A 115,343-nucleotide genomic window follows, 5' to 3' on the forward strand; every position below is an offset into this window, starting at 1 on the left:
CGACCCAGTTCGCCGCCGATACGCCCTTGCTCGTCACGGGCCTCATTGCCACAGCTGGCATCTTTGCTCTCTGGAGACTCTGGATCTATGCCATCGCCTTTCTTTTATTGGGATTCTTGCTGGCTCCCTGTTGGCGGCGTGTGGGCGTGTTAACAGACGCCGAACTCAGTGAAATTCGCTATGGCAGTCAAGCCGCACCACTCCTGCGAGGCATAAAAGCAGTATATTTTGGCACCATCATCAATTGTACTGTTCTCGCGATGGTGCTGCTGGCCGCGACAAGGCTTGCCGAGCCTTTCCTTCTGTGGCACGAATGGCTTCCTCCGTTTTTGTACGAAACATTGCGGCACACCGTCGAATGGCTCGGAGTCTCATTTTCGCTGAGCGACACATCCCCAGAGTATCTATGGATTCTCTCAACCAACAACCTCTTATCCATCGGTACCCTGGTCCTCGTAACACTCCTCTACTCGACCACCGGGGGGCTGCGCAGCGTCGTCGCGACTGATCTCGTGCAATTTTTCATCGCGATCGCCGGCAGCCTCCTGTTTGGGTGGTATGTCCTGCAAGAAGTGGGGGGGCTGGATGGGCTTTCTCGGCAACTGACATCCATGTACACCCCGATCGGACCGGGAGGCCTTACGTACGAACAACTTGTGGCCTTTACACCTTCCGAGGCGAAACACGCCTCATTCGCGATTCTTCTGGCGTACGGGCTTCAATGGTTGCTGCAGATGAATGCCGATGGCACAGGATACCTCGCTCAACGTTCCATGGCTTGCCGAAGCGATCGCGATGCCATGCAGGCCGCGGTGATTTTTACATTTTCACAAATCGTCGTTCGAAGCCTGATTTGGATTCCGATCGGGTTAGGACTGTTACTCATCTTCCCGCCTGATCCACACACTGTTAGCTTGAATTATGCCGCTGAACGCGAATTCATGTTCATACAAGGCATTGCTGAATTATTGCCAAACGGACTTCGGGGGTTGCTCCTCGTGGGCATGCTCGCCGCACTCGCCTCAACGCTCGATACTCACCTGAACTGGGGTGCATCGTATTGGACCCATGATATCTACCAGCGATTTATTTGCCCCCTTTGGCTCAAGAAGACGCCGTCACAACGCTCGCTCGTGTGGATCGCGCGTGGAGCCAACCTCCTCATCCTGCTCCTCGCTCTCTTCATCCTTCCATTCCTCTCTTCCATACAGAAAGCATGGCAAATCAGCCTTTTGTTGGGTTCCGGTATCGGCGTCACGCTAGTGCTTCGTTGGATATGGTGGCGTCTGAATGCGTGGGGGGAACTGGCCAGCCTCACGACCTCTCTTCTCCTAGCGCCGGCTCTCCTCTGGAGCGCGGAAAGCCGCCTGGACGAATCAATGCGACTTCTCATCATGGCCGGTGGAGCCACGCTGATGAGCATCACGATCTCGCTCCTCACGAAACCGGAAAACCCTGGGCTGTTAAGAAGATTCTACCGGAAAGCCAGTCCGCCTGGATTTTGGGGACCGGTGGCTATCGACTGCGGTTTATCGCCACAAGAAAGCATGACAAGGCTCTGGAATGCTCTTCTTGCCACTTTCCTCGCGGCCTTGTCCGTTTTTTTGATCCTGACCGGAATAGGGTCATTCATCGCCCACAGCCCGAGCCCTGCGTGGTTTCCCTGGAGTGAAGGCTGGATTCCCGGTGTCTTACTGACCGGCTTCGGGCTCATCCCTCTCTGGTGGCGTCTGGCCTTCAGGATGCCGTCTCACGCAATAGAGGATAAGACAATCGGTTGAACACAGGCAAACAATATCAGTTGCATTGACCGTTCACAGACTACGAATACGATTAAGTATTCCGACTCTTTTTAGCTGCTTTGATGCTCAGTGGCTCCGGCAGTCTCTAAGATTTTCACGATCTCATCGAACCCATTCTGTTTGGCATGCCGCAGAGGCGTCAGACCACCAATATCGACAATATTGACATTCGCTCCAGCGTCCACCAATGCCTGGACGATTTTCTGATGACGAGGCCCTCCGTCTCCGAGGACAATGGCTTCCAGTAAAGCTGTCCAACCCAGGTAATTCTCATGGTCGATATCGACGGGCGTATTGACTAACAATTTCACCATGTCCACATGGCCACGCTCCGCGGCACGGATCAATGGCGTCCCGCCAAAACGATTATACCGGGTAAAGTCCGGTTTGGCGTTCAACATACATTCCATGATGTCGACTGTCCCTTCGTCACCGGCCAACAAGAACGGACTATCCTGTTGTTGATCTTGTATGTTCACATCAGCGCCGGCTTTGAGCAAAACTTTGGCGCTTTCTACATTATGTTTCTCCACCGCCACGAGTAAGGGCGTGCGCCCTCGAACATCCTGTGCGTTGACATTGATATTTTCCTTCACTAAGGCCTGGACCGTAGGCAAATCATTCTGTTCCACGGCCTCAAACAGGCGTTGCTCGTCGCTACTCTTCAGCACGCCAGGTTTCGCCACAGCGATCACGGCCATGAGCAGACCAAGTGCCAAGATGCTAAAGATGGGAGTCAGTTTCATGATTCTACCTCCTTCATGACCTTCTGGTCGTCAATGATCTCTTAACCCTGTTCAGCTGGCATCGGCAAATCGTGTCTTTTGAGAGACGAATGGCCTCATCCAATCACTGTGCAGACTATTCATGATCCTTTGATATAATTTGACGTTGCGCCTCAAACCAATCTTCCCAATCCTGTCCATGATGCCCGCCTCGTAACTGATAGAGTTCATAAGCTCGGATTTCGATTTGATCGTGAAGACCTGCTGACAGTGAAGATTCTGGATAATTGATAGATTCAACCGTACTCGCCGGTGCAGCGGTGTGTCGTTGCAAAAGCAAGACATCAGCTTTCGAGCGAATGGGCTCTTTATGCTTTTTGATCAGCCTAAATTTTCGTGGTTGTGAAACAACGGGGGTTTGCTCGGTCTCCTCATCTGTGACAATTTGCTGTTTTTTCCGCATAATGACAGTCCCTCCATCATACATGTGCATAATGCTGAGCATAGTGTGGTTCACTGAAGTCCTGAACAGGAAACGTGGGCTTTTTGCCTAAAAGCTCCAATGTACTGGAGATACGCTCAGGCCGCTCCCAATCACTCCACAACACGTCTTGAAGTTCCATGACGCCGACGGATTCGGGGACCTGCTGCAAGAGACCGGTAGAGAAATTATGGCTCGGCATGGCTCGATAAATCGCGTCAAGAAAAGGGCCTTCAGACGGCGTGCCAATCACCGTGCCCAATTCCTCAAACCGTTCCATGAGGTCAGGAAAGCATCGCCACCCAAGCTTCCATAACGTCTCCGCTTTGACAGCCATGACTAAGGTGTTCCACAGCGCCCCATTCGACATGGCCGTTATCCCCCGGGTCGCATCAGGCTTTTCGAGAAATGTTTTGACCTGTCGCACGCTTGATCCACTACTCCACCCTAGTTCCTCTTTCATCTCGATCCACCCATAATCTAATTCAAGGTGCATCGGCTGACTGCCTAAGAGGATGATTCGATCCTGCAAAATTTCCGTCGCGCGTAAAGCGCGTCGCACCATTTCAAGGAACCGACTCTCTGGATACACGAAATGATCGGATGGAAAGATCGCTACCGTTGCCTGAGGATTCCAAAACCGAACGTAGGTCAGAGCGAGAAAAATCCCTGCTCCGGTGTCGCGGTTCTGAGGCTGGAGAAGCAATCGGCCATTCGCATGCTGTTTCAACTGTGGCCAGGACTGCTGCCAATGGTCTCGCGCAACCACCGTGACTTTCTGTTTTGAGGGGGTGAGTCGATCCGCACGATCCCATGTGTGTTGCAGCATGGAACGAGTTCCGACGAACGTACAATATTGTTTGGGCAAGGGGTAACCAATCCACCGCTTAATAGAAGGACGTAGTCGCTCTCCTTCTCCGCCGGCCAGAATGATTGACCATGAGGACCTGACTGCCGGTAGATACGTCATGGTGAACACTCCTTTCTCTCTAGAAGGTATATTTTGAAAACCGAATCAGAGAGTCGATGCTCAGATGTTCGATTCATTAGGCCTGGTACCACCCCTTTGTCCTTCGATTCGCAATCGGCATCTGCGTATCAAACTGAGAATGCGTATCAAAGTAAGAAATTACCCCTGCAAGTGAGCAAAGGCTATGCCATCACGATGAAATCGCTATCCCCTGTAATTTTAAGGGAATAATCAGATTTCACGACGATGAAAAGAACAAAATTTGAGCAATCTTGCACAGAGCACACAGAGCGAATATAAACGGTCAAGAATCGACCTGAACGATGAGGCTTGTTGAAAAAATCAGCCAGCGGCGTTCAACGAACGCTCAAGGACTACACTGAGGTGTCGAGAGGGATAAGGACTGAAATCCTACTAAGACTTCAGAAAGGAGATTTAATTCAAGGGACCGTTGAAAACGGTTTATATACGGAACAACGAATCGGCATGCGGGCGTGTAACGGCCCCTGTCGAGCAGGCACATGATTCTATCGTGCAATCGACATTCAAGGTGAAGACCATAGTCTCCTAATGGGATCGGGAGTCTTCGTCGTCTCGTTGATGCAGAGATGACTTCGTGAGATCATTATGCAAAGTGTTATCCTCCGCATGAACATCGATTCCTCCGGCTGGATTGGGCTTGTCGAGATCGACGTATTGGAATGTCCCAAAAGGTTGAATCTCGTCATCCTTCGGTAATTGTTCACGATTCCATCCTCCACCGAGCGCCCGAACAAGTTCCACGGTCGCTCTCAGGAGTTCGGCCTTCACCTGTACGAGCTCAATCCTGGCTGTCAGAGTAGCCACCTGTGCATAAATCAGTTCGAGGCTGGAAGCCAGCCCCCCCTGATAGAGTTCCGTGGTGAGGTTCTGCGTTTTGACGGCGGCTCCCACTGCGGCGTTTTGCCGGTTGGCCGCAAGAGTCAATTGGTTAGTCAGACTTAAATTGTTCTCGACCTCTCGAAAAGCATTCAACACCGTTGAACGGTAAAGATCTTCTGTTTCACGGTAGGCGGACCAAGCCTGTTGTAATTGAGCGCGGCGATATCCACCCTGAAAAATTGGCAGCGAAATCGTCGATCCATACGACCAGAAACTATTGGCAAGTTTCATCAGACTAAAGCCAGAATCTTCGTATCCTCCACCGGCTGAAAATCGGACCTCAGGGAAAAAGGCAGCGCGGGCGATACCGATAGCCCGGTTGGCCTGTGCCATCCGACGCTCCATTCCGGCAATGTCCGGTCGTCGCTCCAGCAACGTAGAGGGAAGCGTTTGGGGCATGGCGAAATCTTTGACTTCAAGATCTTTGATAGGCTGTATCGTGAAACTGGCCGGCATCCTATTGACGAGGATGGCAATGGCCTGTTCCGTCACCTGGCGCTGTCCATGTATCTGGGCTAGTTTTGTCTCCGTGCTGAACAGAAGCGATTCCACGCGGGCGACGTCCAATGCGGATGCGATTGCACCGGCAAACTGAGCCTTCACGAGATCAAGAGACTGCTTGTAGAGAGCGATTGATTGGCTATAGATAGCGGTCTGCGCGTCGTAGCTGCGGAGCGTGAAATAATTGGCCCCGATTTCCGCCTGCAGACTGAGTCGCGCGAGTCCATACTCAGCAGCCAGTTCTTCGGCTCGATAAACTTCCATACGCGTGGCATTCCGAAGCGCCGACCAGAAATCAGGCTCCCAGGAGGCCAGCCCGCCCAGAGAAATATTCGAATCGTGATTGCGTTCACCGGGAGCGCGAAACAAACGGTGATCGGACTGCCGATTGTCCGAAGCATCAAACCCAAGGCCAAGGCTTGGAAGGTACCGCGACCGGGCTTTCATCATCATATCCCGGGCCTGGACGAACCGTTCGGCGGCAGCATGGAGATCAGGATTGGCTGCCATTGCTTGCTCTTCAAGCCAGTCCAGGATTGGGTCGTCGAACAGTTTCCACCAATCCGGCCGCAATGCCCCATCAGATGGCTTGGCCTCGACGAAAGGACTAGCCCCATGCCATGAAGCAGGTACGACATAGTTCGGAGGCTCATAGTCTGGTGCCAAATCCACCGCCGGAAACCAACTACATCCAGGAACAGTCAAGACGAAGCATAGCAGTCCAAAGAACCAGAGATCTCTGCTTCGACAGGTTCGTAACGTTTGGGGACATGTCAAGAGTAGGTTGCGCATTTCCGACCAGCCATTCCTTATAATTCTCTACCTGATGATCGTTCTTTTGGTTCAGCAGGCTTTGTGGGTAACTTCTTCATAGACGTCTTGGGTTGAGAGGAGTCTATCGGCAATGGAGCCATCGGCTGAGAGGCATCAGCAGCGGTGTTGACGAGGTCATACCCTGGAGCCGGTGTCACGATACGAACCTTATCCCCTTCGAGTAAGGCTGCGCTCGGGTTGTTGACAATACGATCGTCCAGAGAAATCCCCTCCGCCACTTCGACGGCATTGTCGAAAAAATTGCTCACGGTTATGGGTTTCAAATGCACCCGGTCATCTTTCGTCACGACCGCGACTTCGGTACCGTGTTCCTGGAACACTAATGTCGTCGAGGGAATCGTGAGCACATTCCTGTCAACCGGAGCCGTAAGTCTTACCTGCCCATACGACCCTGGCCAAAGAGCCATATCTTCGTTGTCGATCGTAAACACGGTAATCGCGGTTCGTGTGTCCACATCAAATCCACGGGCGACAGTCAGAAACTTCGCGGTAAAATGCCGATTGGGCAGTTGTGGCACTATGACATCAGCCGTGAGACCTGGTTTCAGGAAAGGACCGAATGATTCCGGGACAGAGACGAAGAGGCGCAACAATCTCACGTCGGCCACCGTAAAGAGATTGCTGACCGAACCTGGCGTGCTAATCGTGCCTTCTTTGTTCACATAGTCGCCAACGTTGATATTCCGCACGGTTACGACACCGTCATAGGGCGCCACGATGGTTTTAAAACGAATGAGGGCCCCGAAGTTTCTCACGTTCTGTTCTGCGGCTCTGACCTTCGCCAATTCTGCTTTTGCTTCTGCCACCTTCACTGAGATTGACTGCTCGGATACCGCATGGTTTTTTCTCAAGGCCAACCAGCGTTTCGCAGTGATTTTGGCCAACTCATACTTGGCACGCACGGACTCTAAATCGGCTTTGGCCTGATGATATTGCGCATCCAGGGCCGGCGCGTTGATTTCGGCGAGGACATCGCCCTCCTTCACCATTGCGCCGTAGTCCTTATACCACCCCTTGACGTACCCTGAGACCTGTGCATAGATGGGCGCTTGAAACCAGGCCTGGATATCTCCCGGCAAGGTAATGGTCTCAGAAGCGGGAACCGGCTTGGGATTGATGACCGCCACTGTCGGGATAGCATTTTCGAACGTCTGCTCACGGAGCAGCGAGGCATCGATGTTACTCTGATAGATCCGGTCCGCGATATAGAAGACACCCCCAAAAATCACGATAATGGCGATGATTCTTCCTAGTGAAAACTTGCTCATGTTAGGCATGCTCCTCCTGACGAACCGCTCGTCTGTTGTAGATCATCGCATAGACGCAAGGTACGAAAAATAACGTAAAGACGGTGGCGACCAGCAAACCACCGATAACGGCGCGACCCAACGGCGCATTTTGCGAATACCCGACCGCCATGGGAACCATCCCGAAAATCATGGCTAACGCGGTCATCAGCACCGGACGGAAACGTGTCACTCCGGCTTCGATCGCCGCCCGCAGGGCGTCACTATGTTCTTGAAGTCGCTCACGGGCATAGGATACGACGAGAATCGAATTGGCCGTTGCGGTACCCATGGTCATAATGGCCCCGGTCAATGCGGGCTCGGAAAGTCGTGTGTGCGTCAGGAACAATGCCCATGCGATACCGGCCAGTGCGCCTGGTAACGCCGTAATGATGATGAAGGGATCCAGCCAGGACTGGAAGTTCACGACGATGAGCAAATAGACGAGAACAATCGCAACAATAAGCCCGACAATCAATTCGAAATAGGCATCGTGCATCAGGGCTGCCTGACCATGGATTTCGAGTGCGGCGCTTTTAGGCATTTCGTCCTCCATACTCTTCGCCACCTTCTCGACATCGGCAAGGACACTTCCGAGATCGCGCCCCTCGGCAGATATATAAATGTTAAACAGCGGCATGATGTTCCCATGGGTGATCACGCCCGGTGTGCCAACGGCTGAAATATTGGCAAGATTGCCGAGGAGCTGCACACCATGACCTTTCTCATCGCTATTACTATTACTTACTACGGAATGATCCGAAGACTTGACCGGTATGGTTTTGAGGCTATTCAGACTGTTGACCTGCGACTGCGGCGTATAGACGTTGATCAAGTAGGACATGCCGGTGCTCGGATCGAGCCAATAGGTCTGGTCGACCTGCTGGCTCCCGGCGGTGGTTAAAATCAAATTGTCGGCCATGTCCTTGAGAGACTTATTGACACCCAGCCCAAAAGTCCGGTTCCCTTCCACCATCAGCGTCGGCGTACGCATGGTTTGTTGAATAACCACGTCAGCCGTACCGGGAATTTCCCGGAACTTGCCTACCAATTTTCTGGCATATTCGTAATTGGGATACATGTCAGGGCCGTTAATCTGCACATCGATCGGCGCGGGCGCTCCAAAGTTGAGGATCTTGGCCGTCAGATCCGACGGCTGAAACGTGAACTCGGTTCCGGGATACAGTTCCCTCAATCCCTTCCTGAGAATCCGTCGATAGTCCCACACCGGCGACTTCTCATTCTTTAACAGAATCGTCAGATCACAATCCTGAGATCCGATCGTCGGAGTCGGAATGAATGCCAAGTTGTGTGGGCCGACCGGCAGACCACAATTACTGACGATATTTTCCACCTGACCCGGCAACAGCTCATCGATACTCTGGGAAACAAGCGTGGCAATACGCCCTGAAGCCTCGATACGGGTTCCGAGGGGAGCCCGCATGTGCATCGTCAGAACCCCGGACCTGATCTCAGGAAAGTAGTCCCGTCCGAGGAAGAAAAAGAGCGATAGAGAACCGAGCGCAATGATCAAACAGATCATGACAAACTTGCCGCGGTTGGCGATAACCCGCTCAAGCAGCGAGCCATAACCCGCGCGAAATTGATTGAACCCATGTTCGAACCTTTTCTGAAAACGAACGAAGGGATTTTGCGAGGATTCGGTATCCGGCTGAGAATCACTGGGCTGGGACATGATGATCCTTTAACATGTATTTGGCCATGGTCGGCACCAATGTACGTGAAAAGATGAACGATGCGAGCATCGAAATGATGACCGCTTCCGCCATGGGTTTGAACAGGTAACCGGCGACTCCGCCGAGTCCAAACAGCGGAAGCCAAACGATCGCGATACAGAGGGTTGCAACGAGCGTCGGCACAACAATTTGGTTCGCCGCGTCAATGATGGCTTGCTCGAGGGGCTTACCCATTTCAATATGACGATCGATATTCTCAATCATCACGGTCGCATCATCGACCAAAATACCTACCGCCAGCGCCAATCCGCCCAACGTCATCACATTGATCGTCTCTCCGAGATAATGCAGGCCGATAATAGCGGTAAGAATGGATAACGGAATCGATGTCCAGACGATGACTGTGGCCCGCCACGAGCCGATTAAGAACAGGACGATGAGGCCGACAAGCCCACCGGCGAGCAGCATTTCGTGCAGCACATCCGCTATCGATTCCTTCACGAACGTCGAGGCATCATCTATGAGTTTGATCTCCACACCCTCCGGAGAGATTTCCTTCGCGCGAGGAATCATTTTCTTGATTCCATCGACGACATCGATGGTCGAAGCCTCCGTACTCTTCATGGCGACGATGATGACGGTCTGCTTGCCATCCACGAGTACCGAGTTCTGTTGCACACGACCCATGAGTCGGACCGTGGCGACATCGCGCAAGTAGACAAAGGCATTCCCCTCCCGCTTGATCGGGAAATTGGCGAAATCCTCGATCTTGACGGGCGAGGCGTTCGTCTGGACGATCCAATCGGTCTGTTTGATCTTGATGTCTCCCGAAGGTAACACGAGATACTGCTGCTTGAGCGCATCATGAATATCTGACGGAGTCAGTTGACGAGCGAGCAATTTCTGCTGATCAAGATTGACCATCACCTGCATATCTTGCCCACCGTAAGGATGTGGCAGCACAATTCCCGGTACCGTCACCAACAGGGGGCGGATTCGCATGTAGGCAAGATTGTAGAGCTCGGCCGGAGTCAGGTGTTCAGAACTTATCTGAATCATGGCGACCGGGATCGAAGACGGTGCGAGACGCATAACCATGGGAGGAGAAATATCGGGAGGCAACGCATTGACCACGTTCTGCGCGATTCCCACGATATCGGCTTCAGCCCTGCCGACATCGACTTCATCTTGAAGAAAAATATTCGTGATGCTACTGCCAAAATACGAGTGACTATGGATGTACTTAATGCCCTCTACGGTTGAAGTCAAAAAGCGTTCGAAGAGATACGTAATGCGCCCCTCCACCTCCTGTGGCAACATGCCTGAGTAAATCCAGACTACGGAAGTGACAGGGATCGTAATATTGGGAAACACATCCGTTGGCATATGGCCCACCGTTAGGACACCAAACAGGACAATAACGATGGTCATCACCACGAATGTGTACGGCCGACGCAAGGCAATAAGAACGATTTTATTCATAAGGAAGAGTTTTTTGAAAAAGGGTTAGGATGACTAAACATTCATGGATAATAATGTTGATTTCGTTACTTCAGTGTCGCTCACAGACTAAGACGTGAGCTTCGGCATTGTAGCGACGAGCAAATTACTTGCCATCTCGTATACTCACGAATCTCCCCGCTAGTTCGTAACGTCAAAAGTGCAAAGATTGACGTAGGTTATCAGAGCCGAGTCATCGCTAAATTCATGTCATTTTCACCTCTGAAAACTTGGCCTTAAAGAAATGCAAAATGAAATTTTGCACTGAGCGCACTGTTCGAAATCGCACGGCACGCGCCATAAACACAGAGATGATTTTGAGGAAATCAAGAATGCATTCTGGTGAATTATCAAGTAAAAAAGGAGAGTTAGAACCAATCCATGTCGCCACGAGACTAGGCATTCAATTTGCTTGAACCTCACATCATCATTCGTTTGCAGCGATCAGATAAGATTTCAAAAATCAATGTGCGGTTAAAAATTTGAAAGCAACTTCTGTTTACCAATTTTTTAAAAATCCCTTCAGCCAACAAGGGGCAGAGAGGTACACAATAATGACAACGACAAGTATTTGGAAGAAACTGGGTATCGTGATCGCAGTCGGCGGAATACTCAGCTTAGTGGCTACCAAGGAGTCCGTACAAGCAGAGCCTTTGACAGTCGGTGCTCCGCCAAGCATGAAGGCTGCGTTACAGGAAATCGTACCGATGTTCGAGGATGAATACGGTGAAAGCGTGAAGGTCGTCTACAGCGCTTCTCCAACGCTGCGTCGACAAGTTGAAAAAGGCGCTCCGATTGATGTCTTTCTTGGGGCATCGACCGAGGACGTGAACATCCTCCATGATAAAAACATGACACTCTATAATGGGCCTCAACCCTATGCCGAGACTTCCCTGGTGCTCGTCATGTCCTCGCAATCATACGCAATGCCGATCTCTTTTAATGAGGCGATTCCCAACCAAGCAACGATTGCTCTTGGGCACCCCCGCACGTCGTCCCTTGGGGAAGTCACGTATCAAGCGCTGGCCGATCTTTCCCCTGTTCATAAGAAACAAGGCAAGTTTATCCATGCCAAGCATGCTGAAGATATCATGAACTTAATCCACACCGGCAAAGCGGAGATGGGAATCGTCTATCGCTCGGACGCCATCAGCAATGGGAAAGTCTATATTGTTGATGAAGAACCAACTGGGACGCATGTACCGGTCCAATTAGGGCAGGCCATTGTATCTACCTGCCGCGAGGCTTCTTTGCCTGTCGCAAAGAAATTTTTTGACTACATGTTAAGCGCCCGCATACAAAAACTGATGCTCAAGTACGGCTTTGATTCCGTATCCCCGAATCAGCTTTCGTAATCTTCAGAGATGTCCCACGGGCTTTGGCCCGTGGGATGCTAATCACTAAAATGTTATTTCATCGTACAGAAGAAGAGCGGGAAGAGAGGGTCGGGCGATCTGGTCGCCTGGGACAGAATACAAGCCTTAATTCACACCAGAATAATACCTCAAAACATCAGAGACAGATACCACTCCCATGATTTGACCATTTTCGGTCACCGCTAAATGGCGGGTCGCCTTTTCTTTCATTAATCGCACGGCTTCCACGATCGGATCACTACTTTCGATCGAAATGACCGGCTCTCGCATACAAGTCTTCACCGTCGCGGTGGTTGCATCGACCCCGCCTCCCACAACCTCTCTGGTAAGCTCGGTATCGGTAATATACCCGATAAACTCCTCCCCGCTTTGAACCAACAAGGATCCGACATTCCACTGATTCAGACTTTGTCCCGCTTCTTTCAGCGTAGCCTCCATTGGAATCGCACGAATAGATTTTGACATGTATTCCGCGACGCGCGGCCCTGAGATATGTTTTCGACGAGCCCCATGCGTCGCCGCAGCTCGACGAGTCTCCAGGTCCGCGATACAACTCTCAAGAATTCGTAACCGCTGTCGGAGATTTTCCCGTTCCGACTCGTGCGTCATCCCTTCAGGGGCTTCATCAGGCCAATTCATCAGGCCCGCCGCTTCTCCAACCGTGGCATATTCATAGGCCTCAATCATCGGGGAAGAGCTTCCCAAAATGTCACTGATCAGATCGACGACCTTGGCATCGTAGTCTAATAAATCTTCCGCGGTTGGCTCCGCTTTTAAGTAGCCCTTGAGGATAGATAATTGGCTTCGTAAACGTTCGATGTCACGATCAAGCGGAACCCCTTGTTTGACGCGATTGACAAGCGAGCTGTCCATAACCTCTCCTTTCCTCAGAATAAAAAGCCGATGGCCATTGTGAATGATCGGTGAAGATAGTATCCCAGGAGCTCGCAGACAGGCAACTCATCGAAAAAGAGCCGTTCGATTTTATGAGATTTCGTTACCGGCGTTGCGGTTATCCCGCAGACCGGCGATCCATTAGCCAAAGGCCCTTTTCAACCTCAAAAGGTCATGTCTCCTAGGAAAATGCGCGTTGTGGAAAGGATGGTTACGATCTAGAATTCAAGAAAACGGGAGAAGACAGTCGCGAGGCCAAGAAAACTGAAAAACCCGACGACATCGGTTATCGTGGTGAGCACGATCGAAGAAGATTGCGCGGGATCTTGTTTCAACGCTTTCAACGTAATCGGAATGATGGCTCCGGCCAATCCCGCGATCACCATCGACACAACCATCGAAATCCCGATAACCATCGTCAACCCGACTGAATGACTCCAGAGGGCCACCGCAAAACACGCCGTCAAGGCAATCGCCACTCCATTCAAGAAGGACACGTAGACTTCCTTCCCACTGACCGTTAGCCATTGAGATGGACGAATATCGCGCAAGGCCAACCCACGCATGACCACTGCCAGAGATTGCGCACCCGTGTTGCCCGACTGTCCCGCCACCACAGGTAAGAGGACGGCCAAAGCCGTGATTTTGGCGATCGTGTCTTCAAACATACCGACGACCAACGCCGCAAGAAACGCCGTCAACAAATTGATCTGCAACCAGGGCAATCGCTTACGAACGGAAAACCAGGCGGGTGATAACGCCCGTTCATCTTTGCTCGCACCGACCATCGTTTGCAAATCGGCTGTCGCGTCTTCCTGGCTCGCCTTGACGATATCTTCATTTCGAATCACACCCAGCAACACGCCGTCAAGATCAACGACCGGGATCGTAAACACATGTCGCTCACTAAACAGCTCGACGATTTGTTCCCGGTTTTCGAGCGGATGGATTGCCGGCAAATCCTGATGCATGACGGATTGCAAACGCTCATCAGGCGGGACCAGGAGCAAGTCACGTAGCGATAGTTTCCCGACAAGCTGGTGTGTACGATCGATCACGTACAGATCATGAATATCTTTTGAAGCCCTATTGCGGACCTGGTAAATCGCCTCTTCGACCGTCACATCTTCAGGAAGGACAAACGGCGAAGGATCCATCAGACTTCCCACGCTTTCTGGGGGATATTCCATGTGCGCACGGATCTCGTTGGCGCGCTTAGAAGAAATTCGATGTAGTATCGCGATTTGAAAATCTTCATCCACTCGGTGCAACAACGATGCAGCGATCGCGGGAGAAAGTTCCGAGAGCGTTTTGGAAAGCAATTCGCTGGGCATGACGGTCATGATTTCGGCAGCCAGGGAAGGGCTCAAGCAGGACAGAAGATTGGCCGCGTTCTTCCCACTGGTGGACTGCAACATCCGGAGGATGTCCGGAACGGGAAACGTCTCAAGAATTTGCGCAGCTTCTTCATGGTAATCCGTAAAGAACGCTTCATGGATCACCTCATAGGACATCAGGGGTTCTCCTTCTGATGCCAGATCGATGTTCCATACCGGTCTGGCTCTCGCGACCCCATAGTTTTGACCATATCGGTCATGATGCCAATACCCGCCAGTGAATACACCTCCCAGAGTTGAATGAGCGCCTGGCTGAGAGGGCCTGGATCTGGGTTTTGCACATGCTCCTGCTCAATGCCTCGAAGCGTGCGGTAACGCAACGCCCCCAGGAACGCGCCCCAACGATCGACGACTGGCAGGGTATGAAATCGCTCCCACTGCGGAGATTGCAGTATTTCATCAATACTGGCGTCTGCCGAAAGCGTCACGACCTTCGTGGTCATCAGTGTGGCGATGAGATGGTCACCGTCGTTCGCGATCAATTGCTTCAGCGTGATGAGTCCCTTGAGCTTGGCCTCGCGATCGATCACGTACACATAATAGGTCGTGTTCCGCGCGTCTTGTTTCGTACGGGCTAACGCTTCTTGAATCGTAATATCCGGCGGCAGAGTCATCACGCGAGGATCAGCCAAATTGGCTGCCGTGTGGGGAGGGTATCGCATGGCTCGACGCAGGCTTGAGCCGATGGCTTTCTCCAATCGTTCCAATAAATCCATTCGAAGCGATTCATCAAACTGTCGAAGCACGCCGATTGCCGAAGAGGTCGAAAGCTCGGTGATAACATTACAGGTCATCCGCAGAGTGAGGTTGGCTAAAATTCTTGAGGCCGGACCCGGCAGACAATGTTCCAGAACCGAGGCGACATCGTCCGCTGGCAAGGGGGCGAGTAATCCTGCGGCATCTTCGGACTTCATCGACTCCAGGCGACGAGCCGCTTCCAGTGGATGAGAACGAACATAGCCCAACGTTAATTGATCTTCTGGCTGCATATCAGGTTTCTGGACTGGAGATCACGGCGGTCGTGTCATTGAACTGTGAAGCCGGAATCACCACCCGTCCGCTATCCGTTTCCACGACGACCGAGACCGGCGTCATCGCCACAACGGTCCCTTGAATCTCTCCCATACGCACGTGCAATCCCACTCGTACGATCGATTGCAAATAATGTGCAGCGATAAGATTGGCGACCGCGGCCCGGGAACCAAGCCCGAAAGATAAGGCGGCACCCGCGATGAGCCCGGCAACCAGCAAAGTGATGGTGTTGTTTAACAATCCCGTGTCGATACCCAGTTCATTAATCGCCGTGACGACGACGAGAAGAATGCCCGCGACATAAAACGCCTGCGCCACGATCGCACCCTGCACGATACCGGCCGTACTGCAGGCGAGTAAGATTAATTCTCTGACGAAATTAGCCGCCATCAATCCCAAGACCAGGATCAGGATGGCGATACCTACCTTGGGAATATAGTACGCAAGACTGGTCAACGCTTCCGACACGATCGCCAGCCCTACCGTCCTCGAGGCGGAGATGAGAAACAGAAGAAAGATGACCCAGAAACTCGTCATGCCTAAAATTTCGGAAATTTTCTTTTTGGTCCCGGACCGTTCAAGAAGCGTCTGAATCGCAGTGCGCCCCAACAGACGATCCAGCCCAAACAATCGCAGTAAACGCGTGGTGGCGACGCCAACGAGCTTGGCCAATAAAACTCCTAAAAGTAAGAGAAGAAGCGCTTCCAAAAGGGTGGGGAAAAAAGACACGACGTCCGACACACTCGCCGTAAACGACTGCGTGAATTGTTCCGCCCAGTCGGCCATACTTGCCTGAATAAAGACCGTGAACAGTCGAATGTCCGATAGCTGCATGAACCTAGTGCCTTACGAATTCTTCGCGAACTTCCTGCTCAACGAATCTCACGAACGTTTCACTGAAAAAATGTTGAATCATGAAGTTCCAAAAACTATATTTCACCAAAGAGGCGTCGCCCCTTCGTCTGGCTCCACCGATAAACCTTGTCATATTCATTGGACCGCAGCCACGATCCAATTGAGGAAAAAGAAGCGTCTATCCTTGCATGTCTCTTGAATCAGTCGCAAGCCGCTTGCCATCAACTTCGCTGAAACGTGCACCTGAGCCGCGACATACCCTTTGTCGGTGAGATATTCCTGGAATCCCTCATGGCCCCAACACCCATCATCACATCCATGACCTTCATAGCACTCATGGCGCAGCCATGCCCCGTCAATCCCCCCCTTTCCTGGCCCTTCCCTGACACCTGTTGCCTTGTTGCTCAGCGTGAACGGCTTTCATCGTAGAACCGATTCGAGGATCTTTTTTAAATTCTTCGAATGACCGGCGTAATTTAATTTTCCATGAGGGGTACGCATCATGTGTTGCACCGGGTAAATTGGGGGCGTCCAGTTCTCCAACGATATCTTCCAGGGGAATCATGACCACCCGGCAGCGAGAACGGGCGAGGTAGGCATACGCGGCCCTCAAAAACGTCTCAGGCGCATGTAGGGGGACCGAAGTCACTGCGCTCTTGGGAAGAAGGTTCGCCTTGACCATGGCTTGAATGAAGGCAATCCGGTCCTTCATTCGCGTTTCCCAATCGCATTCAATGTGCTGCTCACTGGGATACAGGGCTGCCTGGGCTTTCACCTCAATATCACGTCCCGCCCAATACCCCCTAAAGGTCGGTAAGTCATGCGTCGTGAAGGACACGATCGCCTGCTTCGGGTAGTGTTTGGGCGTTTGCCATTTTCCCATCTGCGTCTTCTCAAACGGCATGATTCGATACGATAGAATTCCGGCCTTCGCTAAACAGTCACGAATTTCCTGTGTCACCACGCCAAGATCTTCCCCCACCACCATGACGTGATTCCTGACACTCTCCAGAGCCAGAATCGCCAGGATTTCATCAATGCGAGTTTTCACGTATGTTCCAGCTTCTCCGGGACATCCCTCTGGAATCATAAAGAGCCGGAATAACCCTAGAGCATGGTCAATTCGCAACATTCCCCCATACTGCATATTGCGTCGAATCGTTTCCAGAAAAAATTGATATCCTGACACACGCATGCGCCATGGAATTGGCGCCATAAGCCCCCAATTCTGTCCCTGTAAATTAAACGAATCCGGCGGCGCTCCCAACGTCACCCCTAATGCCAGCTCGTCTTGAAATATCCACGCATCCGCTCCATCAGGATGGACGCCAACAGGAAGATCATGATAGAGCCGATGCGAGAGCTTGAGGCGCTTTGCGAGCCGGTCTAAACGAGATAACTGCTCTTCACACTGCCATTGCACGTACTGAAAAAATCGAAACCGCTCCTGGCTCCCGTCAAGAACGTCCCGCACAACTTGAGAGGTCGACCGTTGATAGTCCGTTGGCCACTGACGCCAATTGGCCGTCTTGAATCGTTCGGACAGCACCTGGAAGGCGCAATACTGTTCAAGACGTTTTCCCTGCGTCCGACAGTATCGTTCGAATGTGCGAAAACGGGCTGTCCTGTACCGAACATGTTGCCGCTCAAACGCTTTGTACAAGCATCCCAGCATTTCCGATTTTATCTCACGCACTCGATCGTATTGCACGAGATGACTCGTTCGTAATTCCTGCAAGGCCTTTTGAAACCGTGCACTATGAAACCGTCGCTGACAGGAAGGCGTCGATCGGAATTCGGGAATCCCTTCCAGATTTAAATAGATGGGATTAAAGTAGAGCCGGCTTGACGGGGAGTACGGGCTCGAGAGACCCGCCGATGGGGCGTGAAGGGGATTGAGCCCGATCGTCGAAACATCCAGATGCTTTTTGCCCCATCGCATGAGGCTTTCAAGATCTCGGAAGTCTCCGATTCCCCAGTTTTGAGCCGTTCTGACATTATAGAGTTGTACGCTCAGCCCCACGCTGCGAGACGGAGTCCGAGGAAGGTAGCATTGAGAGGGAGCGACGATGAGAAACGTCTCCCCACTCGCATGCTGATTCCCGGCTTGCCCGGCTTGCCGGACTTGAATATCGAGGGACATCCGGTAATAACCTAGCCCCAACACACACGGCATGGATAGAGCGACACGAACATACCGCATGGTTTCGAGCCGCTTTGCCTCCAGAACACGAAATGGCTGAGGATTCCTCTGGAACGTCTGCGCTCTGTTCTGTTCGTCAGTAATCGTCCAGGTCATTTCCAACGTTTCCAATCGACCGGACTCAACGGGCAGTGAAACATCGATGGATGATGACCCAAGATGATCCGGTAAAACGATGACCTCGTCCACGAGCTGTCGCCAAGGATGGTTTTCTGCTTCACGCAGATGCTGCGCCACCCCTTGGCTTGACCTCACAGGGATGCCCAAGGCCTCTAAAACCGAAGTCAAGTTCTCATCCCGAATGGTCCTGGTCACGCCCACCCCATCGGTGTAAGAGCTTGCAAGACCAAAGTAGTCGGCCAGTCGACGCACATCATCGAATTGAACGGAAGAGTTGTCGGGCATAGACGTCATAGGCAATGATCGCTCACACTACCGGAATGAGAATAAATTATGCATACTGCCTATTAAAAGAAACACATGCCTCTATCCAACATGTTGTTTTTCTTGCAAGAACACTATTTCTGTTCAGATACCACAGCCCCAAACTTACCACAAGAAAAATTACGTATGCACGACACTAAATTCTATCCCGCGACAGCTTAACAGAAAAAGGAAGACAGGATTTGCGAAAATCGGAATGGCATGGGATTTTCCTGGACGAAACTTGATGATATTTCACTTGACGATATTTGGATATTAAGAGACAATTGAAAATCTGTGGGAGGTTCAATCATGACCTGTTCTGTCGGAAGACAGCCACGATGTTCCCAACTCCACACCTTCAATTGTATTGAAGAATATTCCTCTTCTGTCCTAACGACATTCGCTCCATCTCGCTTGACATCATCCGTATTATTCAAGATGTCACGCTTCATACCTTTTCTTATTCTTACCTATCTTGCTCTCGTCGTTGTTCACTTCAAGCGGTTGGCGCTTAGCACATCTTCTTACTCAGAAATTGCATGCGTCGACCGCTCAAAGGGTTTGATGGGCAGAATACCATCGCCCTGATAGAGGGCTTGTAAAAAAATTGCAGTGCCTTCCCGGTCCCATGCCCATAGTGGAAGGCGGGGCAGTGAAGCAAACACGAGTGCCCATGAGATTGAATGACTTATTAAATGGAACGGAAATAAAAAACCGCCAAAAAACCGGTGGCTTAATATCAATCATGAGCCATGTCCTTCGCACCTGCGAGTGGCTGTCCTCGCTTAAAGAATGGAGGTCACCATGCCCACTACCCATGTTGAACCACTTCCCCTCTGGTCGGTCATTTTCACGGGAGACGAGCAACATTCCACCCATCCAAGTTTTCAGCATTGGTTTGGCCAGAAGAAACCCACACCCTTTTATACCTTCGTCGGCTCACGGTCGATGCTGCAACATACCTGGGACCGCGCCGATCAACTGAGTCATCCTAATTGTAAAATCACGATCGTCGCCAAATCGTATCTCCACGAAGTCTGCACACAATTGGGCGGACGCGTTCCCGGCATTATCATCACAGAACCCCGTCATCGTGGAAGAGTCGTGAGCCTGTTTTTAGCCCTCACCTACTTGCAAATTAAAGAACCAAGGGCATTAGTCGTCTTCTATCCTTCGGATCATTTTATCTATCCTGAAAACTTGTTCCTGAAGACTGTCCAACGAATGATATGGTCGACTGAACGTTTCCCTGATCACATTTTCATCATTGGAGCGACGGAGACGGCCTCACGGCAATCCGAGGACGGCATCGTACTTGACCAACCATTGGGGTGGACCCATGGATATCCCCTGTATGGCGTGAAAGGTCTTGCCCCTGCTTCAGAACAAGATACCGATGAGTATCCTCCTCAAACCGCCATACTGGCCAATACCTCAGTGTTGGCCGCGCAGGTAGACGTGCTGTGGAATTTAGGCTGGGATTTTTTTCCTCAGATGATGGATTTATTCGATGAGTTGCAAGATGCCATTGAGACTTCCTATGAACAGGCGGTTCTTGAACGAATCTTCCAACATCCCAAAATCTGGGAAATCTCGCTCTCGTCTCTACTCCAGCTCGCTCCCCAGCTCGCGGTCATTGAGCTTGAAAAAGTGCTCTGGAGTGATTGGGCAAAGCCACAGCAAATATTGGAAAATATGGCAGAGATTGGTAAACAGCCGACCTTTCCTCTAGAATATACGAGAGACGCTAGAGCTTGGCATGCACCTTGGCCCCAAACGTAGAACACATCTTAAGAAGGGAAATACGAAATGGACACTGACACGCGATATGTCTTATTCGGCGGACTGGCATTTATTACAGGGATCATCCTCGGTACCGGCATGGGCATCCTCATGGCCCCACAATCTGGAAGTCGTACTCGAAGAAAAATCCGTCATTTCGCCGAAGACGCCGGTGAACGCGTGAACGAGTTTACAGAGGATGCCCGTGGTGTCGTGGATGATCTGATGGAACGGGGAAAGAAATTTGTCGGGAATCGGGGATAGCCAAAACCCATAGGGCATTGTTTCGCGGATCTTTCTTCTTTCCTGAAACCCTACCTGGTTCGTTGAGAGCGGGATAAGAGGGCCTCATCTCTGCTCTCAACATATCCGCATGAGGGCAAAACCACGTGGAGAAAGCGCGTAGGGCTGCCCACCTTTCATCAGTGGAGTTTTCTTTAGCACGGTCTGCTCATGATCCAAAGCCGTATCGAACACTAATTCCCACCTCACCCCTTTTTTATGGGCCGGAAGAACAAACGGTACCTCTTTATGATACGCGTTTAAGAGCAGAAGAAAGGTGTCATCGATGATCGGTTGCCCACGAGTATCTTTTTCGCCGATCGCATCTCCCGCTAAGCGAATGCCGATCGTGCGAAACCCCATGCCCCATTCTTGATCGGTCATTTCTTTTCCATGGGCTCCAAACCACGAAATATCCTTGACTTGCGAACCGCGAATGCGCCGTCCTTGAAAGAATCGCCGCCGTCGAAAGACGGGATGCGTCTTTTTCAGATCGATCAAAAGCTTGGTAAATTCCAGAAGATGTTGTTGCGGCTTGGTGAGATTCCAATCGTACCAGCTGAGTTCATTATCCTGACAATAGGCATTGTTGTTTCCTTCCTGAGTGCGGCCTATTTCATCCCCACCACACAGCATGGGAATCCCCTGAGAAAGCAACAGGGTGGCGAGAAAGTTTCGCTTCTGCTGTTCCCGTAACTCAAGAATCACGGGATCATCGGTCCGGCCTTCTGCCCCACAGTTCCAACTCAAATTGTCATCCGAGCCATCGCGATTGCCCTCTTGATTCGCTTCATTGTGTTTCTGGTTGTACGAGACCAAATCATTGAGGGTAAAGCCATCATGGGCCGTGACAAAATTAATGCTCGCATAGGGCTGACGACCGCTACGCCCGTATAAGTCGCTGCTCCCGGACAACCGATACGCGATTTCACCCAACACCCCGCCATCGCCTTTCCAATATCGACGAATATCATCCCGGTATATGCCATTCCATTCTGCCCAACCAGGGGGGAAATTGCCTACCTGATAGCCGCCCTCTCCTAAATCCCAGGGCTCGGCGATCAACTTGACCTGAGACAACACCGGATCTTGATGGATAATGTCGAAGAACGCGCTCAGGCGATCCACATCATGGAGCTCACGAGCCAGGGTGGACGCCAAATCAAACCGGAATCCATCCACATGCATCTCGCACACCCAATACCGCAAACTGTCCATGATCAATTGAAGCGTACGGGGATGGCGGACATTCAAGGTATTCCCACATCCCGTGTAATCCATGTAATAGCGGGGATCGTCAGGAACGAGACGGTAATAGGAAGCATTGTCGATCCCGCGAAACGAGAGCGTGGGGCCGAGATGATTACCTTCTCCCGTGTGATTGTACACCACATCGAGAATGACCTCGATTCCGGCACTGTGGAAAGTTTTCACCATCGTTTTGAATTCATAAACCTTCCGCCCCAAATCTTTGTATGCCGAATACCGGATGTCCGGAGCAAAAAACCCGATGGAATTATATCCCCAATAATTCGTGAGACCACGTTCTTTAAGAAAATTGTCATTCACAAAATGATGCACAGGGAGAAGTTCGATTGCCGTGACGCCGAGCGATTGCAGGTATTCAATAATAGGTGGAGAAGCCAGGCCGGCGTACGTCCCACGCAACTCCTCCCTCACTTCAGGATGCCGCATGGTCAATCCTTTCACATGCACCTCATAGATTACCGTTCGCTCCCAGGGCGTATCCAGTAACCGGTCACCTCCCCAGGTAAAGGCTTGATCGATCACAATGCCCTTGGGGATGTTTCCCGCATTATTCCGCTGATCCAATGAAAGATCCTGCTCAGGATCCCCCTGTCGATAGCCATACATCGCGTCCGACCATTGGACGACTCCTGACAGGGCCTTGGCATAGGGGTCAATCAATAACTTGGATGGATTAAATCGGTGACCGGCTTTCGGATCGTATGGGCCATGAACCCGATACCCGTAGAATTGGCCAGGGCGGATCTCAGGAAGGTAGACATGCCATACCTGATCGGTACGCTCTTCGATTCTGATGCGATGGGTTTCCTGATCCTGCCGTTCATCTTCGAACAGACACAGATCTACGTCAGTCGCATTTTCCGAGAATAAGGCAAAGTTCACACCTTCGCCATCCCATGTCGCACCAAGGGGGTACGGCCTCCCGGGCCACACTTTCATACTTGAGGTTCTCCTGTAAGGGATGAATAGTCCGTTATGAAAGAAACACGAATGGAATGAAGAACACTATACTGCAATTTTATAACTGGCGCAATCGCACATTCCAAGGCATAATGACCTGGTCATTTCACGAGGAGGATTATGAGTCCACCAAACACGAGAACACAGAACTCGATTGTTGACCGCCCCTTTGATATCGGGCCTCGTTTTCTCGACTCATCAACCGTCGAGTTTAGAATGTGGGCTCCATGGGCGCATTCCATGGCCGTCCACTTTCCGGAAACTTCCGATGCCCCCACTCCCCTTTCCGCACAGCCCTTTGGCTATTGGACAACCACCGTCTCCAACGTGTCGGCCGGCACCCGTTATCGCTATCTCCTCAATGAAGAGAAAGACAGACCTGATCCGGTCTCCCGCTTTCAACCGGAAGGGGTCCATGGGCCTTCGGAGCTCGTAGACACACACGCGTTTGCCTGGACAGATCAGCGGTGGACAGGACGCCCATTGAAAGAGTTCATTATTTATGAACTCCATGTAGGCACCTTTACCCAAGAGGGCACCTTCGAAGCCATCATTCCGTTTTTACCGTATCTTCGCGACGAGATCGGCATCACAGCCATCGAACTCATGCCGGTCGCTCAATTTCCCGGCAAACGGAATTGGGGCTATGACGGCACCTATCTGTTCGCCCCACAAAACAGCTATGGCGGGCCACAAGGCTTACATCGCCTCGTTGACGCCTGCCATGCGGCAGATCTCGCAGTCATTCTGGATGTGGTCTATAACCACTTTGGGCCGGAAGGAAATTATTGGGGGGATTTCGGGCCGTTGTTCACGGACCACTACAGGACTCCTTGGGGCAATGCCGTCAATTACGATGGACCCGATAGCGATTCCGTACGCGCCACGATCATCGACAACGCTAGGTATTGGGTTCGCGACTATCATATCGACGCGCTGCGCCTGGACGCCATTCACAGCATCTTTGATTTCAGCACGAAACATGTGCTTCAAGAACTGACCGAAGCCGTCCGTCAAGAGGCCAAGCGCCACGGACGATCAGCCTACATCATCGCGGAAAGCGATTTAAACGATACCAAGATCATCGCGGCTCCTTCCAAAGGAGGCTACGGATTGGATGGACAATGGAACGATGACTTTCACCATGCCCTCCACGCCCTGGTGACCAAAGAACAACAGGGATATTACTGTGATTTCGGGGCACTTGAAGACATTGCCACGGCATGGAAAAAGCACTTTGTCCTTTCAGGTCAGTATTCCCGGCACCGGCACCGACGGCACGGACATTCGGCCTCACACCTCTCCGCCGCCTCCTTCGTCGTTTTTGCACAAAACCACGATCAAATCGGAAATCGCGCCCAGGGAGACCGGCTTTCCACGCTTGTTCCTCATTCCGCACAACAGGTCCTGATCGCATCCGTACTCCTATCCCCCTTTCTCCCCTTGATGTTCATGGGAGAAGAATACGGCGAGCAGGCACCCTTTCAATACTTCATCGATCATGGCGACGAACATTTGATAGATGCTGTCCGGAAAGGACGATTGTCGGAATTTAAAAAATTCGGGTGGAAGAAAGTCCCTGACCCGTACGATGCGAAGACCTTTGAAGCCTCGCGACTGACATTGAAATCCGAACACTCCGAACTTCAACGACGCATGGCTGCCTGGGTGACACGGCTCATCACTCTCCGCAAACAGCACCCATCGTTAGGCCCCGGCGTCAAGGGTCATCAACTCAAAGTTTGGACCCACAAAAAACAGAATGTCCTGATGATGTACCGAAAACATCTCAACGCTCCCGCCATGCTGCTGATTCTCGGGTTTAACGATATGCCCCAGACTTTCACGATTGCGAAACCTCAGGACAAGTGGAGACTCTTGCTCAATAACCACACCGAAGCCTTTTCAACGGATATTGAATCCCCCTCCCCCACAGAGCTGGACCTCACAAAAGAGAAACAACAACTCTCGCTTCCGGCTTATCCCGTACGGGTCTATCAGCAAACATAATAACCACGCCATAACCACGCCGCGAAAACATTCGTTCAGCATGTAGAAGCAGGCAGAAAAATTAGGGGCTGTCCTAGATAATGAGAATTATTTTAGGATGGCCAGATGCGGAAAAGTCGATTAAGTCCTGGAAAGCAGGGGCGATTGATCGAGTACTTTGTCTCCGGGACCACCGCCCGCACTGCGGCCGCTTTAGTCGGCGTAAATAAAAGCACGGCCGCGTACTACTTTCTGCGATTGCGCATGATTATCACGCAGGCTCTAGCTGAAGAAAGGCCGCTTGCTGGGGCCATCGAAGTCGATGAAAGTTATTTCGGCGGGCATCGAAAAGGGAAACGGGGCCGGGGCGCTGCTGGGAAAGTGCCGGTCTCTGGTATCCTGAAGCGGGGCGGACACGTGTACACGCAAGTCATCCCGGACACGAAAGCGAAAACTCTCTTGGGTATCATGAAAGAGCGCATTGTGCCTGATAGTATTGTCTATACGGATACCTATCGCTCCTATAACGTGTTGGATGTGTCAGAATTTAAACACTATCGGATCAACCATTCGAAACGGTTTGTAAAAAAGCATAAACACATTAACGGCATCGAAAACTTTTGGAACCAGGCTAAGCGGCACTTACGCAAATTCAATGGCGTGCCGCGACAGCATTTCAATTTCTTTTTAAAAGAGTGTGAATGGCGATTTAATACACCAAATCCACAACGGCAGCTCATCCAGCTCAAACAATGGGTGAGGCAGACAATGACTTAATTATCTAGGACAGCCCCAAAAATTATTGTGTCACGAAACGGGCTTAAAAAAGACCACCGCTAAGGGAGGGAGGGTGACGAGGACGGAAAACGATTGTCCGTGGAAGGGAATGGGTTCAGCCTGGACGTACCCGGCATTTCCGGTATTGCTGCCGCCATAAAGTTCCGCATCGCTGTTGATGAGTTCCCGATACGTTCCCTCTTTGGGAACTCCCATGCGGTATTGCTCTCTGGGCACAGGCGTAAAATTACAGGCACAAATGATATAGTCATTGTGATCACGCGCGTAACGGATGTATGTCAGCGTTGAATTGTCACTGTCATGCAGGTCAATCCATTCAAATCCCTGCCAATCAAAGTCCACCTCGTAGAGAGCGGGTTCGGATCGGTACAACCGATTCAGGTCAGCCACGTAGCGTTGCAAACCCTGATGCGGAGGATACTCCAACAGATGCCATTGCAGGCTATCATCGTGATTCCACTCCCACCATTGGCCGAACTCCCCGCCCATGAATAGCATCTTTTTGCCGGGGTGTCCCCACATATGGCCGTAGAGCGCGCGCAAGTTGGCAAATTTCTGCCAATTGTCGCCGGGCATCTTATCGAGAAGCGCTTTTTTCCCATGCACGATTTCGTCATGTGAAAGAACCAGGACGAAATTTTCCGTAAACGCGTACATCAACCCGAACGTGACTTTATTCTGATGGTATTTCCGGTGAACTGGGTCCAGGCTGAAATACTCCAGCGTATCGTGCATCCAACCCATGTTCCACTTAAACGTAAACCCGAGTCCCCCAACATAGGTGGGCCGGGACACCCCTGACCAGGCTGTCGACTCTTCGGCAATCATGACGGCGCCAGGGTGCTCCTGATGGACCATCACATTTAATTCTTTGACGAACTCCACCGCCTCCAAGTTTTCATTGCCCCCGAATTTATTCGCCAGCCATTCGCCGTCTTTCCGGGCATAGTCCAAATAGAGCATCGAGGCCACCGCATCCACGCGGAGACCGTCGATGTGATACCGGTCGAACCACATCAACGCGCTATTGATGAGAAAATTCTTCACTTCGGTCCGGCCATAGTTAAAAATACGGCTTTTCCATTCAGGATGGTACCCGAGACGAGGGTCTTGATGGTCATAAAGATGTGTGCCGTCGAACCAGGCCAACCCATGTGGATCGTCCGGAAAATGAGCCGGCGCCCAATCCATCAGGACACCGATACCAGCTTGATGACAGGCATCGACAAAGGCCATGAAACCTTCCGGAGTTCCGAATCGGCTCGTGGGCGCGAAGTACCCAGTCGACTGATAACCCCAGGACCCGTCGAAGGGATGTTCGGTCACAGGCATGAGCTCGATATGGGTGAAACCCATTTCTTGGACGTAGGGAATGAGCGACTCAGCTAATTCTGCGTACGAGAGCCACCGAGAACCTTCTTCTGGAATGCGCTTCCAGGAACCCAGGTGGACCTCATAGATCGAAAAGGCCTGAGATAAAGGATCCCAACCTTTTCGTTTCGACATCCAGTCCTGATCGTTCCAGTGGTACTGACTCGTACGACGTATGACCGATGCCGTTTTGGGCCGAAGCTCAGAGGCCGTGGCATAGGGATCTGCCTTAAGGAGCGGGGGACCTCCCTGCTGGGGCAAAATCTCATACTTATACACGTCCCCTTCCATCAACTCTGGAATAAAGAGTTCCCACACCCCATATCCTTCTCGTAATCGCATAGGGTGGCGACGGCCATCCCATGCATTGAAATCACCGACCACACTAACTCGCGTTGCATTCGGGGCCCAAACCGCAAAACTGACCCCTTCAATCCCTTCATGCCGACACACTTGCGCCCCCAGCTTATCGTAGGCTTTGTAAAGCTTTCCTTCGCCAAAGAGATGGAGGTCGTACTCCGACAACACTGGTCCATACGCATACGGATCCCGACATTCAGTCTTCGTTCCAACCCGATCTTCAACCAAAAACCGGTACCCGGTCGCACGGGCATCGATCGCACAACTCGCCTCGAACACACCCTCGGAAGACAGGGCGGACATCGGCAACACGGTCTTCTCCGCATCATCGAACACGATGGAGACATTTGCCGCCTCAGGCATAAATGTTCGAACGATCGTACGCGTCTGACCGTTCACGATTTCCGCATGCGGCCCGAGGTAACCAAATGGATGACCTTCTTCACCTCGAATCAGACGCTCTATTTGTTGATCACTGACTGTAGACATGGTAAATAGGTAGTGGAGTTTGAGTACAAATTCCTATTTTTTTCGCGCCAGTTCGCAAATACTTATGTCAGTCGGCCTTATTGCTGCGTTGCTCCTCATTTTTTTGGCCGTGGCTTTCGCCTTACAGAATGCGAGTGAAATCACGATACACTTTTTTGCATGGACATTCCAAGGGTCATTAGTGATTGTCCTCCTCACCGCACTGGCCTTAGGCGTCATGATTACCCTTTTAGCATCATTACCGTCCCAGGTGAAGAGAAGTCGAATGCTGGCACAACAATCTAAGGAAATTGAAACACTCAGACAAGCGCTTCCATCTTCAAAACCACCACGAATTCAAACGAAATCATCATGAGCCGAACACAAAAAATCAGACCAAGAGGGCAACAGCGGGAACGGGGATCACAACGGGTCCTGGCGATGATCATGGCTGGAGGAAAAGGTGAACGCCTGATGCCTCTGACGGAACAACGCAGTAAACCAGCCGTTCCATTCGCCGGAACCTATCGTATCACAGATTTTGTGTTAAGTAACTTCCTGAATTCCGGCGTGTTGGCGATGTACGTGTTAGTGCAGTACCGCTCCCAATCACTCATCGAACACCTGCGACGCGCCTGGCGGTCAGGCGGTCCACATCGTCAATCCTTTATCACCGTCGTTCCACCCCAAATGAAAGGACGGGGCAAATGGTATGAAGGCACGGCCGATGCTATCTATCAGAATATTAACCTGATTAATGACTTCGCGCCCGGTCTCGTGGCGGTGTTTGGCGCCGATCACATCTATCGCATGGACATTCGACAAATGATTCAATTCCACCTGGATCATCAGGCCGACGTGACGGTGGCCGCCCTGCCTGTCCCCATTCACGCGGCAAAAGGCTTCGGGATTATGGAGGTGGATCAGGAACACCAGATCATCGGGTTTGAAGAAAAACCCAAATCCCCGAAACCCATGCCCTCGAACCCGGAGATGGCCTACAGTTCCATGGGAAATTATATCTTCAACGTCGATACGTTGATTCGCTCGCTTGAAGATGACGCCAGTCTGACGGGTACCCATGACTTCGGAAAAGATATCATTCCCTTACTCACAAAAACCCATCGGGTTCTGGCGTATGATTTCCTGAAAAATGTCGTTCCCGGCATCCATCCATACGAAGAATGGGGCTATTGGCGTGACGTCGGGACTATCGATGCCTACTGGCAGGCCAATATGGACGTCCTTGGCGAAACGCCAATCTTCGACCTACGAAACGTGAATTGGCCGATTCAAACTGATGCCTCGCTGGAACCCGTCGCCAGTTTAGTCCGAACTCACATCGATGATGCCATGGTGGGCCAAGGCAGCCTGCTCGTCGACACGACGATCACCCGCTCGATCATCGGGCGGAATGTCCGTATCGGTGAAGGCTCGCACATTGATGAATGCGTCATCCTCGATGGGACCATCATCGGCCCCAAATGTCGGTTGCGTCGTGTCATTGCCGATCGGTTCAACGTCATCGCGGCAGGGACAGAGCTAGGCTTTTCTAGCCCCAGAAACTCTCCGATAAGCCCTGTTGGGAAATCAGGCCTGATCGTGCTTCCCCGGGGCCGTTCCTACGGTGGACGAGCCGTGGATCCGATTCATACGACGTAAACGCTGAAAGTCCATGCCAACACCCAGTCGTCGCATCCCGGTTTCTTCCTACCGACTCCAATGCCATCAATCCTTTACGTTCCAAGATGCGGCCAACATCGTCCCATACCTGCATGATCTTGGCATTACCGACTGCTATGTCTCTCCCTACCTGAAAGCTCTTCCCGGAAGTACGCACGGCTATGATGTGATTGATCCGACTTCGCTCAACCCTGAGCTTGGTAACGACGCTGACTATCAGGCCTTCTTCCAGGCCTTAGATCATCACCAAATGGGGCAGATTCTCGATGTCGTCCCCAATCATCTGGGCATTGACCGTTCCGCCAATCCCTGGTGGCAAGATGTGCTGGAAAACGGACCGAGTTCCAGGTATGCCAAGTTTTTTGACATCGATTGGAATCCAGTCAAACCCGAACTCGAGAATAAAGTCTTACTTCCCATTTTAGGAGAACAGTACGGCATCGCGTTAGAGAATCAGGAGATTACCCTGGTCTACGCCGATGGGTCCTTTGCGCTTCATTATTACGATCACCATCTTCCCACCGACCCCTCCTCCTGGCCACTGATTCTGTCATTGCGCCAAGAAGAGTTGGCCCACACTCTGAGTCCGGAAGCCCCCCATTACCAAGAATATCAGAGCATTTTGACCGCATTGTCTCACCTGCCGTCAAGAAATGAACGTGATCCTGAGCGCATCGCGGAACGCTACCGTGAAAAAGACGTCATTCAACGACGTTTGGCTGCGTTATGCCAAGAACAGCCTGAGATCGAAACATTTTTCAGAGAAAACGTACGCATCCTCAACGGTGTCAAAGGCTCGTATTCCAGCTTCGATTTACTCGATGCCCTGGTGAGCGATCAAGCCTATCGCCTCGCCTACTGGAGAGTCGCGGCGGAGGAAATTAACTATCGACGATTCTTCGACATCAATGAATTGGCCGCGATCAGGATGGAACAAGACGACGTCTTTACCGAGATTCATCAACGCGTGTTCGCACTCCTGCGGTCCGGGGCCGTGACGGGACTCCGCATCGATCATATCGATGGCCTCTATGATCCATCCCAATACCTACAACAGTGGCAAGCATGGGCTCACGACCACTTACAACTTCCAGCCGACCGGCAAGGCCGTTCCATCTATATCGTCGTCGAAAAAATTCTGGGAAAATCAGAAACGCTGTGTAAAAATTGGGCCTGCGACGGTACAACCGGCTACGAGTTTCTTACGCTCGTGAACAATCTGTTTGTCGACTCACGATCTCTGCAAAAGTTCGACGACCTGTATCGTCGATTCACCAAAAGCGCAGAATCATACGAAGATCTGATCTATCAAGCCAAAAAACTGATCATGAGCAGCGCCATGTCGAGTGAGATTAACGCCTTAGGTCATCAGTTGAGCCTGCTGTCGGAGCGGAATCGACGGTCCCGCGACTTTACGCTGAACAGCTTGATCCATGCGGTCAGGGAAATCATCGCCTGCTTTCCCGTTTATCGCACCTACATTACTTACGATCCAAGCCAAGCCGTCGCGGATCGGGACCAACTCTACATCCGAGTGGCGACGATCCGCGCCAAGCGGAGAAACCCAGCTATCAGCAGCCTGGTGTTTGATTTCATTCAAGATCTTCTGCTGAAAATCCCCATCACGGAGTCCCGACTCGACTGGCGAGAGGTCAATAGCTTTATCATGAAGTTTCAACAAACGACGAGCCCCGTGATGGCCAAAGGCGTGGAGGATACGGCGTTCTACATCTACAGCCGGTTTCTTTCGCTGAATGAAGTCGGTGGAGAACCGGACCAATTCGGCATCCCGCTTCCCCAGTTTCATGAAAAGATGCAGGCCAGATACAAGAGCACACCGCACAGTCTATCCACAACCTCCACACACGACACCAAACGCGGGGAAGATGTTCGCGCTCGCTTAAATGTGATCTCTGAACTTCCGCAGGAATGGCGTAAGCGTGTCAGCCGTTGGTACCAACTGAACAAAAAAGCCAAACAGACGATCGACGATCAAACTATCCCCGCTCGACAGGAGGAGTACTTTTTGTACCAGACGCTGTTAGGCTGCTGGCCCTTTGGTCCGGTCGAGGGGAACACGCTCGAGAGTTTTTCCACACGTATCCAAGACTATATGATCAAAGCTCTTCGTGAGGCCAAAGTGCATTCCAGTTGGTTGAACCCGAATGAGGCCTACGAACACGCGATGCGAGAGTTCATCGCCCGTATTTTGACTCCAGCCCGCTCACGAGCCTTCTTCAAGGATTTTCTCCCGTTCCAAGAAAAAATCGCACACTACGGCATCGTCAACTCTCTGTCTCAAGTCTTAGTCAAAGTCACGGCTCCGGGTATTCCTGATTTTTATCAAGGGACGGAACGTTGGGACCTCAATCTGGTTGATCCGGACAATCGCCGCCCCGTTGATTATGACAGCTCTCGAGAAGCTCTCGCTCGCCTTCGTGATGCTCAACGACAGAATGGCCCCATTGCGTTACTTCAGGAACTGCTCGAACATCCAGAGAACGGTGAGATTAAACTTTGGACGACTCTCGCGGCTCTTCATTACCGGCGGGAACATGCGGCATTGTTCGCAGACGGTCACTTCCAGCCACTCGATGCCGAAGGTCCTAGATCGCAACATATTTGTGCATTTGCTAGAATAAAAGATAACCAAGTGGCGATTACCCTGATTCCTCGGTTCATAGCGAGTCTTGGCCTTGAACCGACCACCTGGCCGATGGAGCAAACCATCTGGGAAGACACATATCTCCGGCTTCCTCACGAGTGGGGCAACCTATGCTTTCGAAATCTTTTTACCGATGAAATCGTTGGATCGACGCAGGAAGAAGAAAAGGGTATAGTATTCATAGCGAATATTCTTCAGAATTTTCCCGTGGCCTTATTAGCGAGGACCCCATGACCACTGCACAACAAGGCGAAGCACCCATACATCCCATACATAAGGAAGAACGAGACGCAGATTCGTCCTTCCGGCAAGCGAATCTCGGATGGGAAGGCCATGTCCACTTCCCGACCGATGTTCCACTTTGGAGACGTGTGTTAGAAAGTTGGCCGGAACTCAGAACCGGGCTGGCCTACGGTCTCGTGTTTGGAGCCGGCGTGTTGCTCGGCAGTGCCGTGACAACATTCGTCGGAACCAAAAATCAGAAAACTCAACGTTAGTCAACACTCGGAAGGAGTGCACGCATGGATCATCAGGACTATTCAGACGATTCTGGTTGGGTCAACACGTTTGTCTTTATCGCAGGGGTGGTCCTCGGAGCAGGTGCCGCGTTACTCATGGCACCAGAGTCTGGTTCAATCTTGCGGGGACGTATTTCACGCGGAGCAAGAACGGCGCAGGATGAGATCTCAGATATGGCCGCCAATACCAAAGACGCGCTCAGCACCCTATCCAGAGATACGCAGCAATCGTTAAAACATGCCGCCACCCGAGTCACCGCAGCGGTTGATGCGACGAAACAGTCGGTGAAATCTGAACTGAAGGAAAATTTGATCGACTAACCCAAGTCATGCTGTCAGGTCATGCGACACCCACCCCGCAGCTAGAGGGAAAAACCAGTCCTCATGTCTTTTACAAGGGAGAAGACTGCGATAGCCCTCTAGGGAGTTCGTCGACAGGCCTCACCCAACCCACGTTACTCGTAACATACTCTCTCTGATGAAAGTCTCGATCTTCAGTAATGAATATCCTCCCTATACCTATGGAGGTGCGGGAGTTCACGTAGAATACCTGAGTCGAGAACTGGCCAAACTGATGCACGTTGACGTGCGTTGCTTCGGAGATCAACGAATTCACGAAGACAATCTCCAAGTGCGCGGGTTTGAACTCGACTCAAGTCACTATGAATGCCCCAAATCACTGGTCTCGGTATTTGGTGCCATACAGCGAGGACTCGACTTTAATACGTCGGGACTCGATGCCGACCTCGTGCACTGTCATACCTGGTACACCCATCTAGCGGGCATTTTAGCCAAGCTGAATTATGGTCTTCCGTTGGTCATTACCACTCACTCGCTTGAGCCATTACGACCGTGGAAACGAGAACAATTAGGCGGGGGTTACGATTTTTCCCTGTGGGTGGAGCGAACCGCCCTAACCATGGCTGATGCCGTCATCGCGGTTTCGCATGGCACAAAGCATGATATTCTTCAAAATTTCCCAGTCTCAGAAGATAAAATCCATGTCATCCACAACGGCATAGATCTCACGGAATATCAAAAACGAGATTCAATGAAAGCCCTTCAGCATTACGGCATCGACGCGTCGACGCCCTATGTGCTATTCGTCGGGCGCATTACAAGACAAAAGGGCATCATTTACCTGGTGCAGGCCATCGAGCACCTGAACCCCGGCTATCAAGTCGTTCTCTGCGCCGGAGCCCCCGACACGCCTGAAATCGAGACTGAAATGAAGACGGCAGTCAACGATGCCTCGTGCCAGAGGCCTGGCGTGATCTGGATACGAGAGATGTTGGATAAGACGAGCCTCATAGAGTTGTATTCGCACGCGGCCGTTTTTTGCTGTCCCTCGATCTACGAGCCATTCGGCATTATCAATCTTGAAGCAATGGCATGCGAAACCGCTGTTGTCGCGTCAGCCATCGGCGGCATCCCTGAAGTGGTCGTCGATGGAGAAACCGGAATCCTCGTTCCTCTTCAGCAACTGTCAACTTCGCCCTTCACGCCATCGAATCCTGCACAATTTTCACAAGACCTGGCTCGTGCCATTAACCAACTGATGAACGATGAACCACTACGACGGCGATTGGCGCGAGCCGGCCGCGCGCGAGCTGAAGAGAAATTTAGTTGGGCCGCGATCGCGCAGCAAACAACCACGTTGTACCGTCAGCTCCTCGCGACACCGTAACGCTCGCTCCTTGCCAACATCTCTGGTTCTGCCATCTCACGTGACTCGATGGGTGCTGCAGATTCGTGGCTACTCTGCATTCGATCCTTGCTCAACTGAACGGATAATGAGAAACTAAAATCACCATGTCCATGACGCCGACTTATCAACAACTCAAATCTCGTCTTCAGATCGGACTCGCCATCAACGGCATCATTATCATCGCAGAATTTATCGGAGGATACTTGATTAACAGTATCAGCCTCATGAGTGACGCAGGACATAATTTAATCGATCAAGGTTCGCTCTTTCTCGCACTCTATGCGCATATCCTTGCGGCTCGGCCAGCAACGGAAGATCGAACTTTTGGGTATCATCGGGCAGGAATAGTTTCGGCGTTCATCAATGGCTTTGCGTTACTGATCACGGCAGTCATACTGGCCGCTGTCGCCCTCTATCGTCTGACCTCTCCGGTCCTCGTGCCTGGAGGGTGGATGATGGGGATCGCCCTGGCGAGTTTTCTCGCCAATCTGACCGTCGCTCTCCTATTGCAGCAGGGTGCCGAAGATGACCTGAACATCAAAGGAGCGTTTTGGCATATGCTCGCCGATGCCTGGGTTTCCCTGGGCGTGGTAGCCGGAGGCATTGGGATTCTCGTTACAGGGTGGACCGTGTTCGACCCCTTGATCAGCCTCCTGATTGTGTTTGTCATCGCGAAAGGCGCTTGGCCCATCTTTCACGAATCCCTTCATGTTCTCTTAGAGTCTACGCCTCCAACCATCAAGGCCACGAAAATCGTGGAAGCGATCGAACAGATACCGGGAGTCAAGAACGTCCATGACCTGCACATCTGGGCGGTTGAACCGCGCTTGATCATGCTGACCTGCCACGTCTTGGTCGATACCGGATACGAACCGACACAAGACGGACTGCTTCACGACATTCAATCCATGATTTCCTCTGACTTCCATATCCACCATCATACGATTCAACTCGAAACCCGGTGTGCGGAACCCAATGACGTGCATTGCGACCTCAATCGCCTAACCAATGGACAATTGGAAACGAAATTCAGCCATTCCCACTCTCCGCACTAAACGCTGACTTTTAACGTTCACGTGGGATGATGGGTCGAACTGGTCCCCCCACGCCCGATCCAGGAAGAACGTGCCAGCAAAAATCCCGCACTGCCTCCCAGTATGATCCCCAGTATCCATCCGGCAAACACATCAGTCACATAATGCGCGCCTAAATAGACGCGCGACAACCCGATGAATCCAACCAAAGGCCATGCAATCCACCCTGTCGAAGGATACAGAAGATGGAGAAAAGCCGCGGCCGTTGCAGAATTAAACGCATGATTGGACGGCAGGCTCATCGTTCCACCACATCCAACCAGCTCATGAATATGCGCAAACACATGACAAGGCCTTGGACGTCCAATCAGCAGTTTCAATTGACCTCCAACGATATCACTCAGCCCTATCAACAACGCCAGGCTGGGGCCGGCGATTCGCGCCTCTCGCCAATTGGTCCAACTCCAATAGATGACAAGAAGGATACCTGGCAGGAGCAGGTTTCCTTCCTGCGAGAATTCGTACATCGACCAGTCTAAAAATTCGAACCGCCCTGCCCATCCGTTCACGGTTCGAAAGAGCCATTCATCCCAACTCACATGTGACTCCTCAGCCATCGTCCCAGATAGCCCATCATTCGTGTCACACGAAGAGTTTCCGCTGAATTCTCGACCGAACAGGACATTGGTCGTTCCTTTCTTTTGAATTCTCCTCTGACTCTCGTCACTCAAGCAGGCAAGCGCTGAGGAGTACTGCAGGGGGCTCCAGTCTTATGATACATTGCTCGAAACGCTCGAAAGCAGGAGGGACCATGCTTATTGACACGCACGTGCATTTGGACGATCAGCGGTACGACACTGATCGGATAGAAATGTTTTCCAGAGCCCAGGACGCCGGGGTGGAAGCGTTTATCACCATTGGTTGCGATTTAGCTACGAGTCGTGCTGCCGTCGAGTTGGCCGATCAACATCCCAACATCTACGCCGCTATCGGCGTCCATCCTCACGAAGTCAAACATATCGAAGACGCCTGGTACCGGGAATTGGCAGAATTAGCGAAACATCCCAAAGTGGTCGGATATGGTGAAATCGGGTTGGATTTTCACTACGATCATTCCCCTCGAGACATTCAACGTCGACGCTTTCGCGAGCAGATACAGCTCGCTCGGGAACTTCATCTTCCCATCGTGATTCACACGCGCGAGGCCCAAGAAGACACTATCACGATTTTAGACGAAGAGCACGCCTCACAAACTGGGGGCGTGTTTCATTGCTTTTCAGGCGATGCCTGGCTAGCCCAGCAAGCCCTACGATTGGGATTCTACCTGTCCTTCTCAGGCATCATTACCTTTCAAAAGGCCTCGGCACTCCGAGACATCGTACAAACCATCCCCGATGATCGCCTCCTGATTGAAACCGATGGGCCTTATTTGACCCCGGTTCCCTTTCGAGGCAAACGGAATGAATCCGCTTACGTCAAAAAAGTCGCAGAAAAGATCGCAGAAATAAAAGGAGGAGCTACCCTCTCGAACTATGAACGGATCGCCTCCCTCACGACAGACAATGCACGAGCCCTGTTTAAAATTTCTTCAAGTTCCTGAGACGCTGACGGATGGCTTTAGGTAATTTACGGGGATTCCCCTTTTTTCCGAGTCGTTGCGTCCTGGGAGCCTCATCGTCAGTGACAATCGAATCAATCGATCGAAGTGTCGAAGTGGAGTGAGAACGATGGCGAAGCTTCTGCAGGAATTCCTGCGAGCGAAGCACGAAAGCTCCATACGCTCTAGCCGTATTGAGAATCTCATGGTCAGAAGATACGACCACGCAATCATGGCCTTCTGCACGTACGAGCCGTTGAATCACTTGATCGGCTTGTTCGCCTTGTCTGGTGAACACCACCGTCAGCCCTGCCCGATGCTCTTGTTGTTGGGTCGCTCCATGTTGTCGCCATGCATCAAAGACCACCGTCATGGTATGCCCGACCCGATGTCGGTACGTCGCAAGATCGAGCAGCAAGGCTTCGCGAGCGGATTCTCCGGCTTGCCCAGCATTCAGCGCTCCCTTGGCTTGCACTCCCAACAGATTGTAGCCATCGACAATAATATGCCTGGACATCGTGCGCCTATCATTAACGAACGCAAGAGAACCCGTCAAGATGACTCAGGAAAGTCCAGAGTCAACAAACTTGACAAGAACCGGGACATCTGAGAAATAGTTATAATAGACGAACTTGCTATTGAATCGATTCGGCCCAGCTGAATCGCCCATAAGAATATCATGCCGCGCATCGTACGACTGTTTATTCCCTGGATCCTGTGCCTCCTGATTCCAACGCTCTTCTCCGGCACGTTAGGAGCAGTTCAACTCTCCTCTTCCGTTGGACTCACACAGCACCATAGCCCACCGTTCGCTCAACTCATCTCCACCAAGAAATCCTCTCGACGGCAGACAGGAAACGCTCAACCACCGTCGTTGGTCCAAAACCTTCGATTCCATCGATACGCCGATCACACAAGACTCGTGATAGACGTCGAGGGGCAACTCCATCTTAGAAAACGCTCACAAACCAAAACCGATCAGGTCATTCTTGAGCTTGCGAACACGAGACTCAGTAAACGAGCATTCGGAAAGACGAGAAACACTGGATTTCCCCAATCAGTGCAGATTGCTAGAAAATGGGGCAATCCCGTGACTATCACGATCGATCTGTCCGCGATCAATACGTACAAAGTGATCACCTTAAACAACCCGACTCGACTGGTTCTGGACTTGTTTCCCTCAACAGAACCGAAAATGAATGGTGACGACAAGCCAAGCCTTGTTCAAAAAATACCGGAAAAATCAGAAAATGCGACGCCTCGAGCGGCTAGAAAGAACCCTCCCAGCACTGCCAAACCGGTTCCGGTTCAATCAGTCAAACCGGCTAAATCATCACAGCGGCTCCTGATCGTTCTGGACCCTGGACACGGGGGGAAAGATCCCGGTGCCTTGGGCCGGAAGGGCACACGAGAAAAAGATATCGTGCTCAAAGTTTCCAAGCAACTCAAGCAAATGATTACCGAACGATTGAACGCGAAAGTATTGATGACGCGAGAAGATGATGTTTTCATCGAACTTGAAGACCGGGCTAAATTTGCGAACTCAGAAAAAGCCGACCTCTTTGTCTCCATCCACATCAATTCTCACCCCAAACACTCAGTCAAAGGCTTAGAACTCTACCATTTCGGTCAAGCCAGTGATCCGCGAGCGCTTGAAGTCGCCGCCCGTGAAAACGGCACGCCATTGGAGAATAATGGTCCGGCCTGGCAATTCATTTTGGCGGATAAATTGACTGATAAGAAAATCGATGAATCCAGAGATCTGGCTTGGATAGCCCGTAAGGCCCTTGTTGGCCACTTGCGGAAGCATTACAAGATCAAGGACCATGGCGTGAAAACGGCTCCTTTTTTCGTGCTGCGCAACACCACCATGCCCGGAATCCTCGCAGAAATTGCCTTTGTGTCCAATCCCATAGAAGAAAAACTCCTCAGGAGCACGACCTACCAAACACGCGTCGCCGAAGGCATCTATCAAGGCATCAAAGCCTACGTCGCACCTCTCCAGACTGTCCTGCGCTAACACTGGCTTCTTCAACCATCACGTCCTAGGATTTTCTCGTTTCCACCGTTCACCTTCTATTCTTCGTTCGTAGTTATCTTCAAATAACTATGCTACCGTAGAGTCTCCTTGAACACGATCAACATCAAGCCTTATGAACACGTACAAGCTCACGATCGAATACGATGGAACCAATTACGCTGGTTGGCAATGCCAACCGCATCAGCCGACGGTTCAAGCCGAGGTCGAACAGGCGCTTGAACGCATTACTCAACAACAGACCCCCGTCATCGCAGCGGGCCGCACCGATGCCGGCGTCCATGCCTGGGGACAGGTCATTAGTTTCCAAACTGAAAAATCTCTGTCTTCGCACGAATGGATTCGCGCCCTCAACGGCATTCTCCCTGCTGATATCGCCGTGAAGCATGCCGAAGACGTGCCTGCGACGTTTCATGCACGGTACAGCGCAACCGGAAAGATTTATGAATATCGCATATTACGGACTGCCCATCGCTCGGCGCTCGAGCGATCCCGCATGTGGCACGTGCCCAAGCCATTGGACATCAAGGCGATGGAAGAGGCCGGACACTTTTTCACGGGCACGCATGATTTTTCCTCGTTTCAGAATATGCCGACTGATACCAAGAACAGGGTGTGCAGGATCGAATCCTTCACCGTACTATCAGAAGACGTGCATGTACGAATTCAGGTACGGGCCGATCGTTTTTTAAAACAAATGGTACGGTCGATGGTTGGGACCGTCGTAGAAGTGGGACTAGGCAAGCGTCACGCACACGACATGAAGCAGATTCTTGAGGCAACAGATCGCTCGGCAGCAGGGAAAACCGCTCCTCCCCATGGACTGTATCTCCTGAAAGTCCTGTATTAAGAAAAAGAGACTCTCTACTTTTAGCACAAAATGGTAAAGCGTGTACCATTCTTCCATTTAGTTCCAGCACAATTCTAAGACAACTCTTAATTCCAAAGGTAAAGTTGAATGTCCCCTTTTTATTTTCCAAAACCTACTTTCCAGCTTCAACTTTTAGAAAGTCAATATTTTCATTATAACTTTTGATTATTCTGAGCCCTTTCTCTAATTCTTTTTCTATTAGGATTTTATTATGTTTCGGGGATAACACTTCAACAGCATCAATTTGAGGAGCTATAAAGCCTGATCTTCCAGGAATGTAGTTTGATGTCACAGGGTCAATGGTGTGATCTAACCCTGGCCAGGAAAGTAGACTGTTAAAGGACTTGGATAGAAGAACTGAATATCTGAACATGCCAAAAAGACACACAAATCCAATAACAAGACTCTCTTTTCTATTCATACATATGTGAATTTTGTGTAGAGGACGTATATTATCTGTCATAAATGAGGTATGAACATAGTTAGCAGTGGCCAAATGGTCAGAAGAACCCAATCTAATGTAATTTCTCACATCATCGAACGATTTGGACATAACTAGTTCAGGCGGAAGCTTGATACAAAGTAAGCTGTATGCAATTTTGGAAACGCATCGTCGTATAAGAGAATTATCTAAAACAAATTCTGTTGCCGCGTCTACTGGACTAGGATATATCTCTGGAAAATAGTAGAGCTTCTCATCCAACTCATATTTCATCCTAATGCTTGAGAGAATTGCATTTAATTCGCCTTCATTTCTAGCCCTTACATCAACAGAATTTATGGTTTTACCATTTTTCTTAATTCTAACGATCGGATCTTTTCGCGTTATTTTTCTCCCATCAAAAGTTAATTTTTGATCGTTTTCTTCCAGTGTGAGGGCATAAGGTCTATTTGAACCACTCGTCCGTTTAATATTCAAAGCTGTTCCAACATAGCCAAGGTTTTTTATTAGCTCTGCATCAATTTCTTTTCCATACTGGTCATTACAGACCTTGCAATATATTGGAGCATATAATCTTCCGCCAAGTGCTTGAGGAATTACATGCTCATTAGTCAGTTTTCTGTTCTCACAGCAGGAGTAACATATATCCATTTTTAATATCCGTCCATCTTGCCCCGTCTGATTTTTGCCTCTTGCCTCCTTATTCCTCCAGATAGAGAAGTAAATGTCAATCTCAGAAACAAAGAGCAACTGGAATATGCCATTGTGTGCTTAAACCCATCAGTACTCCCATCTTAATTTCGTATGTTACCATTAATAGAGAAATTCCTTAAAATAGGAGGTTTTTCATGAACACCTCTACGGTCTCTGAATTTAACCATCCCACCTTTCACCTCGCTGTCGCTCAGTTTGATCAAGCCGCAGAACTCATGGGCCTCCACCAGAACCTCAGAGAACGTCTCAAAGCTCCCCAACGGGCACTCACGGTCAGTCTTCCAATCAGGATGGACGACGGTCATGTCAAAGTCTTCATGGGATACCGCGTGCAACATGACTCAGCTCGAGGCCCATCGAAAGGCGGCTTCCGGTTTCATCATGAAGTGAATTTAGGAGAGGTCGCGGCACTGGCCATGTGGATGACCTGGAAATCTGCGCTGGCCGGACTTCCGTTCGGAGGAGCCAAAGGGGGCGTGAAGGTGAATCCCGGCGCACTTTCGACCGGAGAGCTGGAACGGATCACGCGGCGATACGCGGCAGAAATTTTTCCCCTCATCGGACCGGACAAAGATATTCCCGCTCCCGATATCGGAACCAACGCGCAGATCATGGCCTGGCTCATGGACACCTATAGTCAACAAGTCGGATTTGCTGTTCCGGGAGTGGTGACTGGAAAACCGCTCGCGCTTGGAGGAAGTTTGGGACGAGAGGAGGCAACTGGCCGAGGGGTGGTCAACGTCACGCTCGAAGCCTTAAAACACCTCAAGATCAACCCAGTCGGATCCACTGTTGTCATCCAAGGTATGGGCAATGTCGGATCACATACAGCCAAAATTATCGGCCAAACAGGGGCCAAGATCATCGCCATCAGCGATCATCGAGGGGGGCTCCACAACGCGCGCGGCTTGAATATTCCTGAAGTACTCAAACGTTTCCAGACTGACAATGCACCTCTCAGTTCCATGCAGGACCTGGGCGACCCCATAACCAATGAAGAGCTGTTAGAGACAAAATGTACGATCCTCATTCCCGCAGCCGTGGCTGAACAAATTACCGAGCGCAATGCCCCGAAAATTCAATGCCAGGTTCTTTCCGAAGCGGCAAACGGTCCGACAACGCTGGAAGCGGATGCCATCCTGACCGATCGGGGAATCTTTACGATACCGGATATTCTCGCGAATTCAGGAGGGGTAATTGTGTCCTATTTTGAATGGGTTCAGGATGTCCAGCGCTTTTTTTGGAAGGAATCAGACATTCATGAACGCCTTGAAGAAATCATCGTTTCGGCATTTCAACGGACCCTGGCCTTTGCGCAAGAGAAGAAAACGACGATGCGAATGGCAGCCCTCATGAATGGGATCGATAAAGTGGCTCAAGCGCATCAACTACGAGGACTGTACCCCTAAATAGACAGATAGCAAACTGGAGACTGCGTTGTTTTTACGGCAATTCCCCTGAATAAATCTTCATCACCGTCGACATAAATTCGAGGGCCTCGGGCTTTTGCCGTTGAAACGAATTCCGCCCGATGATGGAACCAAACCCGCCTCCATCTCGAATCGCGCGGCATTCGTCGAAGATCTTTTTATCTTCGCCTTTCGCCCCGCCTGAGAAAATCACGATCCGCCGTCCGTTGAACGCGCTTTGGACGACATGACGAATACGGTCAGCCGGCGTCTCGATGGGAATCTTCTCCGACTCGTACACTTTCTTGGCCGCGCTCTGTTCGATATGCGCGGAAGGGACTTTGACTTTAATGATATGGGCTCCGAGTTGCGCGGCAATTTGCGCGGCATACGCAGCGACATCGATACCCGTCTCCCCTTCCTTGCTCAACCCTTCCCCTCGCGGATAGGACCACACCACCACGGCTAATCCGTAGGATTTCGCCTCTTCCGCGAGTTCTCGCAGATGTTGATACATGGTCTGGGCGTTGGCAGACCCCGGATAGATGGTATAGCCAATCGCGCAACATCCAAGCCGCAGGGCATCGCGCACGCTTCCGGTCATGGCCGAGTTCGGGTTCTTGGTGGCAAACAGAGAATCGTTATTATTCAGCTTCAGAATCAGCGGAATTTGACCGGCAAATGCCGCCGCACCCGCTTCAAGAAACCCGAGTGGCGCGGCATACGCATTACACCCGGCTTCGATCGCAAATTCAAAATGATAGTGGGGGTTATAACCAAGCGGATTGGGAGCAAAACTGCGTGCCGGACCATGTTCAAAACCCTGATCGACTGGAAGAATCACGAGACGACCCGTGCCAGCCAAACGGCCAGTCATCATCAAGCGAGCCAGATTCGACAGCTCTCCCGGACTGGCGCCGTCATAATAACTCAAGATTTCTTTTACGCGTGGTGTCATGTGAGTACTCACAAATTCTCCTCCATTTTCATTCGACGATGAAAGCTCTATTGAGTATGATTCGGCACACTCGTTGAGATGCTCAAAGCAGTTTAGAAAACAATCTGAAACAACGCAATATGTTTAACGACAAAATTAATGGTCAGGCTCAGTCTCTGCCATTGTCTACGCGCTTCCGTAAATCAATGAGCTCCCGCTCCATGGCCTCGAATCGTTCGGCAATCGGGTCGGGAATATTCGTGTGGTCCATGGTCGCCTCAGGAACCCGTTCACCGTCATACTTGACGACCCGGCCGGGATTTCCCACGACGGTCGAGTTGGGCGGAACGGAACGGAGTACGACGGCATTGGCTCCGACTTTTACGTTATCGCCAATCACGATCCCTCCGAGAACTTTGGCTCCTGCGCCCACGACGACATGGTTGCCGAGCGTTGGATGACGTTTTCCTCGCTCCTTGCCCGTTCCCCCTAACGTCACCCCTTGAAATAATGTCACGAAGTCTCCGATCTCTGTCGTTTCTCCGATGACCACCCCCATTCCATGGTCGATAAAGAACCCTCTTCCAATAGTGGCGCCGGGATGAATTTCAATGCCGGTCGCCCAACGTGTCACCTGCGATAAGAACCTCGGGAAAAAAGGAATTTTTCGACGCCAAAGCCTATGTGACACACGGTGCATGAGCAGGGCATGGAACCCGGAATAGGTAAGAAACACTTCCCAACGGCTGGTGGCCGCTGGATCGCGCTCAAAAACCGCTTGCAGATCTTGGGAAATGGACGTGAACATGAATTGTACCAGGATACCACATTCATCGTGTTCAGTGCCCCTCTCTCAATGACTTGCCCCCTCACCATGGCTATCCTCTCAATATTTCAACATTACGTCCTTTTAGGAACGGTCGATCAAACACACCGCTTGCGTGGCGATTCCTTCCTGTCGACCGATCATCCCAATGCCCTCGCCGCTCTTGACCTTTACATTAACCTGCTCCCGTTCGACCTGAAGGGTCTCGGCTAAACATTCTGCCATCTTCTCGAGATGGGGACCTAACTTGGGAGCTTGAGCCAAAATCACCGTATCAAGATTCACGAGTCGATATCCTTTTTGCACGAGAAGCTCGTGAACGTCCTTGAGCATGGTCAAGCTCGAGAGGTCCTTATACGCCGGATTCGAGCTGGGATACCGTTTTCCCAGATCCCCCTCTCCCATCGCTCCTAGAAGCGCGTCACAGACGGCATGAACCAATGCATCCGCATCGGAATGCCCATCGAGTCCATGGGTGTGGTCAATGGCGATACCGCCCAGAATGAGCCGGCGCCCCTCTTTCAGCGGATGCACGTCATAGCCTTGTCCAATTCTCATCATGTATCCTGACGGCCTCGTCTCGTTTGAAGACTTGATAAAATCGATTCACCCAGGATCAAGTCTTCGGGTTTGGTAATCTTGATATTTTGGACACTGCCTGGCACGACCGTCACAGGATGCCCCAATTGCTCAACGAGGCCTGCATCATCCGTCACATCCCACTGCCGCGTCTCAGCCTGCCGATGGGCTTCCAATAACCACGAATACCGGAATACCTGCGGGGTCTGAGCTGACCACAGTTCTTCGCGATTCAGGGTCGCCTCCACCCTTCCCTGTTGGTCGACTCGCTTGACGGTATCTTTCATCGGGATAGCCACAAGCGCTCCTCCCGTCTCACGCGCAACCAGTATGGACTGTTCGGCGATGTCTTTGGTGATAAATGGCCTTACGCCATCGTGCACCAACACCAGCTCTGGAGGCTCGTTGATCGCATAAACACCATGACGAACCGAATCTTGTCGACGGACTCCCCCGGGAACGACCTGCGTCACCTTCTCAATCGCAAACCGATGAATGACCTCTTCCCGGCAATAGGCGAGATCAGACTCTGGTATGACAACGATGATTTCAGCAATGGCATCAATCGAGGCGAGTGTACGGAGGGAGTGAACGAGCAGAGGAACGCCGCCCAACAATAAAAATTGCTTCGGGGTGCTTCCGCCCATGCGCACCCCCCGTCCCGCGGCAGGAACGACCGCAACCACGCGATCAGACACGCGCGAAGCTTAATTCTTCCCGCTCGGATTCTTCTTTCAGGCGGGTGAAAATCATACGACCGGCACTCGTTTGCAGGACGCTCGTCACCAGAACATCGACATTCTTTCCGATCGCGCGCTTGGCATGATCGACGACGACCATCGTTCCATCATCAAGGTAGGCAATACCCTGACCAGCTTCTTTGCCTTCCTTCAACACGAAGACCCGCAGCGTCTCCCCTGGAAGGACCACCGGTTTCAACGCGTTACAGAGTTCGTTAATGTTTAAGACTTTGACCCCTTGCAAGCCAGCGACTTTATTCAAATTCAAATCATTCGTCAGAATTTTAGCTTCGATTTTTTTGGCGAGCTCGACCAATTTGGTATCGACTTCTTTCACGTGAGGGAAATCATCTTCGATGATATCGATCTTGATATTCGTCATTTTCTGCATGCCATTCAGGATATCCAACCCTCGTCGCCCCCTGGCGCGTTTCAGACTGTCGGAAGAATCAGAAATATGTTGAAGCTCCAACAGGATGAACTGTGGAACGACCAATGTCCCTTCAATGAACCCTGTTTCACACAGGTCAGCGATTCGACCATCGATGATGACGCTGGTGTCCAATAATTTCAGCGTGACGTCTGCTTCACTTTTTTCTTGCTGTGACCCTGCCCCCGATTCATCCGTATGTATCGCGACCATCGCTTCCGATCCATACCGCATTCCAACGATCAGGCCTGCATACGGCACTGTCAAAAGGGCAATCAGGCCTCCCACACGTCCCAAGACCGTCGACGACGCGAGCATAAGACCTGAGAGGTAGACAAACAGACCTGACACTAACAACCCGAGGCCAAAACCTACGCCGCCCCAAACGGAGAGTGGAAGCGGCACCTCCACCAATCGGTTTTCTAACAGTATCACGCTCCCGCTGATGATAGCGCCAAGGCCAGCTCCAGCCAGAAGAGACAGTACACTTTCATCGCCTACACTCAGTCCAATCCCAGCTCCTGAGACAATTCCCACCACCAAGAAGATGGTATGGAGAATCATAAGCGTTACCCCTTCGTCTTGTGGTTCGTATTCAAGCCCGGATAAATCCCTGGACCTGTTCGACGTCTTCTCGACTCCCGATAAACAGCGGCACCCGTTGATGCAGTATCTTGGGTTGAATGGCTCGAATCGGTTCCACACCGGTGCTCCCGAGCCCTCCCGCTTGTTCGACAATGAACGTCAGAGGGGCGGCTTCATAGAGAAGCCTTAACTTTCCTTCAGGTTTTTTGACTTCTCCTGGGTAGAGATAAATCCCACCCTTGAGCAAAATTCGATGCACATCGGCTGCGAGACAACCTGAATAGCGTCCAGTATAGGGACGACCGCTCGCGGAATCCGACTCCTTGATGTGGTCGAGGTACCGCTGCACGCCCTGGGACCACTTTTGACGATTACCTTCATTCACGCAGTAGATTTTTCCTCGTGCCGGCATCCGCACATTCTCCCTTGTGAGAATAAACTCTCCCAATTCCGGGTCAAGGGTAAAAACATGAACGCCATGACCATTGGTCCACACCAAAACCGTACTGCTGCCATACAGAACATACCCGGCACCGACCTGATCTTCACCTGTCTTCAGCAGTTCTTGGTCACGATCCCCCGAGCTATTCTCCTGCAACCGGTGTATGGAAAAAACGGAACCGAGGGAAGCATCGACATCGATGTTCGATGAACCGTCCAGCGGGTCAAAATACAGAACATACCTCCCACTGTGTTCAGCAGATTGTACGACGTATGGGCTTGCCATTTCTTCCGACACCAGCGTCCTGACGACACAACTTTCTCGAAAGACACTGACGAAAATCTCATTCGCTCGCTCATCTAATTTCTGCACTTCCTCGCCTTGAACATTCGTCTTCCCCGTCGAGCCCAACACATCCGACAACCCGCCGTATTTCAGATCACGCGCGATCATTTTTCCCGCTAACGCAACCTGCGTCATAATGTGGAAAAACTCGCCCGTTGTGTCAGTCGTGGAAAGCTGTTCTTGTAGGAGATGAGTCGTTAAAGATCGCGGAGCGTGCATCATCCATGACTCCCAGCGAGAAGAAACGATGTGTGAGATTCCATTATAGACTTTTCTGTAGAGCTGAGCAATGGAAAGAGATTCGAACCAGGTTTCGTCCGATTTAGTGCTGGGCAGCGGGAAGAGAGTCGAATCAGATTTCGTCCGATTTAGTGTTGAGCAAAGGAAAGAGATTCGAACCAGATTCTGACCGACTCGTATAGAGCAAACCTAACAAAACCGGTGTCACACATGCCTATGAATAAGAACCACGATGGTGTTAGTAGAAAGCTGGAGGCGAGTAAAAGAACCGGCGAACTGCCCGTGAAACGAGCAAAGAAAACTCACGCATGACGACAGGTGCTACAAGTCGCATTGCTGTTGACACACCTTGAGCTGATCCTCCAAGAAGGTGCGTATGCGGTGAAGATGCTCCGGTGAAGATGCCTCAAATCGCAAAACCAGAGCCGGCTGCGTGTTAGAAGCACGGATCAAGCCCCAGCCTTGATCGAACGTCACGCGAATCCCATCGATGGTAATGAGATCTCGAATATTCACGGGGGATTCATCTGAACCCCCTTGCCGCGCGAGCGCTTGCAAACGTTCAGTCACGCGATCGACTAACTGAAACTTGGTTTCATCAGGACAATCCACACGAATTTCAGGAGTCACTGACGTTTGAGGAACATCTGCCAAGAGACTCGAAAGAGACTGCTTGGTCTTGGTCAGAATTTCTATCAATCGGCAAGAGGCATAAATCGCATCATCGTACCCAAAATACCGATCGGCGAAAAACATATGCCCCGACATTTCTCCTGCAAGCGCGGCGTTTTCTTCCTTCATTTTCGCCTTGATCACCGAATGGCCGGTTTTCCACATAATCCCTCGACCACCACGCTCTGCAATGTCGTCGTATAAGAGTTGGGAGGCTTTGACTTCAGAGATAAACGTGCTGCCGGGTTTTGACTTGAGAACATCCCGCGCAAAGAGCATGAGCAACCGATCCCCCCAGAGGATGTTTCCCTGTTCGTCAATCGCGCCGATTCGATCGGCGTCTCCGTCATACCCGATCCCCACATCGGCGCCATGATCTTTGACCGCCTTGATTAAATCCTGAAGGTTGTCGACGACAGTGGGGTCAGGATGATGGTTGGGAAATTTTCCGTCCAACTCACAATACAGTCCCGTCACGGTACACCCTAATTGTTCCAACGCGTCCTTGGCCACCAACGAAGCCGCCCCATTGCCGCAATCGATCACGACATGAACGCCACGTCCATCCAATGACGCAAAACTTTTTTGCAGATAGGCTAAGTAATCCGGGATGATCGGCGAATCGAGAACGGTACCACGTCCCTCTGAATAGTTCTCTGTTTCTATGATCTCTCGTAGACGTTGGATATTCGAACCGTAGAGCGCTTCTTTCCCCATGCACATCTTAAAGCCATTGTATTCGGACGCATTATGACTGCCCGTGATCATGATGCCTCCGTCGACTTCTCTGTTGAACAATGAAAAATAGAGAAGAGGGGTCGCACAGATGCCAATGTCGACGACGTTGACTCCCCCATCGGTCAGCCCTTTGACGAGGCGGTCTCGCAATTCAGGCGACGTCAGACGACCATCCCGGCCCACGGCCACGGCGCGAACGCCTTGTTGTCGCCCCAGGCTCGCGTAGGCCCGCCCGACGGACTCGGCTATGTCCACCGTCAGGTCCTCCCCGACCACTCCACGAATGTCGTACTCTCGGAATATTCGCTGATTGACCGTCTTACCGTTCACGACGTTCATTTCATGTCTCCTCTTCCAAAATCATCCTGAAAACGAACGATATCATCCTCTCCCAAATACTGGCCGTTTTGCACCTCGATAATCTCCAGAATGGCTTTCCCGGGGTTTTCTAACCGGTGAGGAGTTTCAACGGGAATTCCCGTACTTTGTCCGGCACGGAGATCATACACGTCCTCTCCCCGAGTCACGCGCGCGCGCCCAGTGATTACGACCCAGTGTTCACTTCTCTTATGATGAAGTTGCAACGAAAGCCGTTTCCCCGGGTTGACGGTAATACGTTTCACTTTATACCCAGGTGCTTCTTCCAGAACCGTATAAGCACCCCATGGCCGCATCACTGTGACATGCTCCAGATGTTCTGGAGCATCACGTTTCTTCAATTCCTCTACGACTTTTTTGACATCTTGGGCCCGGGATTTTGGACAAACCAACGTCGCGTCCGGCGTATCGACCACCACCATATCCGACAATCCGATCGTCGCAACCACACGCCGGTCTGCGAATAACACCGAATTGGTACTACCCATGTCCATGATATTTCCATTCAGCACATTGCCGGATTTTGTGCGTGGCGCGACCTCCTCGAGACTGCCCCAACTTCCGACGTCGGACCACCCAAACTCGACTGGAATGACGGCAGAGCGGGACGAATGCTCCATCACGCCATGATCAATGGAGATGGATTCCAGCCGATGATACTGCCGGGCAATGTCAACTTTGGGCGCGCCTTCATGCATCATGGATTCAACCCGTTTCAACCCCTTCACGAGGGATGGTTTCTGCTGCTGAAGCTCATCAAGCAGGGTGGAAGCCTTCCACATGAACATCCCGCTATTCCAGAAGAAATTTCCAGATCGCACATAGCGTTGCGCGGTGGATAAATGAGGTTTCTCGACGAAACGAGCCACGCGATAGCCGGTTAGTTTTCCCCGGCTTCCCACACGTGAACGTCGTTGAGGCTGGATATACCCATAGCCTGTCTCAGGCCGCGAAGGTTTGATCCCGAAGGTCACCAGGTTCCCTTCCGCAGCCAATTGAGCCCCCAGATTCACAGCTTGTTGAAATTTGGCTGGTTGAGTAATCACATGGTCGGCTGGCAGCACAATCATCACCCCATCGGGATCACGCCGGAGCAGTCGAAGCGCGGCCAGACCGATAGCGGGTGCAGTGTTGCGTCCTTTCGGCTCAGCGATCAGATTCGCTGACAAGGCGTCTTTCCACTCGACTAACTGTAAGAGGATCGACTCGGCTTGTGTCTCATTGGTTACCACCATGATACGATCCGCGGTCATGAAACGGAGCAGCCGTCTCACCGTTTGCTGAATGAGAGTCTCTTCCCCCATAATGCGCAACAGTTGCTTCGGAAAGCGTTCCCGACTCAGCGGCCAAAACCGTGTACCGCTGCCTCCCGCCAAGATGACTCCGTAAACTTTCCTATTCATCGGCTCATACCTTTTATCATGATTCCAAGAGATTGCGAGGTGGTTTCTCTATGGGCTTTCTCGGCGAACCGGGCGAAAGTATTGAGGTTTACTCCGTAGAACACGACTACTGAAAAAGAGGCTGCGCACCCCGAGCCGCTAAGATGAGATCGGAAACTTCCCGAACCGCCCCTTCGCCTCCCTTCTGTCGACAGATATAATGGACCGCCTGACGAACAGGCATCATACAGTCGGCAGGCGCTCCGGCAAATCCCACGGCTCGCAACGCTTGCAGATCATTCACATCGTCGCCCATGTAGGCGATCTCATTCAGAGAAATTTTATACTTGGTAGCCAACGCCTGCAGAACGGATAACTTATCCCGTATCCCCTGATGGACTTCAGGAATGCCAAGTTTTTTGGCCCGCCGTTTAACGATGTTCGTCCGTTCCATCGTCACGATCGCGGTCAGGATCCCTTCAGCCTGCAACATCTTAATTCCCATGCCATCACGTGTCTGAAACTTTTTCAACTCTTCACCCGATTCTCCGTAATACATCCCGCCATCCGTCAAGACACCATCGACGTCGAGAGCGATCAAACGAATGCCACGCAACACTTTTTTTCGTTGTGCAACCGTGAGTTTTTTTTTAGATCGTTGACGAGAAGATGGCATTGGCACGAATCATGTCCAAATTAGGTATGGGTTGAGAGTCGGAGATAGTCGACGCATACATCACGTACACAACACGAACGATGATGCATAGGTCTCGCGTCAGGGCCAACTTTAGCAGCGTGATCGAGTCTTGCCAAGAGGCAAATCCTCACCCTCAAAAGTGATAATGGGAAATAAAAAGAAACGGAAGACGCACTTCAAGGTTTCTCCAATGAGAAATGGATGATATGATGGTCAAAGCTTCAATCAGAATTCGCTGAGGCGATGTCTTGTTACCGAATACGAAATTCTGACTGATTACCGATGTCCGTCCTTAGAAAAACCTTTTCGATCGAGGGCAATCTCCACGCAGAAACACGTTCCAACGATCATTCTTTCATGGCCAAACTCGCCCTTTCCACTCTACTGCTTGGAACGTTGCTCATCTTGACGAGCTGTTCTTCACGAGAGTCACGAGGTGACTTTGACACATTGTTATGCTGGCTCCGTCCTTCTTGCCTGCCCTCTCAACAGTCTTCATCACCCCCCCAGCCCCCTCCACCACCACCGAAGTCTTTGCCTTCCAAGCAGGCGGCACCACCGAAACTCACGCCTCCCTGTCAAACGACATTGACCACGACGGTCACAGCAACAGCCCCCTCCGTCACCATCTCCTACGTCGAACCCACCACGCAGGCCAATGGCAACCCGCTCAAGAATCTGGCAAAAACGACGATCTATCACAATAACGGGGATGGTTATAAAAAAACCAAAGATGTGCCGGCTTCCAGTCCCGAGGGGGGAGGGACAGTCACGGAAACACTCTCCTTCACGATTGCTCCGGGAAAATCGATTGAAACGACCATTTGCGTCACAGCCACCAACAGCTCCGGTCAAGAAGGGTAAGACCGGTTCACAGCCCTGCTTTCTGCTGATCCGTTGAGAAACAGCGAACCCATGACACACAGACCCACGGTTATCTCCATAGCATCAGGAAAAGGCGGAGTTGGCAAGAGCGTGATTTCGAGTAATCTGGCGCTGCAGTTCTCCCGACAGGGAAAGAAAGTGGTCCTGATAGACCTCGATATTGGAGGGGCCAACTTGCACGTCCTGTTCGGCAATCTTTCGCCTACCCGAACCCTTTCCGATTTCCTCGAACGTCGTGTCGAGACGTTAGGCTGCCTCGTTCACCCGATATCTTGGGCGCCGGGTCTCGGGTATATTCCCGGCACGGAGAACACGTTAGTGGCCGGCAATCTCTTGCATTCCAAAAAACTCCGGCTTTTGCGTCATATCAGAAACCTCGACGCCGACCTCGTGATTCTCGACTGCGCTCCCGGCACCAGTTATCACACGCTGGACTTTTTTCTTTCGGCTGATTGGCATGTGGCGATCGCGACGCCCGATCCCACATCGGTCATCGAAGTGTATCGCTTCATTAAATTAGCTGCGATTCGAAAAGTGATTACCGAGTTATCCATACGCATACACGGGGAAGTTCGGCAAGCATTAGTCAATCGGGAATTTTCGAGTATTCAAGACGTGCTCAAGGCATTCGGTCAGACGGAAGGCTTGCAGAAAACCGAGGCCTTCGGCATTCTTCGCACGTTCGCCCCTTCTCTGATCGTGAATCGGATCAGCAAGAAATCGAAGTTTTCGACCGCCTCGCTACAACAAGTTCTTCTCAAATTCTTAGGGACGGATTTAGTCGTGTTGGGAGAAATCCCTCAGGATTCACAAGTCGAAGACTCCGTCCGGGAATTTTTGCCGGTTCTGGACTTTGCGCCACATTCCCATGCTTCACTCGCCTTACGACAGACGTTCTACGCCCTTGAACAACGCCTTCCCAAACCGACGTATCTTGCGGCCTCAGCTTGACTGAAAGCGACCGGCCGTGGAACACCGCACGTCCATCACCTTAACACCAACTCGTAACCGTTCATAACCATGCAATGATTGACTTCCATCCCGAAAGCCACCGTGTTTTTCAACCAGCCATTTTCTCTGCGCATATTCCTTTCCACACACGTGCGGTAGGATTCTGCAGGATCTGGTTCCACCGACGATCTGGCCACCCAGGTTCCCTGAGAACAATGACCGTATGGATGACAAATTTGTTCAGCTCGCTCTCGCCCATAGTGCGGCGTGGCGTAACTGTTCCAGGCCTCCGCCACACATCCTGTTGTATTGATCACGATTCCCAGCAACACGACTGGCCACCAGTTCTCCGTAGACATGGGCACCCTCCTTATGGAATCCGTTCTCTCAGCAATTTGCCCGTCTTCTATCCGTTTCAGTGATACCGAAACGATACAGCGCACCCTTAATACGCCTTTATACGCCTTTGCTGTTCAAGATGTGATAGAAACATCTTGGCCAATAAGAGAAGTGTCGAATACTGTTTCGGCTATTTTGTGAAATCAAACAAGAAGAAAATGTTTTATACCAGCGAGGGACAGGAACAACACGCAATTCGCAGCAACGTTCAGATCTGTCCTTGAAGCCACGCCCAAGCCAATCCAAGGTATTCATGTGTCGCCAGTTCTGCCAGCCGTAATCCCGACGCCCCAGGCAGCCAGTACCATAGAGGAAACCCCTCGGGGACTCTCCAATGTCCGATGGGAGAAGGAATCGGAAAAAGATTATACTTGGCGAACAACTTCATGGCCCTTGGCATATGATAGGCCGATGTTACGAGCAGAAATGGTTGGTCTTTGACGAAGGCTGAAACAAAGCGAGGATGATCCTTCGTGTCTCGAGACTGCACCTCCAAAACCATATCGGATTTCTTGACACCATGAGACTGCGCCACGCGGCTGAGAATCGTGGCTTCAGACACCGACTGCAATCCACTACCTCCCGTCAAAATCAGTTGACTACCTGGCAACAGACGATAGAGACGAATACCTTCCAAGAGTCGTTCCCGGGATGCCTTTGAAATTTGAAGAGGAGGAGGAAGCGTGGGATCTCCAGAAATTCCCCCGGCCAAGACCACGATCTGAGACACCGGAGGTTCTCCTGCAGACTCCAACCGTGTTTGAAGATGTGAAACATCGAGCGGCTTGTATTGAGATTCAAGCGTCTGAATGATCCGCCCGGAAACAGCCTGAATACTCAACAACGTCAACAGCACAAAACCCACGCTCGCCAAGACTTTTCCCAGGAACTTTTTCCTGGTAAACCAGAGCAGCAACAGTCCCGCGCCAATGAGTCCTAGGCAGACCGGCAGAGGGGCCAGCATTTCACCCACGATCTTCTTCATCAAGAACATCTCAACCTCGGTCAGGTAGTCCCTTACCACTCACTGGTTGTACGCGATTCATCGAAGCAAAACCAGAAACCATCCTACCAATCTCTATGAACGAGCCTCTAGGTTCAGCGTCGAACAACCTGTCTTGCCTCGGACGAAATTCCCTTATTCACCGATGGATTGTTTCCCTAAGATAAACAAATTAGGAACTTCTGACCAGGCATGAATCTCGAAGAAAATCTTTACGCAGACGATCGCGATGATACACATGCAGAAAGGAGGAAGAACGATTCCTGTTTTGAGAAAAATCCGGCAGATTGACCTTTGAAACTTTATTCAAACATCGCCCTTGACAGCATGCACCATAAAATGCAACCATTGGTTACATGAAGCCTGACATGCTCAAGAAGATGCGAAAAAGTCTTGGCCTGACGCAACAGGAACTCGCGGACCGGCTTCAGACAACCCGCACGACCATCGCTCGATATGAATGCGGGGACCGTCGCATTCCGGGAATGATCGAAGTGGCAATCGCACAACTGAACAATACCGTCCAGATTCCCATGGCCGGTCTCGTCGCGGCCGGAAACCCGATTGAACCAATCCCACAAACAGAGTTGGTTGAAATCCCGCATGCGATGCTGACGAACGAGAAAACATTCGCGCTTCGCGTCAAGGGCGAATCCATGAAAGATGATGGAATTCTCCCGAACGATCTGGTCATCATCCGCAAGCAAGATATGGCACGAAATGGTCAAACGGTCATTGCGCTTTTAAATAATGAAGCGACCATAAAAAAATACTATCGAAAAGAGAGTCAGATAGAACTGAGGCCTGCCAACGCAACAATGCAATCTATCTTCGTGAAACCCAGTGATGACTTCAAGCTCGAAGGAATCCTGATCGGCGTCATCCGTTATTGCGAATAACCATTTAATAAATATAAATGAAGGTAATATTTATGGTACGCACGTCCTCCTACAAGATGTCCCTCCGAACCTGGCTTAGACGAATGTGGAATCACTTGTTGCCTCGACCTCAGGCACGGGCCTTGCCACGGCCCAACATACGCCTGAAACACGTTCAACTGTCATTACCGTTTCAGTGAAAATGGAAAACCTCTGCATATGTAAGTCCAGGACGGTCCATGATGAACATCTCGATGCATCAACATGAAGAATCACCATAACCGTGGAAGCCGGAACGAAATTCCTGCGGCGATAAACCAATCGGGAGCCGCGCTCGTCAAGGCCGGGCCTCCAGATACATCGAATTGCAGGGTTGGAGACAGAAGATACGTCAAGCCAGCATCAAATCCATGGGTCGCCGGGCCGTTCAGATTCCCAAACACCTCGGCAAACGTTGAGAGGTTTTCAGAAAGAGATAGGCCTAAGGCTGTTGTATAGGCTCCTGTCACGTCCTGGACCCCGTTTTCCCACCCTACACCAAGATTTGCCTCCCAACTCACGAATTCCGAGAAGGCATAATTTGCGGCGACTTTAAAGGAGGGCGTAACATCATCGGGCCGTTGCTCCTTGCTTCCGAACGGAAGGGTGGCATTCATAAAAAACGCCGTCTGAGGAGTGAATCGATCTTCTTGAGTCAGTTGAAGCTTCGTGGCAATAGTCGGCGCGCTCACATCATAGACATGATCATCCCGGTTACCCGAATGTGTTTTTTCATACACGAAGTCTCCACCCAAAAACCGTAGTTCCAAAGCTTTCAGCAGACCGATTCTGATCACCATATTCGGTGCGAAAACGGTCGTCACCCGCTGATCCGGGACATGCGTTCGATCATGCTGCAACGTCACCCCGCTCTCAAATTGCAAATACCCCGGAGGCACAATGTACGCCGAATCCCCAATGCCGGGGCGATCGGTTGAAAAAGAAGGCATCGCCGAGTCTTGAGCCGATGCTGGTGATAGACCATTACCCGTCACGAGGAAAACAGACAGAACAATCACGTAAACAATAGCGCGCGCGACGTGTCTTCGGCCTGCGAACTGTCCGCCATACCCCATCGTTCGTATTCTCATAAACTTACCTCTGAAAGAACATCTGTCGATGTTCGCCCACGACGTCACTCCCGTCAAGAAAATTTCGGTATGCGTTGACAAACTCGACAGACTCAAGACGATTAAGGGATAAGGTATGGAAAACTATACAGAAGGGAGCGAAAAAGCCTGGGATGGGTTTGTCGAAGGATTCACTCGCTTTCAGGTCGATGTGGATGTCAGCCTTTCACCGACAGAGAAGACGGGTCACCAGAATTCGGCGACCAACCTCCTCCAAGAGCCTTGTACAATTGCACAATCGAGACCAATTCAAGGCGATGGGTTTCCACGAGCGCCAATTCAGCGTCGAACAGACTTCGCTTGGCGATCAGAACATCCACATAACTCGTCACTCCACCTTGATAACGAAAATCCGCTAGCCGCAAGGCCGAACGCAACGCCTCAACTTGTTGGACTTGCGCCTGACGTTGTCGACGAGCCGTCTGAACGCTGACCAGCGCATCTTCGACTTCCTGAAACGCGACAAGAATGGTTTGCTCATACCGGGCGATGGCCTGCCGGGCTTGCGCTTCAGCCACGTCTTGTTGAAACCCAAGGGCTTCGGCATTGAAGATGGGACCGGCCAAGTTAAAGCCGGCGGCTCCAAATTTTGAATCAGACTCAAAGAGCTTGGAAAGCTGCGGACTCGCCACTCCAAGAATGCCGGTTAACGTCACTTTCGGAAAACGGTCGGCTTTCGCCATGCCGATTCGGGCCGTGGAGGCCGCGAGTTCTTGTTCGGCTTGCAGGACATCCGGACGCCGTTGGAGCAACTCCGACGGCAAGCCAGCGGGCACCTCCGGGGGAAATACCTGATCCGTCAGGACCGTACCCCTCTCGATGGCGCTTGGATTCCTGCCCAAAAGCACGCTCAGCTCATTTTCTTTTCGCGTCATCAACCGCTCCAACGACTCAACGCGGGCCGCCGCATTCGCTCGCTCAGCTTCGAATTGATCGGCATCGAGCCGGGAGGTCACGCCTCGCTCCAGCCTCGCCTTAGCGATCCTCACGGATTCTTCCCAGGACTCGAGTGTTCTTCTGGCGATACCCAATTGCATGTCGAACTGCAATAAATCGAAATACGCCTGCGCGACGCCACTCACCAGTCCGAGAACCACTGCGCGTCGGTTTTCTTCGCGGGCCAGCAGGTCGGCGAGAGCAGCCTCCGTTGATCGGCGTATCCTCCCCCACACATCCATCTCCCAGGCCAACTCACCAAGTAGTGAATAATTAAACGTGCTGGGATTCCCGGGAAAGCGAAACCCGGCTTTCGTACGGCCAAAAGAGGGAGATCTCCCGCTCCCCGTCACCTGTGGCACAAAATCGGTCCTGGCGACATAAAGCCTGGCCTGGTACTCCTCGATACTCGCGATGGCTTGCTTGAGATTTTTGTTTTCCTCGAGTGCGATACCGACAAGTTTCTGAAGTATCGGATCTTGCAGGAGCTTCCACCAGGAAAGATTCGCCAAAGAGGGAAGAGACGAGTCGGTTTCCGCTAGCCGAAAATCTTTGGGCACAGATAAGTCTGGCCTGGAATAATCAGGCCCGACGGCGCAGGCGCCGAAAAATGTGCAGAGTATGACGATCACCAGTCGCATACGCCAATTCTTCCTGTTCACAACGAAGCGGTTTGTTCAACCGCCGGAGGCTCGGGCTCGTGAACGGTTGGTTGATCTTTTCGGAACTTTGAGATCGCAGCGAAAAAGAGCGGCACGAAAAAAATGGCCAGAAACGTGGCGACCAACATCCCGCCAAGCACTCCAGTACCGATTGAATGCCGGCTGGCCGCGCCGGCTCCTGTGGCGACCGCAAGAGGAATCACCCCAAGAATGAATGCCATGGACGTCATGATGATCGGTCGAAACCGGAGCCGGGCGGCTTCAAGAGCCGCATCCACAGCCGAAAGGCCCTCATGGTACCGTTGATTGGCGAACTCAACGATGAGAATCGCATTCTTCGCCGACAATCCAATCAACGTCAGCAATCCAATCTGAAAATAGACGTCATTTTCCAACCCTCTCATCCATATGGCTGCCACAGCCCCCAATACGCCGAACGGAACGGCAAAGAGCACGGCAAACGGAATCGACCAGCTTTCATATTGTGCCGCCAGAACCAGAAAGACCATCAAGAGTCCTAACAGCATGATGATGACGGTTTTCCCTCCGGCTTTCTTTTCCTGGTAGGAAATCCCGCTCCACTCAATACCGTACCCTTCCGGGACGAGCACTTCTTGAGCAATGCGTTCCAAAGCGTCCATCGCCTGCCCTGAGCTGAATCCGGGCGCCGCCGCTCCCACCACCAATGCCGTGTTGTCCCCATTAAAATGCGTGACCGGATCGGGTCCGCTGGATAATTCCATGTCGACCACGGCGTTCAATGGCACCATCGCTGGCTTTGGGCCGCTTTGGGCACGAACATAAATTTTGGAAATATCCCCGGGAGTCATGCGATATTCGGGTTCGGCTTCGGTTTGCACACGATAGACTCTCCCAAATTTGACGAAATCATTGATGTAGAGATTGCCAAAGTAGGCTTGCATCGTATCGAAGACTTCAGAAATGGGAATCCCTAACGCCTTTGCACGCTCTCGATTGATCTTGGCATACATGCGTGGGGCCGTGACCCGAAAACTCGAATTCGCGCCTGCGATGGCCGGATCTTCTCTGGCCTTGGCGAGAAAACGATGCACGATATCCGCAAATTCAGAAAACTCTCGACTGCTTGGATCCTGGATCTGAAGCGAATACCCTCCCGTCGCCCCAAGCCCTCGAATCGTTGGGGCATTAAAGGCCAGAACCAGACCCTCAGGAATTTCGGCAAACTGTTTATAGGCCCGGCCAATGAGTGCCTGAACATGGGACTCTGGTTGTTGACGTTCTTTCCAGGGTTTCAGAGGAACAAACGTCGTGGCGGTGTTTTGCCCTCGCGTGTTAAAAACGAAGTTTTGCCCAGACAACGATTGAGTCCCATAGACCGCTGGGTCTTTGAGAAAATACGTTGAGACGTCTTTGAGCACGCGATCCACCCGCTGGCTGGAGGCCCCATCTGGCAACGTCGTTGACACAATAAAGTACCCCTGGTCTTCTTCGGGCAAAAAACTGCCTGGAACGATCTTGAGAAGAGTCCACGTCACGAACAACAGCAGGCCAAACGCCACGAACGAGAGAAGCATATGCCGTTCCATGATGCTCACCGCCGTCGCATAGCGGTGTTGGAGCCAATTAAACCCATGATTGAAGAGACGCCAAAACCCTCGAGGCTCGCCATGTTGCGGCCTTAGAAGAATCGCACAGAGCGCGGGACTTAACGTCAACGCCACGACCCCAGAAAGCGCCACGGACAAGGCAATCGTAATCGCGAACTGCCTGTAGAGCTGTCCGGTAATCCCGCCTAAAAACGCCACTGGAACAAAGACCGAACTCAGGACCAAGACAATGGCAATCACCGGCCCTGTCACTTCGGTCATCGCTCGTATCGCCGCTTCTTTGGGCGACACCCCACTCTCCAAGTGACGTTCCACGTTCTCAACCACCACGATGGCGTCATCGACGACGATGCCGATAGCCAAGACCATGCCAAAGAGCGTTAACGTATTGATCGAAAACCCAAGGGCTTGCATCCCGGCAAACGTGCCAATTAAGGAAACCGGCACCGCCAGCGCCGGAACTAATGTCGCACGCCAACTTTGCAAGAACAAGAAGACCACGATTAACACCAGAATCAGGGCTTCACCCAACGTATGAATGACCTCTTCGATCGAGACCTCGATAAACTTCGTCGTATCGTAAGGAATGTCATAAAACATGCCTTGGGGGAATACTTTAGCGAGCCTGTCCAATTCTGCGCGAATACGCTGAACCGTCTCGAGCGCATTGGCGCCAGGGGATAAAAACGTGAGCAATAACGCCGTAGGCTTTCCATTGTAACTTCCCTCAAGATTGTAGGATTGGGCTCCCAGTTCAATGTGCGCCACGTCTTTTAGTCGAACAGTCGAGCCATCCGGCAAGGCCCGGACGATCAATTCTTCAAACTCCCGTACATCCGTCAACCGGCCTTGTGTGATCACCGGAATCGTGAGCTCCGTCCCCGGAGGCGCCGGCTCTCGACCGATGGTTCCGGCAGGAAAGTCTCGATTTTGTTCTTTGACGATCGAGGAAATATCTGAGGGCGTGATGCCGAGTTGCGCCATCCTGACCGTATCGAGAATCAGACGCATACTGTAATCTTGCTGACCGAACAGGGACGCATCACCGACTCCGGGTAGCCGCTTGACGTTGTCCAATACCCTGAGGATCGCATAATTCGAGAGGAAAAAGGCGTCGTGATTAGGATTCGTTGAGTCGAACACGACCACGGCAAGCAAGTTTGGAGAGGTTTTCTTGACGGAAATTCCCTGACGAATGACCTCTGGAGGTAACTGAGGTTCAGCCAGCTTTTCTCGGTTTTGAGTCTGGACTTGCGCAATATCGACGTCAGTGCCGATTTCAAACGTCAGTTGCAGAGTCATATGCCCGTCGTTGGTGCTCGTCGAGTTGTAATACAGCAGGTTATCGATACCGGGAAGCTGGAGTTCAATGGGCCTGGCGACGGCTTCCGCCACGACTTCAGCGCTGGCGCCGGGATAGTCCGCATCGATTTGCACCATCGGGGGGGTAATCTCAGGAAACTGTGCGATGGGAAGAGTCTGAATCGCCACGATGCCGACGACCATGATTATGATCGAGAGCACCGAAGCAAAAATAGGTCGCTCGATAAAAAAATGAGGGCTCATGCATCAGCCTTGTCGGCCGCCTTGCCTGTTGGCTGTTTTCCTTTCGGGAGTGACCCTGGCTCCTGGTATGGAATCGGATTGACCGGTTTTCCTGGACGGACGCGATGAAGCCCTTCCACGATCACACGATCGCCTTTTTTTAAACCTTTTTCGATCACCCACTGACTGCCTTGCCACACACTGGCGTCTATGGGACGAATTTCAGCGACATCGTTCTCTCCCACGACAAAGACGATCGTGCCATTCGGGTTCTGTTGAACAGCTCTTTGGGGGATCAGGATGGCATTCGGTCTGGTATAGCCCATAACCCGTAGTTTAACGAATTGACCGGGAAAGAGCAGATAGTTCGGCCGGTCTCGATCTCCGGGAAACGTTTTCTGCCGCATGTTGGGGAAGATAAAACGGGATTGTAACGAACCGGTCTCGGAACGGAACCCGGTTCCCGCGTAATCCATCCTCCCTTCATGCGGATACGTACTGCCGTCTGACATGATCATCACGCCTTTTAATTGGAAGAGGTCCGGAAGTTTCACCAAATGTTCCGTTAATTCTCGTTGCCGTCGAAGAATGTAGCTTTCCGGCACATTGACATTGACGTACATCGGATCCATCTGAATGACATTGGTCAAGAGATCTGTTTGCGCAGAAACGAGACGTCCCTCGTAGAGCCGGCTTCGTTCCATACGTCCTGAAATGGGCGCGACGATAATCGTATTGGTCAGATCGAATTTCGCCTTCTCCCAGTCGCCTTTCGCCGTCACGAGCGTCGATTCCGACGCTAGGACTTCGGCCGTCGCATCATCTACATCTTTTTGACTTACGGCCTGCTCTTGGAGAAGCGGTTTGACCCTGGCCAGCTCCGCCCTGGCTCGCGCTAATCGAGCAACCGCCTGTCCCACTCGGCCCTTCGCACTGACCATAGCCGCTTTGAATGGTACGGGATCGATGAGGTACAGTTTATCGCCCTTTTTGACGTTTCGCCCTTCCGTGAAAAACACTTTTTCGATGATGCCCGTGACTTGTGAACGGATCTCCACTGGACGGAAGGACTCGGTATGACCGATAAACTCGGTATCGTCAGGGATGGTTTTCGGAACGACCGTAATGATGTGAACGTCTGGTGGTGGGACAGTTGGCGCTGTCCCAGCTTCCGGTTGACAGGCGATTAAACTGGAAAGAGCGAGGAGAAACAAAAGACAAGTCTGAATTGATGGCGTCCGGATCATCGAGGTACAGCGAGCGTTTTTACCACTTCCATGACGTGCAATCGTCGTCTGACTTTCAATTCACAGCGCCAATGGCTTGACCGGTGAAAGTATCAAGCTCGGATTGTTTACCCAATCAACCTCGGGATTATCGACATACAATTCAACTTCATTACCATCCGGATCAGAGAGGTAGAGACTGCGAGTGACTGTGTGATCGCTCATCCCAGAGATCTCTACCCCAGCCTGTTCCAAGTCTTTTTTAGCAGAACACAGCTCATCGAAGCTACTCCCCACCTTGATCCCAATATGGTATAGCCCTCTGCGAACGCCTTTTAAAGGACCAAGAGCATTCCCCACTTCGATCAAGAACAGCTCATGATGCGTCCGTCCAGCCGTTAACGCAGCGGCTTTCCCGTCAAAGATCCGGCCGACTTCCTGGAACCCTAGCAGATCGCGATAAAAATGTAACGACTGTTCCAAATTTTTCACGTAAAACACGACATGCCCGAGATACTCTGCTTTCATGCTGGCCTCCGTTCTTTCTGTAAAATCTGCTCACGCGTCTCTCCTCGAATATTCATATTCATGAATTCGTCAGCCATTCGTCATGCCTTCGACGATGGCCCTCATTAAGCAACCAGAGACGCTGAACCGTCCACCTTGTTGATAGATTCGTTTCAATAAATCTTGCCCACATTGATCGACATACGTCACAGCCTGAAGATTCACCCACACCCGAGTTCCCCGATGAAGGACGTGGATGGATTTCCACTGCTTCTCAAGTTCGTGAACCCAGGGACCGGCCAATCTTCCCTCAACCTTGAGGCCAATCCCTGATTCATTTACGCTTTGCGTAATTTTGAGCATGACCGTCGCGTCCTCAGAAACATCTTAGATCGCGGAATGTGAAACATGGGAAGGCACATGGTGCCTCTCGGACGTCTCGCTCGTAATGAATCCAGCTATGGCCCGATCCACCGACCACTTCCCGCCGCCCTCAGCCACCAACGCCAAAGCCATGCCGATCACCAGAAGATGAAACTCGAAGCCCTCTCCTGCTTGTTGACCGAACCAATTCATGAAAAACCCATGTGGCCAATGAACGATCGTGATAGCCCCGAGCATGATGACACCAAGACTGGCTGCCGAAAAGCGTGTGAACAGACCTAAAGCCAGCGCCAACGCTCCGACTGATTCGCCGATGATGACCAGAAACGCCACAATCCACGGCATACCCATTTGTTGAGTGAAGAATCCCATCGTCCCTTCAAACCCATTCCCTCCAAACCATCCCAAGAGCTTTTGTGCACCATGCGGGAAAATGACAAGAGCCAACATGACTCGAACAATCAACCCAGTCCATCGATCATCTGTTTGGAAAAATGCTTTCATGATTCGGCCTCCTCTTCTGTTATGAAATTGTGATGGTGTCATTGACCCAGATAACTCTCATTTACCTATCTGCCGTTAAGATAGAGCATAAGCCGTACCAAAAAGACATCCAAAAAAATGTCATCACAACACTATGAATTTTCATGACTTTTAATATTTCAAAAATATAGACTCTTAAAAGTGACGAATTGCTAATGACTATATTTCGTCATGTGATGAAATGACGAACATCTTCAGGCTTGAAAAAGCTGACTGATGAAATTTCGCGCTTGAAAAAGATTCGCTCCCCCTCACACTCGATGGCGTTCGAAGGGGAGCATGAGGGACAGGAGGGAATAGACGGGCTATTTGCTGGCTCGACCCTTCACAAAGATGATGCCAGCACGATAGTACAAACTCGCATTATCAGATGCGAGCCATAGCTCGTGAAGTTTCAGGTATCACTAAAGAGACAAGACAAAATCATAATGCCCCACGAGACCGTCCGTGATCAGACCGGCCGGATCGTTCGCATACTCGATAATGACGCTTTCCCGCTCCTCTTCAGTCATTCGGTCGCTTTGCAGGATGCCGTCTTTGGCGTTCAACCCCTGTATAAAGTCATTTCCCTGAATGTGCTCTCCCCTGAAGTAGAGTTGTGTGACCAATTGAGGAACACCGGGGGCCGTGATCATGAAATGTAAATGAGGGGGACGATACCATTGCGCTTCGACATCCACAGGATAGAAACCTGGCACGATGGTCTTAAACCAGTAATGGCCTTCGGCATCTGTGATACAACGCCCCCAATACTGAAAATGATCATCGTGAGACCGCTCAATCCATTCGCCAGATAGCGGATGCTGAAACTGGACATTGCCTTGGTCTCCCCGATGATTGTACCGCCCGGACGCCGAGGCGTTCCATTCGATAAGCACGGCCCCCGGGACTGGCTCAAGAGCACCCCTCACGTCTTTCAACACGTTGCCCCTGATATAGACCACTTGACCTTTCGCCTTCCCATCCTTTCCTCGAATGCTCGTGAGATCATTGTCATTGGCCTCACTGATCGGCAGCCGGAAATCCAAGTTTTCACGAATGTCCGTCACTGGATCGCCATCATCGGGGAAAAACGGTCCCAGCGTTTGCCGGGGAGTCCTTCCGTTCGATGGCAGTCCTTCGCGCATGCGAGTTTCTTGTTGAAGTGATCGGGCAAGTGCCGGAGCCCCCATCAATGTTCCTGCGACCGCTCCGACCATTCCCAGGCTATTCTGCAGGAATGCTCGGCGAGAATGCTTGTTGGCCGTGTGCTTCATGACCCTACCCTCCTTCATAGAAATGAATGTGACTCGCCCCATTGTCTTTGCCCTGCGGATCGAGCCGCACCAGCATTGACGTTCCAATATACTGCCCCTCACTCAACATATCCGCCGACTCTACACCAAACGGAATAAAAACAGAGCAGCTAGGATTATGACGATAATGACGCGTCAGAATACAAACAGTATCATTAGGAACCGCAAGAGCTATTCCACCAACGACCAGTAATCTCGATACTCACAAACAACTGTTTTTATTTGACTTTCAAGCCGTCAAGATCATGAACCTTGAATTGTGACGAACGTCATATGAGATGATATTTCGTCAAGTGACGATCATGCGACGCGAAAGTTATGCAAATGGGTGCCGAATGGACCCACAGGCCATGCTGCAATTTTGCGCATACGTTCCTAAGGAAGAAACATTCCGAATCCAGGGAAATGGACGGTGTGTAAGGAATAAGCGGGATTAGAAACGGTTGGAGACCGGCTGCAAACACGTTCGATGCTGAAGATTCTAATCGAGCCGCGCTCCAAAATTCACGAAGATAGGGACACCCTCATCGATCACGACGAAGATTTGGTCTGTGGACACACCACACGGTTGCACATCTCGGCCTTTAACATCGCAGGCAGTCGGGAAGACGACGACCTTTGGACTGGCTTCAACAGGCTCTTCGACATTGGCAGGTGTTTCCGTAAATGCAATGTTTAGGATAGGACGCTGTTTGGGTCTGCTTTTTTGAGATAATTCAAACAAATTAGGCCATTCCCATCGACAGACATGACACCAAGGAGCCAAAAATGCCAGAAATGTGGAATGTCCAAGCTGTAACGCCTTGCTGCTACGTTCTCCCTCTAACGTCATCAGCTCAAATTCCTGGACCTCCACAGGAGAAACAGCATCGGCAGTAGAGGCCCAGAGAGTCATCCAGAGAGCCAGGCTAATAAGGAAAATCATGAGACACGCGACCATGTTATAGACCCCTTGAACTCTCGTCGTCTGATAGGTGCCGGGCTGGCGCCCACGCACTGAGACGGCTTCCATTCTCTGATCACACAGCATCAGGGGTCCTCACGGTTTGATGTACACATATCCGTCTCGCTGAAGATCAGCGATGCGTTTGACGGCAACAGGATGCTCAGTCGGGATAAACCCGGCCACTAACTTCTCTAATGGCGTTCCAAACAATTTCATCGAGACCTGACACATTTCCGCCGTGGCGCCCTTGTCCAGCACGATCTTGATTTTGTCCTTTAATTCTTGATCAGCGTTGGCGTTTTCAAAGAGTTTCAAGGCTGGCCCATGTACGACCAGCACGACATCAATATGATCAGGGCCACCTTCGGCTTCGATATGTTTATTGATGAGAGCGAGAGCGTACTTCGCAACGGCGGGATCTGGACCATCCACATGATAGACCACTTTCACCTTGTCCGTATCGTGGGATTCGCTCGCCTGCGTCAGATTCGCTCCGATCATCAGCAAACAGACCATCGCGAAAATCAACGCGGAGGAATAACAATAAGAGTGCTGATATTTGGTCAACATGACAACCTCCCTTGGTAAAACTTAATAGTGAATGATGATGCCGGCGTTTCACGGATCATGATGTTAAGACTATAGCCCCCCGGCAAGACAGACTGGTAGGTGAGAACGCCTGGCGAATGGAAACTTTAATGCCCGTAGTCCGTTAGGGGTAAATGCCCCTATTGAGGAAATCGGCGAACGAACAAGGCAGCGGCTTGTGAACGGCGAGTGACATTGAGCTTGGTGAAAATATTCTCGAGATAGTGACCGACCGTCTTGTCGCTTAAGGACATCTTGATCGCGATTTCTTTATTCGTCTTGCCCTCTGCCACCAAAGCCAACACTTTTTTTTCCTGGGGTGATAAATCTTCATTGCCGCCCTCTTGCGTCACTCCGGAAATCGTTTTCATTTTCTCGAGCACGCGTTGGGTCGTGGCGGGGTCGAGGATCGAGTGCCCTTCCGCGACGGTTTTCACCGCTCGGATCAATTCATTGCCCCCGACCTCTTTCAGCAAAAACCCGTCCGCTCCCGCCATAATGGTCGCCATCATCGCATCATCATCCGCGAAGGAAGTGAGGAACAAGATCCGGCTCTGTGGGCATGCACTCCGAATTTCACGACAGGCCTCGATACCACTGCCATCAGGTAAGCGCACGTCCATGAGCACAACATCAGGCTCAAGACGGATGGCTTCGGAAATGGCTGCGGCTTGAGTCCCGGCCTCGCCGATCACCTGAATGCCTTCCGCCTCCCCAAACAGCGTTCGCAATCCAAGACGCAACACCTGATGATCGTCGACGAGAAGGAGCCTGACTGGCTTAGGTTGACGCCGCGACACCTCTCTCCTGTTTGTGAAGATCAAAAATGATGTGTGTGCCTTTCTTCCGTTCAGACACCAGCTCAAACCGAGCCCCGAGTTGCCGTGCCCGTGCCGCCATATTCTTCAACCCGTAGCCTTGCTTCTGACCCTGCCCGATATCAAAGCCGCATCCGTCATCTTCGATCTCCAACCGCACCACTGACTCTTTCATAGAAAGCGACACGGTTCCGGACTGAGCCTGGGCATGTCTGAGGCTGTTGCTCATCGCTTCTTTCAGGATGTACAGGACATGGGTGGATTCCTCTCGAGTCAATTGCCTGGCCGCCTCGGGATCCACGTGCATGCGAACGTTGAATGGACCAGAATCATTCATCGTTCCGACTAGCGACGCGATCGCCTCATCCAATGGGAGTTCATGCTGGGGATCTGGCTCTTTCCCGCTCAGATAACTTCGCAGATCCCGAATCACGACCTTGAGTTCCGCGATCAAATTGTCGATTTGATTGACCGCTTCCCGGGGTCTTGTGAGAATAAGCCGCTGACACCGCTCAAGACTGAGTCCGACGGTAAAGATCGATTGAATCGCACCATCGTGCAGGTCTTGCACCAACCGTTTGCGCTCCTCCAACAGGGCACGTAGTTGTAATTCACTTCGACGTACAGATTCTTCAGCTTGCCTGGTCTGAGCCAGCGATACTTGCAATTCGGTCAGGGCCCCGAGATAGTCACGAACCACGTACCCCAAGACAAGCAGGTAGGCCGCGAGACGAATCCAATGCCAGAACCACCATTGCCAATCCCATACCGATGAGTAGGTGAACATGAATTCGGAAAGGCCGAACAGCAGCGCGAGACAGGCGAACATGCCATCTTCAAACTTATGCGTCCTGCGGTAATCAGACAAAAAATACATGGCTCCCGCGAAGAAGAGTATGCCTGCTATGGTTTTAATTACGATGGCCGTCTGGGTAAATTCGCCTTGGTGAATCATGACCGGGAGCTGTTCCGGAAATCCGAGCGTCCACAAACCGAACGCAATCATGCCCACAGCGAGCCACCACAAACTTGAGACTCTCGGCCGCCTTCCTTGACTTTCCGAGGGGCTGAGCCACACCAGGGCAAATCCAAGTCCTCCGACGAGACCGGCGAGACTACGCAGTAAAACGAACCCGCTCCCTGGCGTCGAAAGCGCATGAAAGACTTCCAAAAGGCCCATCGCCAGGAAGCCACCCGCCACCGGATAAAATTTCTTGCGAGTCTGTTGTTGAGTGCTCTGGAGCAACACGATCGCCATAGCGATCGCCGTTAGCCCACCGAGCGCCACGATCGTGGAGTGAAGAGGCTCATGGTGCCATCGCCAACCGGGAAAGAGCATGGATAACCCCAGGCTGGCCAGCAGGGCCACCACACTACTCCCAATGACAAGATAGACCGAAGACGGAAACATCGCCTTCCGCTTCATGAAACACCCTCCCCAGGCATGCAGATTTTCTCCGTGCTCGGGAACCATTCCAGAGTGGCCAGTGTGGAGCGACAACGGAACAGGAAGAGTTGTCTCATATGCCTGGTCCTTTCGATTCTGCGATTGAACTGACCCAAGCGGGACTCGCCATATTCCAGTCACCGCAGTCTAGCATACATCCTCACCTCCATGCTCGCCACCAGGGCAGGTTGACTGGCCAAAATGTGATGACTGTATCATTATCGAATCACTTGGATTTTTTAAGAAACACCCCAACGTAAAAAGGAAATTCGTGAGGCGTGCGTAACCTGCGCACTGCGAGGCGTGATTCAATGACGAAGGCAAGGTATTACACGGGACGGGAGACGCCCAACTTTTTCATCTTAGAAGTCAAAGTCGTTCGTTTCATCCCCAAGCGCGCAGCCGCGCCACGTGGGCCTCCAATGACCCATTTGGATTCGCGAAGAGCCTTGACGATGTGGTCCCGTTCAGCAACCTTCAACGACGTAATCGGCGGAGACGTCTTCTGACGTGTTGGCTTCAATCCGCCAACCGAAACAACAAGCTCTGGTCCTTGCGAGAGTATCACTGCCCGCTCAATGAGATTTTCCAGCTCTCTGACGTTCCCCGGCCAATGATAGTGAACGAGCCGGTCCATGGTATGTTGGGCAATCGATTCAATGGACTTCTTCATTCGCGTCGCGTAACGCTGCGTAAAATAGCGAACGAGCACTGGGATGTCTTCGGGCCGGTCCCGAAGCGAGGGAACGGTAACCGGAAAGACATTGAGCCGGTAATACAAATCGTTCCGGAATTGATTGGCTTCCACCATTTCCTCCAAATCACGGTTGGTAGCCGCCACCAATCGAACATCGACCCGAATCGTCCTGGTACTGCCTAAGCGTTCAAATTCCTTTTCCTGGAGCACCCGCAATAATTTGCTCTGAAGCTCGAGAGAAATCTCCCCGACCTCATCCAAAAAGATCGTGCCGCCATGAGCGAGTTCGAAACGTCCGACTTTTTGTGTAATGGCACCGGTAAACGCGCCTTTCTCATGTCCAAACAGTTCACTTTCGAGCAGACCTGTGGGAATAGCCGCGCAGTTGAGTTTGACAAAAGGCCGTGCAGCTCTTGAACTCAACTCATGAAGGGCCCGTGCGACGAGTTCCTTGCCCGTACCCGTCTCCCCCTGAATCAATACCGTCGAATCGGTAGGAGCGACGATTTCGACCTGTTGCAGAACACGCTTCAAGGCATGACTATCTCCGATGATTTCTTCAAAATGATGTTCCGTCCTGATCTCATCCTTCAGGTACACATTCTCTTGCTCCAGACGTTCCTTGAGTTCAGTGATTTTTTGGTAGGCCATGGCATTATCCAATCCAATCGCCACTTGTGTTGCCACTTGACCGAGGAGTTCAAGTTCTTCTCGTCCAAACGCGTGATCCTCTGAACTTGCCACATTCAACGTCCCGAGCACCTGCCCTCGGACAACGAGGGGAGCGCTGGCCCCAGACTTCATACCTTCATCCAATAACTGCCGTACTGCCTCCGATGAGTAGGTTCTCATTTCCTCTTCATCCCAGGCATAAGGCTGTCGGCTCCGGAAGGCTCTTCCAGGAAGGGCTTCATCTATGCCAATCGTGGCGCCAGACCGAATGTGTCCTCGACTGTCCGGAAAATCCAGGACCGGCCGCAGAAACGTCTCGGTTTTTGGATCATACAAATACAGGCTCGCGACCACGTGAGGAATGACCTTTCTCAGTGAGGCGCTCATAGCGGCAAACAGCTCTTCCAAGTTGCGTGCAGAGACCACGGCATTATTGACTTCCAGTAGAAGTCTGGAATGATCCCGTTCACGTGAGAGCGCCTGTACGTGAAGAACGTTATCGACGGCCACGGCAATCGGCTTCGCCATGTGTTCGAGGAACTGAACATCCGATGCCTGGTATGTGGCCGGCGCACAGCTGGCAAAAACCATGGCCCCGAGGGTCCTGACGGCGGTCGTCAACGGAATCGCGCACAGAGACCTGACGCCGTCTTCGCGCATGCAAGAAAAGGCGGCCTCGTACCGGTGATCGCTCATCAGGTCTTCCACGAGAAGGGGCCGTTGAGTCTGGACGGCGGTTCCCGACGGGTGATCATCCACCCCCCATTCTTTTCCCCCTTCGATATCAGCCGGAACATTGGCCTGAATCAGATAATCGCAAACAATTTGCCGGTCAGGGTCATAGAGGGCCAGGGCAAGGAAATCAACAGGCAGCAATCGTGGAAGCAATCCCCCAAAGTCTCGAAGCAGCGCGGAAAGATCCCGATTCTTGGAGATAGCCTCGGTGATCTCCAAGAGTACTTGAGAGACAAGATCTGATCGGACATTCGATGAGAGGGAATTCTTGTTCATCATGGCTCGCATGACACCTATATCGCAGGCGTGAAATCTCTATCCGGACATACTTTACATGCCCAACACGCTCGAATGATCAGCCGCCACCAACCTCTTCCTCTTCTTGCATGCCTTTCTTGGAATCCGTGTCCGCTTATGGACAGTGCGTCGTCTCGATTCATTCATATCGCTAGTATCTCACACGCCTCTTGAACGTGTGATGTGCATTTTTACGGATTATGCGGTCTGCCGCAAGTTCAAAGTTTACGACACATCCGCTGAACCATGAGATTGAGATGACAACCATACCCTGGCTCAGCCATGCAGTCGACGATCCGTGTACGGGCATGTTGAATTTGGTTCGCGGGTTAATCGTATCATGATTCACGATCACTGAAGAGCAAAAAGCATTGCTCTTAGGGATGTGAACTCCCTCTTACTTGTTGTACACTTGAAGCATTTGATCGCTAAGCTATGTACACCGTTCACTCATGACGCCAGATTCGAACCTCGACAACAAAAGTCTCGAAACCCCTGAGCAGCTCCAACGGGCACTCCATCATTTAGGTGAACGTGTCAAAGAACTCTCAGCCCTCCACACGACGGCTCGGCTCTTCCAGGAGGATGACGGGTCGATGGAACAACTCTTGTCGAAGCTTGTTGCATTGCTACCCCCCTCTTGGCAATATCCTGACAGTACCGCCGCACGCATCCGTTTCAATGATCTTGAAGTCACGACTTCCAACTATCGAACGACATCATGGGTCCAACGAGCCGATCTTGTCTGCCAAGGACAGATCTCTGGATTCATCGAAGTGGTGTATCTTGAAGAACAGCCACTTGAGGTCGAAGGCCCCTTTTTGGCAGAAGAACGAAGTCTCATTAATTCTCTGGCTGAAATGTTGTCGATTTACCTGGACAGAAAACAATCGAATGAGGCACTTCGACATGCCCATGACGAACTGGAGGAACGTGTCAGTGAACGAACGGCCGCGCTATCGGAAGCCAATAAATTATTGCAAGACGAGGTGACCCAAAGAACCGAGGCCGAGTCGCAACTCGAAACCGTCATCAGCCAACTCCAACGGAGCCATGACGATCTTGAGGCGATGATGAATCAACTCTCGATCGGCGTAGCCCTTACCGACCCCGATGGCATCATCCTGTTCCTAAACCGTGCCGCTCAAGAGTTTTGCCCGAAACGTTCCACACGGTACGTCGGCAAACATTGGAGCGAGCTCTTTGGCGACACCGAATATCGTACGCGCCTCGAAGAAATGCTTGAACGCCGGCCAGCGCAACGCCAATCTCTCATGGTTCAAATGCCCAACACGACCGGAGGACGTATCTGTTGGGCCAATGTGGATATTGGGGACGACCCCAGAGTACCCGGTCAAAAAATCTTTTATATGTACGATGCCTCCGAAGTTGAAGATCTCCGCCGGCTCCTCGGCGAAAGCGGAAAATTTCAAGATTTGATCGGCAAGAGTCCAGGGATGCAGGCCGTGTTTCAGCAGATCCATGAACTCGCCCGCGTGGACTCGACGGTCTTGGTCGAAGGCGAAACAGGTACAGGTAAGGAACTGGCCGCGCGGGCGATCCATCGTTCAAGTCACCGGAAAGACGGACCATTCGTCCCCGTGAATTGCGCGGGGCTCACAGAATCACTCGTCGCCAGTCAACTCTTTGGCCACAAACGGGGGGCATTCACCGGGGCCGTTTCCGACCAAACCGGCGTATTTGAGGCCGCGGAGGGCGGAACGCTGTTTCTTGACGAAATCGGAGACATCCCCCTGTCAGTTCAAACAAGCCTGCTTCGAGTCCTACAGGAACGAGAAGTGACGCGTCTCGGTGAGTCGAAACTCAGGAAAGTTGATGTTCGAGTGATTGCCGCGACGCATCATCGATTGGCCGAAGACGTGGAATCCGGGAACTTCCGCGCCGATCTCCTGTATCGTATCCGTGTCGGACGCATCCTGCTCCCTCCTCTTCGCGAACGAAAAGAAGACATTCCCTTGCTGGCCAGCTTTTTCTTGGGACAATGCCGTGCAAGCACGGGACGCCCTGTGAATAAGATTAGTCATGAAGCGGTACGCCTGCTGATGGCCCATCATTGGCCAGGCAACGTCCGAGAACTCCAACATGCCGTCGAATTCGCCGTGATTCGATCCCGAGGACACATACTACAGCCTCATGATTTTCCACCAGAGGTCATTGAACAGCAGGACCTTCCTCAAATCACCCGAGGCAAGAACGCTCCAGTCGCAGACCAAGATAATTCCATCCTCTCAGCTCTTGAGAAAACCGGGGGAAATCGAAGTGCCGCCGCCAAACTCCTCGGCATCAGTCGAGTGACGTTATATCGTCGTCTATCCCGCCTTGGCATTGATTAATCTCTGTATTCATTCAACCTAACCTTCCAGTCTCTTTAATCTCCGAACCACCACTCCCGCGCATGAAACACATGAAACACTTATGCATCACATCTGTAAACTATTCAGTTACACACTTACATTTATTTAACTGCACGTTATATATAAATGATTAATATTTAATGCTTTTTACATGGCATGACTCTTGATTACTTAATGAAGCAGTGTAAACAGAAATTAAGGATAATCAAATTGATTCGTTCTCATACAAAAACGGAAAAAGCTGAGAAGCTACGAAAGGAGGCCACAATGTCTATAAAAACGATCAGCGTCGGATTAGCGATGATGGTAGGGGTGGCGTTCACTTATTCCCCAGCATTAGCCAAGGGTTTCGATTCTACTGACACTGTCAGTCGGCAGACATTAGAAGCCCTGTCTGTAGATGAACATCGACGATTAGCCGATTCTGCAAAAGCCACCTTTGAGGATCTTGAAAGTCAGATCCAAAAGGTACAAGCACGCATCGACAAACTCAGTCAAAAGCCTCATCTCGATACCAAAGGGTTTAAGCGTCAAGGCTTACGGCTCTGGAAAGGTAAGCTTGTTAATGAGCTCAGAGAGGCTGCAAATAAGATGGTCTGGCACAAAACCCAAGCGAAAGATATGTTGGCTTCTCGAGACAAGCAAGAACAAGACTCCTAAGATACCTCTTTAGATTGCCCCACTCTTCTCCTGGAGCCACAAGTGCCTGTGCGCTCCAGGAGACTCTGGTAGATTCTTCTCATAAAGACTTATCTCTCGGAATGCGAGGTTGCTTTCTATCCTGTCATACCTTGCTATCTGGCATCTAAGAAATTTTAAAGGACACTACATCCGCTCTTCCGCCTGGCGACACATTTCAATTCTGTGCAAGCGATTTGTAACGACTCTCACCGTTCACTAAGTCATTCCGCTCATCCTCACATCATGTATTGAGACACCATAGCTCCCACATAATTCTGAATTTTCTTCAAGAGATTCCAGTCGAGACACACCATGAAAAAAATTCTCATCGTTGATGATAATCAGAATGTACGATTCTTTCTTTCTGAGTTTTTCAAATTACATGGATTTTTCTGCGTGAGCCTGTGTGATGGCTCTCAAGCCATAACTCGAATAAAGCAAGAAACCTTCGATCTTGTGCTGACTGATCTACACATGCCCATCATGAATGGATTTGAGTTAATCACAGCACTCAAAAAAACCCAAGGTGAGTGCGCCAAGATACCGGTCATTATAATGACGGCCGATGGCAGTTCGTCGGTCAGGAATCACGCCCGCCAGGCAGGAGCAGTTGGAATCTTACATAAACCATTTGATACAAGAGAATTACTGACTATGATCTCCGTTGCTTTACGCCTCAACACATCCACGTACCACACGGAAAATTCTCACGAACAGAAGCCGAAGAACGTCACGTCATCTTCCATGTAATTAGGATCTGCCCCAAAGCACTCCTCCTGACATTGAGAACTTCCCGTCACCATCTGGTATTCAATGTTTATCTTTTCGTAGGCTGTGCTTCCGGCATCTTTTTTTCTTGAATCACCTCGACTTCTAAGATAATTTTGACCTCGTCACCGACCATCAAGCCGCCATTATCGAGTAACTTGCTAAATTTCATCCCAAAATCTTTACGGTTAATAGTCCCTTCAGCCGTAAATCCCGCCCGAATATTGCCCCATGGATCCTTGGCCACACCATTCAATGTGCCAACCAGCGTAATTTCCTTGGTGATACCACGCAAAGTCAGATCGCCTAACGCTGTATACGAATCGCCTGTCTTCTTATAACTTTTCATCTTGTAGGTCATCGTGGGAAACGTTTTGGCATCGAAGAAATCCGGGCTTCGGAGATGTTCATCACGTTTACTGTGATCAGTAAAGACTGACTGCGTTTGAATCACAGCTTCAATCGTTTTGAACTTTTTGGCTTCAGGATCCATTTCAATCGTCCCCGAATATTCCAAAAATTTTCCGTTCGTTTTTGAGACGACCATATGCTGGACCTGAAACCCGATCGTCGTATGATCCGGATCGAGCTTCCATTGTGCCATCTCGGCTGTCGCCGCATTCACAAACATCAAGCTTGTCACAGCCATCATGCCCATCAATCCCTTGATCTGTCGTAATCGATTCCCCACAGCGACCTCCTAACCTAAAAAAATAATGAGACCTTCTGCCTGCCGTTTACACTCATTTCCGCAGACACGTTTCCCGACGTTTTCCCATATTATGTTGGTACATTCAATGCTGTTGAATTCAACCATGTTTCAATGATTGAAGCAAGTGAGTCGAAGGCTTGATAGCCCTGCGTTAGCATAGTCATCCCCTGATCATTCTGACCTAGAAGTGTCGGAAATCCACTCACACCTAACTCCCGAGATCGATCAAATTCATCCCACACCTCTTGTTTAACCTGCGTGCTCCGAAACAATCCTTCAAATTTCGCCCTATCGGCTCCCAGACTTTGGGCGAGATCGGCCAACACTGACTCTTTGGTCACGTCTTGGTTCTCTCGGTAAAATGCATAGTGGACCATTTTTAGGTACTGAAATGCCAGTGAAGGGTGTAACGTTCGCATGACCACAACCCCTCGAGCAGCCGGTTCAGTATCGTACGTGAAATCAGGCCCCATATGAAATGTAAAATCAAAGAGTTGACCAGTCCGTAGATGAACAGCATGCCAATGTTCGAGAATCGTCTTCCGTCGTTGCTCATCAAAGCGTTCTTTGTTTCCTGGACGAAGCCCTCCCAAGAGCAATTGAATATGACATCGCTCTTGATAACGTTCGCGTACGGCTTCGATAACCGGAGAGAACCCCCAACACCACGAACACATAGGGTCGGTCACATAAACGAGTGTGTGAGTCTTTGGCATTGCCATCATTCTGGGTTTCAGTTTTTATACGAAATCAGAACATGTTCTTTGGATTCGGGAACTGCAAACATCTCACTTCTTGGAAATCCCCCAGCGCGAAACATCCTATCGAGTTCCATAAATGTATACGCATCCCCGCCCGGAGTCGTCACGAGCATGATCAATGCAAAATCCGCTGAGGACGGACTCACTCGATCTTCATGTGGAACAAACTCCACAGTGATGACGCGTCCGTTCGGGTGAAGAGACGCATGGACCTTTCGAAGTAGAGAGACACACGTTTCAGCATCGAAATGATGCAGAAAGTTCGGAAGGAGGATCAGATCGTAATCAGATTTGAAATCAATCGTAAATGCGTTCCCGGCGATCGTCTGGTATCGATCCCCTAGAGAAGCCGCCTGGGCGTTTTTCTTAGCCACCTCCAAAACAGGCGCCGAATCCAATCCTACAATGACAGCTTCAGGAAAAGCCTTTCCGATCTCGATCCCAAACATTCCATGACCGGCTGCAATATCCAGCACTTTTTTTACGGGCTCTCCCTGTTGAGCCTGTTCAGACAGATGATGGGCGATCCATTTGGCCGGCGGCATCATCATCGGAACCATCGCTTGCGCGAACGTGACCCACTCCGGATGCTCTTCCGCCGTCGTACCTTTTTCATCCAAGGCTGTCCCCCCCTTTCGCACAGCTTCAGTCAAATGACGAAACCCATCATAGAGAGGAGCTGACAACATAAAATCCACGGTCCCGCCCAAGTATGTGGGTGAAGAACTCACGAGAAACGCTTTCGAATCGGGCATCAGCCCATAGTGATTCTCATCTTTGGTCAGAAACCCGAGAATCGCCAAGCCGTCCGCCAACATTCGCATGCCTCGTTCGGAGGTTGCACATCGTTCGGCCAACGCAGGGACAGATTCATACCCTTCATCAATCGCAGTAAAGACACCGAGGTCTATCCCAGCCTTAAGAATCGCACTTCGTTGATGTGCATTGATCGCTTCAAGTATTCGCTGTGGCGAGGCACCCGTCATTGACTGTTGTGATGTCATGATCCTTTCCTCTTAGATGAAGCCAAATAATAGCGCAAGCCGCTTACATAATAAGCTCTACCAACCCGTAGACGTTAAAGGTTTTTCCTTGATATGAGGCTTTGCCGCTGACAATTCCCATCGCAAAACCGCCGATCACCCAAGTGGAAACCCGATGAAACTCGGACAGTTCAAGTATCACGCTACCACCACCGCTTGGCGTAATCCACTTCAGACTCCATTCCACAGGCCATCGATACAGGCCTAACGCCTGGCTGAACCTGAGAGGCGTGAGCTGCAAGACTTGAAATCGTTCAGGCTCCCCTTCGACGGAAACGAACCCATCAAGTTTTCCGACCAGAGGTGTAAGTCGTTCGCTCTGTTGACTATGAACATAGAGATCGCCAACGCCGTCCATCGAAAGATAAAATCCCTGGAATTCCTTCCACAGTCCCCAATACGTGCGGGACAGACGGTTAAACTCAGTCATGAATACGTACTCATGGATAATCCGTCCCTTTACGATCCGCTCCCCCCAATGCAAGGTAGCCGGGGCCGAGCTCATTCGATACTGTTCCTGGCCATAGGTTCGTGAGAGAGCCGTTGCAAGCGGGGCCACAATGAGTGAGAGAGCATTCGATCGGCTCTGAATCGTTCTTCCAGTTTCAACATCCCCCTCAAACTGAAACATCGGAGAATCCGGTATAGTAACGACTTCCCGCCCTGAGTTCTCATACGACCCACTTCCTTGAAGAGCTATCCAGCCTTGACGCTCGTCATGGAGTAACGCAAAGATTTCAGACTGATACTCTTCCCCGTCTTTCCCGCGATTGGCATCCAAGACAAAAGCGACATGTCCCCGCTCATCTTGTCCGACAAATGAAAAATAATCCGAGACATACACCAGAGAAGACGTCGCGGCTACCGGCTCTTGAATCTGGCCATGCTGAGATTGACTGGCCGGGCATGGGAATGGAACAAAGACGCAGAAACACAGCAATCCGAAAGCAACCAATCGACTAAGACAGAGACTCTCAAAGAAAATTTGCGTCTGAAGGGAAAACAAGATGGATGAAAAGGACTCCCCAAAGGGATAGAAACAAAGGCCTCCCCGCCGGCGATAGCGGGGAGGGCACTTATTGATGTCGACCATTAATCATGGACGATGGCTCAAGTTCTCAAGCGCAGCTTCTCATTTTACCGCGAAATGCACTCGACGGTTGGCTTGCCAGCATTCACGGGTTTGTTCATGACAAAACGGTTTTTCTTTCCCAAAACTCACAACCTGCAATTTATCCCCCGGAACACCAAGATCAACCAGATAATCCTTCACCGCGAGCGCCCGGCGTTTTCCGAGTATCATATTATAGCTCTCGGTCCCCCGCTCGTCACAATGACCTTCCAAGAGAATCGTTCGATCAGATAATTGTGTGGAGAGCACTTCGGCGTTCGCGACAAGCTCCGGATAGGCTTCTTTCCGAAGTCCAAAACGATCGTAATCAAAATACACATCTTCCAATGCTCGGAGAAACTCTTCTATTCTTTGTTCCTTCTGGACGATCTCCGGCTCTCTCGGACTCAACTTGGCAATCTCCAGTGGAAGTTGTTGAGAAATCGGCTCTTGGATCATTTCCATCTCTTCCATGTTCCCCACAAGATCAGGTTCGGAAGCCACAAGATTTTCGCCTGCTGACGAAGATGAAGATGATGATGTCCCGACATTCCCTTGAGTTTGAGGCGTAGCGAAAATCGGTTGAACCGACTGGTTCTCATGGAATGTCGGAACCGGTGGCGCCTCGCCAGCAATATCCATGACTTGACGCTCTTCTGTATCCTTGGCCCTCTCGCCAGAGTTTGTGGTACCACTGACCAAACTCTCGGACGCATTCATCGTTTCTGCCAATTGACCAACTTCCGGAGTCGTTGACGAAACATCCTGGCTCATCACCCTGGTATGTAATCTGGAACTGCACCCCGCCAAAACAACAAGGCACAAAACCCACATAATAGGCAAGTTCTTCAATGGCATTGTATGCTCCCTTCTTCGTAACAGGCGTTATGATTAACGTTTTCAGGCTATGGAAGCCAAGTTAGACAAGTCAAGTCTTCCACTTAGGTTCTTTGCTCGTTGTCTGTTTCGCTCTTTTGCTGCTCATTCTTGTCCTTGAATGGCAGAGTCATTTATGGCCGATCGACGGACGATAGACATGCGTCGAATTCTCAACAATTCGAGACAACTCTGACACACACACGAGACCCTGCATCATTACGGACATGAACGTGATGAAATTTGGTGACCGATTAATACAGCAATCAGGGTAGAGTGGATGAAGACAAAGAAGAAGTCGGGACTAAAATGCCAGAAGAAATTGACACGAGCCGACTGGCCCATCAGTTAGAATTCCAGCAGAATCTTTGCGATACTCCACGGTCATATTTTGTAATAGGCCACGCGTCTGACGCGGCGTCAAAGCCAAGGAACAATTGGTACCAAAGACGATCCCTGAAGTACCAGCCCAAAATTCGGTATATCCAGAACGGCCTTTATACTCCGCCCAAGCCAACGGCACCTTCATTATACAGATTCAATAACCCTGTGGAAACATGCTCGAATTGGGGCCCATTCATTCACTCGAGAACGAAATCTTTGCATCTTGAATCTCTCGGTAAGGGAGTAACCAGACGAGGGATTCATCATGTAAGTCACCTACCTGAACACGATTACCCCATGGGTCGCGAAAATCGCACCGAAAATCAGGGTGAATCTCTAACCCATATTTTTGAGTAATCTTGTCACGCACTTCTCGTATTTGTGATTCATCTCGAACCATGATACCGAAATGTTTCGTTCGATCAGGCCTGAGTTCCTCCACCTCGAAAATCGCCAGAAATTGATGCTCACCTAACTTACACCATGCGGCTCCTTCTCCACCCCTGAGCATTTCTAAGTGAAAGACATCCGAGTAAAACTCGACGGCTTTTTTCGCATCATCAACCTCGATCGCAACGTGATTGACTCCGTAAACCTGAACCGACATGTCCCATGCCTCCGTTTCGCTCGTTCCAAATTCTCCCTCTGAGTATACAGGCAACCGGACAGATACTCATCAAAAAACTCATGAACATAAACCCATTTAGATTAGGATAAAACCCCGAAGCAAATCGCCACAATCGTCGATTCGGACGTACTCCTAACCCTACAGTGAACGAAAGTCCAGTCCCTTGGCAGTTATTTTGAAGATACAGAGCAATGTGTGAACTTTTTCCATGTAGGTGAAACCCTACAGGAAGCCCATGCTCACCTCAGCCATCAATCGCCGCTAAAATCTCATAAGTACATGCTTTTATTCATTATTCCAATAAAATATCAGCCAGGAATGATGTTTGCTTTTATAATCATTCCTCTAAGGATCACTTAGACCTGCCTTACCATGAACGAGGTTGTTTCATGTCGTATACGGCTCAATAATCGAAAATATTCGTCGGAGCATTACGAGTTGGCGGAGGGACTGAAGTTTTAAGAGGACACCAGGATCTGAGCCGCACCGAGGACCTGGCCTCCTCAATATAGCCACCTTCTCATTTGGTCTCTCCGCCGCCATATTTACCACTCAATGCCCGAAATATACAACGAACCCTTCTCCTCCTCAACCCGATTGGTAAGCTTCTAGATGTTATCGAGTCCATACCTGCAGTCTCCTGTCTTCGATAAGAATGAGAAACCGCCAAAGCGCATTCTGCTGGTCGATGATGACCTGCTCGTTCGAGGATGCATGCGACGATATCTTGAGGGGCAAGGGTATCACTGCACCGAGGCCGACAATGGGGCTATGGCTTTGAACACTCTCGCGAACCGAACCTTTTCTCTCATCATCACGGACAACCAAATGCCAGTCATGGATGGCATCACATTTCTGGAAACCCTTTATGCGAGACAGCAAGGATCAACTCCTGTCATCATCGTGACTGGACGTGTGACTTCGTCACTCACTCAACGAGCCCACCATATTGGAATCACTTCGATTATCGAGAAACCCTGCACATTGGGGATCCTCTCGGAAGCCATTGTTGAATCAATTGAAGCTTGAAATATCCTCTTGACGACAGGTTTTCCTTGAGCATTCTTACCTCCGTACGTTCTCATCTTGGTTGCCGGGACATGAAGTATTGCGCGAGACCACCGCACAACATTCCCAAGACTCCGCACCCCATCACGCCATACCAAATCCCCCTATACTCCCCAAGGGAATCTTCTGCCATATCTGCGCCGAACGCCATTCCAAGAAAACCACTCATCGATAAAACCACAGCCCCAACGAATTGACCAATCATATTCATCCCCCCTAGGTAACGACCAGTCATTGCCACGCCCCATCGCTCTGAGACGATGGCATTCATGATAGGAAACGCATGGAGGAAAATTCCCAGAAGGAATGAAACCATACCCAATATCCATGGCGATAATGCGGCATACAGGTAGGTGCTGACACAGCCACCAGCGATTCCCAGACTGATTGCCGGGACGAAAACTCGTGGGAGTTTCCAGCGCATCAACCAATCTGAGAGCTTGCCAAGTACAGGACTTCCGATGACATGCCCCACAACATACAGCGTCCCGACAGTCCCCCCGGCAATGGCTGCAGCGTTTATGTCATATTGCTCCTTCAATCGAAACCAATCAGCGGCGAACAAACTCATCCATGCTGGCACAAGCCGTAACGCGACAAGACTAAGTGCAAAATACCCTCCGAGTAACCACAAGACAGGATCGCGCGTCCACGTCCATGCTCCACCACTTGATATTGCGTGCGTGCCATCAGTCCCAGCGGCAGCGTTCCCGCGCAAAGCAACCCCCTTGAAGGAAGCGGGATATGAGCGGAGGAATCCCACACAAAGAATCCCCACGAGCGACACCAGCACGGCGACAAGCTCGATGGCCCCTCGCCACCCAGATCTCAAGAATGATGAGTCTTGCAACAAGTACACTGACAGGAGTGGCATCAACAAAAAAGCGACTCCCTGTCCGACCCCACCTCCAATTCCGTAATAGGTTCCGTTCACCACCCCACGCTCACGCTCACCAAACCAATGACTCAGCATGCTGGCAATCGGCACAAACGCTGTCGCAGCCGTGATCCCAAGAAACACCCTCCACACGACCGATTCCTCCAGACTGTCAGACGTAGAAAAGCCCAACAATCCCGCGGCTGAAAGGAGAGCACCCGCGCCGATGACATATCGTCCGCCAAATCGATCCGTGATCCAGCCCCATGGAATTTGCGCCAACGCATAGGGATAGAAAAAGGCACCACCCAAGAGGCCCAACGCGGCCTTATCGAGCCCTAAATCCTGACTGATATATGGCGCCAGTCCCGTATAGCTCCATCGCACCAGGAATGACACCCCATAGGCCAGAGTACAGAAGAGTAGAATGATCCATCGATATGACGGGCGATGCAAAATATTCAAACCTTCTCAGGCCATGACGCACGGATTACTGTACACGCGAAACTCTGACAATCTTGAAAACTCTTGAGGTTGAGGTAGGCGGGATCGTGACAGAGGTGGGCTCGTGCGGACTGTTAGCTTCTCGCGGCCTTCTTCGCAAACGACGAATCAGGTCTCGATTACAGAACAGGATCGGAAACATTCCTGTTGTCTTCAGTCGCTATAATTTCTTTGAGCGTCATCGCCAATTATTGAGCCTTCACAGGCTTCATAAGAAATGCACGAATCCCCATGGCTTTCGATTTCTCCAAGGACATCGCATGGCTATAGCCTGTACATAAGACGATCGGAATGTCCTTTCGTATGGCCAATATTTCACGGGCAAACATTTCACCAGTCATCACCGGCATCGTTTGATCGGTAACGACGATATCATACTGAAACGGCTGGCGACGAAAGAGTTCTAAGGCCTTTTGCGCGCATGTTTCGAAGACCACGTCATATCCGAGGTACGTGAGCAACTGCTCGCCCCAGCGGGCTATGCTTTCTTCATCATCGACGAATAAGACCATCCCTTTTCCGGTAGGTAACGATCCCTCATCATCAAAAGCCAATGGCTTGCTCATGTAAAGGCAGGGAAGCAAAACATCAAATCGGCTCCCGAGCCCCGGCGCACTCGCGGCCGCCACGGCCCCCCCGTGACCGAGAACGATACTATGAACGACAGCAAGCCCTATGCCGGTTCCTTCTCCTAACGATTTTGTCGTGAAGAACGGATCGAAAATTCGATCAAGAATTTTCGGATCCATGCCTTCTCCCGAATCAGAGACAGTTAAACGGATATAATGCCCCGGTGCGAGCTGAGTCCCCCCATGCATCACGGGCTCCTTGATGTCTTCAGTCGTGACAGCAATCTCTAGCACACCGCCTTGCTTCCGCAATGCCGCTTCGGCGTTGGTACAGAGATTCATTAACACTTGATGGATTTGTGTGGGATCCGCATGAATGAGACACCCTTTATTTCCAGAGATCCCGCTTTGACGGATATCAATATTGGCGGGCAAAACGGGTCGAAGCAATCGAAGAGCTTCCGAGACAATCTGAGGTAAATCAACCGATTGCCGTTCTTGTTCAGTTGTACGGCTAAATGCCAGAATTTGCCGCACCAACTCTCTCGCACGAGTCGCGGCGGTAATCACTTCGTTGAGGTAGGTATGGATGAGAGATGTCTGCGCAGCGTTCATGAGCGCGAGTTCAGCATAACCAAGAATAGAGCTCAAGATATTATTAAAGTCATGAGCGATGCCGCCCGCCAATGTGCCGATAGCCTCCATTTTCTGAGCTTGCCGGAGTTGCCGTTCGCACTGCAGCAGAGACTCTTCGACACCTTGCCGTACTTTCATTTCCTCTTGGAGCACCTGCTTCACCCTCGAAACTTCTTCGGCCTGACCTCGAACCCTGATTTCCAGCTCATCAAAGGATTTTTGCATTGCCCGTTCAGACGCTTTCCACGCGAGACGGTCTTGGTACACTTGAACCGCCTCACGGAGTACGACCGGTAATAATGTTAAATACGCTCCAGCGGGGTCTTTCATAATATAGTCATCGACTCCGGCCTTGAGAGCTTCCACGGCAAGATCTTCAGTCCCCACTCCTAGCAAGATGACGAAAGGGATCATCACACGAGACTGTCGGATTTCTTGAAATACGGCGATACCGGACTTCTGAAGGCCCACGTTATCACAAAGGATGAGATCAATATCTGGTGGATTGCCAATGAGCCGGTCGAGCACCTGGCCTGCAGCCTGACAAACCAACAGGTCCCATTGAATCTGTCGATCCGTCAGCGCAGACCGAACGGCATGATGATCCGAAGGGTCACTGGCAACATGCAACAGGCGGATATGGGTGACGACAGACATCAGTGCGATAGCTCCCTCATAAGAGAATGCAATGAATAAATCCGGCCTTCTTTCTAGGGCAAATTTTTCCAGAATCACCCGGCTACTAATGAACGCTCAACGACTGAGAGCATCTCAGGATCGTTCAATAGGGTTGACGCGTCCGTCTTCAACCTAATGTAAAGAAAACAAACGGATTATCCATGACCAAGATACTCGTGACTCTCCTCTAAGCCGAGATTCCCTTCATGAATGCGGTAGGAAAATAAACAAGATGAGGCAGGATGAAGAAGCATAGGTCTACATGCACAGAAATAATACGTTAAAAAAATTTGCATAGAAAAAAATCTTGAAGGAATTGACGCATAATGTCAAGAACGTATCGCGTGCCCCAAAACCACGATCAGACGAAGGCACAAACTCCTCGCTCGTCATTCATCATCCTTGGCAACTCCGAACTTTGACGACCCATTCAATGCAGTGGTAGATTCCCAATCTACTATAGCGAAACCAAATACCTTCCACCCGATTCAAGACAACTGACGCCGCGTAAGACACGACTTCACACATTCGGAAGTTCATTTGAACGGCGATAACGGCGATCATACACATAGGCTTCATGCAAAATTCTTCCTCTTCCACTCAGCTGCCAATCCAACAAGTGCTCACCATAGCAGGATCTGACTCGGGAGGGGGAGCGGGTATTCAAGCCGACCTGAAAACCTTCTCTGCGCACGGCGTGTTCGGGATGTCGGTTATCACTTCGATTACGGCACAAAACACGCAGGAAGTCACGGCGGTATATGATCTTCCTCAATCCATTATCGACGCCCAATTGGAGGCGGTCTTTTCAGATTTTGAGATCTTCACGGTCAAAACTGGCATGCTATCGACCACCGATATCGTGTCCGGAGTCAGTAAAAAGCTTGCACAATACCCGATCAAAAATCTCGTCGTCGACCCCGTCATGATGTCCAAGAGCGGACAACCCCTCTTGCAAGATGATGCGATTGATGCCGTGAAGACCAAATTACTGCCATTGGCCTTTCTTGTGACGCCGAATATTCATGAGGCTGAATTGCTCGCGCAGATGAGGATTCAAACACTGGCTGAAGCACGTGAGGCCGCAAAAATCATCCATCGACTGGGCTGTCGACACGTATTGATCACAGGTGGCCACTTACTCGAAAAGCCAGCCATGGACCTTCTCTATGACGGACGATTCTTTAAAATGTATCCGGGAGACTTTATTGACACGCCTCATACCCATGGAACCGGCTGCACCTATGCGTCAGCCATCGCGGCAAACCTCGCAAGAGGGCTTGCCCTGCCAGATGCTGTCGATGCCGCAAAACGCTACATCACTTCAGCCATTCGACACGGGCTGGCCATCGGTCATGGCCATGGGCCGACTGATCACTTTTATTTTCTTCCTAAACAAAACTGAATCTTCCTGAAAGATTACTTGCTCATTCGTGAAACAACACCGCCTCTATGCATTAGCGGATTTTGGATAAACACGCTTCAGCACCCACGGCTTAGTATTCTTCGGCATGAAAATGCCCTAACACGGCATGATGCAACTCATGACCACAGACAGAAAAATTCCACTTTGAGCAATACAAGGTCTTAGTCGTAAGGTCATAGAAGCCTCTGATATTTTTTATCTGCGGCGCATGCTCTCCATGGAACGACGTGAATTGAATCCCTGTCCGGCCAGTATGTTGCTCCCATTCCTCTCGAAGCGTTTCCTGATCGACGAACACCACACGCAAGTCTTGAAGAATATGTTCATCTCGATACCGGCCATCATGGCTACACCCCATTCCACCGGCCAACATCAGGTACAGGGTAAATACGATGACAGTATGGAAAAGTACTCGCATCGAAAAAAGATCCTTCAGCTTTTTCCCCATTCGAGATAGTCAAAAAGCACGCCCGATGCCAACCACGATCGGAAGCATAAAGATCCCCTAGCCCATTGAAAAGTTTGAACATTTATGACGACATCCTTGAACGCTTCACGAGACAGAATGATTGTGCCATACACGAAATGGATACGCGCCGGTATCTAATTGGATATGAGCCAGGGTGGGTGGGAGCGTACGATGTTGATTCATCGTACGTGACGGTAAAAAAAATTCGAAGAATGCCTCTACGTAGAAAGACGTAAATCCTTCACGACCAGAACGTTTCTCGATGGGTTGACATCAATTATTCAGCGACTCGCTCCAGGTATGCCACCATCTTGTCTAACGCTCCTGCGCTCAGCTTTTTCCCATACCAGCGAGGCATCACGCGATCAGGGTACCCGGGAACCACATACGCGCCGGGCTCCAGAATAGACTCCATGATATACTCATGAACCGTGGTGGCTTTGCCGTGATAATTCGGGTCGGCTAAACGTTTGGGGCCATTGGTTTCGAGGACTAGACGAGGCCCCTCTCGCCCTTTGGCGGCCAGAATTCCTGGAATGGTATGACAAGCGGCACAACCGGACTGAATGAAGAGTTTCGGGATCGGCTCCTCTCCGGTCGCCAATGGAATATTGGCCAAGGCAACCTTGGGATCTCCAGTCTTGTGGGGTTGCGCGGCTCCACTTTTTTCAAGACCGGGACCTTGACCTTCGATTGATGGATTCTTCGAAACGGGGCGACCAGAAAACATTGTCATTGACAGAGTCACAAAAATTCCGCCCAGTACCGCTAAAATAATCAACCATGTTTCCCTGTCCAGAAAAGACTTTTTCGATCGTGGTTCAGTCATATGACTCCATGAAGATAAAATTGTTCCGTCATCAAGCACCATCAGACTTCATGCATCGTCATTCCATGATCCTGCCGTCATTGACAGGCATTACCCCTAACACATGACATGAGCAAATGACAGGAGAGCGTCTCCCACAGTTTTTGTGGACAACATTGTGAATGAACCGTTCATGAATAGTCCGACATCCAAGCCCACTCGGCCAATACTACAAACTGCATATTTATAAGGCATTGTGCCTCAGAAACATAACCTACCATATCTTGTATATCGAAATTATCCCTGAACATAAGACCTCGATGAACGATCTGTCTCGCATTCACTGCCTCGAACGACGCAGCCAAAAGAAATACATACCATCATTCAGCTAATCTCTTCCGTATGTTCCAGACCCATCCATTCATCCCGCACCCCTTCCTTCGCGGTCCACATCGAATGACATTAGTCCCTCGTTGGATTCCTCGTCCATCCTTGCTTCGCGATGTCCCGACAGAGACGCGTCTCTTTCAAGTCGATTCACAGTCACACATTTCTGCCAAATGTCACTGGCAACGCCATCCCGAAAAACACACGACCATCGTTCTCATCCATGGCTTAGAAGGGTGCACCGAGTCGCACTACATGAAAGGCATCACACACAAGGCCTGGCATGCAGGAATCAATGTCATCAGACTAAATCAACGCAACTGTGGAGGGACAGAACATTTGACGCCTACCCTCTACCATACCGGAATGAGCGGCGATCTGCATGCCGTGACCTTAGAACTCACCTTTCACGATAAGCTACCTCATATTTGGTGTATAGGCTTTTCCATGGGTGGCAATATTACACTAAAATTCGCGGGCGAAGTTGGAGACTCGCTCGAAAGCTTACGGGGATTCGTCGGAGTCTGTCCCAACATTCACCCGGCCGCTTGCGTCGCCGCTCTTCAGTTACCTCATAATTTGATCTACCATCATTATTTTCTTCCCAGGCTGAAAGCCAGATTACGACGGAAAGCGCGACATTTCCCCGGGAAGTGGGATCTTGCCAAACTTTCTACGATCAAAACCATGTGGGAATTTGATGACGTGTATACCGCGCCAGATAGCGGGTATCAGGGTGCTGAAGACTATTACGACCAATGCGGAGCGCGCCACGTGCTCCACGCTATCCGGACACCCACATGGATCATTACGTCTCAGGATGACCCGTTCATTCCTCTCCACATCTTTGACGTCGAGCCGATTCGAGAGAATCCTTCCATTCAATTTATTGCCCCTGCGACTGGCGGACATTGTGGCTTTCTTCAACGTACTCAGCCTCATGAAGACCATTTTTGGATCGAAAACCGTCTAGTCGAGCTTGTGAAAACAGGCATTCGCCGATAGCCAAAGAGACGGCCTTTGAGTTTCCCCTGTCATGCGTACCATGGTCCTTTTGAGAGCGTCAGGCTAGGGCATCAAACTTTCTTACGACGAGTGCTTGCACATTCAGCTTTCTTGAGCTAGAACCATTACTGGAGATTATCATACGTGAACCGAAGAGTTTTACCTGTATTTTCCTGGACTTGAACGATGCCCAACCTTTCCAAATCCCAGCCTGGCTTTCTTCGACAGGTCCACGAACCCACGAAAAAATTCCTAGAAGAATGGCTCGATGCGCCCGCGCATATCCATCATATCGCTCATCGAATGGCGAATCCGCCTTTGGAGCGCCCGCAAACCCGTCGAGAATTCCAACACCTGTTGCACTCTCTGTCGATTCCAGAACGCACGACGGTCATTCAGGAAAAATTTGGTTACGGAGTCTCTACCGCCCACAATGGGGATCGACTCGTCATTACCTGGGAAGCGCACACGGAATACTACAGTTACCAGGTCTGGCACATTCCCCATGACAGCTCCCAGCTGCTTGAATTCGGTCCGATAACATTTCCTGACTATGTTTTCCCGTTTTCTCCTCTGGGCATCGCCGTCAATGCTCTCGACATCATCATTACCCCGAATGCCCAGGTGACACCGCAGGCCCTGAAGCTACGCATGCCAGGACCACAACTCCACGGCGGCCAAGTGTTTGGAGACGAGATTTCCGTCGTCGCTAACTTCTCTCCGGATGAATACGGACGTGAGCGGTATTACGTCTGCGCGGCATCCCGTGATGTGCTGCAAGCGAAACTGACGAATTTAATCGACACTCTGGTGGCGATCGAAAACTATACGCACCTGATCCTTCTCCCGTATCAGGCCTTCAGCACGGCGGTTGATCAAGTACATCACTTCGAACAACGACATCTCTACCAACGCAACGTCATCACGAACCAGCTCGAAACCGCCACGTCCGAAACCTTGCAGAAATGGCTCACGGTATTGACCCAGGATTTCATGAAAGTCAGTCGATTGGCAGAATCGATGCGCTATAAACTCTCCGCGGCAGTGCCCTATGAACGAATCATCGAAAGGAACGTCAAGACACTACAGGAGCAAGCGTTACCGTCATGCCGGTTAATTTCTGACTACATCCACCACAAAACAACCGGAGTGGCGGATGGCTATCAACAACTATTGAAACGTATCGATGCCTTGGAAAAGGATTTTGAGGGAACGATCTCCGTCATACGAACCAAAGTCGATCTCCTCTTACAAGATCAGAACCTTGCCCTCCAGGATCAAAACCTCAAACTGTTGGCGAGTGTCGATAAAACCACGAAAAGCCAGGCCATCCTCCAACATACGGTCGAAGGACTGTCGGTCATCGTCATCGCCTATTATCTCAGCGGCCTGGGCAGCTATGTCTTTAAGGCGTTACATGAAGCGGGCATTCTCGACAGTTACTCCTTCGCATCGGGAGTTTTTGTTCCAGTCTCCTTGATCATGTCTTCTGGTCTCGTGTTCATCGGAAGAAAAATTCTTAATACGCGCCTCTTTCAAGAGCACTAGGTGATCACATGCCTCAGCGCCACTCGCTCAAACCCTGTCCAGACTCGCCAAATTGCGTGTCTTCTCACAGTCATGACCCCAGACATCACATCGAGCCACTTGCCTTTTCAGGCACGATCGACGAGGCAAAAGAGAAATTACGAACGATTCTTGAGCGACAATTCCAGGCGCACATTACGACGGATCATGACTTCTATCTCCATGGCGAGGTAACCTCTCCATGGTTCCGGTTCATCGACGATATCGAATTTCTCTTCGACGCCGAACGGCACCTCATTCACGTCCGATCAGCTTCCCGTACAGGATATTGGGATCTTGGCGTCAACCGAAAGCGTATTGAGAGACTTCGAAAGCAGTTTGCCGATTCTTGATCTTCAATCTGTCTGAAACACCACTAAACAGGAGATATGACCATGCAAGACACTCTCGAACAGGGAATCGCGCTCCTCACAATGTATGGTTTGAAGTTGATCGGCGCCATCCTCATCCTCATCGTTGGACGGATGGTTTCATCCTGTGTTGCCAGATCTGTAGACCGATGGCTCCTACGATCAGGGAAAGTCGACGACACCCTTCGGCCATTTTTCGCGAGTTCTGCTCGCTACCTTGTTCTCATTGTCACCGTCCTCGCCGTTCTTTCCCAATTCGGGATTGAAACCACGAGTCTCGTCGCGGTCCTGGGCGCCGCCAGTTTAGCGATCGGCCTGGCCTTACAGGGTACGCTGAGCAATGTTGCCGCCGGTGTCATGCTGCTCATCTTCCGGCCATTCAAAGTTGGGGATTACGTAGAAGCCGCCGGCATTGCGGGAACCGTGAAGGCCATTACGCTCTTAGTCACAGAACTGGCCACACCGGACAATGTGCAAATTTTGGCGCCCAACGGCCAGGTCTGGGGCGCCATCGTGAAAAACTACAGCCATCATGCGACCCGCCGAGTAGATCTGGTCATGGGAATTGATTATGGCGACGACATTGACAAGGCCATACAAACCGTCACATCCGTCGCCAACGCAGACTCCCGAATCCACACAGACCCCGCTCCGATGGTCGTGGTCGGCAACCTGGGAGACAGTTCGGTGGACTTGACGATTCGCGTGTGGTGTAACGCCGGCGACTACTGGGGCGTCAAATTTGATCTCACGAAAACCCTCAAACAACGATTCGACGCCGAAGGCATTTCGATTCCGTTCCCGCAACGAACCGTGCATATGACCCGAGCCGAAGGATAGGCATCACGCGGCCACATCTCGCTTACATAGCGGCTTGTAAATCTTGGAAGAGGGGTCAAGTTGCGTATTTTATAACATAGCGCTTGAGCTGTTGAACGGTTTTTGCGAGGGCTGGGTCTTCCTGGCTCTGATTCCGTATCTGACTGGTGATAAAACTCACAGACCCGACATTCGAGAGTTCAAATTCCCCCATAATGTCCGTCAACCGATACTCCCCAAGCTGTTGACAGAGATATATGACCAGCTTATGAGCCAAGAGGCCCTTAATAGAAGTAGCCGTTTTATCGATTGCCTGTCGGGAACTTACAGGATTCCTTGAATTCACCAATATAGATAGCCTGCCACCCATTACCCCGAGCCATGACATGATAGAGAGCACCGGCATATTCAAGACGTAATTGTCGGGCCATAGCCCCAAAATCAATAAGGGGGCAATATAAAGTCAAGCAATGACCCCATCTACTCTCCTTCCTCGGCAAGATATCCCAATCGGTTGCAACGAAAAGGCGGAATGCCAAGTTTTTGGAGATTGTCTCTGATTGCGTAACGTTGGGGCATTCAAGCAGATGGCTAGAATGACTCGTGACTGAACGCGACCATCCAGAATTCCATGATTTGGCCGAAAATTTAATAAGTCATGAATGTCTGACAGAGAACGGAAAACCGCCGTACGAGAATCCCCTTCCCCATGTCAAATACTTCAGCGCACATCTTAGATGAGGCCATCATTCAACAAATTCAGGAATGGATGAATGCAAAAAGCACGGAGGAATTGTTCGCGCTTGCACAAGAAGCGGAGAGCAGACCTGACGCCTATTCTGCAGAAGTTCTAGAGGCCACCAAGCGAATTCTGGCGCGACGCGGGGTTATCTCACACACAACCATTGAGGGGGACTATAGAGAGGAACCGGTGAACAATTTGAAGTTCAATGGCCAAATAAAACAATCCAGTATTTCAATTCGTTTAATGAATTACTTCGAGAGATCCTACGAGGTAACGTCAAGCGCTCCTACAAAATCCGTCATGCTGAGAACGCTTCTGCTGACAATGAAACCTCTTCACGGCAACCATGGCTAACAATTGACCAATTTTCTGACATCACCAATACATTTGAATCCCTCTACCGCCCACTATGGTCTCACATAATTATCGGAATGCGGATTGGCGCAGAGATCGTGTTCCTGTTTCTATACCCTCTAGTTATGGCAGGCATACGAACATCTTCAGGCTTTTCTTACGAACAAAGACCTCTGATGTTTCTGGAGGTGTTTATCTACATCAATGTGATTGGGGTTATCATTTCTTCAGTGAAGAACACATTTATGAAGAGGCAAGCTTCGAGTTATCGGCTGGATTTCAGTCCAGACTTATACGTGGCAAGCACGCTCTATGTTCTTTGTGGAGCTTACTACTACCTGAAATATCAAGCACTCGCCTTATTTTTCGCAGACACAATCTCCATCATCTTTGGATTTCTAGGCTCATTGTTGTTCAGTCTCGTATGCGGAGTGCCAGCCGGAGCCATACTGGGCACAATCATCGGTCACTTCCGTGCTAAGACGCTTCCGCGTGCACCTGATGCCGAACCTGAAGGGTTCGTGCCTTATCAAATTGGGCTCATCTATGCTCCTCTAGGCTTACTGGTTGGAATTCCCTTGACATGGTGGCTGTATCCGCTGTTTTTAGAGGCTCTCACGAAATTGTAGAGCCACACGTGGCTCGTACATAATCTCGTGGCAATCGCTTCATCGCCGCCCCATGCCAGGAATATGGACGCGACCTTGGCCCGCGTGATCTTTTGCCAACAGCAAATTCCACCAACGGACACCCGCCAGAACAAAGATCCTCGAACAGCGCGCATCGTCAATTTTCGAAGCACGATCCTTATTGGCGAGTAGGTAAAGTGCCTACGTATCCAGCCGAATAGAGAGGAGTGGAGTACGGCTGTTTAGAAGACTGTCTGAGATCTTTCTGACAAGAAGGAGAGGACGTATGGATAGCGCCACCATCTTTCTGATTCTGATGTGCTTGGCATTCGCCGCTCTGACCTTTTGGGTCGTCAACTCATACAATCAGCTCATCGCGTATCGCAATCGCTTCAGGAACGCCTTTGCCCAGATCGATGTGCAACTCACGCGACGGTACGACCTTATCCCTAATCTCGTGGAAACCGCCAAGGCCTACATGAAGCATGAGCGTGAAACGCTGGAAGCCGTCATTCATGCAAGGAATCAAGCCTCTCAAGCCACCAAGCAAGCCTCGGCCAATCCCGAAGATACCAAAGCGATTCAGGGCTTAATCAGTGCAGAAGGCCTGTTGACCGGCACGATGAGCCGTCTCTTTGCCGTCATGGAGAATTATCCTGACCTCAAAGCCGACAAGCATATGCGACAGGTCAGTGAAGAACTGACGTCTACTGAAAATCGAGTGGCGTTTGCCCGCCAAGCCTACAACGACGCGGTCATGATCTATAACACGCAACGCGAAACCTTCCCGGTCAATCTCGTGGCCGGCGGATTTCATTTTAAGCCGGCGCAACTGCTCGAAATCGAAGAAGTTCAAAAACGTCAGGTTCCACAAGTCGCTTTTGCATGAGCGCGCCATGGATTTTTTTGGACATCAAGATCAGGCTCGACGCAAGACCCGATGGCTTCAAAGTCTGTTCGCGCTCGCCGTCACGGTGACGATTGTCGGCATCTATTGGACTATCTTGGGAACGATGTCGTGGATTGAGTGGAGGTCCGCGCTTGAGACTGATCCCTCGCTGCCCTTCTCCTGGGACTTTTTCTGGCGCTGGGATCTTACGCTGTTCAGCCTCGTCGGCCTGTTCTGCCTGATCGTGATCGCCTTGGGGTGCGCCATTAAATTCATGGAACTGCACGCTGGCGGCGCGTGGGCCGCCGAACTTCTCGGCGGGAAACGCCTTGATCCCTCCAGCCCCTCCGACGCCGCGCGCATACTCATCAACGTCGTGGAAGAAATGGCCTTAGCCTCGGGAATGGCTCCACCACCAGTTTACGTTCTCGAGCAAGAGAAGGGGATCAACGCGTTCGCGGCTGGCTACACGGCGGATGATGCGGTCATTGGCGTCACTCGCGGCGCGATGACGCAGCTCACTCGCGATGAACTTCAAGGAGTGATCGGCCATGAATTCAGCCATATTCTCCATGGAGACATGCGATTGAATTTAGAAATGATTGGATTGCTGTACGGATTACAAGGGCTGGGAGCATTAGGCCGGACGATGCTCAACTGGTCTCTCAATTATAGCGCTCATACGAGCAACTTTTTCACCCCCGTACATGGATTGAGTATTGTCTTGAGTCTTCTCGTCGGGGGCGCGCTGCGGGTGGTGGGATCTATCGGGGTGGTCTTGGCCAGCATGGTCAAAGCTGCCGTATCCCGTCAACGAGAGTTCCTGGCCGACGCCTCAGCCATCCAGTTTACCAGAAATCCTGAAGGACTCGGCAACGCATTGAAGAAGATCGGGAACGTGAAGGAAGGCTCCATTGTCCATCATCCGGAAGCGCCTCAAATCAGTCATATGTTTTTCTCTCATGGCCTGTTGTCCGGACTTGAAACCCTGTTTGCGACCCATCCACCGTTAATCACACGCATACGGCGTATCGATCCGACATTTTCCGTCCAACCACCATCGAGTCATTCAACGCAAACTTCTCATTCATCGAGGGCGACCGATAGAGGAATATCTTTCGCCTCGGCATCAAGCGCTGGAACGAATTCGTACCCGGCATACCAGCAGCCCACTCCAGACTCGATTGTGGATCAGATCGGCGCTTCGCATCCTCGCCATGTGAACTATATCCACACGCTCCTTTCGAGAGTCCCGCCGGTCATTCTCGAAGCCGTTCATGAGCCATTCGGAGCGCGAGCCGTGATATATGCCTTACTGCTGTCTTCCGATGCGCAGACAAGAGCCATTCAAGTCAGCCGATTAGCGTCGCATGCCGACCACGTCGTCTATCAAGAAACGCTCAAACTCGAGCCAGTCATGCAAAACCTCGAGCTTGCCGCCCGTCTTCCCCTCATTGATCTGGTCATACCCACATTGAAGCTCCTGTCCGAGCCACAATACTCCCAGTTTAAAGCGAACGTGAGAAACATCATTCCACAAAAGAATCAGGGCGCTCTCTTCGGCTGGACCTTACGGCGAGTCATGTTGCGACATCTCGACCCTCATTTCTATCCAGCCGCGCCATTTACTCTGCCGTGCCATTCGCTGAAACGGATAGCTCATCACTGTGGCGATTTGCTATCCGCCCTTGCCCATTACGGAAAGGGAAACAACGACGACGTCATGCGCGCTTTTCGCGCTGGCAAACAAGAACTCAAGATGCCTTCGCTTACGCTCGCTCCGGCCAGTCAGTGCACATTAGCTTCGCTAGACCTGACTCTCTACGCCTTGGCCCGGACGACACCAGAGGTTAAGCGAACCATCATCAAAGCTTGCACGGCCTGTATCTTGGCGGATCGTCATGTGACCCTTGAAGAAGGCGAATTGCTTCGCGCCGTCGCCGATTCGTTGGGGTGTCCCATGCCTCCCGTGTTTGCCGCGCTTCCACAACGTCTACCCAGCGATGTAAAAAATGCGGCATCTTCTTCGCCTGATGTCCCAAAATCGCCCGCACGAACAACCCACGGAGCCTCTCATGATCACACGCGTCACCATGCCAAAATTCACTAAACACATGACCCATGGGTCCATCCTTGTGTGGAAAATGGAGGAAGGCGAAGCCGTGACAGAGGGGGATATCATCGCCGACGTCGAGACCGACACCGCCATCATGGAATTAGAGGCGCATGGATCAGGATTTCTCCGTCATATTCTCATCCAGGAAGGACACTCGGTAAAGACTGACACCATGCTGGCGATCATCGGAGATTTAGACGATGACACGGAGTCTATCGTACAAGAAGCGCTGAAGATTCAAGATAAAACCGGCGTGTTTCAGACACCGTCAAAGTCAACGGGTCGACCCACGAGCCGCCATCGTCCTCAAACAGAAGAACTCACCACAATTCCCCATGCCCACGCAGCGAGTGACTCGGAATCAGCAGTTCCGTCTCATGCGCTGAATGAAAGAAAACAGGAATCGAGTACGACTCGGTCCTCTGCTCTTAACGATGACGACATACCCCGTTTTCACCTGACGACGGATGTGAGCATGGCCGAAGGCGAACGACTTCGTGAACAAATGATAGACATTCAGCACATGCCACTGAGCTTGACGACACTCTATGTTCGAGCGGCCGCACTCGCGTTCTCCCGTCTGCCAACTTGCCTTGAGATCTTCTCAAGTCGAGGGCATTCTCTAGACATTGGCATCGGCATCATTGTGGACGATCGAGTCCTCACACCAACACTTCACGACTGTGGGCGAAAAAATATCGCTGAACTTTCCCGTGAAATCCAAGTTATGACAAAGCAAACACGAGTTGATCCGCGCTTTTGTGAAAAGGAATCAGGCGCCCGTTTCTCGATACTCCACCTCGGCATGTACCCCATCGAACGCTGCGTCCCGATTCTGACCCCACCCCAAACAGCTGCCCTTTCAATCGGCGCCATTCGAGATGTCCGGCTGGAAAAAGATGGAACCGTTACGGTGGATCGTCGCGCAACGGTCACGCTGACCTGTCAACAACCAGGCTTCGATGAAAAGCAAGGCTCTCAATTGTTAGACACATTGAAGCAATTGCTTGAGCGCCCACTAGCAATTTTCCTTCCAAACCCAGTAGAGTAGCCGACGTGAATCGTTGTTTGCCTATGCTTTCCCAGACGACGATCCGCGTTCAATCTGTCAATTCTTTATCCCCGAGAGAAAGTAATCCATCGCGATGACGTTTGTACCCATCACGCAAGTCCAAACGATCAAGAAGCCTGGCCCGCGGCCACGTCTGCCGGAATGGTTCAAGGTGAAGTTGAAACAAGGCCCCGATTATCGGGATATCCGAACAATCATCGATGAACGCGGTCTTCACACCATCTGCGAAGAAGCACGGTGTCCGAATATGTGGGAATGCTGGAACAATCGTACGGCCACATTTCTCATTTTGGGAGACATATGCACACGACGATGTCATTATTGTTCTGTCGAGACAGGAAGACCCACCGGCCTCGACCACGAAGAACCGCGTCGCGTCGCGGAAGCCGTTGAAGCCATGAGACTGCGCCACGCCGTGATTACTTCGGTCAATCGTGATGAATTACCGGACGGCGGGGCATCGATCTTTGCCGAGACGATACGGCAAATCCGTGAAAGACTTCCGACGTGCGGCATTGAAGTCCTGATACCAGACTTTCAGGGTAATGAAGAGGCATTAGCAACCGTTCTTGCCGAACGCCCTGATATCCTTAATCATAATATTGAAACGGTTCCTCGTTTGTTTCCGTCTGTCCGCCCTCAGGGCAAATACCAACGTTCGCTCGACCTGCTCAAACACGCGAAGGCATCGGGGGCGACCACCAAATCCGGACTTATCGCTGGCTTAGGCGAAACGACCAACGAGGTTCGCGAAGTCATGCACGATCTCCATGAAGTGTCTTGCGATATCCTGACCGTCGGGCAGTATCTCCAGCCCACCAAAGACCACATGCCCGTGGCCCGATTCTACTCCCCACAAGAATTTGAGATGTTAAAAGAAGAAGCTCTCACGCTCGGCTTCAAACATGTTGAATCCGGCCCGCTCGTCCGAAGTTCGTATCATGCGGAAAAGCAGACAGCAGGAGCACATATGTAGCGAGGACATCGCAGAGTAATAAAACGTGATTACCAGTAAATCTCAAGCACCTTTCTAACGTTTGACAAAGAAACAGTCTGATACTAGCCTACTACTTAAGGCTACGTTACAGTATATTGTTTTCCAACCTTTACATTCCTTTCTCACCCATACTCAATGCGATCGCGTAGATCCCGAATTGCGGCACCCAATGACTGTATTGTTTATAGTCGTCCCGCCAGAATTCCGTTTTCTCCATATGCGTGACGACATGATCCATGTAGAGATCCCGATACGCTGCATCCCCAGTGGTTGTAAAAAGGGTCCAATAGGCCCAGGCTCGACTGAAGTTCAACCCTGCTGAATGGGGTTTTGGAGCAATCACATTGGGCTTCAGCCGCAAAATATCGGAAGAAAAAGAATGCAGCCAAGCCCTCGCCTCGTCAGACGGCAGAACAGACAGTATCGTTCTCGTGCGTTGAAGCGATGCCCCGAAAAACTCATCAATGTGCTCATCATAGGATGCCGGAAAATGCCGGTCGAGCGGGATGAATCGTTCTCTCGTCAACGTCATCAATCTTTTCTGCAACGCGGTATTCTCTTGCCAGCAACTCCATTCCCACAGGTTCAACACGGCCCAGGACACATTGCCGTACTCCCGGCGCGATGCATAATGAAGAATGTCGTCATCGGATAACGAAAAAACCCAGTGTTCTAACCGCGTGGCAATTTCCGTAGCGAGCACGTGTACATCCGAATGTCGTCCCCATCGTTCGCGCTCTTGGGCCAGCTTCAAAAACCAGGCATATCCATATGGCAACTCATGATCCAATTCACCACATTGTAAACAGGTCAATTCTTCGGCCAATCGCTCCGATCGCAAGACCGCCTCTGCCGCATCAAACCATGGTGTATGGCCCGTCAACCGGGAAGCCACGAGCAATGCATAGGTCCCGTGGACGCTGGAATGCCAGTCGATGCACCCACAAAATGCCGGATGGCGCGTATCTGTTCTCGTGACGCCCCGTTCGACCACCGTGGCCAGTGACGTGAGATAGTCTTTCCGCATCCCGCAGAACTCCTGCCAACATGTCAGGGGATGGCTACATCTCTTTTCGTTACTCATAGATCCTTACCCATTTCAATGCATCGATTCTCCTGAACCGATTCGTTAAATCTTTACGACTCATTTTTCCCATATAGAGCAACAGAGCTCAAGGCAATTTTACGTCCTCGTCCGGCGAATCTCCAAAAGTGGTCCGTACTATTCGTCCTCTAAGCCATGAGATGACAACCATACCCTGGCTCAGCCACACAGTCGACGATTCGTGTCTGCTGGTCGGTGGCGGATCCCTTCAGTAACAGTGAAGTAATCGTGTGAGTGATGATCGTGTCTGCTAAAACCTGGCTGAGGTCATGTGAGGCAGAGCGAATCCCAATACGTGCCAATCGATATAGACGACACACCCCGTACGGTCCGTACGTTGAACCAGACGGAAGTTATTGGAAACGGCTATCACGAACAGACCTGAAATTGGTTAGCGGATTAGCAGCTTGCGACAAGACTTTAAGTTCGATGTTCAGTACTGTATATTTTGCTTCTTTCTTATCGGCATCGGACTACTTAAATGCTGAAACAACGTGTCTTGGTCCCTTTTCTACATTGGCTACCGGAATATCGGACATCGAGTCAAAGGAACATCGATTGGCTTGGGTAAAGCGAAGAGGTCCGACATCCCACATTCCATAAACTTCGGGGATCGAAAACGAAAAAACAGTCGATTCCATAATTTGCTTATGCCGGTCGAACTCACCAGGCTTTCAAACCTGGTGATGGGTGTGCGTTCAAACAGTCTGAGGCCTTGAGGCTTATCCTGGGAAGTGTATTGATTCCGATTGTTAGAGCGGAACATCCCCTTATTATTAATAATCCTATAATGAATGGAGGAACAAGTGAAGAAATCAGCACAGTTCAGGCGGAGTTGCAAACCGGGGGCAATCGGATCGAAAGCATTAGGTCCGTTAGGATTACTCCCTGGAAAGTGGGAGGGGAAAGGAACTGGATGGAATATGATCGCCCTTCCATTTGACGGGGCACGCTTCAAATTCCGAATTCTTATGAATCAATACGATGAAGAATTGGTATTCACGACAGTCAGTGACAATGTTGAAAACCGGGGATTAAAAGGTGTTCTCGACTCCAGCAACAACCCGCCTGGGAGCCCGGACGATGACCAATTTGTGGTTGCACTGGATTACCAGCAATCTATCACGCAAGGGAAAGCAGAGGATAATCCAGACAGTGGCGGTCTTGCCGGCGTGATCGGAAAACCGATCCATCATGAACCCGGTCTCTGGCTCTACATGAAAAACCTGAGGGCCATCGACAAAGATATAACGGATACGCCTGACGGAGGGATTAAAATGGCTGATGCAGTCATCGAGGTTGCTCGGCTGGCTGCCGTCCCCCACGGGAATTCAGTGCTGGCCCTCGGCACCGCAACTACCGAGAAGGGAATGCCGGACATCCCGCCTGTGAGTGGTCTACCAATTGGACAATTCCAGGATTTATCTACACCTGACTCCAACTTCTTGACCGATCCGTATCTGGCTCCTTACAAGCACTACATTGATAATCCATTCATGGGCGATGTTCAGGGTATTCCGGGATATCCGGGATTCAATCCGAAGGACATGCATGAAATTCTCCGGTTTGCCAATCAGAGCATTGACATAAAGCGCACGACGGTTTTGACTGTTGACACCACTCGCCAAAACGCTGGCATCGTCAACGCGCCTTTCGTGACAAAGCAGGCTGAGCCGGCAAGTATGAAGTCGACTTTTTGGATTCAAGAGTTGAAGGAAAAAGACCAATATGGGCGTCCGAAACTTCGGTTGCAGTACTCCCAAGTGGTGATGTTGGATTTTTTCCGGCCACGAGAGGACGGGCATCCTGATCGAGCGCGATGGCCGCACATTAGCATCAATACACTCGAAAAAGTGGCAGATTCAGCCGAATATGCTGACTGATTATGAAGAGCCAAAGTCAGGATAATTTCGCCTTTCACTGATAGGAGGGGCTCACCGATACGGCTACAGGCGATCATAATACCGCTGATACGGTGTTATGATTGTCTGTGGTCATTCTCGATATGGAACCGGCAGCGACCGCACCTCACAGGATTCAACACTCCCATAATCTTGAACGTAAAATGGACAATTGGTTTGTGTTATTCTACGCGGTATGGATCGTAGTGAACAGGTTCAGCGTGGCTTACGGCGGTTGAAACAGGCTATTGCACGGATCGAAGCTGATCTGGATAACAAAGCTCACCTGCCCCTAGATCCCCCCATTGCCCAAGAAGACCGGAACGTGGTGATTGATCTGATTCGCCTAGCGATTTGGGAGGAAAAGGAACAGGACCGTCCCCGCCTCACGCCCGATAAAGAAGGCATCGACTGGATGTGGATTTGTGGAAAAAAACTGGAGTATGCGCCGAGAGCGGAAGACGATGAAACGTTTTGGATCACCAACGGGCGGCATGAATTCTTAAAAATGAAGTTTCAACACGGCGATTCCGTCGAAGAATTACAACTTACCTTTGCCCAATCAAAGCAGGCGATCATCACAGAGTTGATCCGGCAGGGGTTGCTTCCAGACGAAACCTCCCTTCAATAGGTGCAGTAGCCTCTCCTTTTGCAAGCGCACGGGGCCCCAGCCATCGATACTCCAACCTGGCCTGGCTCGCTACTCCATGTTCTATCACACCACCGGAAGCCGCCATCAGGACTTGAACCGGCAAACATCAGATACGGTCTCTTTGGCAGAAGGCATGACGCGGCCAAGGAGGTCATGACAGGAAAAAATTTCACTGAGCAAGCTGTTTTAAATTCAGGAAACATTTCTGTGGTGATATCCAGTGTGCTGTACATATCCATGAAAGAGAGTTAGGCTAATAGAAAAGCGTGAAAGGCAATCCATACGTACACATGAATTTACAATTTTCGCCAAAAGTAAAAGGCTGTGTCCTCCTTATCCTGTTTGCTTTTGTGCTTTGCGGGGCAGGTGGTTTGTACTGCCCCATGCCGGCCTCCGCCACCGACATACATCACTCGCAACCAACATCTCACCATTCCACTTCTTTATTAATGACGAGCGACTGCCCTGACCAATTAAGCACATCATCTTCGGAAATTTTTGCAAATGACGATGTGTCTGTAGGCTCTATTTCTGCGGTCACGGTCTCCGGGTTACACGACATTCCTCGCTTCGGTCTTTTTCATTTTCTAGGTCATGAACGATTACCCTACCCCACGACCTACCCTCTTCGGCATCTTCTCTTCTCCGTTTTTCTAAATTGAGCATTCCTCACGACTGAATAGCAAAAGTGTTCAGAATCCATGGGGGTTCTGGGATGAGCTGACTATTTTCGTCACCGTTTCATGCTCGGCATGGATGTCAGCAAGAGCGCTCGAGAAAAATAAAACGAGGGTCACACGTCAAGGTTCAAAGCACGTAACAAGGAACAGAAACATGAATAGCCAGCATCACGAGATAACACGGCGTGCGTTGCTAGCACGCATCGGAACGATGGGGCTCGCGGCTGCCCTGACCCCGTTCATCCCCTCCTACATTTGGGCATGTGCAGCGATCAATAGAGCAACACCCGCCTCACCATTGCGTGGAAATTCCATCGATTTAAGGATTACGGAGACTCCGTTTCGAATTGGAGATCAACTTGGCATGGCGAAGACCATCAATGGCACGGTGCCGGGGCCTTTGATCCGCCTGCAGGAAGGGCAAACCGTCACTTTCAACGTCACTAACCGATTAGAGGAAGACACGTCGATTCATTGGCATGGATTGATTTTACCGCAAGATATGGACGGCGTGCCTGGCGTGAGCTTTGCCGGCATCAAGCCAGCCTCGACTTTTTCCTACCGCTACCCGGTTCGACAAAACGGCACCTACTGGTACCACAGCCACTCCGGAGGGCAGGAGCAGTCAGGGGTCTATGGACCGCTGATTATCGATCCGATCGAGCCGGAACCATTCCAGTATACCCGTGAATACGTAGTGGTGCTCTCGGATTGGACATTCGAGTCACCGGAAGTGCTCTTCGCAAATCTCAAAAAAGTACCTGATTACTATAACTTTCAGAAGCGCGCCACTCGCGAATTTCTTACTGACATGAGGCGACAGGGGTTGTGGTCCACACTGCAGAATTATTTGATGTGGGACAGGATGCGGATGGACCCGACGGACTTCGCCGACGTCAGCGGTTATGCGTATACCTATTTGATGAACGGCTTGTCGCCCGAAATGAATTGGACTGGGCGTTTTTGTCCAGGCGACAGGGTCCGTTTGCGCATCATTAACGCGGGGGCAATGACGTTCTTCGATGTACGCTTGCCCGGCCTCAGCATGACCGTCATCCAGGCAGATGGACAAAACGTGCAGCCCGTTGTGGTGGACGAATTTCGCATCGGTCCGGCGGAAACCTACGACGTCATCGTCAATCCTACCGAAAATCGGGCCTATACTCTTTTTGCTGAGACGATGGATCGAAGCGGATACGCCCGCGGCACGTTGGCTCCGCGCGCCGGCATGCGTGCGCCACTTCCTGAACGTCGATCGAGGCCACTCCGGACGATGGATGACATGGGTATGGCCGGTATGGACATGGAAAATATGGACGAGACTTCTCATGCGAGCCACGCCCACTTGCCCCATCAAGCCATGGGCATGATCGAGACCCCGGAAACACGACACGCGCACGACATGAACAGGCTGTCAGATATGCCGATAGATGATCCATCTCATTCAACGATTCCCGGCGTTAAACCGGTCAAGCATGGCCCCGACCATCACGGGACGGGCAATCAAGCTGTGGCGGAGCATTCTCAGAATCGTAGTGGCGAGCCTGGGAGAGGACTCGGCAACAGTGACCGGCGCGTGTTGGTCTATACCGATTTAAAGAGCCTTGTACCCCACCCCGACCAACGGAAGCCTGAGCGTGAGATCGAGCTCCACCTCACCGGCCACATGGAGCGCTATATGTGGTCATTCGACGGGAAAAAGTTTTCGGAAGCCAAAGAGCCCATTCAGTTTCGGTTTGGTGAACGTCTTCGCTTAACCTTCGTGAATGACACGATGATGGAACATCCCCTGCATCTGCACGGCATGTGGATGCACCTCGAGAATGGCACGGGGGTCTACCTGCCTCGGAAGCACACGGTGATCGTCAAGCCGGCAGAGCGACTCTCTGTTGCCATCACCGCTGATGCGCCGGGGCGTTGGGCATTTCACTGCCATCTGCTCTTTCATATGAAGGCAGGAATGTTTCGAGTCATCGAGGTCACTGACCAAAAGAGCCAGATGTGATCATGAACGCCTCCGTTCGAACCGTTCTTTTATTAACGGTAGTCGGTTTCCTGGGCATGGGGTTCGACGCGGTCAGCGCATTCGCCAAGACGACCTTCCCCCCATCAACTCCTTCAAGTACGTCCACTCGCTCAACTCCTCAAAAAATTGTAGAGATGTACCAGCTGGCTCCGTTAAGTGCATCAACAGAAAAGAGGGACGGCCTGCCAAACGTCGCCCCCCAGACTGACTGGCCCAGTCCTGTGGAGGATGAGAAGAAACATATCTTTATTCTCGCTGACGTCCTTGAATATCGTCCAAACATGGGCGGGTCAGAGAGTGGAAACGATTACAGGTGGGATATCGAAGGCTGGTATGGAGGGGACTATAACCGCCTCTGGTTTAAAACTGAAGGACAACAGAACAGTGCTTTTAAAGCCGACTACGATGCAGATTCCCAGTTGCTCTACGGACGTTTTTTTCAACAGTATTACGATTTTCAGGTCGGCGGTCGTCTTGAAACGCAATCCTATCGTGATCACAATGTGACGCGTGGGCTAGTCGTCATCGGACTGCAGGGACTGGTGCCTTATAACTATGAAATTGAGTCCGCCCTATTTGTGAGTTGTCTCGGCCATGTGTCCGCTCGTCTGACGACGACCAAAGACCTGTCCTTGAGTCAACGCCTGATCCTCCAACTACGCCTAGAAACCAACGCGGCCATTCAACGGGTCAAAAAATTCACAACCGGTTCCGGACTCAATAACGTGGAAGGGGGCGCACGTCTGCGCTATGAAATCCGGCGTGAATTCGCGCCCTACGTAGGAGTTTCTTTGGATAGAAGTTTTGGCGAAACCGCGACCTTCGTCAGGAAAGAGGGCGGAGATTCAAGTCAGATTCGTTTTGTGGTGGGGGTTCGAGTATGGTTCTAAATTGCGCAAACCGTTCGGGATTGTGAATTTATCCCACACGCTAATCGGACGGGAAACTACAATACCTTCCAACTTGAGTCGTTATTCGATACCTTACACACCAAAAGTGCGATGGCTAAAGGATGACTTTCGTCCAAAGTCTACTCCGGCCAAAACCAAGTCAGCCCCCCCATGAACATTCGAGGTGTTCCCGGAACAAAGTGAATATCGGACACGCCACCGGCGGGTTCTCCAGAAAGACGGGAAGCATAGAAAAACTGCGCCTGACGCCAATCGGTATCGGTTAAATTGCGAATGCTGAAAAAGGCCTCCAAACGTCCTGCTGGTGGCCTAACGGGTATTTTGTAACGAAGAATCAGGTCGAAAATCGTAAAGGGTTCCAGTTTCACGCTGTCATCTTCCGTGCCGGCCCGACTTCCCACGGTCAACATTTGTAATGTCCCGGAGAGTCCCATTGGAAGGCGGGCTGTCACCATTGAAAAGGCCGTGAATTCCGGAGCTAAAGGAACGGAATCGCCGGTTTTTCTGAACTCGGCATGAGTATACGTGATGTCTGCTCGAAGAGTGAGCCATTCCAGCGGAGTGAGGCGAGCGCTGAATTCCATGCCCAGGCGGCGGGTCTTTCCACGTCTTTCCGTCGTGCCCTCATCCCCCACGAACACCAGTTCGGACTCCAGATCCAACAGCCAAAATGTAGCCAAAATTTCCGACCAGTCCCACGGATGGCTCTTGATGCCGACTTCATACCCAACAGCTCTCGGCAAGGTGTTGGCTGATGAATTTTCCACGACATCCCGTGCATCATTGCTGTGAAACCCCGTGCCAACATTCAAGAAGAATTCGGTCTGGTCCCAGGGGCCAAAAATCAGGTTGGCCTTTCCGCTGGTGATGGCATCGGAAGCGAACCCATTCGGCCTGACCGAACAGGCAGCGCCACAACGATCCTTCACATGATACGTGAACACATCGACCCGTCCGCCTCCGACAAATCGCAGCCAGGGGAAAAACTGTAGGTCCAACCTGAGATATGGAGAATAGGAGGATTCAAAAATGTCTGATTCCTGCGTGATGGCTAAAGACGAGCGTTTGTGTTGCGTGCCCAGACGGACCCGAATGTTATCGAACCGGGTCTGAAGTCCGGCCGTCATGGCGCCCTCAGAACCGAAGAATCGAAAAATCTGACGATAGCCGATATCCCCTCCAGTCAGCCAACGGTGATCCGTCTGTTCAATGCCGTCACTGTTCACCGGATCATTGAGGTAGAACGTAAAATTAGTGAACAAAGAGAGATAATAATATTGAGCCCACAGACGGGCGAAAACAGTCCCACCACCGGGAAGATCGGCAGAGTAATCTAAGCGACCGGTCGTTCGGATCGACTGTCCGCCTTCACTAGGGTCAAGGGACCCAAAACGGTCCAATCTCCCTGAAGTCACCTCTCGCAAAGGAATTTGGCCTGATCCATTCCATCGTCCATAATATTGGGTCAGGGTCACACTGAGTTGAGAGGATTCAGAAGGGTCTACAGTGAATTTAGCCAACCCGTTATAGCGGGTATTGCGATTGACAAAGTCATACGGGCCATCGGTGTAATAGAATTCCCCGGCCAACAGCGTGCGGAATTTTTCGTGAAAGGGAGAGGTGATGAACAGATGCCGTTGCGTGTTGAAACTTCCGCCTGCCGATTGCACGATCGTGTGAGGCACCCAGTCACGCGTGACGTAATTGGCGGCGCCCGCCGTGGCAAAGTCGCCATATTCCACATGATAGGGTCCTTTTTTAACGACGATTTCCTCGATAGTTTCCGGGATAATGAAATTGATGTCCCCGTATCCTTGTCCGTGCGCGTGGCTGCGCATATTAATGGGCATCCCATCTACATGAATGGCCAGGTCAGTGCCATGATCAGCATCAAATCCTCTCAGCAGATATTGGTCTGATTTTCCAGCGCCGCCGGAATGTTCCAAGGTGATAAGGCCGGGAGCCAACCGGAGCAAATCCGCTGGACGGCCTTGAGGTTGGAGCAGAATGTCTTCATTCAGGATAATTCGATTGGACGAGGCCGCCACAGGCCGTTCTCCAACGACCAGGACCTCCTCCAAAACGGTGATGTCTTCTTGATCGTTTCCGAATGCAGGCTGTGTCCACAACTGACCGAAGAAGACAAAGAACACAATAGCCGGAATCCACACCGCTCGATGAAAGAAGACAGGATAGGGATACGTCATTAGGTGGAAGAGCGCGGAACAAACGAGAGGCACATAAATTCGACCGGTAGCACAAAATAAAAATTTGTGGCACTCCTTATACCAAGGCCCGCAAAATAACGTCAATCGAATTTATGGGTAATAGGAAATGGAACGATGCGAGAGAGGAAATTCAGCACCTGTCTTTCAGGCGAAAGGACCAGGAGTGCGAGGATCCCTTACGAAGGCTAAGATAAGGTGGCTATTTGAGGGATTTTCCGGTAGTCGTCATGGTGAGCTGTCCATGCTTCACCCCTCTGGTTTTAATCAGTAAATTTGCCAGATCAACCAAGGCGGCACTACGTCCTTTGACCACAATGACTTCCAGGCAATGATCATGATCCAAATGCACATGAAGATTGGAAATAATGAACCGCCCGTATTCATGCTGATGATGTGTCAATTGTTGAAGCACATCCGCCTGGTGATGGTCATACACGAGTGTGATGGTGCCAACCGTTTCGTTGTTTCCTCCCCATTCTTCTCCCACCAGTTGATTGCGGATGAGGTCTCGAATCGCTTCAGAACGGTTCTGATACTTCTTCCGTTTAATGTGACGATCAAAGGCGGCCAGAAGCTTTTTTTCGAGGGAAACACCAAAACGGATTAGTTGGCTCATCGTCGCGGAAAAACACTGATCAAACGTGTGATTCAGACACACCACTCCTCTTGTGATAGGAGGATGCGCCCGGAGATATTCAGATCAATGGCCTTTTTTAAGATCCTTACCATGGCTATAGCCCTCGGAATGACCTTGCCCATATCCGTGCTTGCCCATGGAACCATGTCCCTTCATATCCGCCATGCCATGCATGCCACCCGACCCAAGGCTCATCTGTTTTTTCAATCGGTCACGAAACTGTTGATATTGATCGGGAGTCAAAATCTCTTTGAGCTTCAGCAACGTATCGACCCGGTACAGCATGAATTGCTTTTGCAAGCCTCCGATTTCATCAACCTTTTTGGCAATCGCGGCTCGATCGGTTTCCTTTTGGTCCAGTAACGTACCCAAATCGATCATCGCAACACGGAGATCGGCTCCATTCTTGATCATTGTCTTGCGATACCCTGTTTCTACCGGAGCCAGGGCTTTTATTTGATCCTCCGTTAACCCGAGTTCCCGTTGCATTCCCAGAGGCGATAACGAACCATGATGCTTCATGCCGCCATGTCCTGATCCTTGATGCCGCTCCATCATCCCGGAATGGCGATGTCCCTCGTCTCCGAACACGAGACCTCCTGACAGACATACCATCGTCAACAGTACCAAGAGTGTCGTACCCTGTCGTGCCCAAATCTGCCCCATCATGAATGGTCCTCCTCAAAATTTTTGATGAACGATGCGAATGCTCTCAACCCTGACGGCCCGGGGTAGTATAACAAATTCGACTGACAGAGTTGGGGACATTTACAAAAACAGAGTATACTGAAAGAAGACGTCGTTGTATCCTCAATAATTTCAAAGGACGAAGTGAGCTTATGCGAGACTTTTTCCCAGGACTAGCAGGAGTACCTGCGACAAAATCCAATATCAGTTGGGTCGACGGACAAGCGGGGATTTTGGAGTATCGCGGCATTCGCATTGAAGAACTGGCGACTCATGGCACATTTACCGAAACCGCGTATCTGCTCCTGTTTAATGAGCTCCCAACCCGGTCAGCGCTTCAACAATTCGAGTCCGATCTCATGCGGCACCGCCGCATCAAATATCGCATTACCGATCTGATGAAATGTCTTCCAGAGCATGGGCATCCGATGGATGCTCTGCAAGCAGCCGTCGCGGCCCTGGGAATGTTCTATCCGCTCCCCAACGTCCAGGATGCCGAAGCCCGCTATTGGTCGGCCATTCGGCTCCTAGCCAAACTCCCGACGATCGTCGCCGCGTTCGCTCGACTTCGCCGTGGCGATCACCAGATTCAACCGAATGATTCACTTTCCTACTCGGAAAATTTCTTTTACATGCTCTTCGAACAATCCCCGGATCCCGCCATCGCGAAACTCTTTGACACCAGCCTGCTTCTGCATGCCGAACATACGATGAACGCCTCGACTTTTAGCGGTCTGGTCACGGCCTCGACTCTCGCCGATCCGTTCTCGGTCATTGCCTCCGCAATCGGCACGTTGAAAGGTCCACTTCATGGCGGAGCGAATGAAGCGGTCATTCATATGCTCAGGGAAATTGGCTCGGTTGAACACGTTTCCACCTACCTTGATCGGAAAATGGCGGCAAAAGAAAAAATCATGGGATTTGGTCATCGGGTGTACAAAGTCAAAGACCCTCGGGCCCTCATTCTCCAGGAATTCGCACGGCAAATGGACCACACTCACAAACAGGATTCATTGTTCAGGATCGCACGAGCCGTTGAACAAGAGATGGAGCAACGCGTCGGTCACAAAGGCATTCGACCCAACGTCGATTTTTACTCAGGCATTATCTACCATCATATGGGCCTCGAAACTGACCTCTTCACTCCAATCTTTGCCATGGCACGCGTCGCGGGATGGCTCGCGCACTGTTTTGAGCAGTATCAGCACAATCACCTCTTCCGCCCAGACCAACTTTACGATGGCCCTCATAACCGCCCCTATGAACCTCTCGCGTCACGGAACAACCCGCCTTCTTCCGCATGATTCCTCCCTTCCCATATCCTTCATTGTCTTCGCAAAACCTTGAAATACCGTGGCGACAACAATCGTCGAATTTGGCCACGAGCAGGGGTACGATGTTCGGGCGAGTTTAAACGAGTTTCATCGCACCTCTAAAAAGATTTGGTGTCCTGTGATTTTACCCGCCATCCCGCTTCAGCCCACTTGTGCTCACCCACAAAACCTTATATAGTAAAAGTGTGTGTTCACATTCTTACGCACGTCAACCCCAATCCAGTTAAAATTTTCACAACGATCTTGAGAAACGCTCGTTGAAAAGGTGAGTGGCCGTCCTCCCTTCTATCAATTACCCTTCACGTTGCTATCACCCTACAACCAGATTTTCGGTTCACGCCTGCGGGGCCGCGGAGAACGACCGCAGACGATGTGAGCTGCACGAATCGCCGGAGAAAAAAACCATGGCAGATCATAAGCCCGTCGTATCGCTCACCGGGAAAACAGAATTTATTCGGATGGTACGATATAAGAGTGAAAATCAAGTCGGCGTGTTGGCGCAACTCATGACGGCAATCGCCAAAGAAGGCGGGAGCATCGGAGATGTCAAAACGCGGAAGCTTGGCAAGTACTATATCTGGCGCGATGTCACCATCATTACACAAGACCGAGAACACTTTGCGCGTGTCCTCAAGGCCATTCGAAAATTGAAGGAGACCACCATTCTGCAGATCATCGATGAAGTGCTTGAACGGCATCAAGGTGGAAAAATCAGGATGGAACTCAATACCAGGATTGAAACCGTCAACGACATGCGGCTGGTCTATACTCCAGGCGTGGCGGATGTCTGCCGTCTTCTCCAAAAAGACCCGAGTGAGGCCTACAATTACACCTGGATTCACCATACAGTCGCGCTCTTGACGAATGGAAGCCGGACCCTGGGTTTGGGGAACATTGGTCCGCTGGCCGCCATGCCCGTCATGGAAGGCAAAGCCGCTCTGTTTCGAAAATTCACCGGCTACAACATGGTCCCCATCCCCATCAATACGACAGATCCACAGGAGTTCATTGACACCGCCATCCGTCTTTCTCCAGGATTTGGCGCCATCCACCTAGAGGATATTTCTGCCCCGGAATGTTTTGAGATTGAAACCGAGCTGGTGAAACGTTTGAGCATTCCCGTTATGCATGACGACCAAGATGGGACCGCCGTCGTCTGTCTCGCGGCCGTCATCAATGCATGTCGAATCGTCAAAGGCGACCTGGAAAAAGTTCAGATCGGTCAGGTCGGACTCGGCGCCGCTGGAAGTGCCATTGCGCGTTTGATCATGGCCTATACCAAACGAGACGTTTGGTGTTGTGACAAGAATCCCTCCGCGGTCAACCGGTTGGAAGAGTTTCGCCGGAACAGTGCGACATTGAAAGAGATCATGAATCGCTGCGATGTCGTCATTTCCACGACCGGCGTTGAAGGATTAATCAAGCCGGATATGGTGAAGCCTCGGCAGATCATTCTGGCATTGACCAATCCCATCCCGGAAATTACCGAAGAACAAGCGCTGAGCGCCGGAGCCGCGTTCTATTCGGATGGGCGGTACGTCAATAACCTGCTGGCCTATCCCGGCATTTTCAAAGGAGCCCTGGAAACTCGAGCCATGGCCATCAATGATTCCATGTTGCTGGCCGCCGTGCAAGCCATCGTCGAGGCCACGCCCCAGGGCGAGATCGTGCCCAGCCCCTTGGATTTAACCGTGCACGTCGCCGTGACAAAAGCGGTCGCCAAAGCGGCCATGGCCAGCGGCGTCGCACAAAAATATTTTGAGGACGACTATTTTGACGTTGAAGAGAAACTGGCCACATGACCATCCAATAGGGCTTTTCGCAACCATGAAGAAAAACAGAACAGAACCCATTCATTCGCCTGCGGGACATGCTTACTGATTCCTCCCTCTCTGTAATATACCCATGACCACTGTTCATACCTACGATGTCCTGGTTATCGGAGCTGGGCTCGCCGGAATGCGAGCCGCGTTGTCTGCCCACCATCAAGGTGTGAGCGTCGGGGTTCTGACCAAAGTTCATCCGGTCCGGAGTCATTCCAACGCTGCACAAGGAGGCATCAATGCCGCGCTGACCGACCGGGGAGATAAATGGGAGGATCACGCGTTCGAAACCGTCAAAGGCAGCGATTACTTGGGCGACCAAGATGCCGTAGAAGTCTTAGCGCAAGAAGCCGGGCAGGATATTATCGACTTGGAACACATGGGAGTGATCTTCAACCGAAATGAGGAAGGACGGTTGGGAACCCGCCGATTCGGTGGACAGAAACGCGCCCGGACATTCTTTGTCTCTGATTTCACGGGACAAGCCATGTTGCACGTCTTGTTCGAACAAATCCTTCAAGCCAAACTCCCTATCTTTGAGGAATGGTTCGTCACTTCCATCGTCAAGGACGATCATGGACGATGCGCCGGGGTCATCGCGTTCGAAATTCGAACGGGGAAATTTTCCCTGTTCAAGGCCAAGGCCGTCATCTTGGCCGCTGGCGGGCTTGGTCGTGTGTACGAACCCAGTACCAATGCGTTGATCTGCACTGGCGATGGGATGGCGCTGGCCTATCGGGCTGGTGCTCCTCTCATGGATATGGAAATGGTCCAGTATCATCCCACGACTCTCAAAGGGAAGGGACTCCTCATCAGCGAAGCCGCTCGCGGCGAAGGAGCGTATCTGCTCAATAGTGAAGGGGAACGATTTATGGAACGGTACGCTCCCAACATGATGGAGCTGGCTTCCCGTGATGTCGTTTCACGAGCCGAACAACTTGAGATCAATGAGGGTCGCGGCATCAATGGTTGTGTATTGTTGGACTGCCGGCACCTCGGCAAAGCGTTCATCCACGACCGATTGCGGCAAATCAATGAGGAGGCCAAAACCTTCGCGAATATTGACCTCGCGGAAGAACCGATCCCTATCCGCCCGGGCATGCATTATCAAATGGGAGGGATAAAAACGGATATTGACGGACGATGCTGGGACATCCACGAGCAATGGAAGGGTGTGCCAGGATTATTTGCCGCCGGCGAAGCGGCCTGCGTCAGTCTCCATGGCGGGAATCGTCTCGGCGCGAATTCGTTGCTGGATACCGTCGTGTTCGGAAGACGCGCCGGAGTCTGTGCCGCAAAGTACGCCAAGACATGTTCCGCGCCAAGCCTCTCGGAAGCCGTGGTGGACAGCGATCAAAGTTTTGTGGCCTCGATACTCAACAGACCCGCACAAGAAGATACGATCGCCCGAATCCGATTGGAGATGGGCCAGACCATGAATCGGCACCTTTCCGTCTTTCGAGACGAAGATGGCATGAATACCGCACGAAAGGTCATCGAGTCGCTCAAAGTACGATGGAAATCGGTCGGAATCAAGGACAAAGGCCGCGTCTTTAATACCGGCCTCATGAACACCCTGGAACTCGGATTCATGCTGGATTGCGCAGAGACGATCATCACCGGAGCGTTGACGCGCAAAGAAAGCCGTGGGGCGCATTTCCGAACAGACTATCTGGATCGGGACGACGACGAATGGCTGAAGCACATTTTGCTATATCATAGCGGGAACGGCGCGCCAGACATCGATTATCTTCCCGTTCGCATTACTCAGTGGAAACCACAAGCCCGGGTGTATTGATGAGCACCACGCTTCGTATACGCCGGTTCAATCCTGAGCAGCAGGCTCCGGCGCCATTTTTTCAAGACTATGAACTCGAACTCGAGCCATCGGACAGCGTCCTGGACGGGCTCATTAAGGTTCGAGAGACACTCGACGATTCACTCGGACTTCGGTGTTCATGCCGTGGTGCCATCTGCGGGTCTTGCGGCATGCGGATCAACGGCCATGCCACGT

At 51.1% G+C, this 115,343-nt stretch carries 98 protein-coding genes and 1 pseudogene (2 of these 99 cut by a window edge); 44 read left to right on the forward strand and 55 right to left on the reverse strand.

Going from position 1 to position 115,343, the window contains the following annotated elements:
- A protein-coding gene (locus MRJ96_00300) for a Na+:solute symporter (protein MDR4499880.1) crosses the window boundary here: on the forward strand, positions 1 to 1,781 show its 3' portion. Its footprint begins 154 nt before the window's first position; only the last 1,781 of its 1,935 coding nucleotides appear in the window; the start codon falls outside the window, past its left edge; the stop codon is at positions 1,779 to 1,781.
- Positions 1,782 to 1,852: 71 nt separating this feature from the next.
- Here the strand turns inward: MRJ96_00300 and MRJ96_00305 are convergent, their stop codons facing one another.
- The 6 genes and pseudogenes from MRJ96_00305 to MRJ96_00330 all read right to left on the reverse strand — a co-directional run bounded on the left by MRJ96_00305 (position 1,853) and on the right by MRJ96_00330 (position 10,648).
- The gene (locus MRJ96_00305) at positions 1,853 to 2,548 is read right to left on the reverse strand and encodes an ankyrin repeat domain-containing protein (protein MDR4499881.1); all 696 of its coding nucleotides are present in this window, start codon (positions 2,546 to 2,548) and stop codon (positions 1,853 to 1,855) included.
- A gap of 115 nt (positions 2,549 to 2,663) precedes the next feature.
- Positions 2,664 to 2,990 (reverse strand): DUF2934 domain-containing protein, encoded by a 327-nt coding sequence (locus MRJ96_00310; GenBank protein ID MDR4499882.1) that lies wholly within the window; start codon positions 2,988 to 2,990, stop codon positions 2,664 to 2,666.
- Between the two features lie 16 nt (positions 2,991 to 3,006).
- On the reverse strand, positions 3,007 to 3,978 hold the full coding sequence (locus MRJ96_00315) for an NTP transferase domain-containing protein (protein MDR4499883.1): 972 nt from the start codon (positions 3,976 to 3,978) through the stop codon (positions 3,007 to 3,009).
- Positions 3,979 to 4,545: 567 nt separating this feature from the next.
- The gene (locus MRJ96_00320) at positions 4,546 to 6,066 is read right to left on the reverse strand and encodes an efflux transporter outer membrane subunit (GenBank protein ID MDR4499884.1); all 1,521 of its coding nucleotides are present in this window, start codon (positions 6,064 to 6,066) and stop codon (positions 4,546 to 4,548) included.
- Positions 6,067 to 6,209: 143 nt separating this feature from the next.
- Positions 6,210 to 7,502, reverse strand: coding sequence for an efflux RND transporter periplasmic adaptor subunit (locus tag MRJ96_00325; protein ID MDR4499885.1), 1,293 nt, complete (start codon positions 7,500 to 7,502; stop codon positions 6,210 to 6,212).
- A 1-nt stretch (position 7,503) separates the two neighbouring features.
- Positions 7,504 to 10,648 (reverse strand): annotated as a pseudogene (locus tag MRJ96_00330) (efflux RND transporter permease subunit).
- Between the two features lie 623 nt (positions 10,649 to 11,271).
- Between MRJ96_00330 and modA the strand changes: the two are divergent.
- Positions 11,272 to 12,072, forward strand: a complete 801-nt coding sequence (modA, locus tag MRJ96_00335) for a molybdate ABC transporter substrate-binding protein (protein ID MDR4499886.1) — start codon at positions 11,272 to 11,274, stop codon at positions 12,070 to 12,072.
- A 126-nt stretch (positions 12,073 to 12,198) separates the two neighbouring features.
- Here the strand turns inward: modA and MRJ96_00340 are convergent, their stop codons facing one another.
- The 5 genes from MRJ96_00340 to malQ form a co-directional block, all read right to left on the reverse strand.
- The gene (locus MRJ96_00340) at positions 12,199 to 12,966 is read right to left on the reverse strand and encodes a CBS domain-containing protein (protein ID MDR4499887.1); all 768 of its coding nucleotides are present in this window, start codon (positions 12,964 to 12,966) and stop codon (positions 12,199 to 12,201) included.
- 239 nt (positions 12,967 to 13,205) lie between these two features.
- Positions 13,206 to 14,501: a magnesium transporter gene (mgtE, locus tag MRJ96_00345; GenBank protein ID MDR4499888.1), complete on the reverse strand. Its 1,296-nt coding sequence runs from the start codon at positions 14,499 to 14,501 to the stop codon at positions 13,206 to 13,208.
- The gene (locus MRJ96_00350) at positions 14,501 to 15,373 is read right to left on the reverse strand and encodes a CBS domain-containing protein (protein ID MDR4499889.1); all 873 of its coding nucleotides are present in this window, start codon (positions 15,371 to 15,373) and stop codon (positions 14,501 to 14,503) included. The genes mgtE and MRJ96_00350 overlap by 1 nt, the downstream gene beginning before the upstream one ends.
- A gap of 1 nt (position 15,374) precedes the next feature.
- On the reverse strand, positions 15,375 to 16,250 hold the full coding sequence (locus tag MRJ96_00355; GenBank protein MDR4499890.1) for a mechanosensitive ion channel: 876 nt from the start codon (positions 16,248 to 16,250) through the stop codon (positions 15,375 to 15,377).
- 376 nt (positions 16,251 to 16,626) lie between these two features.
- Positions 16,627 to 18,879, reverse strand: a complete 2,253-nt coding sequence (malQ, locus tag MRJ96_00360; protein ID MDR4499891.1) for a 4-alpha-glucanotransferase — start codon at positions 18,877 to 18,879, stop codon at positions 16,627 to 16,629.
- A gap of 825 nt (positions 18,880 to 19,704) precedes the next feature.
- On the opposite strand from malQ, the gene MRJ96_00365 reads away from it, so the two are divergent.
- Together MRJ96_00365 and MRJ96_00370 are read left to right on the forward strand one after the other, a co-directional pair.
- A complete protein-coding gene (locus MRJ96_00365) occupies positions 19,705 to 20,682 on the forward strand; it encodes a hypothetical protein (protein ID MDR4499892.1) in 978 nt (325 codons plus the stop codon).
- A gap of 27 nt (positions 20,683 to 20,709) precedes the next feature.
- Positions 20,710 to 20,946 (forward strand): YtxH domain-containing protein, encoded by a 237-nt coding sequence (locus MRJ96_00370; protein MDR4499893.1) that lies wholly within the window; start codon positions 20,710 to 20,712, stop codon positions 20,944 to 20,946.
- A gap of 96 nt (positions 20,947 to 21,042) precedes the next feature.
- On the opposite strand, the gene glgX is transcribed toward MRJ96_00370, so the two are convergent.
- Positions 21,043 to 23,172, reverse strand: coding sequence for a glycogen debranching protein GlgX (glgX, locus tag MRJ96_00375; protein MDR4499894.1), 2,130 nt, complete (start codon positions 23,170 to 23,172; stop codon positions 21,043 to 21,045).
- A gap of 141 nt (positions 23,173 to 23,313) precedes the next feature.
- Between glgX and treZ the strand changes: the two genes are divergently transcribed.
- Both treZ and MRJ96_00385 read left to right on the forward strand, forming a co-directional pair.
- Positions 23,314 to 25,203, forward strand: coding sequence for a malto-oligosyltrehalose trehalohydrolase (treZ, locus tag MRJ96_00380; GenBank protein ID MDR4499895.1), 1,890 nt, complete (start codon positions 23,314 to 23,316; stop codon positions 25,201 to 25,203).
- Between the two features lie 105 nt (positions 25,204 to 25,308).
- Positions 25,309 to 25,959 carry an IS1595 family transposase gene (locus MRJ96_00385; GenBank protein MDR4499896.1) on the forward strand — a complete coding sequence of 217 codons (651 nt, stop codon included), beginning with the start codon at positions 25,309 to 25,311 and terminating at the stop codon, positions 25,957 to 25,959.
- A gap of 30 nt (positions 25,960 to 25,989) precedes the next feature.
- Here MRJ96_00385 and glgB read toward each other — a convergent pair whose 3' ends face one another.
- Positions 25,990 to 28,200 (reverse strand): 1,4-alpha-glucan branching protein GlgB, encoded by a 2,211-nt coding sequence (glgB, locus tag MRJ96_00390; GenBank protein MDR4499897.1) that lies wholly within the window; start codon positions 28,198 to 28,200, stop codon positions 25,990 to 25,992.
- Between the two features lie 19 nt (positions 28,201 to 28,219).
- Between glgB and MRJ96_00395 the strand changes: the two genes are divergently transcribed.
- The 7 genes from MRJ96_00395 to MRJ96_00425 all read left to right on the forward strand — a co-directional run bounded on the left by MRJ96_00395 (position 28,220) and on the right by MRJ96_00425 (position 35,808).
- Positions 28,220 to 28,555: a LapA family protein gene (locus MRJ96_00395; protein MDR4499898.1), complete on the forward strand. Its 336-nt coding sequence runs from the start codon at positions 28,220 to 28,222 to the stop codon at positions 28,553 to 28,555.
- Complete coding sequence (locus MRJ96_00400; protein ID MDR4499899.1) at positions 28,552 to 29,841, forward strand: glucose-1-phosphate adenylyltransferase; 1,290 nt, start codon at positions 28,552 to 28,554, stop codon at positions 29,839 to 29,841. Before MRJ96_00395 ends, MRJ96_00400 begins: the two co-directional genes overlap by 4 nt.
- A 13-nt stretch (positions 29,842 to 29,854) precedes the next feature.
- Entirely contained in the window at positions 29,855 to 32,761 is a 2,907-nt protein-coding gene (gene treY, locus MRJ96_00405) for a malto-oligosyltrehalose synthase (GenBank protein MDR4499900.1), read from the forward strand.
- Positions 32,758 to 33,024, forward strand: a complete 267-nt coding sequence (locus MRJ96_00410) for a hypothetical protein (protein ID MDR4499901.1) — start codon at positions 32,758 to 32,760, stop codon at positions 33,022 to 33,024. Before treY ends, MRJ96_00410 begins: the two co-directional genes overlap by 4 nt.
- A 24-nt stretch (positions 33,025 to 33,048) precedes the next feature.
- The gene (locus tag MRJ96_00415; protein MDR4499902.1) at positions 33,049 to 33,366 is read left to right on the forward strand and encodes a YtxH domain-containing protein; all 318 of its coding nucleotides are present in this window, start codon (positions 33,049 to 33,051) and stop codon (positions 33,364 to 33,366) included.
- A 157-nt stretch (positions 33,367 to 33,523) separates the two neighbouring features.
- Positions 33,524 to 34,732: a glycogen synthase gene (glgA, locus tag MRJ96_00420; GenBank protein ID MDR4499903.1), complete on the forward strand. Its 1,209-nt coding sequence runs from the start codon at positions 33,524 to 33,526 to the stop codon at positions 34,730 to 34,732.
- A gap of 125 nt (positions 34,733 to 34,857) precedes the next feature.
- Complete coding sequence (locus MRJ96_00425) at positions 34,858 to 35,808, forward strand: cation diffusion facilitator family transporter (GenBank protein MDR4499904.1); 951 nt, start codon at positions 34,858 to 34,860, stop codon at positions 35,806 to 35,808.
- 17 nt (positions 35,809 to 35,825) lie between these two features.
- On the opposite strand, the gene MRJ96_00430 is transcribed toward MRJ96_00425, so the two are convergent.
- Positions 35,826 to 36,386, reverse strand: a complete 561-nt coding sequence (locus MRJ96_00430) for a phosphatase PAP2 family protein (GenBank protein ID MDR4499905.1) — start codon at positions 36,384 to 36,386, stop codon at positions 35,826 to 35,828.
- 212 nt (positions 36,387 to 36,598) lie between these two features.
- On the opposite strand from MRJ96_00430, the gene MRJ96_00435 reads away from it, so the two are divergent.
- Positions 36,599 to 37,387, forward strand: a complete 789-nt coding sequence (locus tag MRJ96_00435) for a TatD family hydrolase (protein MDR4499906.1) — start codon at positions 36,599 to 36,601, stop codon at positions 37,385 to 37,387.
- Here MRJ96_00435 and MRJ96_00440 read toward each other — a convergent pair.
- On the reverse strand, positions 37,365 to 37,901 hold the full coding sequence (locus MRJ96_00440; protein ID MDR4499907.1) for an NYN domain-containing protein: 537 nt from the start codon (positions 37,899 to 37,901) through the stop codon (positions 37,365 to 37,367). The genes MRJ96_00435 and MRJ96_00440 overlap by 23 nt on opposite strands.
- 162 nt (positions 37,902 to 38,063) lie before the next feature.
- On the opposite strand from MRJ96_00440, the gene MRJ96_00445 reads away from it, so the two are divergent.
- Positions 38,064 to 39,404: an N-acetylmuramoyl-L-alanine amidase gene (locus MRJ96_00445; protein MDR4499908.1), complete on the forward strand. Its 1,341-nt coding sequence runs from the start codon at positions 38,064 to 38,066 to the stop codon at positions 39,402 to 39,404.
- A gap of 133 nt (positions 39,405 to 39,537) precedes the next feature.
- The gene (gene truA, locus MRJ96_00450) at positions 39,538 to 40,272 is read left to right on the forward strand and encodes a tRNA pseudouridine(38-40) synthase TruA (protein ID MDR4499909.1); all 735 of its coding nucleotides are present in this window, start codon (positions 39,538 to 39,540) and stop codon (positions 40,270 to 40,272) included.
- A gap of 133 nt (positions 40,273 to 40,405) precedes the next feature.
- Here the strand turns inward: truA and MRJ96_00455 are convergent, their stop codons facing one another.
- On the reverse strand, positions 40,406 to 41,485 hold the full coding sequence (locus tag MRJ96_00455; GenBank protein MDR4499910.1) for an HNH endonuclease: 1,080 nt from the start codon (positions 41,483 to 41,485) through the stop codon (positions 40,406 to 40,408).
- 98 nt (positions 41,486 to 41,583) lie between these two features.
- Between MRJ96_00455 and MRJ96_00460 the strand changes: the two genes are divergently transcribed.
- Positions 41,584 to 42,858: a Glu/Leu/Phe/Val dehydrogenase gene (locus MRJ96_00460; protein MDR4499911.1), complete on the forward strand. Its 1,275-nt coding sequence runs from the start codon at positions 41,584 to 41,586 to the stop codon at positions 42,856 to 42,858.
- A gap of 34 nt (positions 42,859 to 42,892) precedes the next feature.
- Here MRJ96_00460 and MRJ96_00465 read toward each other — a convergent pair whose 3' ends face one another.
- From MRJ96_00465 to MRJ96_00505, 9 genes are all read right to left on the reverse strand, one after another.
- The gene (locus MRJ96_00465; GenBank protein MDR4499912.1) at positions 42,893 to 43,828 is read right to left on the reverse strand and encodes a class I fructose-bisphosphate aldolase; all 936 of its coding nucleotides are present in this window, start codon (positions 43,826 to 43,828) and stop codon (positions 42,893 to 42,895) included.
- 136 nt (positions 43,829 to 43,964) lie between these two features.
- Positions 43,965 to 44,603 carry a serine O-acetyltransferase gene (gene cysE / locus MRJ96_00470; GenBank protein MDR4499913.1) on the reverse strand — a complete coding sequence of 213 codons (639 nt, stop codon included), beginning with the start codon at positions 44,601 to 44,603 and terminating at the stop codon, positions 43,965 to 43,967.
- Between the two features lie 102 nt (positions 44,604 to 44,705).
- Positions 44,706 to 45,182 carry a 2-C-methyl-D-erythritol 2,4-cyclodiphosphate synthase gene (ispF, locus tag MRJ96_00475; protein MDR4499914.1) on the reverse strand — a complete coding sequence of 159 codons (477 nt, stop codon included), beginning with the start codon at positions 45,180 to 45,182 and terminating at the stop codon, positions 44,706 to 44,708.
- A complete protein-coding gene (ispD, locus tag MRJ96_00480; protein ID MDR4499915.1) occupies positions 45,179 to 45,898 on the reverse strand; it encodes a 2-C-methyl-D-erythritol 4-phosphate cytidylyltransferase in 720 nt (239 codons plus the stop codon). Before ispD ends, ispF begins: the two co-directional genes overlap by 4 nt.
- The gene (locus MRJ96_00485; GenBank protein ID MDR4499916.1) at positions 45,891 to 46,934 is read right to left on the reverse strand and encodes a TRAM domain-containing protein; all 1,044 of its coding nucleotides are present in this window, start codon (positions 46,932 to 46,934) and stop codon (positions 45,891 to 45,893) included. Before MRJ96_00485 ends, ispD begins: the two co-directional genes overlap by 8 nt.
- Positions 46,935 to 46,965: 31 nt before the next feature.
- Positions 46,966 to 47,964, reverse strand: coding sequence for a class 1 fructose-bisphosphatase (fbp, locus tag MRJ96_00490; protein ID MDR4499917.1), 999 nt, complete (start codon positions 47,962 to 47,964; stop codon positions 46,966 to 46,968).
- A gap of 339 nt (positions 47,965 to 48,303) precedes the next feature.
- Positions 48,304 to 49,731, reverse strand: coding sequence for a phosphomannomutase/phosphoglucomutase (locus MRJ96_00495; protein ID MDR4499918.1), 1,428 nt, complete (start codon positions 49,729 to 49,731; stop codon positions 48,304 to 48,306).
- Positions 49,728 to 51,173: a mannose-1-phosphate guanylyltransferase/mannose-6-phosphate isomerase gene (locus tag MRJ96_00500; GenBank protein MDR4499919.1), complete on the reverse strand. Its 1,446-nt coding sequence runs from the start codon at positions 51,171 to 51,173 to the stop codon at positions 49,728 to 49,730. Before MRJ96_00500 ends, MRJ96_00495 begins: the two co-directional genes overlap by 4 nt.
- A 106-nt stretch (positions 51,174 to 51,279) precedes the next feature.
- Complete coding sequence (locus MRJ96_00505; protein ID MDR4499920.1) at positions 51,280 to 51,828, reverse strand: HAD-IIIA family hydrolase; 549 nt, start codon at positions 51,826 to 51,828, stop codon at positions 51,280 to 51,282.
- Positions 51,829 to 52,206: 378 nt separating this feature from the next.
- Here MRJ96_00505 and MRJ96_00510 point away from each other — a divergent pair, with 378 nt between their 5' ends.
- Both MRJ96_00510 and MRJ96_00515 read left to right on the forward strand, forming a co-directional pair.
- Entirely contained in the window at positions 52,207 to 52,713 is a 507-nt protein-coding gene (locus tag MRJ96_00510; protein ID MDR4499921.1) for a hypothetical protein, read from the forward strand.
- Between the two features lie 51 nt (positions 52,714 to 52,764).
- Positions 52,765 to 53,685, forward strand: a complete 921-nt coding sequence (locus MRJ96_00515) for a P-loop NTPase (protein ID MDR4499922.1) — start codon at positions 52,765 to 52,767, stop codon at positions 53,683 to 53,685.
- A gap of 35 nt (positions 53,686 to 53,720) precedes the next feature.
- Here MRJ96_00515 and MRJ96_00520 read toward each other — a convergent pair whose 3' ends face one another.
- Both MRJ96_00520 and MRJ96_00525 read right to left on the reverse strand, forming a co-directional pair.
- Positions 53,721 to 54,044 carry a hypothetical protein gene (locus MRJ96_00520; GenBank protein ID MDR4499923.1) on the reverse strand — a complete coding sequence of 108 codons (324 nt, stop codon included), beginning with the start codon at positions 54,042 to 54,044 and terminating at the stop codon, positions 53,721 to 53,723.
- 248 nt (positions 54,045 to 54,292) lie between these two features.
- Positions 54,293 to 55,069 (reverse strand): YdcF family protein, encoded by a 777-nt coding sequence (locus MRJ96_00525; GenBank protein MDR4499924.1) that lies wholly within the window; start codon positions 55,067 to 55,069, stop codon positions 54,293 to 54,295.
- A 374-nt stretch (positions 55,070 to 55,443) separates the two neighbouring features.
- Between MRJ96_00525 and lexA the strand changes: the two genes are divergently transcribed.
- Positions 55,444 to 55,986 carry a transcriptional repressor LexA gene (gene lexA, locus MRJ96_00530; protein ID MDR4499925.1) on the forward strand — a complete coding sequence of 181 codons (543 nt, stop codon included), beginning with the start codon at positions 55,444 to 55,446 and terminating at the stop codon, positions 55,984 to 55,986.
- Between the two features lie 251 nt (positions 55,987 to 56,237).
- Here lexA and MRJ96_00535 read toward each other — a convergent pair whose 3' ends face one another.
- The 13 genes from MRJ96_00535 to MRJ96_00595 all read right to left on the reverse strand — a co-directional run bounded on the left by MRJ96_00535 (position 56,238) and on the right by MRJ96_00595 (position 72,003).
- On the reverse strand, positions 56,238 to 57,095 hold the full coding sequence (locus MRJ96_00535) for a transporter (GenBank protein ID MDR4499926.1): 858 nt from the start codon (positions 57,093 to 57,095) through the stop codon (positions 56,238 to 56,240).
- 197 nt (positions 57,096 to 57,292) lie between these two features.
- Complete coding sequence (locus tag MRJ96_00540; GenBank protein MDR4499927.1) at positions 57,293 to 58,711, reverse strand: efflux transporter outer membrane subunit; 1,419 nt, start codon at positions 58,709 to 58,711, stop codon at positions 57,293 to 57,295.
- Positions 58,712 to 58,728: 17 nt separating this feature from the next.
- The gene (locus MRJ96_00545) at positions 58,729 to 61,887 is read right to left on the reverse strand and encodes a multidrug efflux RND transporter permease subunit (protein ID MDR4499928.1); all 3,159 of its coding nucleotides are present in this window, start codon (positions 61,885 to 61,887) and stop codon (positions 58,729 to 58,731) included.
- Positions 61,884 to 63,113: an efflux RND transporter periplasmic adaptor subunit gene (locus tag MRJ96_00550; protein ID MDR4499929.1), complete on the reverse strand. Its 1,230-nt coding sequence runs from the start codon at positions 63,111 to 63,113 to the stop codon at positions 61,884 to 61,886. The genes MRJ96_00545 and MRJ96_00550 overlap by 4 nt, the downstream gene beginning before the upstream one ends.
- Before the next feature lie 60 nt (positions 63,114 to 63,173).
- Positions 63,174 to 63,620: a VOC family protein gene (locus tag MRJ96_00555; protein ID MDR4499930.1), complete on the reverse strand. Its 447-nt coding sequence runs from the start codon at positions 63,618 to 63,620 to the stop codon at positions 63,174 to 63,176.
- A 69-nt stretch (positions 63,621 to 63,689) separates the two neighbouring features.
- Positions 63,690 to 63,962 carry a hypothetical protein gene (locus MRJ96_00560; GenBank protein ID MDR4499931.1) on the reverse strand — a complete coding sequence of 91 codons (273 nt, stop codon included), beginning with the start codon at positions 63,960 to 63,962 and terminating at the stop codon, positions 63,690 to 63,692.
- 24 nt (positions 63,963 to 63,986) lie between these two features.
- The gene (locus tag MRJ96_00565) at positions 63,987 to 64,487 is read right to left on the reverse strand and encodes a DoxX family protein (protein ID MDR4499932.1); all 501 of its coding nucleotides are present in this window, start codon (positions 64,485 to 64,487) and stop codon (positions 63,987 to 63,989) included.
- A 443-nt stretch (positions 64,488 to 64,930) separates the two neighbouring features.
- Positions 64,931 to 65,782, reverse strand: coding sequence for a hypothetical protein (locus MRJ96_00570; GenBank protein MDR4499933.1), 852 nt, complete (start codon positions 65,780 to 65,782; stop codon positions 64,931 to 64,933).
- Between the two features lie 520 nt (positions 65,783 to 66,302).
- Positions 66,303 to 66,851: a thioredoxin family protein gene (locus MRJ96_00575; protein MDR4499934.1), complete on the reverse strand. Its 549-nt coding sequence runs from the start codon at positions 66,849 to 66,851 to the stop codon at positions 66,303 to 66,305.
- Between the two features lie 9 nt (positions 66,852 to 66,860).
- Positions 66,861 to 67,337 carry a DsrE family protein gene (locus MRJ96_00580; protein ID MDR4499935.1) on the reverse strand — a complete coding sequence of 159 codons (477 nt, stop codon included), beginning with the start codon at positions 67,335 to 67,337 and terminating at the stop codon, positions 66,861 to 66,863.
- A 158-nt stretch (positions 67,338 to 67,495) separates the two neighbouring features.
- Positions 67,496 to 68,155, reverse strand: coding sequence for a response regulator transcription factor (locus MRJ96_00585; protein ID MDR4499936.1), 660 nt, complete (start codon positions 68,153 to 68,155; stop codon positions 67,496 to 67,498).
- The gene (locus MRJ96_00590) at positions 68,136 to 69,599 is read right to left on the reverse strand and encodes a histidine kinase (GenBank protein MDR4499937.1); all 1,464 of its coding nucleotides are present in this window, start codon (positions 69,597 to 69,599) and stop codon (positions 68,136 to 68,138) included. Before MRJ96_00590 ends, MRJ96_00585 begins: the two co-directional genes overlap by 20 nt.
- 349 nt (positions 69,600 to 69,948) lie before the next feature.
- Positions 69,949 to 72,003: a sigma 54-interacting transcriptional regulator gene (locus MRJ96_00595; GenBank protein MDR4499938.1), complete on the reverse strand. Its 2,055-nt coding sequence runs from the start codon at positions 72,001 to 72,003 to the stop codon at positions 69,949 to 69,951.
- 470 nt (positions 72,004 to 72,473) lie between these two features.
- On the opposite strand from MRJ96_00595, the gene MRJ96_00600 reads away from it, so the two are divergent.
- The 3 genes from MRJ96_00600 to MRJ96_00610 all read left to right on the forward strand — a co-directional run bounded on the left by MRJ96_00600 (position 72,474) and on the right by MRJ96_00610 (position 75,827).
- Complete coding sequence (locus tag MRJ96_00600; GenBank protein MDR4499939.1) at positions 72,474 to 74,375, forward strand: sigma 54-interacting transcriptional regulator; 1,902 nt, start codon at positions 72,474 to 72,476, stop codon at positions 74,373 to 74,375.
- A gap of 288 nt (positions 74,376 to 74,663) precedes the next feature.
- On the forward strand, positions 74,664 to 75,056 hold the full coding sequence (locus tag MRJ96_00605; protein MDR4499940.1) for a hypothetical protein: 393 nt from the start codon (positions 74,664 to 74,666) through the stop codon (positions 75,054 to 75,056).
- Positions 75,057 to 75,389: 333 nt separating this feature from the next.
- On the forward strand, positions 75,390 to 75,827 hold the full coding sequence (locus MRJ96_00610) for a response regulator (GenBank protein MDR4499941.1): 438 nt from the start codon (positions 75,390 to 75,392) through the stop codon (positions 75,825 to 75,827).
- Between the two features lie 67 nt (positions 75,828 to 75,894).
- Here MRJ96_00610 and MRJ96_00615 read toward each other — a convergent pair whose 3' ends face one another.
- The 6 genes from MRJ96_00615 to MRJ96_00640 all read right to left on the reverse strand — a co-directional run bounded on the left by MRJ96_00615 (position 75,895) and on the right by MRJ96_00640 (position 81,339).
- Positions 75,895 to 76,536 (reverse strand): YceI family protein, encoded by a 642-nt coding sequence (locus MRJ96_00615; GenBank protein MDR4499942.1) that lies wholly within the window; start codon positions 76,534 to 76,536, stop codon positions 75,895 to 75,897.
- An 89-nt stretch (positions 76,537 to 76,625) separates the two neighbouring features.
- Positions 76,626 to 77,273, reverse strand: coding sequence for a DsbA family protein (locus MRJ96_00620; GenBank protein ID MDR4499943.1), 648 nt, complete (start codon positions 77,271 to 77,273; stop codon positions 76,626 to 76,628).
- A 17-nt stretch (positions 77,274 to 77,290) separates the two neighbouring features.
- Positions 77,291 to 78,322 (reverse strand): methyltransferase domain-containing protein, encoded by a 1,032-nt coding sequence (locus tag MRJ96_00625; protein MDR4499944.1) that lies wholly within the window; start codon positions 78,320 to 78,322, stop codon positions 77,291 to 77,293.
- A gap of 43 nt (positions 78,323 to 78,365) precedes the next feature.
- A complete protein-coding gene (locus MRJ96_00630; protein MDR4499945.1) occupies positions 78,366 to 79,454 on the reverse strand; it encodes a hypothetical protein in 1,089 nt (362 codons plus the stop codon).
- A gap of 39 nt (positions 79,455 to 79,493) precedes the next feature.
- Positions 79,494 to 80,330 carry an OmpA family protein gene (locus MRJ96_00635; protein ID MDR4499946.1) on the reverse strand — a complete coding sequence of 279 codons (837 nt, stop codon included), beginning with the start codon at positions 80,328 to 80,330 and terminating at the stop codon, positions 79,494 to 79,496.
- A gap of 595 nt (positions 80,331 to 80,925) precedes the next feature.
- Positions 80,926 to 81,339, reverse strand: coding sequence for a VOC family protein (locus MRJ96_00640; GenBank protein ID MDR4499947.1), 414 nt, complete (start codon positions 81,337 to 81,339; stop codon positions 80,926 to 80,928).
- 633 nt (positions 81,340 to 81,972) lie between these two features.
- On the opposite strand from MRJ96_00640, the gene MRJ96_00645 reads away from it, so the two are divergent.
- A complete protein-coding gene (locus tag MRJ96_00645; protein ID MDR4499948.1) occupies positions 81,973 to 82,389 on the forward strand; it encodes a response regulator in 417 nt (138 codons plus the stop codon).
- A 52-nt stretch (positions 82,390 to 82,441) separates the two neighbouring features.
- Here MRJ96_00645 and MRJ96_00650 read toward each other — a convergent pair whose 3' ends face one another.
- Positions 82,442 to 83,761, reverse strand: a complete 1,320-nt coding sequence (locus MRJ96_00650) for an MFS transporter (GenBank protein MDR4499949.1) — start codon at positions 83,759 to 83,761, stop codon at positions 82,442 to 82,444.
- A 236-nt stretch (positions 83,762 to 83,997) separates the two neighbouring features.
- A complete protein-coding gene (locus MRJ96_00655; GenBank protein MDR4499950.1) occupies positions 83,998 to 85,671 on the reverse strand; it encodes a response regulator in 1,674 nt (557 codons plus the stop codon).
- Between the two features lie 598 nt (positions 85,672 to 86,269).
- On the opposite strand from MRJ96_00655, the gene thiD reads away from it, so the two are divergent.
- The gene (gene thiD, locus MRJ96_00660; GenBank protein ID MDR4499951.1) at positions 86,270 to 87,097 is read left to right on the forward strand and encodes a bifunctional hydroxymethylpyrimidine kinase/phosphomethylpyrimidine kinase; all 828 of its coding nucleotides are present in this window, start codon (positions 86,270 to 86,272) and stop codon (positions 87,095 to 87,097) included.
- Positions 87,098 to 87,188: 91 nt separating this feature from the next.
- Here thiD and MRJ96_00665 read toward each other — a convergent pair whose 3' ends face one another.
- Together MRJ96_00665 and MRJ96_00670 are read right to left on the reverse strand one after the other, a co-directional pair.
- The gene (locus MRJ96_00665; GenBank protein MDR4499952.1) at positions 87,189 to 87,536 is read right to left on the reverse strand and encodes a hypothetical protein; all 348 of its coding nucleotides are present in this window, start codon (positions 87,534 to 87,536) and stop codon (positions 87,189 to 87,191) included.
- 328 nt (positions 87,537 to 87,864) lie between these two features.
- Positions 87,865 to 88,416, reverse strand: coding sequence for a c-type cytochrome (locus MRJ96_00670; protein MDR4499953.1), 552 nt, complete (start codon positions 88,414 to 88,416; stop codon positions 87,865 to 87,867).
- Between the two features lie 435 nt (positions 88,417 to 88,851).
- Here MRJ96_00670 and MRJ96_00675 point away from each other — a divergent pair, with 435 nt between their 5' ends.
- The 11 genes from MRJ96_00675 (at position 88,852) to lipA (ending at position 99,324) form a co-directional block, all read left to right on the forward strand.
- The gene (locus MRJ96_00675; GenBank protein MDR4499954.1) at positions 88,852 to 89,787 is read left to right on the forward strand and encodes an alpha/beta fold hydrolase; all 936 of its coding nucleotides are present in this window, start codon (positions 88,852 to 88,854) and stop codon (positions 89,785 to 89,787) included.
- 186 nt (positions 89,788 to 89,973) lie between these two features.
- Entirely contained in the window at positions 89,974 to 91,335 is a 1,362-nt protein-coding gene (locus tag MRJ96_00680; protein MDR4499955.1) for a DUF3422 domain-containing protein, read from the forward strand.
- A gap of 8 nt (positions 91,336 to 91,343) precedes the next feature.
- Positions 91,344 to 91,706: a DUF1499 domain-containing protein gene (locus MRJ96_00685; protein MDR4499956.1), complete on the forward strand. Its 363-nt coding sequence runs from the start codon at positions 91,344 to 91,346 to the stop codon at positions 91,704 to 91,706.
- Between the two features lie 42 nt (positions 91,707 to 91,748).
- Entirely contained in the window at positions 91,749 to 92,564 is an 816-nt protein-coding gene (locus tag MRJ96_00690) for a mechanosensitive ion channel (GenBank protein MDR4499957.1), read from the forward strand.
- A 688-nt stretch (positions 92,565 to 93,252) separates the two neighbouring features.
- Complete coding sequence (locus MRJ96_00695) at positions 93,253 to 93,642, forward strand: hypothetical protein (protein MDR4499958.1); 390 nt, start codon at positions 93,253 to 93,255, stop codon at positions 93,640 to 93,642.
- 245 nt (positions 93,643 to 93,887) lie between these two features.
- Positions 93,888 to 94,271 carry a hypothetical protein gene (locus tag MRJ96_00700; GenBank protein ID MDR4499959.1) on the forward strand — a complete coding sequence of 128 codons (384 nt, stop codon included), beginning with the start codon at positions 93,888 to 93,890 and terminating at the stop codon, positions 94,269 to 94,271.
- Between the two features lie 27 nt (positions 94,272 to 94,298).
- Entirely contained in the window at positions 94,299 to 94,463 is a 165-nt protein-coding gene (locus MRJ96_00705; protein ID MDR4499960.1) for a hypothetical protein, read from the forward strand.
- Between the two features lie 94 nt (positions 94,464 to 94,557).
- Entirely contained in the window at positions 94,558 to 95,160 is a 603-nt protein-coding gene (locus MRJ96_00710) for a LemA family protein (GenBank protein ID MDR4499961.1), read from the forward strand.
- Between the two features lie 7 nt (positions 95,161 to 95,167).
- Positions 95,168 to 97,270, forward strand: a complete 2,103-nt coding sequence (locus MRJ96_00715) for a M48 family metalloprotease (protein ID MDR4499962.1) — start codon at positions 95,168 to 95,170, stop codon at positions 97,268 to 97,270.
- Positions 97,236 to 98,327: a 2-oxo acid dehydrogenase subunit E2 gene (locus tag MRJ96_00720; protein MDR4499963.1), complete on the forward strand. Its 1,092-nt coding sequence runs from the start codon at positions 97,236 to 97,238 to the stop codon at positions 98,325 to 98,327. The genes MRJ96_00715 and MRJ96_00720 overlap by 35 nt, the downstream gene beginning before the upstream one ends.
- A 94-nt stretch (positions 98,328 to 98,421) precedes the next feature.
- Positions 98,422 to 99,324, forward strand: coding sequence for a lipoyl synthase (gene lipA, locus MRJ96_00725; protein ID MDR4499964.1), 903 nt, complete (start codon positions 98,422 to 98,424; stop codon positions 99,322 to 99,324).
- Positions 99,325 to 99,454: 130 nt separating this feature from the next.
- Here lipA and MRJ96_00730 read toward each other — a convergent pair whose 3' ends face one another.
- Positions 99,455 to 100,372, reverse strand: a complete 918-nt coding sequence (locus MRJ96_00730; GenBank protein ID MDR4499965.1) for a DUF2891 domain-containing protein — start codon at positions 100,370 to 100,372, stop codon at positions 99,455 to 99,457.
- A 206-nt stretch (positions 100,373 to 100,578) separates the two neighbouring features.
- A complete protein-coding gene (locus MRJ96_00735; GenBank protein MDR4499966.1) occupies positions 100,579 to 100,770 on the reverse strand; it encodes a hypothetical protein in 192 nt (63 codons plus the stop codon).
- Between the two features lie 486 nt (positions 100,771 to 101,256).
- Here MRJ96_00735 and MRJ96_00740 point away from each other — a divergent pair, with 486 nt between their 5' ends.
- The 4 genes from MRJ96_00740 (at position 101,257) to MRJ96_00755 (ending at position 106,599) form a co-directional block, all read left to right on the forward strand.
- Positions 101,257 to 102,333 (forward strand): heme-binding protein, encoded by a 1,077-nt coding sequence (locus MRJ96_00740; protein MDR4499967.1) that lies wholly within the window; start codon positions 101,257 to 101,259, stop codon positions 102,331 to 102,333.
- Between the two features lie 214 nt (positions 102,334 to 102,547).
- The gene (locus MRJ96_00745; GenBank protein MDR4499968.1) at positions 102,548 to 102,982 is read left to right on the forward strand and encodes a hypothetical protein; all 435 of its coding nucleotides are present in this window, start codon (positions 102,548 to 102,550) and stop codon (positions 102,980 to 102,982) included.
- Between the two features lie 855 nt (positions 102,983 to 103,837).
- A complete protein-coding gene (locus MRJ96_00750; GenBank protein MDR4499969.1) occupies positions 103,838 to 105,688 on the forward strand; it encodes a copper resistance system multicopper oxidase in 1,851 nt (616 codons plus the stop codon).
- 2 nt (positions 105,689 to 105,690) lie between these two features.
- Positions 105,691 to 106,599: a copper resistance protein B gene (locus tag MRJ96_00755; protein ID MDR4499970.1), complete on the forward strand. Its 909-nt coding sequence runs from the start codon at positions 105,691 to 105,693 to the stop codon at positions 106,597 to 106,599.
- Positions 106,600 to 106,739: 140 nt separating this feature from the next.
- On the opposite strand, the gene MRJ96_00760 is transcribed toward MRJ96_00755, so the two are convergent.
- From MRJ96_00760 to MRJ96_00770, 3 genes are all read right to left on the reverse strand, one after another.
- A complete protein-coding gene (locus MRJ96_00760) occupies positions 106,740 to 108,827 on the reverse strand; it encodes a TonB-dependent receptor plug domain-containing protein (GenBank protein MDR4499971.1) in 2,088 nt (695 codons plus the stop codon).
- Between the two features lie 220 nt (positions 108,828 to 109,047).
- Positions 109,048 to 109,464: a nickel-responsive transcriptional regulator NikR gene (gene nikR, locus MRJ96_00765; GenBank protein ID MDR4499972.1), complete on the reverse strand. Its 417-nt coding sequence runs from the start codon at positions 109,462 to 109,464 to the stop codon at positions 109,048 to 109,050.
- Positions 109,465 to 109,548: 84 nt separating this feature from the next.
- Positions 109,549 to 110,154 (reverse strand): Spy/CpxP family protein refolding chaperone, encoded by a 606-nt coding sequence (locus MRJ96_00770; GenBank protein MDR4499973.1) that lies wholly within the window; start codon positions 110,152 to 110,154, stop codon positions 109,549 to 109,551.
- A 170-nt stretch (positions 110,155 to 110,324) separates the two neighbouring features.
- Here MRJ96_00770 and MRJ96_00775 point away from each other — a divergent pair, with 170 nt between their 5' ends.
- From MRJ96_00775 to sdhB, 4 genes are all read left to right on the forward strand, one after another.
- Positions 110,325 to 111,476, forward strand: a complete 1,152-nt coding sequence (locus MRJ96_00775; GenBank protein MDR4499974.1) for a citrate synthase — start codon at positions 110,325 to 110,327, stop codon at positions 111,474 to 111,476.
- Positions 111,477 to 111,910: 434 nt separating this feature from the next.
- Positions 111,911 to 113,308, forward strand: a complete 1,398-nt coding sequence (locus MRJ96_00780; GenBank protein MDR4499975.1) for an NAD-dependent malic enzyme — start codon at positions 111,911 to 111,913, stop codon at positions 113,306 to 113,308.
- 103 nt (positions 113,309 to 113,411) lie between these two features.
- Positions 113,412 to 115,127, forward strand: a complete 1,716-nt coding sequence (locus MRJ96_00785) for an FAD-binding protein (GenBank protein ID MDR4499976.1) — start codon at positions 113,412 to 113,414, stop codon at positions 115,125 to 115,127.
- Positions 115,127 to 115,343, forward strand: the beginning of a protein-coding gene (gene sdhB, locus MRJ96_00790) for a succinate dehydrogenase iron-sulfur subunit (GenBank protein ID MDR4499977.1). 743 nt of this gene lie beyond the right edge of the window; 217 of the gene's 960 nt are visible here — the first part of the coding sequence; the start codon lies at positions 115,127 to 115,129; the stop codon falls past the right edge of the window. Before MRJ96_00785 ends, sdhB begins: the two co-directional genes overlap by 1 nt.

Source organism: Nitrospirales bacterium (assembly GCA_031315865.1).
Classification (GTDB): domain Bacteria; phylum Nitrospirota; class Nitrospiria; order Nitrospirales; family UBA8639; genus JAGQKC01.

Bases quoted from the DNA above. Each gene is read 5' to 3' on its own strand.
- nikR (MDR4499972.1), bottom strand. From the start codon at position 109,464: ATGAGCCAACTAATCCGTTTTGGTGTTTCCCTCGAAAAAAAGCTTCTG.
- MRJ96_00440 (MDR4499907.1), bottom strand. From the start codon at position 37,901: ATGTCCAGGCATATTATTGTCGATGGCTACAATCTGTTGGGAGTGCAA.
- MRJ96_00305 (MDR4499881.1), bottom strand. From the start codon at position 2,548: ATGAAACTGACTCCCATCTTTAGCATCTTGGCACTTGGTCTGCTCATG.
- MRJ96_00715 (MDR4499962.1), top strand. From the start codon at position 95,168: ATGGATTTTTTTGGACATCAAGATCAGGCTCGACGCAAGACCCGATGG.
- MRJ96_00665 (MDR4499952.1), bottom strand. From the start codon at position 87,536: ATGCGAGTACTTTTCCATACTGTCATCGTATTTACCCTGTACCTGATG.
- lipA (MDR4499964.1), top strand. From the start codon at position 98,422: ATGACGTTTGTACCCATCACGCAAGTCCAAACGATCAAGAAGCCTGGC.
- MRJ96_00675 (MDR4499954.1), top strand. From the start codon at position 88,852: ATGACATTAGTCCCTCGTTGGATTCCTCGTCCATCCTTGCTTCGCGAT.
- MRJ96_00775 (MDR4499974.1), top strand. From the start codon at position 110,325: ATGCGAGACTTTTTCCCAGGACTAGCAGGAGTACCTGCGACAAAATCC.
- MRJ96_00640 (MDR4499947.1), bottom strand. From the start codon at position 81,339: ATGTCGGTTCAGGTTTACGGAGTCAATCACGTTGCGATCGAGGTTGAT.
- MRJ96_00520 (MDR4499923.1), bottom strand. From the start codon at position 54,044: ATGTCTACGGAGAACTGGTGGCCAGTCGTGTTGCTGGGAATCGTGATC.
- MRJ96_00315 (MDR4499883.1), bottom strand. From the start codon at position 3,978: ATGACGTATCTACCGGCAGTCAGGTCCTCATGGTCAATCATTCTGGCC.
- MRJ96_00570 (MDR4499933.1), bottom strand. From the start codon at position 65,782: ATGAAGCACACGGCCAACAAGCATTCTCGCCGAGCATTCCTGCAGAAT.
- MRJ96_00505 (MDR4499920.1), bottom strand. From the start codon at position 51,828: ATGCCATCTTCTCGTCAACGATCTAAAAAAAAACTCACGGTTGCACAA.
- MRJ96_00555 (MDR4499930.1), bottom strand. From the start codon at position 63,620: ATGAAAGCAGAGTATCTCGGGCATGTCGTGTTTTACGTGAAAAATTTG.
- cysE (MDR4499913.1), bottom strand. From the start codon at position 44,603: ATGTTCACGTCCATTTCCCAAGATCTGCAAGCGGTTTTTGAGCGCGAT.
- MRJ96_00590 (MDR4499937.1), bottom strand. From the start codon at position 69,599: ATGAAGCGGAAGGCGATGTTTCCGTCTTCGGTCTATCTTGTCATTGGG.
- MRJ96_00540 (MDR4499927.1), bottom strand. From the start codon at position 58,711: ATGCGACTGGTGATCGTCATACTCTGCACATTTTTCGGCGCCTGCGCC.
- MRJ96_00760 (MDR4499971.1), bottom strand. From the start codon at position 108,827: ATGACGTATCCCTATCCTGTCTTCTTTCATCGAGCGGTGTGGATTCCG.
- MRJ96_00625 (MDR4499944.1), bottom strand. From the start codon at position 78,322: ATGACATCACAACAGTCAATGACGGGTGCCTCGCCACAGCGAATACTT.
- treY (MDR4499900.1), top strand. From the start codon at position 29,855: ATGCCAACACCCAGTCGTCGCATCCCGGTTTCTTCCTACCGACTCCAA.
- MRJ96_00410 (MDR4499901.1), top strand. From the start codon at position 32,758: ATGACCACTGCACAACAAGGCGAAGCACCCATACATCCCATACATAAG.
- MRJ96_00515 (MDR4499922.1), top strand. From the start codon at position 52,765: ATGACACACAGACCCACGGTTATCTCCATAGCATCAGGAAAAGGCGGA.
- MRJ96_00415 (MDR4499902.1), top strand. From the start codon at position 33,049: ATGGATCATCAGGACTATTCAGACGATTCTGGTTGGGTCAACACGTTT.
- MRJ96_00575 (MDR4499934.1), bottom strand. From the start codon at position 66,851: ATGCTGTGTGATCAGAGAATGGAAGCCGTCTCAGTGCGTGGGCGCCAG.
- MRJ96_00600 (MDR4499939.1), top strand. From the start codon at position 72,474: ATGACGCCAGATTCGAACCTCGACAACAAAAGTCTCGAAACCCCTGAG.
- MRJ96_00785 (MDR4499976.1), top strand. From the start codon at position 113,412: ATGACCACTGTTCATACCTACGATGTCCTGGTTATCGGAGCTGGGCTC.
- MRJ96_00750 (MDR4499969.1), top strand. From the start codon at position 103,838: ATGAATAGCCAGCATCACGAGATAACACGGCGTGCGTTGCTAGCACGC.
- MRJ96_00630 (MDR4499945.1), bottom strand. From the start codon at position 79,454: ATGGTCGACATCAATAAGTGCCCTCCCCGCTATCGCCGGCGGGGAGGC.
- MRJ96_00355 (MDR4499890.1), bottom strand. From the start codon at position 16,250: ATGCAGCTATCGGACATTCGACTGTTCACGGTCTTTATTCAGGCAAGT.
- MRJ96_00365 (MDR4499892.1), top strand. From the start codon at position 19,705: ATGCCCACTACCCATGTTGAACCACTTCCCCTCTGGTCGGTCATTTTC.
- MRJ96_00710 (MDR4499961.1), top strand. From the start codon at position 94,558: ATGGATAGCGCCACCATCTTTCTGATTCTGATGTGCTTGGCATTCGCC.
- MRJ96_00580 (MDR4499935.1), bottom strand. From the start codon at position 67,337: ATGTTGACCAAATATCAGCACTCTTATTGTTATTCCTCCGCGTTGATT.
- MRJ96_00655 (MDR4499950.1), bottom strand. From the start codon at position 85,671: ATGTCTGTCGTCACCCATATCCGCCTGTTGCATGTTGCCAGTGACCCT.
- MRJ96_00635 (MDR4499946.1), bottom strand. From the start codon at position 80,330: ATGCCATTGAAGAACTTGCCTATTATGTGGGTTTTGTGCCTTGTTGTT.
- truA (MDR4499909.1), top strand. From the start codon at position 39,538: ATGAACACGTACAAGCTCACGATCGAATACGATGGAACCAATTACGCT.
- MRJ96_00340 (MDR4499887.1), bottom strand. From the start codon at position 12,966: ATGGACAGCTCGCTTGTCAATCGCGTCAAACAAGGGGTTCCGCTTGAT.
- MRJ96_00485 (MDR4499916.1), bottom strand. From the start codon at position 46,934: ATGATTCTCCATACCATCTTCTTGGTGGTGGGAATTGTCTCAGGAGCT.
- MRJ96_00730 (MDR4499965.1), bottom strand. From the start codon at position 100,372: ATGCGGAAAGACTATCTCACGTCACTGGCCACGGTGGTCGAACGGGGC.
- MRJ96_00565 (MDR4499932.1), bottom strand. From the start codon at position 64,487: ATGAAAGCATTTTTCCAAACAGATGATCGATGGACTGGGTTGATTGTT.
- MRJ96_00690 (MDR4499957.1), top strand. From the start codon at position 91,749: ATGCAAGACACTCTCGAACAGGGAATCGCGCTCCTCACAATGTATGGT.
- MRJ96_00385 (MDR4499896.1), top strand. From the start codon at position 25,309: ATGCGGAAAAGTCGATTAAGTCCTGGAAAGCAGGGGCGATTGATCGAG.
- MRJ96_00500 (MDR4499919.1), bottom strand. From the start codon at position 51,173: ATGAATAGGAAAGTTTACGGAGTCATCTTGGCGGGAGGCAGCGGTACA.
- MRJ96_00325 (MDR4499885.1), bottom strand. From the start codon at position 7,502: ATGAGCAAGTTTTCACTAGGAAGAATCATCGCCATTATCGTGATTTTT.
- glgX (MDR4499894.1), bottom strand. From the start codon at position 23,172: ATGAAAGTGTGGCCCGGGAGGCCGTACCCCCTTGGTGCGACATGGGAT.
- MRJ96_00605 (MDR4499940.1), top strand. From the start codon at position 74,664: ATGTCTATAAAAACGATCAGCGTCGGATTAGCGATGATGGTAGGGGTG.
- glgA (MDR4499903.1), top strand. From the start codon at position 33,524: ATGAAAGTCTCGATCTTCAGTAATGAATATCCTCCCTATACCTATGGA.
- MRJ96_00745 (MDR4499968.1), top strand. From the start codon at position 102,548: ATGGATCGTAGTGAACAGGTTCAGCGTGGCTTACGGCGGTTGAAACAG.
- MRJ96_00460 (MDR4499911.1), top strand. From the start codon at position 41,584: ATGAACACCTCTACGGTCTCTGAATTTAACCATCCCACCTTTCACCTC.
- MRJ96_00425 (MDR4499904.1), top strand. From the start codon at position 34,858: ATGTCCATGACGCCGACTTATCAACAACTCAAATCTCGTCTTCAGATC.
- MRJ96_00755 (MDR4499970.1), top strand. From the start codon at position 105,691: ATGAACGCCTCCGTTCGAACCGTTCTTTTATTAACGGTAGTCGGTTTC.
- lexA (MDR4499925.1), top strand. From the start codon at position 55,444: ATGAAGCCTGACATGCTCAAGAAGATGCGAAAAAGTCTTGGCCTGACG.
- ispF (MDR4499914.1), bottom strand. From the start codon at position 45,182: ATGATGAGAATTGGACAAGGCTATGACGTGCATCCGCTGAAAGAGGGG.
- MRJ96_00620 (MDR4499943.1), bottom strand. From the start codon at position 77,273: ATGCCAAAGACTCACACACTCGTTTATGTGACCGACCCTATGTGTTCG.
- MRJ96_00310 (MDR4499882.1), bottom strand. From the start codon at position 2,990: ATGCGGAAAAAACAGCAAATTGTCACAGATGAGGAGACCGAGCAAACC.
- MRJ96_00370 (MDR4499893.1), top strand. From the start codon at position 20,710: ATGGACACTGACACGCGATATGTCTTATTCGGCGGACTGGCATTTATT.
- treZ (MDR4499895.1), top strand. From the start codon at position 23,314: ATGAGTCCACCAAACACGAGAACACAGAACTCGATTGTTGACCGCCCC.
- MRJ96_00445 (MDR4499908.1), top strand. From the start codon at position 38,064: ATGCCGCGCATCGTACGACTGTTTATTCCCTGGATCCTGTGCCTCCTG.
- MRJ96_00595 (MDR4499938.1), bottom strand. From the start codon at position 72,003: ATGATGAACAAGAATTCCCTCTCATCGAATGTCCGATCAGATCTTGTC.
- glgB (MDR4499897.1), bottom strand. From the start codon at position 28,200: ATGTCTACAGTCAGTGATCAACAAATAGAGCGTCTGATTCGAGGTGAA.
- MRJ96_00510 (MDR4499921.1), top strand. From the start codon at position 52,207: ATGGCCAAACTCGCCCTTTCCACTCTACTGCTTGGAACGTTGCTCATC.
- MRJ96_00495 (MDR4499918.1), bottom strand. From the start codon at position 49,731: ATGAACGTCGTGAACGGTAAGACGGTCAATCAGCGAATATTCCGAGAG.
- MRJ96_00435 (MDR4499906.1), top strand. From the start codon at position 36,599: ATGCTTATTGACACGCACGTGCATTTGGACGATCAGCGGTACGACACT.
- MRJ96_00670 (MDR4499953.1), bottom strand. From the start codon at position 88,416: ATGACTGAACCACGATCGAAAAAGTCTTTTCTGGACAGGGAAACATGG.
- MRJ96_00400 (MDR4499899.1), top strand. From the start codon at position 28,552: ATGAGCCGAACACAAAAAATCAGACCAAGAGGGCAACAGCGGGAACGG.
- MRJ96_00525 (MDR4499924.1), bottom strand. From the start codon at position 55,069: ATGAAGAAGATCGTGGGTGAAATGCTGGCCCCTCTGCCGGTCTGCCTA.
- malQ (MDR4499891.1), bottom strand. From the start codon at position 18,879: ATGCCCGACAACTCTTCCGTTCAATTCGATGATGTGCGTCGACTGGCC.
- MRJ96_00720 (MDR4499963.1), top strand. From the start codon at position 97,236: ATGATCACACGCGTCACCATGCCAAAATTCACTAAACACATGACCCAT.
- MRJ96_00700 (MDR4499959.1), top strand. From the start codon at position 93,888: ATGAAGAGGCAAGCTTCGAGTTATCGGCTGGATTTCAGTCCAGACTTA.
- MRJ96_00550 (MDR4499929.1), bottom strand. From the start codon at position 63,113: ATGATCCGGACGCCATCAATTCAGACTTGTCTTTTGTTTCTCCTCGCT.
- MRJ96_00645 (MDR4499948.1), top strand. From the start codon at position 81,973: ATGTTATCGAGTCCATACCTGCAGTCTCCTGTCTTCGATAAGAATGAG.
- MRJ96_00545 (MDR4499928.1), bottom strand. From the start codon at position 61,887: ATGAGCCCTCATTTTTTTATCGAGCGACCTATTTTTGCTTCGGTGCTC.
- mgtE (MDR4499888.1), bottom strand. From the start codon at position 14,501: ATGTCCTATGAGGTGATCCATGAAGCGTTCTTTACGGATTACCATGAA.
- MRJ96_00680 (MDR4499955.1), top strand. From the start codon at position 89,974: ATGCCCAACCTTTCCAAATCCCAGCCTGGCTTTCTTCGACAGGTCCAC.
- MRJ96_00695 (MDR4499958.1), top strand. From the start codon at position 93,253: ATGTCAAATACTTCAGCGCACATCTTAGATGAGGCCATCATTCAACAA.
- MRJ96_00685 (MDR4499956.1), top strand. From the start codon at position 91,344: ATGCCTCAGCGCCACTCGCTCAAACCCTGTCCAGACTCGCCAAATTGC.
- modA (MDR4499886.1), top strand. From the start codon at position 11,272: ATGACAACGACAAGTATTTGGAAGAAACTGGGTATCGTGATCGCAGTC.
- MRJ96_00610 (MDR4499941.1), top strand. From the start codon at position 75,390: ATGAAAAAAATTCTCATCGTTGATGATAATCAGAATGTACGATTCTTT.
- thiD (MDR4499951.1), top strand. From the start codon at position 86,270: ATGCAAAATTCTTCCTCTTCCACTCAGCTGCCAATCCAACAAGTGCTC.
- fbp (MDR4499917.1), bottom strand. From the start codon at position 47,964: ATGATGCACGCTCCGCGATCTTTAACGACTCATCTCCTACAAGAACAG.
- MRJ96_00350 (MDR4499889.1), bottom strand. From the start codon at position 15,373: ATGCAGCCAGAAGATCAATTAACGTTGGGCTATGTTCGTTCTCATCCA.
- MRJ96_00535 (MDR4499926.1), bottom strand. From the start codon at position 57,095: ATGAGAATACGAACGATGGGGTATGGCGGACAGTTCGCAGGCCGAAGA.
- MRJ96_00770 (MDR4499973.1), bottom strand. From the start codon at position 110,154: ATGATGGGGCAGATTTGGGCACGACAGGGTACGACACTCTTGGTACTG.
- MRJ96_00560 (MDR4499931.1), bottom strand. From the start codon at position 63,962: ATGCTCAAAATTACGCAAAGCGTAAATGAATCAGGGATTGGCCTCAAG.
- MRJ96_00780 (MDR4499975.1), top strand. From the start codon at position 111,911: ATGGCAGATCATAAGCCCGTCGTATCGCTCACCGGGAAAACAGAATTT.